The organism is Nitrospira sp., from assembly GCA_015709715.1.
Lineage (GTDB): Bacteria > Nitrospirota > Nitrospiria > Nitrospirales > Nitrospiraceae > Nitrospira_A.
Window position 1 is genome coordinate 3948274 of the sequence record CP054184.1, and the last position, 113741, is coordinate 4062014.

The following is a 113741-nucleotide window of genomic DNA, read 5'->3' on the forward strand; positions in this document are numbered from 1 at the left end:
CGCAATTGCACTCAATAAACGGATTCGCCTCATGGGCACAGCCACATTGAAGAAATCCGTTTTTCTCCTGATCAGCTAATTTGATCAACTCGTCTGTCGGCGGGAAGATGTCAAACTTCAAAAATTTGTTTAGCATCCAGTTTAATGGCGTTGTCGCAAGGCCATTGAAGTTGTCTTTTGATGTGCAGTTGTATTCTAGGGAATAGCTTCCTCCCACATCTGAATGCACCCCGGCAAACCATACCTCTTCAAGTCGACTTCCTTGTACCGCTCGTAAGGGATCAAATCGAAGGAGGCGAAAGTCGTCTCGTTGTTCATCTAGCGCTAGTGCATGGAAACCATTGTCAGCGTAAAGTTCCAATCTGTGGTCGTCTGGCTCGTCATCGCGAATCAATCCCAAGGCAGGGACTGTGTCAAAAACACCTATTGCAGTGACCTTCACTTTGTTCTTGTCCTGGTATGCGGTCATGCCGCGACGTTCCATCAAGGCCTTTAGCTCTCCTCTGATTCTCTCTTCGAATTCAGCCGTTCCATCAAAGTCCTGGTGATATACGTCATAAAGTGCGCCTATGCTGAAGTGAAGGTTTGTTGCACCAATCCACTCAAAAGTGTCATACCATTTCTTCGGGATGCTTCCTCTATCGACAAGACCTGCAAACTCGATCAGTCCATTTAGTGATCTTGCGGTAAATGCTCCACGACTAAAACCAATGATATAAATTTCATCCCCTGGCAGGTAAGCCTCGACCAAGAATCTATAGGCTTGGCGTATGTTTAAACTCGTTCCCCTTCCTCCGATTCCACCTGTCACACGGTCAATCCATTTCGCGCCTACACCCTTGTCATAATAGGGAATTATTCGTTTCCCGCTACAGGCATGTTGGACAGCGAGTCGATAAAGTTTTCTCACGTTTGTTGATGAAGATTTATCATTCCCGGTACCGTCCATGAATACCACTAACTTGCGGTGCCCATCTGAGTCAGAAATTGAATTCTTTCTAGAGTAGTGTGTATTGAAGGTGCTCCAGAACGCGCGATTTGCAACATATGTATCACTAAGCCCATCAGTGTCAGTCGCCTTAAATTCCATACATAAACTTGGAGGTTCACCTTCATTCTTAGCAAGCATGTCCTTGGGGACACAGCCTAAGAGTAGGAATATGCCGACAATCAAAAAAACCACATTCATAATTTTACCTTTGCCGTTAAAATCATCTGACCATTGCTAGTTAGGAACGGCACGATTATCAGATCTTCAATGCTAGCTACCATGCTGCCATAGGCATGGCATTTACCTGCGTCAGGGCCTAAGGCCTTTGAGGCCCACCGTTGTGAGCGATTTTAATGCAGCGCTAAATTGTGAAAAATGGAAGGAGGATACTGTTTCACGTAATTCTCGTCAAGTGAATATGTACGATTAAATACGTGCATTACCAGAACGCTAGATGACGTTTTCTTCTAATTTCCACCGGATCTCCGCACAGTTTTGTAAGCATCCAGTAAATCGCGGCTGTCATGAGGGAATGTCTGGAAGCCAGAAGTTCTCCCTTGTCCGTGTTTCCCTGATCCGGAAGCTTGCAAACCGACGCGTTGAGGATTGATCTGAGGAGAAAGCTGAGAGGGTGGTCGAATCGCTAGGAAGATCGGTGAACCGCTTGCAGCGTGCAGCGGTCTTGTTGTGAGGGACCTATGAAATTATCTTTCGAATGTCTTTGAGAAGAATGAACAGGTGTAACGGATCGCTAGGTGAGGGGAGGAAATCGAAGCGCTCATAAAACTTCCTCGCACTTTCGTCTTTCGCGTGGACTACCAGGGCGCGAATTCCCGCAATATTGGCCGCCTGAAGAGTTCGCAGGGTTGCATCTTTCAATAGTGCCGCACCGACTCCTTGTTTCTGCCAGCGGAGATCTACGGCCAGCCTAGCGAGCAGCATGATAGGAATGGAATGTTTTCCCAGTCCCTTCTTCACTCGCTCTGGAGCATGGTGTTGCTCCACAGATCCTACAGCGAGAGCGTAGTAGCCGATAACGGCGTGATTGGCCAACCCTACATAGGTTTGCGATCCTCCGCTGTGCTGGTTCTGTAGTGCGTACTTCTTGAGGAAGACATTGAGGGCTTCCTGTCCACAGTCGAATGCTTCAACCGCGTGATGCTGTTGAAGCTTCTCGATACGCCTATTCAACGTTTTGCTTTAGAGCTTGGTGCAGGGGGTGTATCGAAGAAGCCAGGCTCCGTCAATAGATGCTGCATCCGAGTGAGGGGGCGAGTGGGGGCATCAAGCGCAGCCAAGAATTCAGTCCATTTCGCTTTACTCAACTGGAACACCCGGCGATCCGCCAATGCTTCATCTGCACGAGCCAATGCACTTTCAAGAACAAATGCGCTCACTGTGCGATTAGAAACGGAGGCGGCAGCTTCCAGCGTGCGCTTGGCTGAGGAGCTGACCCGAAGGTCTAGTTTTTCAGTACGGAGTGCACGGACTGCCATAGGGCACCTCTCGATACCGTTCAAGTTAACTCAATAACCATGCCGTGTCAAGACAATGTGATGACAGTGATTCAGGGTAGTCTAATATATCCATTGTCTGCCCGCTGGATTTCTCCCTTCTTGAAATGAGATGAAATAGAGATTCAGAAGCTTATGAAACCTACCATGAGAGGTGAGTGCTATGGCTGAAGAGAAAATTTCTCATGAACTGCCTGCTCTCGCCCAGTCTTCTGAAGAGCTGAAGCCTCTTCATCAACTCTGTCGGGAAGGGCGACTCTATGAGGTAGAACAGTGGATTTCTGAAGGAAAGCCATTTCAAGCTACGCCGGCTGCAATTGCGAAGGGCTCAAGACCGAAAACGGCGTTGCAGATAGCCATCGAAACGGGGCAACACTCTCTCGTCCAGCTCCTACTGAGCAGGGGCTATCAACTCCAACTTGAGAAGTATCAGCCACTTGATCTAGCTCTGGCAGCGAGACGTTGGGATCTATTCGATCTGTTGCTTGAATGGGGAGCTGACCTGAAAAGCGTGGATGTGTATACCGTGCTCGATACCTATAACGCGGACCTGTATGAACGCTTTATGGCTGCCGGGTACGACTTAACCAAACGCCATGAAATGGCGTCGATCTTGGGTTATGGGACATCTAACCGTCCTCTCTTGGGATTTGTGAAGCGCCACCGGGAAAAAGATCCCAAGATTCAAGAGGAATTGAATCTGGCTCTTGGCTATCATGTCCGCAAGGGAAATGAGAAAGGTGTAGCCCTCTGCCTTTGGGCAGGAGCAGATGCTCACGCGCGAACTTCTGAAGTATCGGACAATCCTGATACAGAGACCGACAATGAACCCAGCGGATGGTCGGCGATAGATGAGGCAGCAAGTGAAGGGAACCTGCCCATTCTTCAGCGACTTGGTCCCGATCCTTCCCGTAACAATTTTGAGGAACTGTACCGGTATGCGGAGAACGGATCTATCATTTCCTTCCTCTCGACCATCGAGTTGCCCAAAGACATGACTTCAATCCTTAACACTCATTTCTCGTGGGCAACGATTTCCTTTCCATACAGTGGCACACGGGGGACGGGGGCAGTTGAAGCTCTTCTGGCCTGTAAAGTGCGTTGGGAGGAAACCGATCCTCAACGCCTCAGTCACATCCGGCGCTCTCTTCTAAAGATTCGTGATTATGAACTAAAGGCAATCATGACACGCCTCAAGCGACCACAGGTTTGTTCCCCTGAGACTTATCAGAAGCTTATTAGTACGCCGAGTATCCAAGCCAGACTGCTTGCTCTCGGTCTCTGGAGGAAGCCTGTCAGTGAGAAAGATCGGCGCAAGGAGGAATTGGCGATACTGTTGAGACGCTATGACCGGACGGTCTTATATGAACAGGTCTGGACGCGACCGGCGCAGCAAGTAGCGAAGTCGTACGGCGTTTCCGTGCCGAAATTTCGAAGGGTCTGTCGCGGACTTAATGTGCCAGTCCCGCCCCGTGGTTATTGGGCGCGTGTTCATAATGGCTATGCCATGAAGACGCCAGCGTTGCCTAAGCTTTAGCTCGGACACAGTTCTCAACAGTCAACGGAAACCTTAAAGGTGATACCGCTGTTGGCACGGCTGAGCATGGCTCACAGAGCAGCGTTGCAGTGTTTTTCGTTTCGTTTTGTTCATCTGAAATGAGGCAAATTTATGCATGTTTTGCTGTGAAGTGAACATGCCAGGAACACGTAGGGTGTGTATCCAGCTATTCATGGCCTGACGCTGCAGGAAGCACTGTATTTGTCATGCGAACATTTACGCGAAGCCTCCATCAAGCGGTGTTGATTCTGGTCTTGCTGCACCCGTGGTCGTCCCTTTACGCGTGGGACGCCACAGGCCATGCGATTGTAGCCATGCTGGCAGAGGAACGACTGACGCCATCAGCCCGAGCGGCTGTCACCACATTGCTAGACGGTCAGTCGATGGTCGACGTTGCCTCCTGGCCTGATCAAATTCGCAATCAGCAGACGGCGCCTTGGCATTACGTGAACATCGAGATTGATGAGACACAGTTTGAACCAGCTCGACACTGTCCGGATCGGCAATGTGTCGTTGGCCAGATCGAACGGTTTCGGGAGACGTTGGCTGATCCCTCGATCAATTCAACGAAGCGACAGAAGGCGCTCAAGTACCTGGTTCACTTTGTGGGAGATCTCCACCAGCCCCTACATGCTGGCCAGAACCATGACCGAGGCGGAAACGATGTGAAGGTTGAGTTCTTGGGGAAGACCGTGAATCCCTTCACCAAGAAACCCTGGAACCTCCATCAAGTCTGGGACAATGGATTGTTGGATCAGTACGCGACTAATGCGAAACAGGCTGTTGCGCAGATTGATCGCTATCTGACGGCGCAGAATGAAACCCAGCTGGGAAGCGGTTCGGTCGTTGAGTGGGCGATGCAGTCCCACGATCAGGCCAGAGACCATGCCTATGCGTTTGGTGAAGACCGAAAGCTCGATGAGCCCTACGTCAAACAGGCTCTTCCAATCGTAGAATCACAACTCGCTCGGGCTGGCGTAAGATTAGCCACGCTGCTCAATCACGCCCTGGAGAATGTCACGACTCATTGACCGCTATCCAACCACCCCGTCCACTCGTATAACCTCCTCACCCCTCTATGGAATAGCTGACAGTGCGGCCGAAGACCTAGAGTCACGGCATGCATACCTCGTGGTCTCAGGATGGCCTGTCGGATGTTCCTCTCTCTTGCACCCTCTGTTTGGTCCAAGAGGAAGTGATCGGAACGGGGTGGTTGTGGGAGTTCTCCTCTACGCGGGGGCTCTTCCAGAGCCCGCTCCTTGCCAGTCCTGGCATGGTGGTCAAAGTGTCCTTCCAGTTGCCTGCCAGGGCACCGATTCGACTGGACGGTCTCGTCATCTGGGCGCGTGAGTCGGAGTTTGGAATCAAGTGGCTCCCTAGCCCTCTCATCATGACCGAGAAAGGGGGTATTTATGAGACTTGGTAGCGCGTTGTTGCTCGGCATGCTCCTGGCTCTGGTGCTGGTCCTTATCTCCTGGGGGCACCCCCCTCAGCCTGGGGGCCTCCAAGGGAAACATCCCTTCAATAGTAGCCATAGTCAGCTGGAGCTGATCGAAGACCAGTCCGCGCACTGACTCAGCCTGGTCGTTTCCGCCGCCTGCCGCTACCTTCGTGGTACACCCACTGAGTAATGCGAGCTCACGCTTCGCCCGCTAAGCTTCTTCCATGCACCGCGACCGACCCAGTCAAGGAGACGGCTCAACGGAGCGATCTTCCGTATCCTGCCGTGTGGATTTTCGAGCCCTGCCTGTTACTAGCGTGATCGACCAGAGTGGGCGGCTGGACTCGCTCTGGTCGACGGGCTGTACCGTCCAGACTCCTTTGCATCTCGACTCGTCCGCCATGGTCGAGCTGCGGATCTATCTGTCGCAAGGGCAACAGCCCATCCGGATTGATCGAGCGCGGATCACTTGGAGCCATTGGACGTCCTTCAGTGTCGAGTTCGTGAGCCTCTCAGCGGAAGACCAGGGTCGATTGGAGACGTATTTAACGAGTCGTCCGAATCCTGAACGGGCCTGAGAGACGAGGTCCATGAGGAACCCCACCATCCAACAAACAGGAGATTGTGTGCACCCACGCTACAGCGAACGGAAGCCCACGACAGCCAAGGTCACCCTCTCAGCCGGACCACGAGTGGGGGAAGGACAGGTCCTCGATCTGACGGTTCCTGGGTGTCTCCTACAGACGGCCATGCCGCTTGAGCGGGGACAAGACGTGCAGCTGCTCATCTATCTCAACGAGCTCCGGCCCATGCGAATCAATCTGGGGATAGTGAGATGGGTGTCCGGGAGGACGGCTGGCATCGAATTCGTTCGGATGTCTGCCGAGGATCAGGAACGACTTCGCATAGTCATCGGTTATAAGCCACAACTGCGGCTCAGCGTCAGCTGGGGAGAAACACCGCTGTGTGTGGCCTACTGAGATGTCACCCGTGGAGAGTCGAGAGGCTGAACGACGAGTCAAAACGCTGCTCTTCTCCAGCATGGTCGGCTTGCTGGTAGGGCTGCTCATGGCCACAGTCATTGAGGCAGAGCACCCGACACCGTCGCAGGTTCCATCAGAACCTCTGTTGAAGGATCAGTCGTACGTGCCGAATGAACCGATTGACAGGAAGAAGATTCGCAAAGAGGGGAAGCATGCTCAATATTCGCCGCGTTGATCACGACGCATCGTCCACGCACTGCTGAAGAGTAACGGTTCAGCGCCGGAAACAACTCTTTCGGCGTGACTTCAGTGATGGGCTTCATGGAGGTCGAGAACCAGCCCTCCAGGCCGCACCGGCGTATCGCGACAGGCTCGTCGAGCAGCATGCTCCCCTGAGTAAGCCCGACTACTCCGCGATTCTGAAAAAGAGTAATCGTTCGGGCGTCTCAGGTCTGACGCGTGTTGACCGGTGGGAATTGTTTCGGGGGCGGCGTGTGCATCGGCTGTGTTGGGAGGTGCAATGGCCCATAGAAAATGGACGATCCCGCCATAAGAACTTTCCATCCTGAAATATGGAGAAGAGGAAGCGTATCAGTTAGCCCTGGCAGCACGAGAAACCGCCCTCCAGGGTCTCGCCTCGCAAACCTTTTCTCCTTTCGCGTGCCGACAGGGAAGGACCTAGCTCCCCAAGCACTTCTGGTCACCATCCACAAACCGTAATACATTCAAGTAAAAGCCGCTGCTGGAGCAGATTTGCTTCGAGTTTGATGGCCAGATTTGTTCATGCCTCTTCAGGTGTAATCGGGTCTCTTTTGCTGTAGAGATGACACTCTATTGACATCAGCATTTTGGGTCCGATGAAGCATCAGCCTTCTAAGCCTTTCCAACTCTTCGACGCAAACCATTACTGCGACTGCTAAACATGACTCGCAGAACCGCTTTGCAGTTTTTTATTTCGTTTTGAATTATCAATCTGTTACATGGTGCTTAGTCAGCTATAACAAACCCCCAACCGGGTGTTCGTAGACGTTTGAACGTACTCGATCTCAAGAGGGAGCCAGCATGTCGCGTCTTCCGTTTGACGAACGAGGACGACCGGGCGGTATAGCTCACAGACAAGATTGCATGGCTATTCTCGAAATGCTATATCGAAGCGCTTGGATTATCGGCTCTCCTTGACTTGAGCTATCTTTCTGCTGGCGGGATATTTCTATGAATGGCTATTTTCTCGGAACTGGTCTCATGGCCCTAGGGGCCATCCTTTTTTTTGTGGGGCGATTACACGTTAAACGAGACTCCGTCCGGGCGAGCGGTGGTTCTGTCGCAATTGGTGGCAATAACACGGGCTCTATCACTACGACAAACATAAATCAACGAGACAAACCCCACTCAAACGGACATTTGATCACGATGGTAGCTATATTCGTTGAGATTGCTGGCATAGCCGTAACCATTTGGCACGCCATGCATTTGGCTGGAAAATGAAAGGTTCAGAGGTATCTTCATCCGATGGCAGCACAGCCATAGGAGGCGATAACCAGGCTCCCATAGTCAATGTAAATGCGGGCGACGGCTCTATAGTAAGCGTAAAAGTTGAACAACTTGTCACGCGAGAATTGCCATCCTTCCTCGCTGCCGTCATCGCTCTCTTTTCCAAGGAAAGCCTCTCTCAATATGGTCTTGGGCCGCGGCGAGCCCTTCCACCTGAAATTATCGAAAAAATAAAATTTAACGATCTTCCTCAAGACCATAGGGTACTTGTTGATTACCGCCGTCACGGGCAAATTTTAGAAAAGGCGTATCATGGAGTCGAACAGCAAAACGCTGATGCGCGCTATCTTGTGCGTAGAAAGACCAGAGTAGCATATGAGCAACAATTGACTATCGCTTGTGCTTCCGCGTCGATACCAGTAGCGCAAAAAGAGGCGTTCGCGATTAAGAGTGCTACATCGTTGCTGGATGCGGTCATAGGTCAGTTACTTAAAGATTACATCTGCTCCACTGCCGTTCTGGTGGAGCAAGAGACCGCTCATTTGGCTGTATCATTAATTGTCGCAGATGCAGTTGTGGAGTGTGAGGTTCTTGAGAGGCCGCATGATGTTATTACCCCGTGAACAGAGTCCGTGGAATTGCGGATATTTTTTAGGCGCAATTGCTCTGAAGGCTCTAAATCAGTCCCCTGGCGGTAAAGCGGACTTGACGGATTTACAGCACCGCATGTCTACGCTTATGAGCAGGTCCATTTCACCAAGGCAAGTGGTCATAGCTGCGTCTTGGCTATATTTGATTGATTCGATAGAGCTTGATGATGATGGGATGATTCGAAAATGTATTTAGTTAGCTTGATCATCATGCAGGGCGGAACAGTCGTCAGAGACCTACGCTTTAAGCCGGGGCTAAACCTTATTCTCGACAAACCTACCGATCAGTCTATCCACTCGGGAAACAATGTAGGCAAGACGACTGTCCTACGCTTGGTAGATTTCTGTCTTGGTTCCGAAGGGGATGATATTTGGCAAGACCCTGAATTCAAGAATAATATCAACCAAGATGTTTACGACTATCTGCATGGCATCGAGCCAGTTTCAATTACGCTAATTGTAAAGAGAACCGGTGGTGGAACTTACCGATTAACCCGCCTCTTTCAATCTAAGCACCGAACCGAGCCTCTGTTTCTCATAGAGGACACGGTTTCCAGGAACATCACGGAATACCGAAGCGCAGTAAGGAAATTACTGTTCAGTTCCGACGGCGGGAAACCATCGCTCAGGCAGCTGGTTCCCAAGTTTATCCGGTCTTCTCAATCGTTAATGAGCAAAACACTCAAATTTCTCGGTGATTTTGGTAGTGAGGTGGATTACGAAGCATTGCATCTTTTTCTGTTTGGATTCTTGGAAGTCGATGTTCTGGAGCTGCGGCCTCATCTGACGAGAACGAAAAAGAAACTTGCCAGGGATTTGGAGGCACTAAGCCGTTGGCGCAAGCAGGGAGAGATCGAGCAACTTTTGATCCATTTGCGGCGTGAAATTGAGGCCATTAGTCTTTCCGGCGAGTTGCGAGGAGAAGTCCCTGAAATTGCGTCCCACGCCAATGAAGTGACGGCGATTAGGGCCAAGGCCGCCAACGTGGCCGGAATGCTTGGAAGGTTAGAGAGCGAGATAGCTGCTATCCAAATGACAATAGGTGAGTTAGAAAGTGAATATTCGGACATCGATCGTTACGCTATCGAGGCAATCTATCGAGAGGCGAACAGGTATATCCCAGAGCTCCATCATGACTGGAATGATCTCAAGGATTTTGTGCAGAACCTTCGAGGCAGGAAGCAAAGATTTCTGCAGAATCAAATAACGATATTGCAGGCGAAGGCCGACATTGTGAAGCGAGAATTGGAAACGCTGCAAGAAAGAGAGAGTTCTGAAATTAATACACTTTTTGAGTCACGCGCGTTTAACCATGCGCTCGAAATGCGTGCCGACCTCCAAGAAAAACTGAAAAGGCTGGGTAGTCTAGAGCAGGATTTGCAGGACATGCGGGATCTCAAAGCGAAAATTGTGGAGACGGAGGCTCAATTAAAGACAACGAAAGACCAGATAGAGGAGGGAAAAGCTCTGCTTCATGATAGGGTCGGGATTTTTAATAAATACTTTTCTGGGTTATCGAAAGCTCTATACGGTGAAGAGTATCTCCTACATTTCGACGAGACGGATAAGGGCTCGCTTTCGTTCCAATTGACTTCCGTTGGGTCAAATGTCGGTGCGGGGAAGAAGGTGTCGCAAACGGCTGCATTCGACCTAGCTTATATAAAATTCTTGGAAGAGTCCGGTATCCCATTCCCTAGGTTCGTTTGCCATGACGGAGTTGAAAGTATTCACGGGAATCAACTAGCCGCTCTCTTGACAACAGGAAATCAAGTTGATGGTCAGCTGATCATAGCCACCCTACGTGACAAGCTACCGGTCATGCCCAAAGGCTTCGTTAAAGAGAACACAATACTAGAACTGTCGCAGGACGATAGATTGTTCCGTATCTAAGACCTTTCTACATTTCTAAGTGCCTCGTCACTTCCCAAAAAGGAAATTTGCTTGGTGCTATGGGAGCCTGGTCGAAACTAAAGAAGCTACCTCTTTGTTGTAGTGCGTATTGAGATGGGGAAGAATGAACGCTGTTGAGATCGAAGAAGCGATCTCGGCTCTTGCCGAGCAGACATTCGACCCCCTCGAATTTCCCTTCGCCTTTCTGCAGGCTTTTGGAAACAAGGAAACGACCCTCAAGCGTCTTCGTAAGGGCGAGTCTAATAAATCTGACCTTGGCGGAGTCCTTCAAACGAACAACGTACATATCGCGGTTTCCGCGCCGGGCGAAGTCACGGAGACTTTAGCCTTGTTGAAGGCTAGTCCGGCTACTGCGCGCGCCAGGGCCAAATTCGTCCTGGCAACTGATGGGGAGACCTTCGAGGCGGAAGACTTATCAACCCGCGAGGTGGTCGCTTGCGCCTACCAAGATTTCCCTGACCATTTTGGTTTCTTCCTCCCACTGGCCGGTATCACGACTGTCCAGCAGGTGAGGGAAAGTTCGTTTGACATCAGGGCGACGAGCCGCCTGAACCGGCTTTATGTTGAGCTGTTGAAGGACAACCCGGAATGGGGCACAGAGAAGCGGCGCCCCGACATGAATCACTTCATGGCGCGGTTGATTTTCTGTTTCTTCGCCGAGGACACCGATATCTTCCCTCGGGGAGGTTCCGGCAAACCGCTGTTTACATCGACGATTGAGTCGATGAGCGCGCGGGATTCGTCCAACACGCATGAGGTGATCCAAAAGATTTTCCTGGCGCTGAATCTTAAGAGCACCGATCAAGAAGCTGCTGGTGTTCCCCGATGGGCCGACACGTTCCCCTATGTGAACGGTGGTCTGTTCTCGGGAAGCCTCGAGGTGCCGCGTTTCAGCAAGATTGCGCGCTCCTATCTACTGCATATCGGCAGTCTCGACTGGACGAAAATCAACCCGGATATCTTCGGCTCAATGATCCAGGCTGTTGCCGAGGACGAAGAGCGAGGTGCGCTGGGGATGCACTACACCAGCGTTCCGAACATTTTGAAAGTTTTGAATCCGCTCTTTCTAGATGACCTGCGCGCGAGGCTTGAAGAAGCGGGAGACAACTTGCGCAAACTTTTAAATCTGCGCAACCGCATGGCGAGGATCAGGATCTTCGACCCCGCCTGCGGTAGCGGTAACTTCCTAGTAATCGCCTACAAGGAAATGCGTGCGATAGAGGCCGAGATCAATAAACGTCGGGGGGAAAGCAATCGCGTATCAGAGATACCAAAGACGAATTTCCGTGGCATAGAATTGCGTCACTTCCCAACTGAAATCGCCCGCCTCGCACTTATCATTGCCGAGTATCAGTGCGATGTTCTCTACCGTGGACAGAAGTTAGCACTGGCAGAGTTCCTGCCGCTGGAAAAAGAGAATTGGATAACTTGGGGCAACGCCTTGCGGCTAGATTGGTTCAGTATTTGCCCGCCGACTGGAACAGGAGTGAAGCTTCTTTCTGACGACTTATTCAGCACACCGCTCGATCAGACGCAAATTGATTTCGAGAACGAGGGGGGAGAAACGTACATTTGCGGTAATCCACCCTACCTCGGCTCCAAATGGCAGAGCGATGAACAAAAAAATGAATTGAAGGCGATATTCCAGCATCGCACGAAAGCTTGGAAGTCTCTCGACTATGTCGCAGGCTGGTTTATGAAAGCTGCTGATTACGGCACTCAGACGAATGCAGTCGCGGGTTTGGTATCTACCAATTCAATTTGTCAGGGACAGCAGGTGCCAATCTTATGGCCACTAATCTTTGACACGGAGCATGAGATTGCTTTCGCACACACCTCCTTCAAATGGGCCAATTTGGCGAGTCACAATGCTGGCGTCACCGTAGCCATTATTGGCATTGCTCGTGGAATTAAAGGTGCGCGTCGACTGTTTTCTCTCAATGACGATGGAGTTCTGATTGAGCGCAGTGTGCCGTACATAAACGCATACCTTGTTTCAGGACCTAATTCACTCGTCGAACAAACTCGGGCGCCGGTTTCTTCGGTGTCGCAGATGCTGTTTGGTAATATGCCGCGGGACGGGGGGAACTTTACGCTTAGCCGGACTCAGCGGGATGTCGTCTTGCGACAGTACCCAGAACTTAGCCGATTCATTCGGCCCTATTTGGGGTCCGAGGAAATGATCCAAGGTAAATCGAGGTGGTGTTTATGGATTCAGGATGAAGAAGCTGATTTTGCCCGCCAGCACCCTTGGCTACGGCAAGTGCTTGAAAGGATCACCCTTTTCCGCTTAGCAAGCGATGCCGGTTCGACTCGGGACTTTGCCGCGCGTCCACATCGCTTCGTCCAGATTGCCGGCACAGCGAAACGTCACGCACTCGTGGTCGCGAAAGTGTCATCGGAACGCAGGCCATACGTCCCGGTCACTCTATTGCCTGGTGAAGCAATTGCCAGCGACCTATTGTTCGCCCTCTACGACGCCCCGCTCTGGAACATGGCTCTCATAGCATCGCGTCTGCACCTTGTGTGGATTGCAACCGTCTGCGGCAAACTGAAAACGGACTTCCGCTATTCAAATACTCTTGGCTGGAACACGTTTCCTGTTCCAACGTTGACCGATAAGAATAAGGATGATCTGACGCGTTGCGCTGAGGACATCCTAATAGTGCGAGAACATCATTTTCCCGCGACCATTGCCGAGCTATACGACCCCGACAATATGCCTCCCGATCTGCGCTTTGTCCATGACCGCAATGACGAAGTGCTAGAACGCATCTATGTGGGCCGCCGTTTTAAGAACGACACCGAGCGTCTCGAAAAGCTGTTCGCGCTTTACGACAAGAATAGGTCGGGGAAATGAAGCCGTTTGTTCAAATACAAAAGCAGCACTCAACACTTGTGCATTGGCAGCAAATCCTTACCGGGAATAACCTTCGGTCCTTCGCTGCATTTGCCTATGTCACCGACTCCGGAGTTGCTCAAGTCGCCACTCAACTCTACACCGCCTTGGGTCCATCAAGAGAATGTCGGTGGCTTTTCGGTATTGATTATGGGCGTAGCCATCCGACCGCCCTTCGCAAATTAACGACGATAGGAAAGAGCACAATTCGAATTCATGACGGCGAGTATGTGGCCCAAACCAAAGCCTTCATACCTCGGACAAGCTTCCACATGAAGACGGCCCTCACTTTTGAAAAATCTGGTGATCCATGCAGACAGATCGTAGGCTCAGGAAACCTCTCTGCCTCCGGGCTGTTATCGGGCATTGAGGCCGGATGTGTCATAGATTATTCCAAGGTCAATCGCGAGGATGCTGAAGCCTGTATCGGTAGGTTGGAGGAGATCTGGGAGACATCGACCCCTCTCGAAGCCATCATCGACGACTACGAGAAGCTATACGAGGAAATAATCCAACCAAAGATTTGCGTCCCCAAATCGAAAGCACTTTCGGTGGACACCGAGCTATTTTGGATAGACGTGGGATATGTTACCAAGAATCGGGGTACGGACAGACCGGGTAACCAATTCGACCTTCCAAGGGGTGCGCATGTTTATCTTGGTTTGAAGCAGGCAAAGAATCCTGAGTTAAATAGTGTTTTAGGAGACCTCAATATTAGGACGCTAGCCGGTACTGTTGTGGGGCGCCGTTTGCGCTACGGCAATAATGCAATGGAGAAACTATCCTTACCCATTCCTGAGCTAAACGGATACGAGTGTTACGACGGAAAGATCTTGACGTTTCAGGTAAGAGATGGAGAGGTATTGCTTGATGCTCTCGAGCATGACGACTTTTTCCAAATATATGGGAAGCGAATTAGTTCTTGCAGCGAAATGCAAAGTGGACGGAGATATGGGACAGTATCTCTGCCTTAGTATGTCAAGATGATCCACAATAGGACATACAGGACTTTCCATGGCTGAAATCCCCAACGTCCCCTCCGTCTCCGTCACCTATTCCAGAAATGGGAGCGCGACTAACGCCAATCCGCTTGGTATGCGGCCTATGCAGGAACGCGCCTATGAGCGGCGAGGAGAGCAGTATCTTCTCATCAAGTCGCCGCCGGCCTCGGGAAAAAGCCGCGCGCTCATGTTCATTGCGCTCGACAAGCTACAGAATCAGGGCGTCAAGCGTGCCATCATCGTCGTGCCTGAGCGGTCCATCGGTGCCAGTTTTCATGACGAGCCTTTGACCAGGTATGGGTTCTGGGCAGACTGGAAGGTCGAAGCCAAATGGAACCTGTGCGACGCGCCAGGCGGCGACAATGGAGGCAAGGTGAATGCCGTCGGCACCTTCCTAGAGAGCGATAACCGCGTGCTCATCTGCACCCATGCGACCTTTCGCTTCGCCGTCGATAAGTTCGGGATTGAGAAGTTCGACGATTGCCTGATTGCGGTGGACGAGTTTCATCACGTTTCAGCAGACGACGATAACAAACTTGGTCGTCACCTTGGCCAACTCATTGCCCGGGACAAGACACATATTGTTGCAATGACAGGTTCGTATTTCCGTGGCGATGCCGAGGCCGTGTTGGCTCCACATGACGAGGCGAAGTTCAATTCCGTCACCTATACCTATTATGAGCAGCTCAATGGCTATGAGTACCTCAAGCAGCTCGACATTGGCTATTTCTTCTATTCGGGCTCTTATACCGACGACATTCTCCAGGTGTTGAACCCTGCGGAAAAGACGATAATTCACATTCCGAGCGTCAATTCACGCGAAAGCACGAAGGACAAGATTAAGGAAGTCGAACACATTATCGAAGAATTGGGCGAATGGCAGGGCAGCGACCCTATGACTGGTTTTCAGCTAGTCAAGACAGCGACGGGTCGCATTCTCAGGATTGCTGATTTGGTTGACGACGACGCGGCCAAGCGTGACCGCGTATCCGCAGCCCTGAAGGATCCGGCGCAAAAGAACAACCGTGACTATGTGGACATCATCATTGCTTTGGGCATGGCCAAGGAAGGGTTCGACTGGATTTGGTGCGAACATGCATTGACCATCGGCTATCGGGCGAGCCTGACCGAAATTGTCCAAATCATCGGTCGCGCCACCCGCGACGCGCCGGGAAAGACTCGTGCGCGTTTCACCAATCTGATCGCCGAACCTGATGCGTCGGCGGAGGCTGTCACCGAAGCTGTGAACGATACGCTCAAGGCCATTGCGGCGAGTCTTCTCATGGAGCAGGTCCTTGCGCCGCGCTTTGAGTTCAAGCCGAAGAATTCGAATAGTGGGCCTACGCCGGGCTTCAACTATGGCGAAGCCGGCTATGACCCGAATAAATGCAATGTAGGGGTGAACGAGGAGACGGGACACTATCAGATCGAGATAAAAGGGCTGGTCGAACCAAAGAGCGCAGAAGCCGTGCGTATTTGCCGCGAGGATTTGAACGAGGTTATCGCGGCTTTCGTTCAGGACAAGACCGCCATCGAACGCGGCTTGTTCGACGAAGAGCTCGTACCTGAAGAACTGACCCAGGTCCGCATGGGGAAGATCATCAAGGACAAATACCCTGAACTGAATGAGGAAGATCGGGAAGCGGTGCGTCAGCACGCAATCGCCGCGCTGAATCTCACCCAGCAGGCCAAGCAGACTGTGCTTGGCGGGGCGAAGGGCGAGGGGCAGCAGAGCAGTAATACCGCTTTGATCGACGGTATTCGCAAGCTTGCCATGGATGTACGCGAACTCGACATCGACCTGATCGACCGGATCAATCCCTTCGGGGAAGCCTATGCGATCCTCGCCAAGAGTATGAGCGAGGATAGTCTGAAGCAGGTTCAGGCGGCCATCTCAGCCAAGCGTGTCAATCTCTCCATTGAGGAGGCGAGGGACCTTGCGAAACGTGCATTGAGGTTCAAGCAGGAACGAGGACGTCTACCCTCCATTACGTCACCCGATGCGTGGGAAAAGCGCATGGCCGAAGGTGTGGCGTACCTTGCACGTATGAAGGCGGAGGCATCGCGTGGCTGAGTTCACCGACGAAGACGACGCTCTCCTTGAGGAGCTTGGTGTCGAGATTGAGACGAAGGCGACGGGCGGCCGTACGCGCCGCGAAGAGCGCATCATCGCCGGCTTCGAAGAAGTACAGCGATTCCTTGACGAACATGGGCGCACGCCGCAGCACGGGGAAGATCGTGACATTTTCGAACGTCTGTACGCTGTGCGCCTAGATCGCCTGCGTGCACTGGAAGAGTGCCGGTCACTGCTTGAACCCCTGGACCGGCAGGGGCTTCTCAAAGACGGGAAGCTCGAACCTGCCAAAGCGGATGCCGATGAAATGGACGACGATGCGCTTCTTGCCGAACTCGGCGTCGATTGTACGCAGGATGACATCGCCGAACTCCGGCATGTCCGTTCCGCCGCTGAGAAACGCGCGGCGGAAGAAATCGCCAACCGCACCAAGTGCGAGGACTTCGAGGAGTTCAGGTCGATGTTCGAGGAGATTAAGAAAGACCTCGCCGCGAGCATCCGACGCACCCGCCCGTTCGAGACCATGGACCAGATACAAAAGGGTCAGTGGTTCATCGTCGGCGGTCAGGTCGCCTATGTGGCGGAAGTCGGAGAGGAGTTTGTAACACAATACGGACGCCGCGACAGTCGCCTTCGGGTCATCTATGACAACGGCACTGAGAGCGATGTTCTCCTGCGCTCGCTCCAGCGAGCTCTGCACCGGGACGGCGCTGGACGGGTCATTTCCAATCCTGATGCGGGACCACTTTTCTCCAGCGAAATCGAAGAGAGCGACCTGGGGAGCGGCACGATCTATGTGCTGCGAAGCAAATCCGAGAATCCCGCCATCGCCGCGCACCGAGACATTTTGCACAAGATCGGCGTGACTGGCGGGAATGTTGATCGCCGCATCGACAACGCGAAGCTCGATCCAACGTTTCTATTGGCGGACGTGGAAGTCGTCGCCACCTACAAGCTTTCGAATATCAACCGGACGAAGCTTGAGAATCTCATCCACCGCATCTTCGATCCAGTGCGGCTAAACATCGAGATTAAGGACCGCTTCGGAAATCCCGTGGTGCCACGCGAATGGTTCCTCGTGCCGCTATTCGTGATCGACGAGGCTGTGAGCCGCATCAAGGATGGAACAATTACAGACCACCAGTATGATCCCGGAACTGCTTCGCTCAGGCGGTTAACTAACTAGTCCCACCTTCGGACCGACTAACACATGCTCCCCACGCAGTAGGGGCTTATGTACCTAGTTTTTGGTTTTTTGGCCCTAGTACGACTTTTTGCGTCAAGAGGCCGAAATTTCGCTCGCGACTGTCGGCACATTATGCTCACTTCACTCCCATTCGCCCTATAACAGTCTCATCGCTGCTTCCAGGCGAAAAGTTCAATCATAGCCACCAGCGCGCTATTTGGTCATCCCATACTTTCAGATCCCTCCTCTGACAATATTTTTGCATAGTTCTCATCCACGGCTCTTCGTGGTCTGAAGAACACCTTGGGTGGGCTGACGTAGTGTCCCTTAGTGTCCCTTATTGTCCCCTAGTGTCCCCGAACGGGCCTCTTTCACCACCGCACGCCGATGCGTATGGTTCAGCCATACCTCGTGCGTCGTAACGAAAAGGAGACGTGATGGAACAAACCTGGTTAACCGTCGATGAGTTGGCCGCCGTCCTCAAAGTCAGTTCAAAGTCAATCCGTCGAGCTTACCGCAAGGGCGAGATTCCCGTGGATCGATTCTGCCGGTTTGTGCGCTTCGACCTGGAACGGGTGAAGGAAGCGCTGAAGGCCAAGGGGCACAGTCTGACGTTTGTCGGCTCTACGAGGAAGGATGGACAGCGCAGCGCGACCGGCGGCGCCAGCCGGCGGCGCGCGCAGCGGGCCCGCCCCCGACTTGGTAAGACGGGGGCGTCTATCGCACAGAAGCCAAGGGGGAAGAAATGACGGGTTCTGGAGGGTTCACGCAGACCATCGATTGGCTCGCCTTCACGCTGCCCAAAGCGGAGGTCGCTGACGTGATCACGCTGATTGGGGGCGACTGGTTCCAGAGTGAGACCGGCTTTCGCGGCTATCCCGTGGCTCAGCTTATGACAGAAGGCAAAACGGGCGTCGGAAAACTGGGGACGGGTGCTCCTCGCAACCCGAAGGAAGTGCATGTGGATCTCTCGGCTGGAATTGTGTCCCAGTGGGACGAGACCAAGGTGAAAGCGGTTCTCGCCTGGATCTTTGCCCAGAAGGGCCATGTGACCCGCATCGATGTGGCCTTGGACGACCGGGAGGCCTCTGTCGCAGTCGAGACCGTCCGCCTGGCTGTGGAGGCCGGACAAGTGGTCAGCCGGTCCAAGCAGTTCAAAGTCATTCAAGCCTCGAATCATCGTGAGGGCGTTCGGACCGGAGAGACGCTCTACTTCGGCAGTCGCGAGAGTCAAACCATGCTGCGGGTCTACGACAAACGTCTTGAGCTCCAGGCCAGAGGCCGCGAAGACGCAGCATTGTACGGCGTCCGATGGGAACTAGAATTCAAACAGGATCGGGCCCAAGCCTGTGCCAAAGCACTCCTCACGCTCGATCCCGAAGATTGGCGAGCCTTTTTGGTTGGCGTGCTGCGTTCCTATGTCGATTTCCGCGAGACGACACGAGAGGCCGAGTCCTATGAGAAGTATCGCGCACCGTTGGTGGGGTGGTGGAAAGCGCTTACCGAAGGCTTCATGCGCTGTCGGCTCGTGGTCGAACGCATTCAACAGCGGCTGGATGATGTCGTCGCGTGGTTCGCCCACGCCCTCAGCCCCATGCTCGCCGTGGTCGTGGCCTGTCGCGGTGATCAGTTTTTGACGGAGATGATTTATGCGGGCACGAAACGATGGAACCAGAAGCACTATGCCCTGTTGAAGCAGCGAAAGAGAGGCACCCCCTATGTCCTTACGCTTTCATAACGGTGCCTGGCGCCGTGGCTGTCCAGGGTGCGGGGCGCATGGCGCACCGTGCAAATGGGTAAATGGCGCCTTGTGTGTGAGCTGTACGGAATGCGATTTGGAATTTGTGTTCGAAACGAAATCCCGGCCTGAAGGCCGGGGCGCATGGGTCAGGCGCTTGGCTGACCCGATTCAACACGCAGCGGAAGGAGAGGACGACGATGCAAGTCAAAGCGGAAGGAGCCGTGCAGGGGTATGTCGAGCGGAGGAGTCGGGAGGGCAAGGTTTACAGATCGGTGGATTTCTATGTGAAGGGCAAAGATCCGGGGATTCTGCGGTTGGGTATCCCGGAGGATCAGATGCCGTTGATTGATGCCTGCAAGCAGGCCGAAGGCAAGCAGGCGCGCGCCTCCATCGAAGTGCGGAAGTTCGAACAGACAGGTCGGGTGTTCTTCGATCTCTCGGCCTTGGAAGTGCTCAAGTAACGGCAGCGGGAGGAAGGCCGGTGGATCTCACGATGATCTTGGTCGCGGTCCTGTTACTGGCCTTCCTCACCGGCCTCGGAGTCGGACGATTGTGAAACTCCTGTCTCTCATGACGTATCTCGGGTTTGTCTGGGCCCTCTTCGTCTCATTCTGTCTTGCGCCGGGCGAATCCTTAGGCCAGACAACGACGCAGTATTCGAGGGTCGTCGCCCAAGCCGAACGGATTGCCTATCTGGCCGCCCAACGGTCGGCCCTGGCCTCCCAAGTCGCCGCAGCGGCCCTGGCCCCTTCTGCCACCTCATTGGCCGTTCGCATGGTGGCTGGTCCGGTTGGATGGGCGGCCCTCGGGGTCAGCGCGGGCCTGGTGTTAGCTCAAATGTACTATTCGCAGCCGGATCTGGCCGCCATCAAACAGGCGGCGTCCCCACCGACGGGAAACTGGACCTATTCCTATAACGGACAGACCTACACCATTCCGAATCACAACATCGCGGGCAGTCCGACGCCCGCAGCGAACTGTCCTGGCGGGCTCATGTTCGGCTATCTGGGCAGTCCGACGCCGGGCATGACCTCCGCCGGGCCCACGAACTGGTGGTGTCCGCCTTCGCCAGCGCAACAAACCACCGGCACGCCCACGGCATCAGACGTTCAGCAGTACCTGCTGGCGCAATCGCCCACCGACCCGAATGCCATCGAACAACATACGAGCCCGGTTGGCACGACTGGCACGACGCAGCCGGCGGACAACACGGTTTCGCAACCGGTCAGTCCGACCGAGATGCCAACGACGGTGAAGCCGAAGCCCGTGCCAGCCGGGGATATCGTGGTGGTGGACAATGTCCCACCGCCGGCAAGTACCCCGCAGCAGAACACGCAGCAGCAGACCACGACCACGACGACGACCACGACGCAGAATCCGGACGGCTCGACAACAGAGCAAGAAGAGACCCAAGCGACTACGTCCTGCACGGTCGGCGCGCATGAAAGCCGGACCTTCGGGACGGTCCTCCAGGAACATCAGACCCGCTGGGGCACGAGTGGCCTGCTCGGCACGCTGAACCTGCTCAAGTCCCTCACCTGGCCTTCGAGCTTGCCGGTGATTGCGCTGCCGTCAGCTTTCTTTGGCAGTCAGCAGGTCGATTTCAATCAATGGGCCTGGTTCTTCACCGTGCTCCGAACACTCGTCATTGCGACGGCGTCGATTGCCGCGTACCGCATCATTTTTGTCGGTGGAGGCCAGACGACATGACGGCGATTCTGACGCTCATCTATTGCTGGCTGCAGGAATTCTTCTTTTCGCTCACCGATTGGGGACTCGGCATCTGGGATTCCCTGCTCTCCGTGGCGGACAGCACGCTCGCTGCCATCGGGACGGCAGGGCTTAGCCTGCCGGTGATTCCCGATCAGTATGCGTGGGTGCTGGGCGCGACGGGCATGAGTCAGGCGCTGGCCATCGTGGCGAGCGCCATGGGGACGCGGTTCATTCTGCAAACCATTCCATTCGTCCGGTGGGGTTCATGAACCACCTCGTGATCGGGTGGGCCTATGCATGGACCGTGGTCTTGGCCCTGTGGATCTGGGTGTATCTCAGGAGTCTCCGATGATCGAACTGTATGAGGGCGTGCCGGGCTCGGGCAAATCCTATCACGCGATCTGCGAGAAGTTCCTGCCGTGGGTCAAACAAGGCCGGCGGCTCTATATCGCCGTCGATGGGATCTATCTGGATCGGTTGTCATTGTTCACGGGCATCGATATCGAAGTCCTCGAACAACAGATCACGATCTGGAAAGACTCGGTTGAAGTCCTGCAGGCCTTTCCCCATGTCGAGCCCGGTTCTGCCGTGATTATCGATGAGGCGCAAACCGTGTTCCGGTCGATGCAGAAAGTTGAACCAGGGTTGCTACGCTGGCTTGAAACCCACCGACATCATGGCGTGGACATTCTGCTCATGAGCCAAGACTTCCGCCAGATGTCGCAAGGTGTCACCCGATTGATCGAAGCGACCGTGAAGTTCCGCAAGCTAAGCTTTGTGGGGCTCTCGAAGAAGTATCAGGGCAAGGTGCGCGGGAACCCCGAAGACAACGAAGTCATCCGGGCCTTCGTCGGAACCTACTCACCGGCGATCTACGCCTACTATTCGAGTTATGCCTCGGCGGCAATCCGAGAAGAAAAACGTAGCCATACCGTCTTCAAGTCGGCACGGGTGGCGATTGGCATCGCCGCTGGACTCTTTGCCATTGGTCTCATGTTCTGGCGGCCCTGGTCGTCGTTGAGTGCTAGCAAGCCAGGGGCTGCCGCTGGATCAACTCCTACCTCAACCACGACCATCGGGGCACCAGCGTCCGGCTCGGGCAGTCTGCTCAATCCATTGGGGATGTCTCCCTCAACACCAGCGATTCCACCACCTCCAAAGCGAACCGTCCGAATCCTCGGAGGGGCCGGAATGAGTCAGAACCGTCAAGGGTGGCGGTATCTCCTGGATAGCGGCGAGATCCTGACGGCGGCACAAATTACCGGTCGGTATGGAGTGTCCGTGTCGGAGGTCTATGAAGAAGGATCAATGCGACTCATCGGTGAAGGAGTGTTGTATGGACCTGCCGGCGATTGAAACGATGACCTATTTCACGGCGATCTTTTGGCTCGGCGGCTTCGCCGTGGGCCTGATTATCAAACTGATTCTGCCTCAGAGCCACTGAGGCGCTCGACCGTCGGCGAGTGTTCCGGCGGCGTGGGTGGGCGTGACCACCACCAGCACAAGGAGGTGCCGTATGAAGGGTTGGAGTTGGGTGAAAGGGCTCGGGGGCCTGCTCATGGCGCTCGTGTTTGCCTTGGGCGTCCCGGACCTGTCGTTTGCGCAGTTGTTTCCGGTGTCGGCGGATGTGGCCACGGTGCGGGCCGATCTGCTCTTGTGGGCCACGGCCTTGATTGGCGTGGCGCTGGCGATCTACGCCTTTAAGCGCGTTCGCGCAATTGTGGGCTGAGAGAGCCCATCGAGGCAGGCTGGCAGCAGCCTGCCTCTTTTCTCGCATCACAGGACAGCATGAGCAGTGTGACGACAAAGGAGCTTGATGATGACGGCGCAACAGATTCAAACCATCGGCAATGCGTTGGCTGCCGACCTGGTGGCCTGGGGGACGGCGGCGATTGGACTCGCCTTAGTGGCCGCAGGCGCGGCCTGGGTGTTGCGGCTCTTGCGCTAAGCGCCGGGCCAGCCCTGGTCGGCGAAGCTGTAGTAGCGTTCTTCGACGAGGATGAGATGGTCCAACAGCGGAATGCCGAACAGATCGGCCGCCTCGCGCAGCCGTTTGGTCAGCACGCGATCTTCCGGGCTGGGTGTGCTATCGCCAGAGGGGTGATTATGCGCGCAGAGCCAGGCGCCGGCATTCATCAGGATCAGGGGCTTGAAGACTTCGCGGGGATGCACAATGGCCAAGGTCAGTGAACCAGTGGAGACCACGTTGATCCCGATGAGTCCATGCTTCGCATCCAGGCCACAGATCAGGAACTGTTCCCGATCCAACCCAGCGAACAGCGGCCGGAGAATCGCAGCAGCGCCTTCCGACGTATGCACCGATTCCGCAGCTGGAATGGCACGGCCCTCGCGCACGAGGGTCACACGGTACCGAGGCACTCCGTAGCGCGATTTCGGGCTCAGTGGCCGTTCACCGCTCGAGGAACCGAGAGAACTATCAACGGACATGTCCGCCTCCTTCTGAAATTATGTTCTAGCCCCACCCTTCACAAACCAAGGGTGGGGCGTAACGAAGGAGGCGGCAGGGGGCTCTCGCAGCGGGCAGGCCTGGAGGGGCGGAGACCTGCACGGAGGGGACCGGGAAGGCCTGTCCCGCTGCTCCCCAGCCACGGGTCGCACGCGTAGGAGGCTTACTCTTTGACTCAAGCCGGGGGACACGCGGGCGCATTAATGGGGGAATGGGGGTGTCGTGAGACTCCCCCGGTTAGATCACATAAGCTGAGAGTCAAAATGCTTCGGCTTCATTGTGTGCTTAGATAGGAGAAGGTATGACGCTTCTTACCATCGAAGAAGCTGCTCAATTTTTGCGGTTAACTAAGCGGACTCTGTATCAACGTGCTGATATTCCACGTGTTCGCTATTGTCACCGGTTGATGTTCGTAAAGGAAGACTTGGAAAAGTGGATTCGAATGCGCTCCGAGGGACAGGAGGTGAACAGCGACAAGCACGAGGATCTGTCTCCTGCGCCAGTTGACGCCGGTCCATCCAACGTCTACCATCGGAATCCACTTTTTGTATTGTCTCGTCATAGGTAACGCCATGAACATTCGGCGCATCCTAACTTCTGGGAAGACTCGTTCGGTTCTCACATATTGGTATCGAGGTGTTCGTTATAGGCCTGTCCTTGGATACAACCTTTCCATTGACCAGGAACGCGAAGCTGCCCTTCAAGTTATCACCGCCATACATGCGAATACGGCGCAACCGGTACGTATATCCGCTCAAACAACTCACTTCGCTGACCAGTCGGACACCACCTTTTCGGCCTTCATTCCAATCTACCTGCAGTATTTGAATGCGAAGCGGCCAACAAACGACGGCCGAAATGAACTCATTCTGACGAAGCACATCATTCCTTATTTCGGAGAGAAAAGACTGGCCGAGATTCGCCTTGAGGACGGATTAGCCTATTTGGAGAAACGTCGTTCGGATCTTACCGGCCCCATTGATAACCTTCGACCAGTTGCGGCAGGAACGATCGAACGAGAATGTGCAGTGTTAATGGCGGTGCTGAATCTGGCCGTGGATATGGATCGGCTCGATAAGAATCGGCTCAAACGTCTTCCTGTGCCTGAGTACGTGAAACGTGAGCGCGTGCTGGAAGGATGGGAACTATTGAAGCTTAAGGCCGCTGCCTCGCCACAAGTATGGCGTCTCATCATGGCGGCGCTTCAGATTGGATTGCGCGAGAACAAGCTCATTGAGACCCATGAAGAATGGTTGATGCAGCGGGCAGACGGTTGGTGGATGGCGCCGGCGCCGGGTCGAACGAAGATCAAGGGAGTTCCGAAAACAATTCCCCTTAATGGCTTGGCTTGCGAAGCACTGTTCGGAGGGCTATCACGGATTGGGGGACGATTCTTCGGCCAATGGAAGAATGGTAACTCATTCAAACATAGTTGGATGAGAACGTGTGAGCGGGCAGGGCTTCATGACCTTCACTTCCACGACCTCCGACACACGTTTACGACTTGGTTGACCCAATGTGGAGTGGATTATGCTGTGATTCAGACGCTGAAGGGTGAGCCACTTCCTGGTTCAGCGAAGTATTACATTCACAACTGGGACGGGCGATTGCGCGAAGCTGTGACTCGGTTGGAATCGTTCACCGAGACTCTTTTGAAGGCCGAAAACGCCTATGAGGTGCCACTTACTGCCACTCAGGTGCCACCATCCTACGTAGAACAATCTCTAAGTGCGCGATTTGTGGTGCCGAGGGACAGAATCGAACTGTCGACACCAGCCTTTTCAGGGCTGTGCTCTACCAACTGAGCTACCTCGGCGCTTCGGTGAGAATTCGGGGCGGGGAATCTTCTCTACAGGAACCCTCGTCAAAAATCAACTCTGGGTCATCAAGGTGGCGGAGAGGGCGGGATTTGAACCCGCGACAAGGCTTTTGGCCCTGTGACGGTTTAGCAAACCGTTGCCTTCGGCCACTCGGCCACCTCTCCGCAATAATCGCTGGCTTTCACTGCTTCTTGTTCTAGGCTCGTTGCTGAGCGGGTCGTTTTCCTTTGAAGAAGGCGGATCATACCCCAGAGCACTGAATCCACTCAAGTGATTCCTTGAAGGAATTTCTAGTCATGGAAGGGCGCGCGAGGAATTAAATGCGTTGGGCGATGCCAGCCTGGTCGCCAATTACCGAATAAATTCCCTGAGAATATCTCGGAGTGTGGTTGGCCAGAGGGTATGAGGGCCTAGGAGATGACCAACAGGTGAGGCATGGGCAAGTCGAACTCCCGGTGGAGTGCTGGAGGAGGGGTGTGGGGCTGTCGTGCCTTGTTGTGCCATGCTTAAATGGAGGGGGTCGAGGGTTGCCGGTCGAATGACTCCGCTCGCCACGAGCATGCGGAGAGCTTGTGATTTTTGTCCAGCCAGATTATGCGTTCGTTTCCGAGCTGTGGTCATGCAGCCTCCTAGTGTGATCATATGTGGCAAGAACGGACCGGTGATCCCTACATCCAGAGAATGCGTCCAAGATCTTCGTCCAAGTCTTTCGTCCGTAGGCACTGGCAGCAGCGAGCGAAGAGTGTTTCGGTGCAGATGGGACTCTGGCATCGCAAAACGAGCTGATACTTTTGCCCCCCGCAGAAGGGGCAGGCCTTCCCTTCCAGTTCTCTACGGACTGTCCCAATCTTACCGACCTGTTTGGGCATAGCGACACCTCCATGCAAGGTCCAAGAAGGCCGTTTCTTGAAATGTAAAGTATCGGATGAAGTGTGCGGTGCGTTGGCATTCCCAACGATACTCGGGGCGGAGAAGGTTGGAAATACCATGGAGGGGGGAGGAGACGGTTCGATGGTGTAATCTAACCGGCTCAGCCAGTGAATCGGGGGAAGGGCCCGCTAATCAATTGAGTGGGAGGGAGAATCAAGGGTGAAGGCAGATCTCGCCAGGAGGATGTCGAGACCTCTTGCTGCCCTGGGTGGGCACAGCCAGAGCAGGCACCTTCACCCTCTGACAGTCAACCATGAGCAGGACGAGCCGCACAAGTCCGTAATTGTTCGGAGGGAAAGCGAGGAGATTTTCTGTCAGAGGACGGCCTATCCTAATGGGAAGAGTGAATCCTGGTGGAAAGATGGCGGAGGGGGCGAGATTTGAACTCGCGGATGGGTTACCCCATCTCCGGTTTTCAAGACCGGCACGTTCGGCCACTCCGTCACCCCTCCCTCGGCCGAGACTTTTAGTCCTGAACGCGTGTGATTGCCTGAAGCCCTCCCATATAAGGTCGTAACGCCGGCGGGATCGCCACCGAGCCATCGGGCTGCTGATAGTTTTCTAAGATCGCGACGAGCGTTCTACCCACAGCCAGCCCCGATCCGTTCAGTGTGTGGACGAACTCGGGCTTGACATCTTTTTTTCCACCCTTGGCGCGCCACCGGATGTTCGCACGCCTAGCCTGGAAGCTTTCGAAATTGCTGCAGGAGCTGATTTCCCGGAAGGTGTGCTGTGACGGGAGCCATACCTCAATGTCGTAGGTTTTAGCGGCGGAGAATCCCATATCGCCCCGGCAGAGAGTTACCACTCGATAGTGGAGGTTCAACCCCTGCAAGACCGCCTCGGCATGTGCGGTCAGTCGCTCTAACTCGACATAGGATTCATCCGGCTTTGCAAAGGCCACCAGTTCGACCTTGTTGAACTGGTGCAGGCGGATCAACCCACGGGTATCCTTGCCGTAGGATCCGGCTTCTCGACGGAAGCAAGGGGTGTAGGCCGCATACCGGATCGGGAGTGTCTCCTCGGCCAGAATTTCCTCGCGGTGGAGGTTCGTGACCGGGACCTCGGCGGTCGGGATCAGAAACAGGTCCTCCTCGCGGAGTTGAAAGAGATCCTCCTCGAATTTCGGCAATTGACCGGTGCCGGTCATGGCGGCACGATTCACCAGCAGGGGCGGGAGAATTTCTCGGTATCCATGCTGACTCGTGTGAAGATCCAGCATGTAATTGATCAGCGCGCGTTCCAGCCTGGCGCCTAGTCCGGTCAGGACCGCAAACCGTGCCTTGGCCATGCGGACGGCCCGGTCGAATTCGAGAATCCCGAGGCTTTCGCCAAGATCCCAATGCGGTTGAACTGGACCGGTGAGTTGCGGAGGGCTCCCCCATCGGCGCACCTCCACGTTGTCGGTCGCTTCTTGACCATCTGGAACAGAGGGGTGGGGAAGGTTTGGAATCCGTAGCGCAATTTGCGCCAGCTGCTCTTCCACCACTCGAAGCTGGTCTTCGTGGGCCTTGATGGTTTCTCCCAAGGCCTTCATGGCCGCCATGGCATCCTCGGCCGGCTGTTTCTCGCGTTTCAGTCGAGCGACCTCATCCGACCCCTTCTTGAGTCGATGTCGAAGGTCTTCGACTTGGATGGTTTGCGACCGCCGCTGCTCGACCAGGGTACGCAGACTGTCCCAGGCGACGTCCTTGCCTCGCGTACCCAACCGGTCGCGCAAGTCGTCGAGGTTTTCTCGTAATAGCCGAAGATCGTACATACGCGTTTCCTCTAAAACGGCGTGAAATCTATCATCGGCTTTCCAGCAGAGTCAATGAAGCAAGCTCCGAGGGGCCAATCAGATCGGCGGCGGATGCATGCGATTGACAACCCTCACGGGTCGCGCCACGATAGGCTCCGATGAAACTGGTCTCCAATCCGCCGAATCCTTTCGAGTCCACTCAACGCGACGCCCTTGAGCCTCGACGCCGCGAGTTGCAGCTCTTCGAGGACGACACCAAACAAATCCTGAGCCGAAACGAGAGCCCGGATTTGCCCTTCAGATGGAGCGTGAATCCCTACCGCGGCTGTTTTCACGCCTGCGCCTATTGTTACGCCAGGCCTTCGCACGAATACTGGGGTTTCGGGGCCGGTACGGACTTCGAGTCCAAGATCGTCGTCAAACGCCGGGCAGCCGCGCTCCTTCGGCAGGCGTTCGAGAAGCCCTCCTGGAATGGCGATCTCGTCGTCTTCTCCGGCAACACCGATTGTTACCAACCCCTCGAAGCTACGTTGGGCCTCACAAGGGCTTGCCTGGAGGTGTGTGCGGACTACCGAAATCCGGTCGGCATCATTACCAAGAGCGCATTGGTCCAGCGCGATATGGATTTGCTGCGGCGGCTGCAGGCTGACGCGTGGGTTCGTGTCTATCTCAGCATCGCGTTCGCAGATGACGAGACCGCAAGGGCGGTCGAGCCGCAAGCCCCCTCGGTCACCAAACGATTCGAAACCCTCCGTTTGCTTTCCGAAGCGGGAATCCCCACTGGGATTTCGATTGCGCCGATCATCCCCGGCTTGAACGACAACGCGATGCCGGCCTTGCTCACGCGAGCGAAGGAGGCGGGGGCCACCACTGCAACGTTCAGTCTGTTGCGTTTGCCTGGAAACGTGCAGACGGTGTTCCTGGAGCGAATGCGCGAGGCCTTTCCGGAGCGCGTGGCGAAGATCGTCCATCGTCTGCAAGAGATGCGGCAAGGGCGGCTGAGCGATTCCGCATTCTTCAGCAGACATGAGGGGATCGGAACCTACTGGAAGTGCCTTGAGAAACTGTTCGAGGTGAGTTATCGCCGCGCCGGATTTCGATCGGTGGGGGAGGCGATTCCTCACACCTTTCGCCGCCATGAGGCGCAACAATCGTTGTTTTGAGTGGAGGACCGACCGTGCAACACAACCCAGGTTTTCTGAAACTCGTCGAGGAAGCCAAACAGCGGATCCGCGAATGCAGTATTTCCGAGGTACAGGGTAAGCTGGAGCGTGGGGAGCGTTTTCACTTTGTGGATGTGCGAGAGGATCACGAATATGAAGAAGACCATGCGGCAGGGGCGGTCCATCTCGGCAAGGGAGTGATCGAACGGGATGTGGAAACGGTCATTCCTCAGAAACACGAGCCGATTGTTCTCTATTGTGGGGGCGGGTACCGTTCGGTGTTGGCAGCGGACAGTCTTCAACTCATGGGCTATACGGATGTGCGTTCGATGGAGGGTGGAATCAAGGCCTGGCGCGTGGCCGGCTACCCTATCGAGCGGGGCCGACGCCCCTAGGCCATGACCTTTTCCAGGCGCGAGCTGTTTCACAATGCCGCATTCGGGTTGGTGCTCCTGCCGGCAGTGGCACGTTCGCCTCGTCATGTGCTCCGGCAGTTGCTCTTTGAGCCGGAGGGCCCGTTGGTTCCGCTCAAGGCCTTCCCGGTCAATCCCTTCGTCGCAAACGGTCGCCCGCTGGTGGCAATGGTCTATGGCAAGGAGCCCCGGCGTATGGTGCGGCGAGGCTTGGAACTGCTCGGCGGAATCGATCGGTTGCAACTGCGCGGCAAGCGGGTTCTCCTGAAGCCCAACGTGCTGAACGATCGGCCGCCGCCCTCCACCACCAATCCCCGAGTCGTCGCCACGATGGCCGAACTGGCCCGGGATGGCGGGGCGGGCGAGGTCACGGTGGCGGATGGCTCAGGAATCATTCGTCTCCCGACATCTGACAATCTCACCAAGACGGGCATGCGGGCGGCGGCTGAGAGTGCAGGTGCCCGTGTTCTTGCGCTGGAGGATGAGCCCTGGGTGAGGCTGGAACCGCCTCACAGTGAAGCGCTTCGTCGCTTCTATTTTTCGCGGCCGGTCTACGAAGCTGATCTCGTCATCAACATGCCGGTGATCAAGACTCATCGGTTCGCTGAGTTTTCCTGTAGCCTGAAAAACTTTGTCGGCGCCGTGCATCCACGGAATCGGCCTTCCGTGAGCTTTTGGAGCGGCGATTGGCACGAACGGATTGCTGAGTTGAACCTCGCCGTGCATCCCGTGCTCACGGTGGCTGACGGGACGACGATCATGATCGAAGGCGGACCGACCTCCGGCACGCCTGCCCACACAGATGTGGTGCTCTGCAGCGGGGATCGCGTGGCGGTGGATGTGGTGGCTATCGCCCTGCTGCGCTCATTCGGCACCTGGTCGAAGCTGGAGGGGAAACGGATCGAGGAGCAGCGGCAGATCAAACGTGCAGCCGCTCTGGGGCTGGGGATCGGCGTGGGGCGAGACATTGAACTGGTGATCGGGGAGGCGGATCCGGCCCCACCAGCTTTTACCCAGCTGGTGGGGCGGATGAAGCGGGACTTGCAGAGCCTATGAGCGCTACTTGTTCGTTCGATCGAATTCCTTGATGACCTGCTCGGTCAGGTCGATCGTATCCTTGTTGAAAATGACGATCTTCACGGTCTGCTCGCTTCCCTTGTCCAGCACCAACTGGTACCCGCCCTTATCGGCGACGGCCTGGGTGGCCGTCGCGATTTTTTTCATGTACTCGTCCACCAGTTCCTTTTGCTTGCCTTGTAATTCCTGATTAAATTCTTGGGCGCGCTTCTGGTAATCCTGGATCTTTGAGCGGAAGGAGGTTTCCTTCTCTTTCTTTTCCGCGTCGCTCAGCTTGGAGGCCTGTTCCTTGAGCTGTTTTTCGGTATTGCGCAATTCTTCTTCGTCCCGAGACAGCAGCTTCTGGCGCGTCGCCACATACTCCCGTAGCCCCTCCAAGGCGCGCTTGCCGGCCTTGCTTTTTTCCAGGACCACTTGAGGATCGATGACCCCCATCTTGAACTCCGCCGCCGGGCTCATCGAGGGCAAGGCCAGCGAGGCCGCTACGATCCCGCCGACAATCGCCGCGCGCAGGCCGGTTGCATGCCGCATCACACCCATCTCGGAACTCCTTTCGCCGAATAAATGATCACTGCCGGAAGCCTTGGGAGGATAACGATCGAGGGGGAACGTGTCAAGGAGGGCCTCGAGGTCACGGGGGTATTTGACAGGGTGGGGGACCACCGTTATAAGCGCAGAAGGACCGGGGCGACGGCCTCGTCGTCTCACGTCCGGATGAAAGGAGGGAAGCGATGCCGATGGATCGACAGGAGTCTCATCGACTCTTTGTACGAGCGCTCCAGCATGAACCGATCCGATGCGGACAGCAGGGTTGTCCCGGACCGGTGGAAACAGTCGACCAGTCGCAAACCCGCGACCGCGTCAAGACCTTCGTGATGCACTGTGAACGCTGCGGGTGGCAGGACAGGGTCAGCGGCGTCGAGCAGGCGACGCCGCCGTGGGACAATGCGTCCTTGGAGTTGATGGCGGACGAACATCTCATGCACCAGCAGCCGGTCTGCCCTTACGACGACACCCCCGTGGTGTTCATCTCCATGCCCAACCCTCGCCGAAAGGCGAAATACCGGGTGGCCTGTTTTTATTGCGGGAGGCAGACGGAAATGGATTGGCCGCCGCCGGAGAGCAAGCGATAGGGAACGGATGAGGTTCTGGGGAGGGTGGGTCAGAGGAAGTAGCGGCCGGTATCGAAATGGTACTCGGTGTTGTCGACCAGCTGCACAATGCTGTGCTTGAAGGATCCGATCTCATCCTGCTCGGTGAGGTCGAGGTCGGGGCCCTGCTCGATCGGATCGCCCTGCGCGTTGGTGACCACCTTGACGATCGGTCGCTCGGCATTCGTCTTGTCCTGAGCCGGCTGCATCACCACGGCCAGGGGGCCGGAATCGAGCCGGACCAGACTGCCGATCGGGATGATGCCGACGCAGTTCACGAAAAGTTTTAGCAGGACCGGGTCAAATGCCTGGCCGCTCTTGTTAAACATGAACTTGAGGACGTTAGCAGGCGACATCGGTTCACGCCGATACACGCGGGACGACGTCATCGCGTCGTAACAGTCGGCGATCGTGATGATGCGGCTGGCCACCGACTGAGTCCAGGGTCCCACCAATTTCGGGTACCCGGAAAAATCATAGTTCATGTGATGCTCGAAGGATGCCGCAGCCATCCGAGCGGGGACATTGTGAATTCCTCGTGAACGGACCAGCGTGAACACGCCTTCGGTCGGGTGGGAGCGCATGATGGCCCACTCTTCCTGTGTGAACTCTCCCGGTTTGTTCAGCACCTCCAAGGCGATGGCGCATTTGCCCACGTCATGAAAGAGCGCCGCCAGCCCGAGGTCTGCGAGGTCCACCTTCGGGTATCCGGCTCGATTTCCCAGTGCCATGGCCAGCAACGCTACGTTGACGGAGTGGTTGTGGGTGTATTGATCATGGCAGCGCAGGGTAGTGAGACCCAGAAGAGTCGAGGCGTCCTGCATCATCAACTCGACGATGTTCTGAATGGCGCGCTTGGCCTGCTTGAAGCTGACAGTGCCGCCGGCCCGCACCTGTTGCGTCAGCTCGCCGACCGCCATCGCGGCCTTTGCGTAGCCGCCCTTCGCGGCGGCCTTGCCGGTCAACCGCATGGCCCGCCCGTTTGGCGCGCCCGCGGTCCCCTCCGAGCCCGATCCCCCCGCCTGGCAGTCTTCGCCAGACTGATGGAGTTGGAGCACGCGCGGCTCCTCCAGTTCGATATTTGTCACCCCCGCCCGTTCCAGCGCCTCTTGCAGATCGGTCACCGTGTGTTTTTCGGGATCGAGCGTGACGAACAGATAGGCGAATTCTCGCAAGTCGCGGGAGTCCACGGCTGAGGAAAACGAAAGGCCGCCGATCTTCCACCGATCCAAGACCTCAATGATGCTTGAAAAGACCTGCATCTGCTGGGAATTCACCTTGAGGTAGCTGTCTCCGAGAAACAGGAAGTCGTTCTGAATCCGCAGCACGGCGGGGCGGTCCACGGCCAAGGTCTTGATCAGCGTCAAGAGGGAATCGACCGGTTTGTCGAGCGCGGCATTCGCGCGACCGTGGATGCGAGAGGTTTTGATCAACACGTTGAGCTGTGTGACCAACTGGATGCCGAGCATGGCCAGTTGCTGGTCGAGGATGTCGCCGGCCTCGGACCCTCGCGCGATTTTGTTCGCGAGGGAGCGTTCGTGAGTCAGGATCGGATGGGGGGCGTCCGCGGTCGGCTGGGCGGGGGGCGGATGGTCGTGCACGGGGAGACCTCGCAGTTATCCGTTGGCTGCCGGGGGGATGTGTTGGCGCTGGAGACGAGTAATGGCGGCGAGGGCGTTGCCGCAGGCCTGTCGCACGGCGGCCCCGCCTTTTTTTTGTCCGAGCTCCAGGGCCGCATGGGCCGCCGACGTTGCCAGTTTGCCCAGCATGTCCGCCGCCAAGAGCGCCAGTTCTTCTTTCTTCTTGCGGTTGGTCCAGGACCATTCCGTGAGGAGGCCCTGCCAGTAGGGAACGGCCTCGTCTCCGACGGTCTGCTTCATGGCCAGGTAGATGGCACGTTTCTCCGCCGGGGATCGGTCAAGAAAACCATCCTGAGTCAAGAAGGGCGACCAGTGCTGGAAGGACGCCTGGTAGTGTCCGGTGGCGAGCAGCTTCATGGCGGTCAGTCGAACGGTTTCGTCCTGGTCCAAGAGCAGGCTGATCAACCTGTTCCCCGGGCCGGATGGCCGCAGACTTGCCAGGAGGCGGAGCACATCGCGCCGCACGGTCGCATCCGGATGGCGAAGAGCTTTCTCGATCTGGTCTGCGAACTGCGGGTTGTTCCAGCGGGCCAGAAGCGTGAGGAGGTTCCGCACATACATCGGGCGCTTGTCGGTTAGCCCGCGCAGGATCGATTCAGGATGTTCGGGGCCGAGTACCTGGAGCGCTTCCATCACAATCCCCTGGTGCGCGGGCACTTCCAGTCCGGCCAGCAAAGAACACAGGGCCGGGACCGCCTCCTTCTTCATCATCAACAGGAGCGTCAGGAGTCCTTCCGTCTTGGCGTCCTGATTGCGGTTGAGGTGCAATCCGATCGCCTTCACCCGTTCAGGCCGATTGAGTCCGTCAAACAGGCCGGCGACTTGCTGCTTATGCGACTCTGAAAGGTCCTTTCGTACGGCTTCGGTATCCTGAAGCAGGGTCAGCACTGTTTCGAGCACCGTCCATTGCCCGTTGCGGATCAGCACATCGAGTACCTGTTCCCAGACATCGAATAGCTTGCTCAGCAAGGCATGGGAGGGTTCGGAAGCCAGCACCGCCGTCAACACATCCAGGATGTAGGCCATCCCGTCCCGGCGCGTTTCGGCGGCGATCTCCTTCGTCAGGGCCTCAAGTTCCTGCTGGGACACTTCGTATCCGACGACGTGAAGTTGGAAGCGCTGGCTGGCGTCCGACTCTGTGCGGGCGGTCCCGCCGTCGCCGCCTCCAGCGGTTGCCGCGCGTTCTCGATCCAGAATGTCGCGCAATGACGTGACGGATTGGTTCATGTAGCCCTGCGTTTGCAGTTCCAGGACATCGGGGCCGAAACCAGATGAACGGACCAATTCTTCCGCCGTCACGAGTGCGATGGTGCTGAGGTTCTTGGCCCAGAGCCGCGTCACGATGTCGTCATCGTCGTCCTCGACACTCGGCTTGTCGCCCGCGGCGTCGCCGGAACCGGTGCCCCAGAGGGCCTCCAGAAAAAACGACAAGTCTTCACGCGAGAGACCCTGATGAAAACTCAGTTCGCGGATCCCATCCGCGTACATTTTGAATGCGATGCTGTCACCCGTCGCCTCGCTCTCGGGCTGGTAGACAACCTCGTCCTTGAAGAAGAGTTGATTGCGTTGAATGAGGAAGGCTAGCTGACCATACTGTTCCAGGTGTTTGGTCAGCTCATCGTAGAATTGCCTGAAGAAGCGCTCTGCCACGGGATTCTTGGCACCGTAGGTCCGGGCCGATTTGGCGGATTTGTCGAGCAGCTTGAGCAACTGCTTGACGGAGACCACCTCGGGGTCGGTTCCTGCGTCGAACGTCTTCGAGGAATGCATAGGGTCAGTGGTACCGTGGGCCTTTACCTTCGTCAAGGAAATAGCCGCTCGCTGCAGCCGTTGCCTCCGCGTCGGTGACTCAGTAGAATCTTGCCGTGCAGCCAGCATCCACCACGCCGGTGATCGTCTGTTTCGGTGACAGTCTCACCGCCGGTTATCAAAGTCCGCAGCCCTTCCAATCGCATGCCCCGGAGACGCCGTATGGGCTGGTCTTGCAGGAGCGCCTGGGGTCACGTGCGCGAGTGGAAGTGAGCGGAGTGTGCGGCGAAGTGACGGGTGAAATGGTCCTCCGGTATCGGGCGACCGTTCTGGCGCGCCGACCCACCGTGGTGATTCTTCTCGGAGGGACGAACGATTTGGGGTGGAATGCGGAGCCAGCCGAAATCATGCGCAACCTGATCAAGCTGTACGAACAGGCTCGAGCGGCTTCGATTGTTCCCGTGCCGGTCACGGTACCCTCAATTCGCATCGAGGCGGACGCAAGGCAGCTGGAAGTGCGATCCTGGCTCGACGAACATATCCAACGTCGCCGTCGGCTCAACGGATTGATTGCGGACTACGCCACGGCCAAGGGGCTTCCCTGGTTCGATCTCTTTACCGAGACGGCTGAACCAGGTTCCCTTCTGTTGGCTGCACCCTATTCCAACGACGGTCTGCATCTCTCCACGAGCGGGTACCGCCTGTTCGGCAACCGGCTGTACGAGCAGCACTTCTCATCGGATCGTCTGATCCCGTTCCTGAGTCCGGACGAGCCATCTCACCCATGATCCGCGACGTGACCGACCGCAGTTTCTCTCGCGAGGTCGAGCAGGTTGCCGGGCCGGTCTTGATCGAATTCTGGCAACCCGCATGCGGCCACTGCCGTGCCCTGCTGTCGCAACTTGAGCAGTTGCAGGATGAGGTGGGGGAGGCCGTGACGATCTTGAAAATGAACGTCCAGGAGAATTTTCAGATCCCCGCGGAGCTGGAGATCAGCTCCCTCCCGGCTTTGGCGCTCTTCGAGCGAGGGGAGTTCGTGCGGTTTATCGGCGGGTTGGGCCGCACAGACGAAATCAAGAAACAATTGCCGTTCGTTTAGAGAATGCGCCAGCTGCGGCCGTCGTTCTGGATCAGGCGCTCGGCTTCGACGGGCCCCCATGTTCCGGCCGGGTACTCTGGCAGCCAACGGGCCTTCTGCTGGGCCCATCCTTCCAAAATCTTCGTCACCCAGGCCCAGGAGGCCTCGACGGCGTCGCGCCGCATGAACCGCGAGGCGTCTCCCGCCATCACGTCGAGCAACAAGCGCTCGTACGCTTCCGGCGAGGGCCGACCGAAGACATCGCTGTACTGAAAGTCCATTTCGACCGGATGGGTCTGCGCGCGTGTGCCAGGCACGCGCGACACGATCCGGAGCGACAGGCCTTCATCGGGCTGAATCCGCAGAGTCAACACGTTGGCCGGTTGCGGTTCCGTCGGATTAGCATTGAATAAAATCTGCGGAATGTCTCTGAACTGGACCGCGACTTCACTGGCCCGCTTAGGTAGGGCCTTCCCGGTGCGGAGGTAAAAGGGAACGCCGGACCAGCGCCAATTCTCCACATAGGCCTTGACCGCCACGTAGGTTTCGGTGGTGCTGTTCGGGGTGACGCCCTTCTCGCGCCGATAGCCGGGAACCGCCTGGCCATGCGCGGTTCCCTCCGCATATTGCGCGCGCACCGTCACCTGTTCGACATCCTTGCCGACGATGGGTCGCAAGCATCGCAACACCTCCATCTTGGCATTGCGGACCACATTCGGGTCCAGAGAGTAGGGCGGTTCCATCGCAACGAGGCAGAGCAACTGCAGCAAATGGTTCTGAATCATGTCCCTGAGGGCGCCCGCTTCTTCGTAGTAGCTCGCTCTAGTGCCGACACCTTCCGCCTCGCTGACGGTGATTTGTACATGGTCGATGTACTTATGGTTCCAGATCGGTTCGAAGATGCTGTTGGCGAACCGAACCACCATGAGGTTTTGGACGGTCTCCTTTCCCAGGTAGTGGTCGATCCGGAAAATTTGCGATTCGTCGAAGACCTTCCCGGTCACCTCGTTGATCTCCTGCGCGGAGGCCAAATCGCGGCCGACCGGCTTCTCGACGATGATGCGGGCATAGGGGGTGGCGTTCGTCGCCGACCGCTGCGCCAAGCCGGCCTGCGCCAACCCTTCACAGACCGATGCGAAGGAACTGGGCGGGATGCTCAGGTAAAAGATCCGGTTACCGGGCAACTGCAGGGTGCGTTCGATTTGCTCGGCTCTAGAACGGAGCGCGCGGTAGGTTTGAGCGTCCTCGTTTTCGCCGGGAATGTAGAACAGGTGCCGCTCGAACTCCTGCCATGTTTCCGGGGCCAAGGCTTGCCGAGAATGTTTCACCACACCTTCGCGCGCCAGGTCGCGGAACTCGTCGTCCGTCATCGTCTTCCGGCCCAGCCCGATGACCGCATACTGCTTCGGCAGGAGCCCGTCGAGCAGGAGATTGTACAGGGCGGGGATGAGGCGGCGCCGCGCCAAGTCTCCCGATCCACCGAAAATGATGAGCGTGCAGCCTTCAACGGGCGGAGCGGACTCGGGCAACGGCTTGATCTCGATCGGGCTTGTGGGTGACGGCATTGTGTAGGGTTCCTGGGGTTGAAGGGTTCAACGCTTCACGCTGTGGCCGCCGAAGGCATTGCGCAGGGCCGCCAGCATTTTTTCCGCGAACGACTCTTCCTGACGGGAACGAAATCGGGTGAACAGGGCACTAGTCAGCGTCGGCACCGGTACGTCGCGGTCGATCGCTTCCTGAATCATCCAGCGCCCTTCCCCAGAGTCCTGGACATAACCTTTCAGGTTGTCGAGTTTCGGATCCTGTTTCAAGGCGCCGGCCGCCAGCTCCAACAACCAGGAGCGCACGACGCTGCCGTGCATCCACACGTCGGCGATCTTGCTCAAGTCCAAGCGGTAGTCGCTTCTGGCCATCAATTCGAAGCCTTCCGCATAGCCCTGCATCATGCTGTACTCGATGCCGTTGTGGACCATTTTGACGTAATGGCCCGCGCCGTGTGATCCCATGTGCGCCCAACCCTGTTCGGGCGCGAGGGTCTCGAAGATCGGTGTCAGGCGTCGAACCGGTGCTTCCTCTCCTCCGATCATGAGGCAGTAGCCGACCGTCAGGCCCCAAATGCCTCCGCTGGTGCCGACGTCGACATAGTGGACGCCCTTCGGCGTTAACGCGGCCGCGCGTCTAGGGTCGTCGTGAAACCTGGTGTTGCCGCCGTCGATGATGGTATCGCCCGCTTGCAGCAACTCGCCGGTGGCCTGAACGGTTTCCTCGGTCGGGGCTCCGGATGGAACCATGATCCAGATGGCGCGGGGTGGAGTTAGTTTGGAGACGAGGTCGCGGAGCGAGGTGGCGCCGATGCAACCGACTTTCTCTGCCTGCGTGACCAGGTCGGCCGCGCGGTCATAGACCACCACACGATGCCGTCCCTGCTGTAAACGCGTCACCATGTTCATGCCCATCTTGCCGAGCCCGACAAATCCGAGTTCCATAGGTCATCCTTTCTGATGAACGCCGGTTCGTGACGTCCGGTGCTGTGCGAGGGTGCGAGAACGACGGACAGTCTCGCCGAGTCTGTCGCCGATCGTACCATGCCCGGAGCGGAACGCAACCGCGTGTCCGGTCGGTGGGCATCTGAGTGGACGCGTCAGTCCACTCGCGGCGGCAAAGGAATATCGTGAAACAAGGTGTCCGCCAGCCGCCGGCCGTATTGGAGACGGTCGTGGAGGGTCGGCGCGCTGAGGAACAGACCGGCCAGTTCGCCGAATGCCGCATCACGCGACGAGACGAAGCGCAGGGTGTCGACCGGCGCTGTCAGCCAGAATCCGCGGATGCGAAAGAATGCGACCAGGCAATCCTCAAAGAACAGTTGCAACAGGTACTGGGCCGTGGTCGGTTTGTCGCGCAAGTCTTCGACCTTGCCCAGCCAGTGGAGGCATTCGGTCTTGAGCCGAATCCGCTCATGGAGGCCGGCTGGGGGAGGGCCTTGTCGAAACCGCTGCGCGGCCTGTTCGATCAAGTTCGCTGCGATGTCGTCATGGTCGTAGAGGATTCGCCCCTTGCGCAGGAGCGGCGCCAAGCGTGGGGAATGTTCGAGGTCCTCGATGACGGCCTGGTGTTCGCCGTAGCGGATGTCGACGAGCCGGTCGGCAATGCGGATCAGTTCCTGCCCCTCCATCGACCCCTTCACCAGCACGATGAGGTCGATGTCGCTATGGGGCGTCACGGCCCGTCTCGCGCCGGACCCGACGAGGATGATTCCGACGAGGTCCCCGCCGCGTTTGGCGCGGACATAGCGGAGCGCGATCGCCAATGCATCTTCGTAACTGGGTGGGTGGGGAGCCGGGGGGGCCTGCGGTCGTTCAGGCAGGTCGAGGAGTTCGGCGCGCAATTCCTCCGCGGAGGGTGCGCCCGGCGAGGGCTGAGGCGGGATGGTGGTCTGTTCTGGTTCCATGGTCGGATCGTCTGGTCTTGTATGTGTCAGGGCTGTTGTACATGTCGAATCTGCTGTTCGAGGGTGGCGAGCCAATCGTCGAACGGTTGTTCGGCGTCCACGATGATCTCCAGCTTTCCGTTCGGTAACTTGCGGACCAGGCCGGGTTGTTCCGGAGAGAGTGGAATCTCCACCCACTCGCGATCGAGTCCCAAACGGTCCGTCAGGTCGAGGATGCGGGTGATTTGTTGGAACGAAACGGCGTGAAGCGTCATGCCTCGGTCTCGGCCTCCCGACTGTGAGGCATTGTAGGAGGGGGCTTCCGGCCTGTCAATGTGACTGCGCCACCGTCAGCGCAACACTCGTGCGACGATGTCCGCAGCGCGGTCGATGGCGTCGGCAGATACGTCGAGATGGGTCACGGCTCGACAGGTTCGGCTGCCGACCGCGTTCAGCAGCACCCCTTCCTGTCGGAGCAGGCCTACGAACTCGTGCACTGTCAGGCGCGGGTGCCGTACCTCGAAGAAGAGGATGTTCGTCACGACCGCATCCAGATCCAGCGAAACCGTGGGAATTTTCCGGAGGAGAACAGCCAGCCGCTTGGCATTCGCATGGTCCTCTGAGAGCCGATCGATGTGGTGGTCCAGCGCATGGAGGCCTGCAGCCGCCAGGATACCGGATTGGCGCATCGCGCCTCCGTACATGCGCCGGAAGCGCCGGAGTCGTTCCAACAGCGATGCGTCATCCGTCGCGATCAAGGATCCCGCCGGTGCGCCCAAGCCCTTCGATAGGCAGAACGTCACGGTATCGAATGGTCGTGCATACTCCGTAGCCGACGTGCCGGAAGCCACGACGGCATTGAAGAGGCGCGCTCCATCCAAATGCATGGGCAGTCCGTGGTGCTTCGCGACGGCGCGGATTGCCTGAATCGTCGCGAGAGGATAGACCGTGCCGCCTCCGGCATTGTGGGTGTTTTCAAGACAGATGAGGGCGCTCTGAATCGTGTAGGGATCTTTCGGGCGGATGGCGGCCTCCACCTGATCGGCCGTCATCAACCCCCTGGCGCCCTGCACCCAATGGAGTTGCAGGCCCGCCAATGCGCCGGCGGCGCCTTGCTCGTAGCGGACGATGTGGGACTGAGCGTCGACGATGACTTCACGTCCCGGCTCGGCGAGCGCGCGCAGACAGAGCTGATTTCCGAGTGTGCCTGACGGTACGAACAGGGCCGCCCGTTTGCCGATCAGTGCGGCGCCTCGCTCTTGGAGGCGGTTGACGGTGGGATCTTCGCCATACACATCATCGCCGACCGCGGCGGCAGCCATGGCCTCGCGCATGGCGGCGGTAGGTCTCGTGACCGTGTCGCTTCGCAGGTCGATCGGGGCAGGTGACGGTATAGACATCGTGCTGTGATGCAGTGGGTGGAGCGGGCCGCATTGTAACAAAATTTTCTCCGCCGCGCGTCGGCGGGCCTGGTAGACTGGGCCCCGCTCGGAGTCGCATGGAGAGATTGCGCCGTTCATTCGCCCGTTTCGTCCACGTGGAGCCGCAGGAAGTCCGGCCCTTGGCGTGGTCGTTCACCTATTTCTTCTGCCTCCTCTGCGGCTACTACATTCTGCGCCCCGTGCGGGATGAGATGGCGATCCAGGGCGGTGTGAGCAATCTCCCCTGGATGATGACCGCCACGTTCCTGACCCTCCTGGCCGTGACGCCGCTGTTCGGGTGGGTGTCCGCCCGTTGTTCACGGCACCGGTTGCTGCTCACGGTCTACAGCTTCTTCATCCTGAACCTCGTCCTCTTGTATTTTCTGATGGCCGCTCGGTTCCACATGGAGTGGGTGGCTCGCGGTTTCTTCGTGTGGCTCTCCGTGTTCAACCTGTTCGTCGTGTCTGTCTTCTGGAGTTTCATGGCCGATCTCTTTACGCCTGAACAAGGCGCTCGACTGTTCGGGGTGATTGCAGCGGGCGGGAGCACGGGGGCCCTGTTCGGTCCGGTTCTCACGACAGGGTTGACCTATCTGTTCCCCGTGGCGGTGCTGATGCTGGCGTCGGCAGGTTTCCTCCTCTGCTGCATGGGATGTATCCATCGGTTGGACCAATGGAGCCATCGCCGTGCGCAAGCCCACCACGAACCGGTGGGGGCGCCGTTGGGCGGAGGGCTGTTCGCCGGGATCCGCCTCGTGTTCGGTTCCCCCTATCTCTTGGGCATCTGTGCCTACCTGACCTTTCTGACAGTGACCGCCACGTTCCTATATTTCGAACAGATGCGTGTCGTGTCGGAACTGTTCGATTCGTCGGAAGCCAGGACACGGCTGTTTGCCGCTGTGGATTTGTCGACGAACATCCTGACCTGGCTCACGCAAGTCCTCGTCACCAACCGTCTGGTCGTCCGTTATGGCTTGGTGGCGGCGCTGGTGTTCTTGCCGGGCGTGAGCCTGCTGGGGTTTCTCGGCCTCGCCCTGTGGCCCACCCTCATGCTCTACCTGAGCTTTTCCGTGCTGCGACGGGTGGGGGAGTATGCGTTATCCAAACCGGCTCGCGAAGTGCTGTTTACCGTCGTGAGCCGGGAAGAAAAATACAAGGCGAAAAATTTCATCGACACGGCGGTGTCGCGCGGCGGTGACGCCTCCACCGGATGGCTGGTCTCCGGCCTCAAGGCGCTGGACGTCACGACCGCCCACATGGCCTGGACGCTGGTGCCTCTGATGCTCCTCTGGGCCTGGCTCGGCCGCTGGTTGGCGCGGCAAGAGGACCGGCGTCGCTGTGCTTGAGGATTCAAGGGTGTTACCGATGGAGAGGCGACCTTAAGCGGCGTTTGGGGCCGATCAGAAACGAGATTCTTCGCCGAATTTAGTTATAAGCAATTGATTAGACTGCCTCTCGTTGCTATAAACCTGGTCAGAAAAAATCGTTGTCGAAGCCCCTGAAGTTCAAAGTGGGCGGGAAATCATCTGAATTTATGCTGTATGGCAGTTGAGCCTAAACCATACCTGGAATACCTCGACAAGGAGATGTTCATTATGGGTATTCTTTCGGCTTTTTCAGTAGCGGTGGCGACATTGCCTGTTGAACAGGTCCTTAGCGAGAAGAAGAGCCCTGTTTCCCAACTCTTTATTATGCGAGACGCTCATGTGGTGGTAGGTATTCTCCTGGCGCTCCTTGCAGCCTTTTGTTTCTATCTACAACGCTCCCACCTTGCATGGTACTACGGTCAAATCGCATTGGCGCAATCACTAGGGGAAGTGAGTCCTCATCCAATCGGATCATGGTTATTACAGGCAGATGCCTGGGACACGTGGCTTCGCTACCAAACAGGTTTTATAGCGCTGAGTCTTTCGATCGCAAGCTATGTCTATGCTGGGGCGAAGGTATGGTTTCCTTGCCTAGGCACCATTTCGTTGACATGGTCGCTGATCCTCCCCTTGACCTTGTCTGGGCTGCTGGTAGTAAGTCGCTGGTATTGCCTTACGGCGTTTGCTCAGTCGGACAACCCATTCCAGGAATGGATGAAGTCATTAAAGAAATCGTTTAAGCGATAGATCAGTGGGCTGAAACATTGATGGGAATCTTAATTTTCCAAAGGCGGTCCTGATCGATATCCCTGCGTGCAAACGCATCTTCATGCTTCGCGTACGTCAGCTCCTTCTCACGTTTAACTGTGCATATTGTATATTGGCTTTGTTGAAGGAAATGACGTCGATGACTCCTAACGTTGGGCCCCAATCCGTGGATTGCAGGCTCGCTTCCCTTAGAGCTTTTCCCTTTGCCTGTAAATTCCAGAAAGACATAGATCGCAACTTCCTAGCTTTGTTTCCAGGGTCATTCATGGCAAAAAATGCAGCTACGTACGGGGATGCTGTCCAGTCGAGGAGCGGCGAAGGAAAACCGTGATGGCGTAGGTAAACAAAATATTGGTACGCCTCGAAATTAAAAGGCGGATATTCCCCGGACTCTAACCACTTAAAATATTCTCTACGGGAGGGATGAGATGGCTCCGCTTCTTTGGACAGAATCTTTCAGTTCCTAAGTGGTGCCGGGCGGTGTACGCCTACGCGGCCGTAGGCCGTGCAGGCACGCTCTCCCAGTACACGCGATCGGGCGTGCGTCCGTCAAGCGCGCGATGCGGCCTGAGCTGATTATAGAAGGTCAGATACCGTACCATCCCGTCCTGGGCGTCTCGGACGGTCTCGTACGCGTGCAGATAGACCTCTTCGTATTTGAGGCTCCGCCACAGCCGTTCGACAAACACATTGTCCCGCCACCGTCCCGTCCCATCCATACTGATCTGGATACCCTGGTCTTTGAGAAACCCGGTGAATTCCTGGCTGGTGAACTGGCAGCCTTGATCCGTGTTGAAGATCTCGGGTGTGCCATACCGGGTGACTGCCTCCCGTACCGCCTCCACGCAGAAGTCTGTGGTCAACGTGTTGGACAGCCGCCACGCCAACACCCGGCGACTGGCCCAATCGAGAATCGCGCATAAATACACGAAGCCACGCCGCATCGGAATGTACGTGATATCAGACGCCCACACATGATTCGGCCGCGTGATCGTCAGCTGACGCAGCAGATAGGGATAAATCCGATGGGCAGGATGCCGCTGGCTGGTCCTCGGCTTCCGATAGATCGCCGCGATGCCCATCCGTCGCATCAGCGTCGCGACCTGTCGTCTCCCAATGGCATGGCCCTCCTGCCGTAACAAATCCCGCAGCATGCGAGCGCCAGCAAACGGATACTGCAGATGGAGCTCGTCGATCCGGCGCATGAGTGCCAGCGTCGCGGCGGAGACAGGCTTCGATTGGTAGTACGCGGTCGACCGGGCCAGCTGCAGCACCTGGCATTGTCGCCCGATCGGTAATGGATGGGTGCGATCACTCATCGCTTTGCGCTCAGCAAGCCCGCCTTGGTGAGCGCGCCTTCTAAAAAATCATTCTCGAGGGTCAGTTGCCCGATCTTGGCATGCAGGGTCTTGAGATCCGGCGCCTCCGACGGCGGTTTTGAGCCGCCAAACACATCCGCCGCCCGAGCCAGCAGCTGTTGCTTCCATTCGGTGATCTGGGTGGGATGGACCCTGAACTGCTCGGCCAACTCGGCCACCGTCTTGTCACCTTTGACTGCGGCCAAGGCCACCTGGGCCTTAAAGGTCGCTCCGTGGTTCCGTCTCGTCCTCTTCATTACCTCGCTCCTTTGTGTCGCCACCTCGCGGTGGCTTTGCTGAAGCCAGGCTACCACTTATCACACTGTCCGAATTTCCGGAGCCCCCTCTGGAATCTTTCACTCTTTGTCGGTGAAGGTTTCGATTCGTGGCTTTGCCTCCTGTGTAATCGAGTAGTACTCTCCCAGGCTAATTGTGTTTGACACTGTCCTGTCCAATGTCGTTTCTAGACACCAGGCCGCGTCTGCTTGCCCCCGATAGAGAAGTTCCGAGACGCTCAACGGCGAAGCCCGCTTTCGCATTTCGTTTCTAAGAGTGCTTGAGGTCTAACTCCAAGTGCAACACTGCCAGCCCGAATGGGCTACGGTGTTGCCATGCACACGAGAGCGTACACACACCTGAGTGCTGAAGAGCGTGAGACGTTGAGTCTGGGGCTGACCCATGGCCATTCGCTCCGAACAATGGCGCGGATCTTGGGACGAGCCCCGAGCACCGTGAGCCGCGAGGTAGCCCGGAACACCACACGCGGCTGTCCCTATCGGGCCTGTACAGCGCAGCGCCACGCAGGCATCCGAGCGCATCACCCACGGCGGCTTCGAAAACTCCTCGACCCGTGGTTGTGGCAGTACGTCCAGCGGCATCTGGCGGCAGGGTGCTCGCCCGAGCAGATTGCTGGACGCCTCCGCCGCATGTATCCTGACGACATGAGGAAGCGGCTGTCTGCCGAAACCATCTATGCGGGCCTGTACGTGCTGCCACGTGGCGCCTTGCGGACCGAATTGTTGGCGGCCCTGCGTCAGGCACGCAAGACGCGTCGGCCGCGCGCACGGGGGGCCGACCGCCGCGGCCAGATTCCCAACATGACCCCGATTGCCGCACGCCCTGCTGAAGTGGCGACCCGGACGGTGCCCGGACACTGGGAAGGCGACTTGCTCAAAGGTGCTCGCAATAGATCGGCCGTTGGCACCCTGGTTGAGCGGACTACTCGCCTGGTCTTGTTGGCGAAAATGGAGGGCACCGATGCCGAGAGGGCCTATCGCGGGTTCTCCAAGAAGCTTCGGCACGTGCCAGCCGCGCTGCGCTCCACCCTGACCTATGATCGGGGCAAAGAGATGGCCGCTCACGAACGGTTGGCGAAGCGTCTGACGATCCGTATCTTTTTTGCCGATCCCCATTGCCCCTGGCAACGGGGAACCAACGAGAATACGAACGGACTCCTGCGTCAGTATTTGCCGAAGGGCACCGATCTGTCGCGCTATACCCAACGGGAATTGAACGCCATCGCCTATCGGCTGAACACCCGCCCACGGAAATGTCTCCACTTTGCCACGCCCCTGGAGGTCTATGCGCAGCTGCGCCATCATTCACCCGTTGCACTTGGAACTTGAAACCGCCGTGTCTTTTTCTAGAATAAGCCTTTCAAAGTCTTCCCAAGAATTCGCCTTTTCCTCCGTCACTATTCCTCCCTCGCTGGGTTCTTGACGGCAACATACTCTGCTGGCCTTTGTCCGTCAATAAAGACGGATTGAGGCAAGTATCCTTGATCCCTGAGAGGGGTAAGTTGATCTACTCTTCTGAAAGCCTCGGAGCTTGATGCTCCAGTGATTTCGTCCGTTTTTAGGGAAAGATTTCAGGCCGACGCGCTTTGACTCACAAAAAAATCGCATGGTATAGTCCGGCGCGCCGCGATAAGTCCAAGTGACCATGACCCCCATTTATCCCCATCCAGCCCAAGCAGGTACCGCCCATGGTTGAAGTTCCGGTTAAGCTCTACCTCGATAAAATTTTGAAAACGGCTCGTGAAGCGACCCGTCCTACAGCCCTCTTGTCCGGCCCGGTTCGAGACAAGCTTCTGAGGGGCATGGCGACGGCGCTGGCCGAGGCGGAAGAATCCATCCTGGCTGCGAATGAAAAGGATGTGGAAGCGATCGGGAAAACGATGACCGGCTACGACAACCGTGAACGCGTGCGTGAGGCGGTGGCACGGGTGCGGATGACGGCGGACGACGTGAAGACGCTGGTGGACCGTTTACATCGCATCGCGGACCTGCCGGATCCCTTGGGGGAAGTCCGGGGGCGGCATGAAGAACCGAACGGTCTGCAGGTCGGTCGCGTGCGCGTGCCGATCGGGGTGATCGGCGTGATTTCGGAAATGCCGCCGCTGGCAACGATCGAAAGCGTGGCGCTCTGCCTCAAGTCGGGCAACGTCTGCCTGTTTCGTGGGTCACCCGACTGGACTCAGACGCAGCAGGTGATCGGAGCCTGCCTGAATCGAGCGGCTGCCGAGGCGGGGCTTCCGGCCGGAGCCCTGACGATCATCGATCGGCCTGAAAAGGACGTGGCGCTGGAATTGATCCGGTCGGGCAAGGCGTTGGATGGGATTATTCCGCGCGGCGGCCCGGGGCTGCGCAAGGTCGTGCAGGAGCAGGCCCGCATGCCGATCCTGTCCAATGACGGCGGCATTACCCACGTCTACATCGACGATGACGTCGACATCCCGCAGGCGCAAAATATCGTGGTGAACGCCAAGGTGCAACAACCGTCCGCCGCAAACGCGTTGGACACGTTGCTGGTGCATCAGGGGATTGCAAGGCCGCTGCTCTCGGCGTTGATCCTCAGGCTGCTCGACGAGTTCAAGATCGACGTGCATGGCTGCCCGAAGACGGTGGCGCTGATGGGTCAGATGCTCATGACCGGCCACAAGGCGGTCAAACCGGCGCAACCGGACGATTGGAACAAACAGTTCCAGGGCCCGACCATGGCCGTGAAGATGGTCCCCAGTCTCGACGAGGCCTTGACCCATATCGCCCAGCATGGGCCGAGCCACACGGCCGTCATCGTGACGAAGGCCTATGAGTCGGCGATGCGGTTCGCGCGTGAAGTCGATGCGGGCACCGTATTGGTCAATGTCTCGACCAGGTTGAACGCGGGCGACAGTTTGGGCTTCGGTGCCGACATCGGCTTGAGTGCGGCGCGGCACCATGCGAGGGGTCCCATCGGCCTTGAGCAGCTCACCTGCGAAAAGTACGTCGTCTTCGGCAGCGGTCAGTTGCGGCAGCCGCATCCCGTCCCGTTGGCCTATGAAGATGCGATCATGTTGAAGCGGCCGTAGGTTCTGCCTCGGAAAGAGGGTTCTGTGGCCGGCGTTACCTACGAGGAGAGTCAAGCCTCGCTGCGGGAACACCTCGCCTGGTGGGGGCTTCGACATGTGGAATCCGACGAAGCCTACTTCGCGTGGCAGCGGCAAGTCTTCACGCCGCAAGAACTGTCGTCCTTCCACCAACACATCGACGTCAAGCGACGCCACAGCGGTGACCCTGCAGCCGAGATCGCTTTCTACGACTTGACCGCCCAGCCTCGCTCGGTTCCGGTGCTCTACAGTCAGCGTTACGAGTACTACCTCCAGGTCGGGGCGCGAATCGCGCGCCATCTCCGCAGTGCGACGACGTTGCTCGATGTCGGCTGCGGCATCGGCATTCTGACCACCTTCTACGCGAAGCAATACCCCGATTGCTCGGTACTGGGCATCGATCGGTCGCCCGCCTCGATCACCCTCGCGCAGCAACGTGCGGAGGAACTGGGGTTGACCAATGTACGGTTCGAATGTGTCGATCTGGATCGGCAGGATCTTGAGGGCCGCTTCGATTGCCTGGTGGCGACCCATGTATTGCTGCAGGCCGAACAGGAAAGGGGACTGTCGAGCCGCGACTGGCGGACCTTCGAACGGACAATCGATCCGGCAGTTCAGCAGGCCTTCGAGGTGCGCACCGGGTTGGGTGTGAAACTCGACCGGCTCCGAGCCGCTTGCTCGCCGCAGGGGCGTGTGGTCCTGTTCGAGAAGGCCAGACAGTTGGCGCGTCGCGTGCCGCTTCAGCGGGCATTGGCGACGCGCGGCTGGCACCTGCTTGCGCCGACGGAGTCGGTGCGGTATCGATTGATCGAGGAAGTGACCGACGATGGGCCGCTCTACGTGCTTGGTCCCGCCGCTCTGGGCTCCGGCCTGCCTTGGGATGAGTCGCCGGAACCGGATGGAGCGGTTCCCCTCGATTTTGCGACCGTGCAACGCGTCGGACGGAAAAAGGGCGAACCCCTCTATGAGAACCACACCGCCTCCGCGCAAGCGGCGTGGCAGTCGCTCCCGAACAAAGGCGTTATTCAGGAGGCGACCGGGAGCGGCGCGAACGGCTGGTCTCTGCACGTCGAGTGGGGGCGGGCGGATCGCATCCCATACCTGTATTGTGCGGACACCTTCGATCGGCGCCAACTGGTGGTGGTGGATGAAGGTCAGGCGGCGGAGTTGGAGGTCTACTACCGCGAGATTGCCGGGAGCCTCAGGGGAGAGGCGGGGAGATGAAGTGATGAGCGGAAACAACGAGATGAAGGACGATTCGACCTCGCCCTGGCCGGACGTGGTGGGCCTGGTGCCGGCCGCCGGGATGGCCAAGCGGCTGCAGCCCTTTCCCTGCAGCAAGGAAGTCTACCCGATCGGGTTTCGCGTCGATGCTCAGACCGGCCTGCCGCGTCCGAAGGTCGCCGCGCAGTACCTGTTGGAAAAGTTCGTCGCGGCCGGCATCACGACGGCGTACATCGTGATCAAGGATGGGAAGTGGGATATCCCCAGTTACTTTCGCGACGGCCGATCGTTCGATCTCGATCTGGGCTACGTGGTCATTTCCGGTTCCCTGGGGCCGCCTGATACCGTCGATCGGGCCTATCCCTTCGTCGCGCAGAATCGGGTGGCCTTCGGCTTTCCAGACATTCTCTTCGGGCCGGATGACGTCTATCGCCGGCTGATCGAAACCCAGGAACGAACCGGCGCCGACGTGGTGCTGGGGCTCCATCGGGTAGCGAATGCGCGGGCCTGGGACATGGTCGATGCCAAGGCCGACGGGCGCGTGCGTAGCATCGTGATGAAGCCGGTCTCGACGATCCTGACGCACGGCTGGTGCTGCGCCCTCTGGACGCCGACATTCTCGGCGTTCCTCCACCGCTTTCTTCGCGCCGAGGACACACGCCGCAACCTTGGGACGCTGGCGAGCCGGACGAACGATCTCGGCGGCGACCTCGCCATGGGCGTCGTGTTCCAAGCGGCCTTGAAGGAACGGCTCTCGATCTATGCGATGCCCTTCGAAACCGAGCCTCCCATCGACATCGGAACACCGGACGATCTGCTCAAGGCCGCACGGCAACTGCAGTCATCCGGCCCTTGACAGGCCTGGCCTCCCTGCTTCGGCGTGGCTTACGGATAGGCGGCCAGGAGTTGTATGGCGGCCTGCAGCCGAGCCCGTTCCGCCGGTGTCTTGAACTGTTTACGGCAAGCCGGACAGAAGGTGAGGCGTCCGGCGATCGATCGAATGTTCCGCTCCGAGTTGTAGTAGAGCGGGCAATCGGCCGGTCCGACGCCCCGCTTGTGAGGCTCGATGCCCGCGACGATCGCCGCTGCCAGATGCGCCATCATCCGCTCCACTGTGAACTCACGCTCGTTCAACTTGTCCAATAATCCAGCGGTCGAGGTCACGATGAGCGGATCGCGCCGCCAATAGTAGAGGTGGTGCGTTCGCGCGTCCTTGAGCGGAAAATTGATCATGCAGACGAGGTGTTTGACGCCCAACTCCCTCGGTTTGCTCTTCAATCGCTCGTACAGCGTTTCCGCGACCACGAAGGCCTCGTCTTCGTCCTGCTCGCGTCGCCAAGTGCCGATCGGCGCCGGAAACGAGACGGGTTCGAACGCATACTGTCGTTGGGCCTTGGTCAACCGCTCGCAGATCTCCGGCAGGTGGGGAATCATACGATGGGCATTCCAGATCCCGATCTTGGTGCGGTCTTCTACCGCTCGTCGGCGTTGCCGTTTCTGGTCGCTGCGGGTCCGTTCATACTCGGCCGCCGTCCGCGGTTCACAGAGCTGTTGCGCGGGGTTGCGTGCGAAGACCACCGGCACGGCCCAATCGATGGCCTCACCTGCGATCGAGTAGTTGACCGAGACACGGGCTTCGCGGGCTGCGTCACCGATGCTGTGGCCCATGGCCAGCGCCCAATAGAAGTGGCGTGAGAAGGCTGTGGCCGAGACATCGAGGACGGGGTATTGGTTGGCCACCACGGCAGGAACCCCGCCCGCGATCAACGCCTGCGCTACGCCGCGGCTGAAGTCCTGTCGTCCGCCACGCCCGGTTTCACAGGCATTCAGGCAGACGAGGCGAATTCCTCGCCGACACACGATCTGTCGCAAGGTGGAAGAATCCAGTCGCTGTTCGCCGCCGTCCTGGTTCTCGAAAATCAGATAGCCGCAGTCGTTTTCCTCCTCATACTCGCCGTGGCCGATGAAATGCAGGACGTCGAACGGAGCCTCGGCGGATTCCAACCGGCGATGGAGCAGTTCCGGCGTCGCGTCGAGCAACAGCTCCACTTCAGCCAGTCCGGCATCCAGGAGACGGCGGAAGCCGCTCCGGATGACGTCGGCCTCTTCCTCCACCGAGAGTTTGCCGAGGCCCAGAGGTTGGGCGACCACCACGAGGATACGCATGCTCTTGCGGGTCGGGATGCGTTCGGCGGGGATGGCCGTGAGCACGTTGCGCGTGAAGTTCACCTCTTCCAGCGCGAGGAACGTTCTGCGGTCCGGATCATAGATGAATTCCCAGGACTGGTCGGCGATCCATCCGATGTCGGACGTGAAGATCAAGTTCAGTCGCTGGCTGACCTGCTCCGAACGGGCCGCGTCGTAGAGGCGGCGGACCTGTCCGGGAAACAGCGCGGTGAAGAGGGCTTCGCCCATACGTTGGAGCGCGGCCTCATCCGGCAGTTGCGGATAGGCGGGGTCGCCGTCGATGTAGCCTTGAATGTGCGCCTGTCCGGCCTTGATGAGGTCCCACTGGGTCGGAGTTGAATCGGCCGCCGCGCGACGTTTCTGCGCCGCGGGGCTGTCCTGTCCTCCCGTGTGGAGGAACTCCATGACGCGGGCGTTGCGGAAGGTGGCGATCAGTTGCGCGACAGAAGCACCCTTTTCCGGAGCGATCAAGGCGATGTGAAACATGTCGTCCGCCTCGCGGATCGGCGCGAGCGAGGTGACGGGGGGAGGCGGGGCCGACGTTGGAGCCGGAGCCGGGGTTGCAGCCGCGGGCGGTTGTTGCCGTAGCGTGGCGGGCGCACCGGCGACTGCTGCCGACTTGACCGCACCCCTTCGTTTACCGGACGGCAGATTCTGGTCGATCTCAACCGGAGTACAGGGGTGCGGCTGTCCGCGCAGCGCTCGGAGCAAGAAATCAACCGTGCCGGGATCGTTGAAGAAATTGACGTGGTTCACCGCCTGTCGTTGCGGTAGGTTGCCGCCCAGCCCGAAGCAGCCGACCCGGTCTCCTGGAATGGCCGCCGCTGCGCCGCTGCCGGCGTCGACGCGCCAACCTCCTTCGGTCGGCACGACCAGATCGTTGGCGGTGGGAAAGAAGAGGTCCGCCCCCGCATCGACGATTCGCTGCAGGATCGCCGCCTCCGGTTCAAAATTCGCCACGAGGGCCGAATAGGCCTGGGTCGGCGGGCCGGGTGACCGTTGCAGGTCATGGATGATCTCACCCTTGTTATCCATCGACCCCAGGCCAGGCAGACTGCCCACGATGCGGCGGGCGATCCAGGAGAGGGCTTCGCTCACGAACTCGACGCCGGTGGTGAAGGGATTGTCCGGGAAAAGCTCGAGCACATTCGACAACCAATTCGTGTAATGGGTGACATGATCCGGTGAGGCGAGGGGCGTGCCTTCGTTCGGGCTCGCCACGAGCACGACGCGTCCCACGGCAAACCGATCCGCCAGGTCGGGAAAGAGGTCGCGGCGTTCCACCAGATGACGAAGCACCAATCCGCCGCGCGAATGCGTGATCACATCGAACGTCGTGGCGCGGCTCGGCAGGGCCTCCAGCAACATGCGCACGTTGTCCTCGGGCGTGCGACTGACTGTGAAGTGGTCGAAACCGTAGATGCGGTCCTCGTAGACCTCGCGCAGTTCTTCGAAGAACGTTTTTCCATTGCCGCCCGGCGTCGTGGCCAATCCGCGAAAAGCCGCTTGGGTGTTGGAAAAGGTACCGTGGATCAACAGCAGATTGCGTCCGGACGTGCTGAGGGTCGATAGGTCCGCCGGAGGAAGGCCCTTTTCACCCAGGAGTCCATCCGCCGTCACGGAGAGCCAGCCTTCCCGGCGGCCCTTCAATTTCCACGCGGCCGATTCCCACAGCAGCGCCAGTTTCGCCAGGGCGAAGTCCACCACCTTGCCCGCGATTTTGAGCACGACGGCCTTGATGGCTCGGCTGATGATGCCGCGTCGGCCCGGCGCCTCTTCGATCGGTGCGGGTGGCACAGGGATCTGGAATCGGTAGACTTTCGTGGCTCCACGCCTTGCGCCGCGACGCGGTGATTCCGTGGGAACATGGAAACGAATGGCACCGGAAGCGTACCGCGTCATCACCACAAACACGTCGTCGGGCCCCCCTTCGACGTCGAGAGTGAGGGGTGCGGCAGCGGCTTCGCCGCGTCGGACTTTGGGTGTGGCCGTGAGGGTTTCTTCGACTTCCCAACGATGGGTAGCGGTGAGACCGGCCACGAAAGGATCGCCCGCTCCGGCGGCGGCGCGCCGACCGCGTCTGGTTCCCGCCTCGGTGTGAACTTCCCAACCCTCCGTTGCCGACCAATTGACCTTCCCTGCTTGTGTCCGCGCCATGATGTGCTCCTCATGCTCCGTGGATGAGTTCGAAACCGAGTCGACGGGATCCTGTCGTCTCCGTGTCGCCCGCAACTCGGTGCGCTTATCCCACAATGGGAATGATCGCGCAAGAGTGGAATCGCATGGCGGTACCCGGTCATTGCATAAAATCTATCCGACGTGTATCTAGGTGTATCTCATTGGATGCCCCCTGTATCGAAATACGTACAGGAGCGTGGTTCGTTCAGGAGCCGTCACGTGCGAGTCCCTGTGCCACGGCGCGATTCGTGCTTGGGCGCGGAAGCTGCAATCGGTTCCATTGCGCGAGGACGGGCTGGGGTGAGATGAACGAGTTCGTGAAGATCTTTCTGATCGGCTCCGACGACGAGGGTGGTGCCGTCATCGATGAAGGCCGCGTCGTGCGGACGCTGGGAGAGGCCTGGCCAGACGAAGTCTTCCAGGTGCGACGGCTTACCGATCCGTCCCAGCCTACGCCCGATACGCCCCACCTTCTGCTGCTCCGGCAAGCACGGTCGGCGCCGTTCGACGAACAGGTGGCCAGCCTAGGCCGGCGTTGGCCGGACGTGCCGATTGTGGGGCTGCTCACCGATCGAACGGGAGTCCGCTCCGAGAGAGAGCCGCTCGTCCCGGCGGGACTGAGCGATTTCATTCGGACTCCCGCCGACGACTGGGAATTGGCGGTCCGGATTACGCGTCTTCTAAAAGAAGCCCAGGGGGCGGTGTGGCGCGACGTCCGTGAGACCTGCTCCGTGCAGATTGAATCCTTGGTGGGAGCCAGCGCAATATTCCAATCGCAGGTGGACAAGATTCCGTTGTTTGCCGACGTGGATGCCACGGTTTTGCTGCAGGGCGAGACCGGCACCGGCAAGGAGGTCTTCGCCCGTGCGATTCACTACCACAGTGCACGGAAGGACAAGGCCTTCATTCCCATCAATTGTGCCGCGTTACCGGATCAACTCTTCGAAAACGAACTGTTCGGCCACATGAAGGGGGCCTACACGAATGCGGCCGCCGAGCAGAACGGCTTGGTGTCGGAAGCTGAGGGAGGGACGTTGTTCCTGGATGAGGTAGACGCCCTCACGCCCTATGCCCAGGCCAAGCTGCTGCGGTTCGTGCAGTATCGCGAATACCGGCCGTTGGGATGCTCGCGCGCACGGGTAGCCAATGTCCGTCTCCTCGCGGCCTCCAACCACGACCTGCGGCTCGCAGTCGCCCAGCGGCACTTTCGCGAGGATTTGTTTCATCGGCTCAACGTCCTGGCGCTGGTGGTGCCGCCGTTGCGGGACCGAGCGGAAGACATTCCCTTGCTCGCCCGCCAATTTCTACGGCGCCATGCCAAGGCCGAGGAGAAGGAACCCCGTCGGCTTTCTCCGGCGGCCATTCAAAAACTGCTGGCGCACTCCTGGCCTGGCAACGTGCGCGAATTGGAGAGCACGTTGCAGCGCGCGCTGGTCATGACGACGGGGCCTGTCCTCCAGGCGAAGGACATCGAGTTTGCCGCCGAATCGCTGCAGCCCCTTCGGTTGGACGGCTCGTTGCGCGCGGCCAAGACTTCGGCGGCGATGGATGTCGAGCGGGCCTATCTCGTGAAAACGCTCGCGACCTTTCGGGGCAACGTGACCCATGCGGCGAAGGCAGCAGGGAAGGAGCGTCGCAGCTTTCAACGGCTCCTGCGCAAGTACGGCATCGACCGCCAGTTGTTCCAAGGTGAATCAGCTGAGATCTTGTGACCGCCTCACGGCTGCGGGGCTTTTGCCGCAGTCGTCATCATCCTGAAATCACGCAGCGTTTCACATCGCCTTCCCGCGACGCGCTGCGGCAGAACCGCCGCAGTCACACCCATGCCCACATCGATTGCTGCGAGAAAACCAGCCCGCGAAACATGGCATCGCTATTGCTGCAGTTCCCATGAGGAACTGCAGCACCGGAGTGCTGTCCTAAGGATGAGGCCGGATGATATCGCGCGAGGCAGACTTCCAGCGCCGCATTCTCGATTACCTCGTCCGTCACCCGGATGCGAAGGACACGCACGAGGGTGTGCTCACGTGGTGGATCGGTCAAAGCAGCCGCGGGGAGCAGGATGAGCGGGACGCGGTTGCCGCGTTGGACCAATTAGTCGCGCGAGGGTGGCTGACGAAGCGCAGGACGGCGACCCAGCCGCTCTACAGTCTCAATCGCGCGCACCTCGAGGCCATTCGGACGTATCTCGAACAGGACCAGCGAACGAAGTGAACTATCCAAGCCGAGGAGGATGAGTATGCCAGTGCAACCAACCTATCCGGGTGTGTACATCGAGGAATTGCCGAGCGGGGTGCGCACCATCACCGGAGTCGCCACGTCGATCACGGCGTTCGTAGGCTACACCGCACGCGGTCTCGATCATCGCGCGAGCCGCATTCTCAGCTTTGCCGATTTCGAGCGCGCGTTCGGGGGGCTCGCCGCCGACAGCGAAGTGAGTTACGCCGTCCAGCAGTTCTTCAACAATGGCGGCTCGCAAGCCTATGTTGTGCGGGTGCCGAAGAACGATGCGGTGGCAGGAAAAATTACATTGAAGGACGGCGACCAAGTGAGCAGCAAACAAGCTCTCACCGTGACCGCTCTCAGCAAGGGAGCCTGGGCGAACAACGTCATCGTCGATGTGGACTATGGAGCCGTGGGCTCGGATGCGAAGGCGTTTAATCTGACCATCACGGATCGATCCACCAACACGACGGAGGTCTTTTCCAACGTCACGATGGATAGTACCAAGACGAACTATGTCGTGGCGGTGGTGAATCACGCGGACAACGGCTCGCAACTCGTGTCGGTGGCCGTGCCGGACGCGACCGCGGGACGGCCGATGGAAACCGGAACGGTAGGGGGGGACATCGACCTCACTCAGATCAAGAACGATAAGACCTATACGCTCAAAATCAGCAGCGACGTGCCGTCGGGCGCCATCAATAATGTGGACTGCACCTTCATCGCACCAGGAGACCCGATCCCGTCCTCGATTGCGGGGGTCTGTCGACTTCTTGAAACCAAGGTGAATTTGAAACTGCAGGCCACTCTGCCTGGAGCGTCGATTCGGTGTGTGCCGAGTGCCAGTGGAAAAGGCGTGCGCATCAACGCGCTGTTTCCGCCTGAACTTGTTCCCGGGGCGCTTGATGCAAAGATGACGTTCAGCGCGGGAGCCCCCGATGATGCCGCTGCGACACTCAAGCTGGCAACGGGGGTCGTGAAGTCAGCCAATGTGGCACATTATTGGGTGGGGCAGGGCCGAGCGACGCTCGCGCAGACCGGTGCGCTGCTCGGCGTGGATGGGACGAAACTGCCCTTGACTGCCGATTTGATCGGGAGCCCCAGCCTCTTTACGGGCATCTACGCGTTGGACAAGGTCGACCTGTTCAACATTCTCTGTATCCCCGATGCTACGCGATCCCAAGCGAGCAATCCAAGTGCCCTCGACCCGACCGTGGACCCCAACTCGATCTTCGGTGCCGCCATGACGTTTTGTAAGCAAAAGCGGGCATTTCTCTTGGTCGATAGTCCGCCGAACGTCGCCGACGTCTCCTCCGGCGTCGATTGGATCTCCTCGGGTTTGACCGTACACGACCTGAACGGCGCCGCCTATTTTCCCCGCCTCAAACTCGCCGACCCCCTGAACAATTACCAGCTGCGGCAATTTGCTCCCTGCGGAGTCGTCGCGGGACTGTACGCCCGCACCGACGTGGCCCGTGGGGTGTGGAAGGCGCCCGCAGGGACGGAGGCCAAGCTCAGTGGCGTGCAAGGGTTGGCCTACACCCTGACCGACGGAGAAAACGGCGTGCTGAACCCGCTGGGGCTGAATTGCTTTCGCACCTTTCCCGTGTACGGGACCGTGTCTTGGGGGGCGCGTACCCTCGTAGGATCTGATGCGGAAGCGAGCGAATGGAAATACGTACCCGTCCGACGCCTGGCGCTGTTTCTGGAAGAAAGCTTGTACCGCGGTACGCAGTGGGTCGTGTTCGAACCGAACGACGAACCGCTCTGGGCGCAGATCAGGCTCAACCTAGGCGCCTTCATGCACAACCTGTTTCGCCAAGGGGCCTTTCAGGGCACGACCCCGAAGGAGGCCTACTTCGTGAAGTGCGACAAGGAAACCACGACTCAAAACGATATCAACCTCGGCATCGTCAACATCGTCGTCGGGTTTGCTCCGCTCAAGCCCGCGGAGTTCGTGATCATCAAGCTGCAGCAGATGGCCGGCCAGATCGCGACCTAATAGGAGGAAAACATGGCGCAGTTTACCGTCAACACGCATCGGTTCGATCCCTACAAGAACTTCAAGTTTCGGGTCAAATGGGATGGGCGCTACGTTGCGGGGGTCAGCAAGGTCGGGGCGCTGAAGCGCTCGACCGAAGTGGTGGAACATCGCGAGGGCGGCGACCCCAGCACCAGCCGGAAGTCGCCCGGCCGCACCAAGTATGAAGCGATCACCTTAGAGCGCGGCGTGACCCACGACCAAGCCTTCGAACAGTGGGCGAACAAGGTTTGGAATTTCGGGTCGGGCTTGGGATCGGAGGTCTCGCTCAAGGATTTCCGCAAGGACATCATCATCGAGTTGTACAACGAAGCGGGGCAACTGGCGATCGCCTACAAGGTTTTCCGCTGTTGGGTGTCGGAATATCAGGCCCAGCCAGATCTGGATGCCAATGCGAACGCGGTCGCGATTCAAACCCTCAAGCTCGAAAACGAGGGCTGGGAGCGGGATTACGAGGTGACGGAACCGTCTGAGCCGACCTTTACGGAGCCGTGACGATGACGCAGCAACCACAGGCGGGCCTGCCGTCCGCAACCGTCCTCGATCTGTGGGAGCAGGGGGTGAACCGGCATCCGCTCGACCGGGCCTTGCTCCTCTTGCAGTACGCCTGTCCTGAGGAGTCCTTCGAGTCCCTCTGCGACTGGTCGGTGGGGGCGCGCGATGCGAGGTTGTTGGCACTGCGCCGCGCCACCTTCGGGGATCGAATCGAGAGTTACGCCGAATGCCCTGATTGCCGCAGCGGCCTCGAATTCGACCTCTCCTGCGAAGGACTGCTGGGCTCGGCGGCCACCTCCAGCTCCATCTGGGCCACCGTGGAGCAGGGCGGTCGCTCTTGGGAACTGCGCGGACCCACCAGCCGTGACCTCGCCGATGCTGCCGCCGTACAGGATCTGGAAGCGGCGCGCCGCCTCATCCTTTCGCGCTGCGTGCGCCGTGGGGCGCAGATGTTGGACCTCTCGCAATGGACGGACGAGCTGCAGGAAGCCCTGACGGGACGGCTGAGTGAAGTCGATCCGTTGGCCGAGATCCTGATCGACCTCTCCTGTCAGGTCTGCGGGCGACAGTGGCAGAGCCTGTTCGATGTTGCCGGTTTCCTCTGGCACGAAGTTCAGGTGCGTGGCCGAAGGCTGCTGCAGGAGATCGATCTCCTGGCCCGCACCTATGGCTGGACGGAAGGGGAGATCCTCCGTTTGAGCGAACAACGCCGCAGCCTCTATGTGGGGATGGCACTCTCATGAGCGATTTCCTGACCAGACTCATTCAACGGCAGACCGGAAGCCTGCCCACCGTCCAACCGCGTCCTCGTTCGATGTTCGCACCGGCGACGGATCAGCCGGGCTTCTCGATCGTTGATGAATCGGCGATGGCGGAGCCTGCTCCGGCGGAGGTGCTTAGGCGGATGCCCGAAGCGCCCAGTCGCGTCGCTCCCACCACGCCATCGACCTCAGCCATCGATGCGCCGTTACCTGCAGGGACTCCGGTGGGTCGAATCCAGGCCGCTCCTGTCATCCAGCCGCCGCCCGTGGCCGAGCCATCGCCCACGGCAATCAGGGCGGAAGGACGCGCCGCCAGGAGCGAGGTCACGAGTATCGAACAGCAGCCTCCGCTCCGTACCCGCTCACTGCCTGTGGCCCCTGCGGGACCGGAACCGAACCGTCGATCGGCGGAGAACCGGCCTGAACGATCTGGTCGGACAGAGGTGGTGGAGAGGCCTCTCATGACGCCTCCATTGCTGTTGGTACGGTCGCCGCACGCGCAGCCATCACTTGCTCTGTCGGCGCCGCCCTCGCTGTGTCCGGCCGAACAGTCGGGACAAGGGCCCAAACAGGGTCAGCTGAATGAGGAGCCTCCCGTGCAGGTCACGATCGGACGTATCGAAGTGACGGCGCAATCGACGCCGGCCTTCCCCAAGCGCAAAACCGGTTCGCGACCACCGTCCATGTCATTGGAAGACTATTTGGCGCGCCGCCATGGGGGGCGGGCATGAGCACGGCATTGGCCATTGCAGGCGTCACGGCCGTTCTTCGGGATCTGCTCAACGACGGCTTGATCAACCACAACGTGAGCGGCCTCTTGGGCAGCACCGTGACGGTGAGCGCCTTACCGCCGGATCGCGTCGTGCCGGTCAACGGCACCGAAAGCACCCAGCTGAATCTGTTTCTCCATCAGGTCACCTTCAACACAGGTTGGCGCAACCATGCCTTGCCGTCCCGCGACGGATCGGGAACGCAACGGCTCAGCAATCCGCCGCTGGCCTTGGACCTCCATTACCTGGTGAGCGCCTACAGCGCCGAGGAATTGGGGAGTGAAATTCTGCTCGGCTATGCCATGCAGCTGCTGCATGAGACGCCGGTGCTCGATCGCAAGGCCATCACGACCGCGTTGAATCCGTCCCCCGCCGTGGATAGCAATTTGCCGCCTGCGCTCAGGGCCTTGGCCGACTGCGGGCTGGCCGATCAAGTAGAACAGATCAAGATCGTGCCCGACCCCTTGAGCAGCGAAGAGATGTCCAAACTCTGGACGGCCGTGCAATCCCATTATCGACCCACCGCGGCCTACGTGGCCACGGTGGTGTTGATCGAATTGGCCAAGCCGACGAAGCCGACCTTGCCGGTGCTCAGCCGTGGCCCGGTTGACCCGGTGACCAAACGGGATCAGGGCGTGGCGGTACAGGCCGATCTCTTGCCGCCCTATCCGACGATCCAGACCATACGGTCCAAGGACGGGCAGCCGACTGCCGTGCCGGGCGCGACGGTGGAAGTGACCGGGCACCATTTGGACGGCACCGGGCGCGCCGTCGTCTTTGTGAATGACCGTTTGGATGTCATGCAGGAAGTTGCAGCGCTGGCGGGCGACTCGCCCACGTTGCTGGAGGCCGCGGTCCCCGCGCTTCCTGTGGGGTTGTATCACGTTGCAGTGAAGGTGCTGCGTCCGACCGAGAGTCAACCCAGGATCAGCAACCATTTGGGGTTGGTGCTCGGACCCGAGATCACCACCGCCCTCCCCATGACGGTGGCCAGGGATGGGAGCGGAAATGCGAGCGTGACTGTGACCTGCGCACCGGATGTGCGGACGGGGCAACAGGTCTCTTTATTGCTCGGCGACCGAGAGCTTTTGCCTGAGGCCTGGTCCGGTCCTGCAAGCTCCTTCACCTTCGTCGTGGAGCAGGCGCCGGTCGGCGAGCATCTCGCGCGTCTGCGGGTGGACGGCATCGACAGCCCCTTGATCGGCCTGGCGGCCCAGCCGCCGGCGTTCTTCGACTACCGCGTGAAGATCACATGAGCGAGCGAACGGCATACGAGACCTGGGTCGAAGACAACCAACGTTGTTTGGTCGAGGAATTCGACCGGTTGAAGACTAGATTCGCCGGGGGAGAACCTGCGGAGGCCGGGAGGTCGGCCATCAACGACATCGATGACAAGCATGCGTCCCATTCCGCGATCGACCTGGTGACCCATCTGTTCGGCTTGAGCCGATTCGAACGAGATCTCTTGTTGCTCTGCGCGGGAGTCGAGATGAACGCCGAATTGGCACGGGTCTGCGGCGACGCCCTGGGTGGCAGCCATCGCCCTTCCGTCACCTTCGGCTTGGCCCTGGCTGCGTTGGAGAAACCGCACTGGAGCGCCCTGGCCCCGATCGGACCGCTGCGCCGCTGGCGCCTCATCGAACTCGATGAAAGTCAGGGCCTGACGCAGGCCCGGCTGCGCATCGATGAACGGGTGCTGCATTATCTGGCCGGCGTCAATTATCTCGATCCGCGCCTGCGGCCGCTGCTGCGAATGAGGCGGGCCGGTGAATTGCTGGCAACGGCCCATCGAGAGACAGCGGCCTCGGTCCTGTCCACACTCCAGACAGAGGGGGCGCTGTCGAGCCTGGTTCTGTTGACCGGCGACGATCTAGAGGGGCAGGGCGACGTGGCGACCTCCGTAGCCTCGGCTCTCGGCCTGCACCTCTATGTTCTGCCCGCATCGATGGTGCCGGCCACGCCGTCGGAGATCGAAGCGCTCGCCGTCTTGTGGCAACGGGAAACCATGCTCCTCAACGCGGCGTTGGTGGTGGAATGCACGGAGCGTGAGGTGCCAAAGCAGGTGAGCACCTTCATCGATCAACTCGGCGGCCTTATCTTCGTAACGGGTCCCGAGTTGCCCACGTTTCACCGGACGGGTATCTCGGCCGAGGTGAATCGTCCGCAGGCAGCCGAGCAACGGCTCCTCTGGGAACAGGCGCTGGGCGGGGACGCGGCCTTCGTCAATGGTTCGCTGGATGGGGTCGCCTGGCAGTTCCGTTTGAGCGCGGGGACTATTGCGCAGACCGGGGCGCAGTTGCGCCGTCGATTAGCCGGGGGTGAACGCCCGGAGGGACTGCTCTGGCGGGCTTGCCGCAAGGCGGGCCGGTTGAAACTCGATGAGTTGGCACAACGGATCGATCCGGCTGCCGATTGGGCGGTGCTGGTCTTGCCGCCGGCGCAAGTTACCACGCTCCGAGCCATGGCCGCGCAGGTACGGCATCGGCTGACCGTCTACCAGGACTGGGGATTCGGCCATCGCAGCACGAGAGGACTGGGCATCACGGCCCTGTTTGCCGGGGAGAGCGGGACCGGCAAGACCATGGCCGCCGAAGTGTTGGCCAACGAACTCAACCTGGATCTCTACCGCATCGACCTCTCGGCCGTCGTGAGCAAATACATCGGCGAGACCGAGCGCAACTTGCGACGCCTGTTCGATGCGGCGGATGAGAGTGGAGCGATTCTCCTCTTCGACGAGGCCGACGCGCTGTTCGGCAAACGCAGCGAGGTGAAGGACAGCCACGATCGGTACGCCAACATCGAGGTGAGCTACCTGTTGCAGCGCATGGAGGCCTATCGCGGCCTGGCGATCCTCACAACCAACATGAAGGCGGCGCTCGATCAGGCCTTTCACCGCCGGCTACGATTCGTCATCCAGTTTCCCTTTCCCGATGCCTTGCAGCGGGAGGCCATCTGGCGCAGCATGTTCCCCGCGGCCACACCCACCGACGGGTTGGACTATGCCAAGCTCGCCAAGCTGCACATGGCCGGTGGGAATATCCGAAACATCGCCCTGAATGCGGCGTTTCTCGCCGCGCATGCCGGAGAGTCGGTGCGCATGGGGCATCTGCTGCAGGCGGCGCACAGCGAGGCGGCCAAACGAGACCGGCCGTTGTCGGATGCCGAAACGAGGGGATGGGTATGAGGCGCGTCATCGTGAAGATCGATCAGCTCGCGCTCAAGGGGTTTCGCTATGAAGACCGGCATGCGATCGCGCAGGGGCTGCAAGAGCAGCTGGCGCTGTTGTTCGCGGAACCGGGCATGGCGGAGCGGCTCGCGAGCCTGGGCGATGTTCCGCACCTTCGGACGAAGGCGATCTCGATCCCCGGCGAGGCAAGCCCGCGCCTGACCGGTACAGATGTCGCCGACGGCATTGGTAAAGGCTTGATGCGATGAGCAAGACGGCCGCGCTCCAAACGACCAGCCGCGCCGCGAGTAGTCCGTCGTCTGGGTACCTCCTTCAGCGTGCCTGCGCCTGTGGGGGAGCTGCGGGACTCGCCGGAGAATGTGAGGAGTGCAAGACGAAGAAATTCTTGGGCAAGCCGCTGTAGACGAAACTGGCAGTCAGCCAGCCGGGCGACGAATTCGAGCAGGAGGCAGATCGGGTCGCGGAGCAGGTGATGCGGATGCCGGACGCCGAGCTGAACAGGCAGCACCGCGATATCGGGACTCCGCTGATCCAGCGTCGAGCGACAAGCGGCGACACTGGGGTGATGGAAGCCCCGCCGATCGTCCACAATGTGCTGAACTCACCAGGGCAGCCGCTCGATGCCGCAACCCGGGCCTTCTTCGAACCTCGTTTCGGCCATGACTTCAGCCAGGTGCGGGTGCATGCAGATGCAGAAGCTGAGGCATCCGCGCGGTCCATCAACGCTCGTGCCTACACGGTTGGGCATCACATTGCTTTTGGCACCGGGCGGTTTGCTCCGGGGACAGGTGAAGGGAATCGGCTGCTTGCGCATGAATTGAGCCATGTTGTGCAGCAGGCAGGTGAACAGTCCACGATCATGCGGGTCTGTGACTGTGCGAGTTTCGGTGGTCGGCAACCGGATCCGACGGACCCGCGGGAGGCCGGTGTGAGTCAGGCATTTCCTGGGCTCGTGTCGGGGGATTGGTGTGTCATCGAACCCTCCACGCCGACATATAACTGTTTTGCCTGGTCCGTTTCCGACAAGACGCAGTGGCTCGATCCTGTGCCCCAGATCGATAACCTGTACGGCAATGGGGATAGCAAGCCGTCGTTCGCCGACTTTGATGCGTTTTATGCGCAGACCCATGACCTCTATCCGCAAACCGCACCGGATTCGAATACCCTCGTGGCCCTCTTTGCCAAGGGGACGATTCCGGTACATGCGGCGCTCACGGCCGGCGCAGAAACATGCGGTACGGTTCCTTTCACCAGTAAGCTTGGTCAGGGCCCTCTGATCGCGCATGACCTCTACCAGCTCGAGGGTGCCGTCTACGGAAAGGCTGTGCGTTTTTACGGGTGACGATCGCCGCGCTTGGATGTCTTATGGGGTAAGGGGCAGGATGAAAGCCGGACTGTATCTTGGACAGGCAGGCATTCCAAGCTTTGCGGTGACGCCGACCCGCGAACGCATGCTGCAGCGAGCCTGTGCCTGTGGCGGGTCGGCCGGCTTCAGTGGAGAGTGTAAGGAATGCAAGAGCAAGAAGCTTCTTGGTGGAGCGATGCAGGCGAAGCTGGTCATCAACGAGCCGGGCGATGCGTACGAGCAAGAGGCGGATCGGGTGGCGGAGCAGGTGATGCGGATGCCGGCCGGTGGGGCTGATTCTCCGATCAGATCGTCCGGTGCCCTGGTGCAACGGCGTCTCTCCGGAGAGGACGGCCTGTTGAGCCGCGCTGCCGGGGAAGAATCGACACCGGTCGGGGAGCAACCGGCCTCCGACGGGGCTGCTCCGAAAGATGGTGTGACCGACGAAGGTGGCAGCCGCTGCCCGAGTTGGCGTGGCGATCCGGAGAGCATCAGCAAACGGGCCGCCGAAACGTACGTGCAACACGACATCACGCCGACTTCGCAGGCGAGGGTGGAAAAAATCACCTGCGAGCCGCCGATCGCCAACGGGAACTACGGCTGCTTCGTGCATTTCAGCGACGGCCTCGTGGTCAGGGTCATCGTTCGCGCGAGGGACATCGTGGTCGGCATGGGGCCGGGACGGCTCGTCACCGAAACGCCGCCCGCCGCGACGCCGCTCTGTTTTTACGACTACCATTGTCCGGATGGGTTCCTGGTGCTGACCAAGCGGGAATGCAAAAGCGCCAAGTCGTCGGCGCCGCACCCTCCCGGCGCACCATCGGCGATGGTGCAGCGGCGGGGGGCCTCAGGTCCGGCCGTTCCAGACACTGCGCCGCCGTTGGTGCAGGACGTGTTGGCGTCGTCTGGTCGCCCGCTGGATCGGGCGACGCGCGGTCTGTTTGAGTCGCGCTTCGGGCACGATTTCAGCCAGGTCCGTATCCACGCCGATGCCACGGCGGCGGAGTCTGCGCGATCGGTTAATGCCTTGGCCTACACGGTGGGACGGGATGTGGTCTTCGGCGCCGGACAGTATTCGCCCCATACTCGCCCGGGGCAGCGACTCTTAGCCCATGAACTCGCTCACGTCCTACAGCAAACCGGTAAATCCGTAAACGTCACGCATTCTGCTACAGCACACCACGATCCTGTACCGGTTCTGACAACGGCGAGGGTTCAAGCGAGCGATGCGCACGGCGGCTTAATCCAACGCCAGCCAAAGACGGACGAACCGGCTTTCCGCAATCTGCCCATTTTTTTGGAAAGGCTCAAACTCGATGTAGACAACAATCTGCTCGATTACGGACATCACCTCTATCAAGCCGCGATTCTGCATCCCGACGAACCTGCCGTCCTGCAAAATGCCCTGGGCCGTTACGCGCTGGGCTTGAACGTGTTGAAGGACAGTTACCGCTTTGCCGGAGTCAAGCCTGACATGGCTGACAAGCTGGCGCTTGGCACCGGGATTTTCTTCAAAGGCCTGACCTTCCGACGACAGGGTGAGTTGACCTTGGATTTTCAGGTCGATATCGGGCGCGGCGTGAAATTCGAAACTAATTTGACTCTGGGCGTCAATCCAAATGATTTCACGGATGTGCAAAAAGCCGGCTTGAATGTCGGCCTTGTGCGGCGTTTCTAACGGAGTCACAGGATCATGAGCACCTTTCCCGGTTCCCCCAAACTTCTCAAGGGCGGCCTCGTCTTGATCGATCCCGCCACGGCGCAGGTCCAACGGATCATTGTGCTCCAATACAACCCGGACTCGCTGAGTCGCACGCTGCAAGTGCAGGGCGCCGGCGAGGGAGGGGACCGGTCGGAGGCGCTGCGACTGAAGGGGCCGGCGGTGGAGACGATCAAGCTCGAGGCGGAAATCGACGCGACGGACGGGATGGAGCAGGGCGATGCGGTTGTCGGGGAGGCGGGAATTGCGCCCCAATTGGCGGCGCTGGAGACCCTGCTCTATCCGAGCACGGGCCAACTGACGACCAACCACACCCTCTCCAGTCTCGGCACCTTGGAAATTCTTCCGATGGAGACGGCCCTGCCGCTGTTCGTGTTCGGCCAGAACCGTGTGATTCCCGTGCGGGTGACTGAGTTCAGTGTGACCGAAGAGGCGTTCGACCCCAATTTGAATCCGGTCCGAGCGAAGGTCAGCCTAGGGATGAGAGTGTTGTCCATTGATGACGTGGGCTTTACGCACAAGGCCGGGAGCCTGTTCATGAGTTATCTGCAGCAGAAGGAAGGGCTGCGGGCGAAGGCCCAAGGTGGCACGCTGGGAGCGCTCGGACTGACGGGCATCTCTTGAGACAGGGCTTGGATGAGAGGAGGGAACACAGGTGAGTGATCCATTACAGGCCTTACTGGACAGTGCCTTGAAGGCCAATTCCTTTCCGCCAACCAGCCGGTATTACAACGTGAAGACCGCCTCTCTCGTGACCGCCGACGGCACCATGCTCGTGTACTTGCGACGCCGCTTCGTGCCGGGGAGCGATCGATTCACCGTGGTGCAGCAACACCGGGTGGCGGGCGGCGAGCGACTGGACCATCTGGCGGCCACCTATCTGGGTGATCCGGAGCAGTATTGGCGGTTGTGCGACGCGAACGACGCGGTGCGGCCGGACGAACTCACGGAGACCCTCGACCGCCGCATCGATATTGCGTTGCCAGAGAATACAACGGGAGTTCCCGGTGCTTAAAGGCATTCACCTGACAGTCCTCGCCGGGCCGGTGGTGCCCTTTCCGGTTCCGCAACCGGTCCTGGAGGCCTTGACCGACGTCGAGGTGACGAGCGCAACCGGAACTGCCGGCGGGTTCCAATTGAAGTTCACGATTCAAAACAAGTCGCCGCTGCAGCAGGCGTTCCTCGTCGCGGCGACCCGGATGCCGCTCATGCGCGTGGTCCTGGTGGCGACGATCAACCTCATCCCCCACGTGCTGATGGATGGGGTGATCACCACCCAGGAAATCAGCTCCGGCGAGCAGCCGGGGGAGTCGACGCTCACGATCACCGGCGAGGACTTGACCAAGGTCATGGACCTCCAGTCGTTCGACGGATTGCCGTTTCCTGCCATGCCGGTGAATGTGCAGGTCATGACCATTCTGGCGAAATATGCGGTGTTCGGAATGATCCCGCTCGTGATTCCACCGATCGTGTTTGATGTGCCGATTCCCACGATGCGGATTCCGTCCCAACAAGACACCGACCTCAACTACATCCGTGAGCTGGCGCATAAGGCCGGCTATGTCTTCTATGTCGAGCCGGGACCGGTCCCCGGCACCAATACCGCCTATTGGGGCCCGCAGATCAAGGTCGGGGTGCCGCAGCCGGCCTTGAACGTCGACATGGACTTCGATCGCAATGTGGAGTCGCTCAACTTTCAATTCAACTCGACCAAGAAGGATCTCCCGATCGTGATGATTCACAATGCGCTGACGAAGGTGCCCATTCCCATCCCGATTCCCGACATCAACCCGCTGCAACCGCCGCTGGGTCTGGTGGGACCGCCGGTGACCAAACTGTCGATCCTCAAGGCGACGGGGAAACTTTCCGCGCCCGAAGCGCTCGGTGAGGGCCTGACGGCGGCGAGTGAGTCGATGGAGGCGGTGACCGGCAGCGGGTCGCTGGATGTGGCGCGATACGGCCGGCTGCTGAAGGCTCGCAGCCTGGTGGGAGTACGCTGCGCAGGGCTGGCCTTTGACGGTTTGTACTATGTGGACAGTGTCACGACGACGATCAAGCGCGGGAGCTGCAAACAAAATTTCCGTCTCACGCGGAACGGATTGGTCTCCATCACACCGATGGTGCCGGTATGACAGACACACACAAATACTATGGCAAGTATCGCGGGACGGTGCTGAACAATATCGATCCCATGCAGATGGGGCGCTTACAGGTGCAGGTGCCGGATGTGGCGGGGTTGATTCCGACCTCCTGGGCCATGCCCTGTTTTCCCGCCAGCGGCAAACAAATGGGTGTGTACATGCTGCCGCAGATTGGGGCGGGGGTGTGGGTGGAGTTCGAGCAGGGGAATCCGGACTACCCGATCTGGAGCGGCTGTTGGTACGGCAGCGTGGCCGAGGTCCCGGCCCTGGGGTTGGCGGGTATTCCGGTCAGCCCGAACATGGTGATTCAGACGGCGGCTCAGAATGCCATCGTGATCAGCGACGTGCCGGGCCCGACCGGCGGCATCATGCTGAAAAGCGCGACGGGTGCCACGCTGATCGTCAACGACACGGGCATTTACATTCAAAACGGGAAGGGTGCGATGGTGACGCTCGTAGGCCCGGCGGTCACGATCAATAACGGCGCCCTCACGATTGTCTGAGTGGGAGGGAATCATATGCCGGGATTCTTACTGCATCTGGGGGCGACGGTGCTGTGCAGCCATGCCGGGCAGGCGACGCCGGTGGCGCCGAATCCGCGTGTGTTGGTGAGTGGGCAGCCGACCGTGCCGATGACTAGTCTGTATGCCGTCGCGGGGTGCACGTTGCCGCCGCCTCCGTCCGGCAACGGTCCCTGCGTCACGGCCCAATACGTCACGGCCGCAACCAGGGTGACCAGCAACGGCTTGCCGCTGCTGTTGATCGATAGCCAAGCGATCTGCACGCCCTCCGGGACGCCGCTGCTCGCGACGGTCACGCAAACCAGGGTCACGGGAGTCTGACGATGAGGCAGGTTGATTTTCCCTATCGGTTCGACGCGCGAGGCCGGACCGCTGCAACGGACGAGGCCGACCACATTCGCGACTTGATCGAGCAGGTGCTCTTCACCAGCCCGGGCGAACGCGTGATGCGGCCGGACTTCGGGAGCGGCCTCCTGCAGCTGGTGTTTTCGCCCAATAGCGAAGTTTTGGCGGCCACGACCCAGGTGCTCGTGCAGAGCGCCCTGCAACGGTGGCTGGGCGAACTGATCCTGGTGGAGGCCGTGCGGGTAGAGGCCGTCGATTCGACCCTGCAGGTCACGGTGCAGTATGTGATGAGGCAGAGCGGCGCTCGTGTCACGGGGACCTTTGCGCAAGGAGGCGGAGCGTGACCTATTCCTGCTGCGACGAACTGCGGCGTCAGGCCGTCCGCGACCATCCGACGTTGAACGGCATCGATTTTCTGGAGGTCATCGACCGCGCCGCGCCGACGGAAGCGGAGCGTCAGCGGACACTCGAAGTCCATTTCGTCAAACCATTGGTCACGCCCACTCCGACGTCGGCCAACATTCGGATCGACGGCGGCGAACGCATCACCCCGATCCGTGTGCTGGGAGTCAGCGCCGGAAGCGGAACGTCGGCCCATGTCTTGACCGTCGAAGTGGATCAGCCGGGGGACTTCTCGTTGTATACGCTGCGCCTAGTTACCAACGCGCTCGATGACAGCGTGCCGCCGGAGTTCGATCCGCAGTCGGCCGCCATCGCGTTTTCGTTCAAGGTGGAATGTCCGAGCCCGTTCGATTGCGCGCCGCGTCACCGCTGTCCGGAGGCCACGGAGCCCGGGCCGGTCATCGACTATCTGGCCAAGGACTATGCGAGCTTCCGCCGGGTCATGCTTGACCGGATGGCGGTGCTGATGCCGCAATGGAAGGAACGCAACGCGGCCGATCTCGGCGTCATGCTGGTGGAGGCCTTGGCCTACACCGCCGACCAGTTGAGTTACCAACAGGATGCCGTGGCGACCGAGGCCTACTTGGGAACCGCGCGGCGGCGAATCTCGGTGCGGCGCCACGCCCGCCTCATGGACTACTACATGAGCGAGGGCTGCAACGCCAGGACCTGGATTCACGTCCATGCCTCAGCCGACGTGGTACGGGTCGATCCTGCCGATTCGGCGGTTCCGATCGGAACGAAGTTCACGACACGCATCCCGGGACAACCCACCGCCATCGCCGACGATCCGCGCGTCTATGCGCGTGCAGAGATCATCTTCGAAGCGATGGAGTCTCTCCAATCCCTCTACGCCGAGCACAACGAGTTGCAGTTTTATACCTGGAGCAATCAACGTTGCTGTCTGCCTAAGGGGGCACGCTCAGCCACGCTCGCCGGGCACCACCCGACTCTCGCCATCGGGACGATTCTGCTGTTCGAGGAAGTGATCGGCCCGGAAACCGGGTCGCCGTCCGATGCGGACCCTACGCGGCGTCATGTCGTGAGGATCGATCGTGTGGCGGCGACTATGACCGGCGGAGCGCCGCTGACCGATCCCGTGACCAGCCAACTTATTACGGAAATTGCATGGCATGAGGAGGATGCGCTCCCATTTCCTTTCTGCCTCTCGGCCGCCACGGAGCAGGGGTACCGCGACGGCGTCAGCGTGGCGCGAGGCAACCTGGTCTTGGCGGACCATGGGGTGACGTTGGGAGGGGAGGACTTGGGCACCGTGCCGGACCCCTTCCTGTTCATGCCGCGACCGAAGGAGGTGGATCGCTGCTCGGCGTTCACTCCGCAGATGGTGCCGCCGCGGTTCAGCCCTCGACTGGCCAAGGCGCCGCTCACCCATGCGGGGCCGCCCTATGACCATGCGGATTCGGCGCGCAGGGCGTTGCAGTGGTCGCTTCGCGATGTCCAGCCTGCGGTCACCCTGACCGGAACCAAAGGCACCGAGACAAGGACATGGACGGCCCGGCGCGACCTGCTCAACAGCGACGCTGCGGCGGACGAATATGTGGCCGAGGTCGAGAACGACGGCAGCGGCAGCATCCGCTTCGGAGACGACGTGCATGGCCGGAGGCCCGAATCCGGCACCGCCTTCACCGCTCGGTATCGAGTCGGCAACGGGCGAGAAGGGAACATCGGAGCGGATGCCTTGGTACATATTGCCTTGGCGTTGCCGGAGATCACCGAAGTCCGGAACCCCTTGCCTGCCGCAGGAGGGCAGGAACCGGAATTGTTGCAGGACGTGCGGCAGCGCGCCCCGGTGGCCTATCGCGTTCAGGAGCGTGCTGTGACCCCGGCGGATTATGCCGAGGTCACGGAGCGCCGGACGGATGTTCAGCGGGCCGCCGCCACGTTCCGGTGGACCGGCAGTTGGCACACGGTGTTCGTCACCGTGGATCGTGGCGGCGGCGCCGCGGTTTCTGAAGAGTTCGAGGGAGAGATCCGCGAGCACGTCGAGCGTTACCGCATGGCCGGCCACGATCTGGAAGTCGACGGCCCGCAGTTCGTCTCGCTGGAGATCAATCTGCACGTCTGTGTCGCGCCCGAGCACTTCCGGAGCGACGTGGAGCGTGAGTTGCTGGACGTGCTGAGCAATCGCGACCTCCCGGACGGCCGTCGGGGCCTGTTCCATCCGGACAACTTTACGTTCGGGCAGCCGGTCTATCTCAGCACCATCTATGCGGCGGCTCATCGGGTGACAGGTATCGAATCGGTCGAGGTGTTGACCTTTCAGCGGCAGGGCGTCCCGGAAAGTTCGGCGCTCGACAGCGGCCGCTTGGACATCGGCCGGTTGGAGGTCGCGCGTTTGGACAACGACCGCAATTTTGCGGAGCACGGTCGGCTGACCATCACGTTGGGAGGGGGGAAATGAGTCAGGAGGCTCGAAACGAATGCGGCTGCTGCGCCGGTATCGAGGCTGCCACTCCCGGCCCGCTCTTCAACCGGCCGGGCCTGTCGGCAATCGCCTATCGGGTCGGAACCTATCAGACATTTCGGCAGAGCCTCCATGCGAGACTGTCCGACGGTCGCTGGCCAGTGTTGCGTGGACTGAGGACTCGCGATGACGATGACTTCACCATCGCACTGCTCGATGCCTGGGCGGTGACCGGCGACATCCTCACCTTTTATCAGGAGCGCATCGCCAACGAGTCCTATCTGCGGACTGCGACGGAGCGGCTGTCCATCTTGGAGCAGTCGCGCCTGCTCGGGTATCAACTCGGGTCCGGCCGGGCTGCCGCCACGCACTTGGCCTTCACGTTGGAAGAGACTCCGGGCGCGCCTGAACAGGGGGCGAAACCGGTTACGCTACCCGTCGGCACGAAGGTGCAGAGCATCCCTGGGCCGGATGAACAACCACAGACCTTTGAGACGATCGAAGCCATCGAGGCGCGGGCAGAATGGAACGCGCTCCGGGCGCAATTGACCGAGACGCAGGTGTTGGCCTGGAACATGACGGAGTTGTGGTTGGCGGGCGTCAATCTCACACTCGCTGTGGGCGATGCGTTGTTGATCATCGCGGATTCGGAGGGGACGAGGCAGGCGTCGCTTCGACGTGTAACGAAGATCGTTACCGACGCTGCCGCCGATCGCACAGGTCTCACATTGACGGCGATCTCTGACACACCACAAGTGGTGGCTGCCATGGCGCCGGCTGTCTACGTGATGCGCGCGAACGCTTCACCATTCGGCCATAATGCGCCCATGGAGGCTATATACGATCCGCCGGGCACATTTAGCAAACTTGATGAATGGGATCTTGAAGCAGCGGATAAAGATATTAGTGCAATGACGCTCAGTAGCCGGAACGAGAAAATTCTTGTTGGTGGTTGGATGGTGATCGAACAAGACATTCCTGGAGAATCCGGGCGAAAATGGGTTTTTTCTGAAGTGACGAGCGTCACTCATCTTTCGGTGGCACGCTACGGTATGGCTGGAAGCGTCACGCGCTTGGGTTTGGGAACAGTGTGGGAATTAGGGATCGAAACCAAGCTTGATTTTCTGCGAAGCATGACGGTCGCTGTGCAGAATGAGCAGCTTGCCGTCGCGGCGCTGCCGGTGAGATATCCTCTCTATGGTTCGACGTTGGCGTTGAACAGCAGGGTCGATGGACTCGCGGCCCGCCGTCCTATTGCGATTAGCGGCAAGCGTCAACGGCTGCGGATTACGAAATTGGCGCTCGCGCTGGATACGAAGCTCATCGAAGAGATCATCGCAGCGATCGGCAACTCCTTTCCTGCCATCGGTAATCTCCTCGAAGCTCTCACGCGCCCATTGTTGTTTTTCGGCTCAGACGAATCTGTGGAGTTGCAACCAGAGGACGTTCTTGTTTTATCAGCTCCGCCGCTCCACGTTCTCGGTCGCCAACTGGTTCCCGTGGGTCCCTCGGAGTTCGGCGCCTTGCTGAAAGATAATCCCTTCTCCCTCTTTCTCGTACGCTTAATGGACCGCGACGGTCGTTCGGGATTGGCCCTTTTGTTTCGGTTTTGGTTCACTCTCGAACCCGCAAACGACGATGACGAAACGATCAGCGAAATCGCTTTCCTCGACGACGAATCGACCACTGCTATCACCCACGACCGCGACCGCACGACGCTCCAGCTGGCTACCGCCTTGGTCAACATCTACGAACGCAGCAGCGTCAGCATCAACGCGAATGTCGCCGCCGCAACCCATGGTGAGACAGTGAAGGAACCGCTTGGAAGCGGGGATGCCACCATTCCGTACCAGCGGTTCCTATTGAAACAACCTCCGCTGACCTATATCAGCGCCGATACGCCGGACGGGTCGGCCTCGACGCTCAAGGTCTATGTCAATGAGGTGCTGTGGCAAGAAGTGCCGTTCTTCTACGGTCATGGCCCCACCGAACGCATCTACATCACGAAGCAGGACGACGAAGGGCGCACCACGATCCGATTCGGCGACGGCGTCACGGGGGCGCGGTTGCCGACCGGCCAAAACAACGTGCGCGCCGAGTACCGCAAGGGAACCGGCCTTGGAGGACTCGTCCAAGCCGGGCAACTGAGCCTGCTGATGAGTCGACCGCTCGGGTTGAAGGGCGTCGTGAATCCGGAGGCTGCGCAGGGGGCTGAAGATCCGGAATCGAGGGACGACGCCCGCACCAATGCCCCGCTCGCCGTCTTGACGCTGGATCGTGCGGTGTCGCTGCAGGATTACGAAGATTTCGCTCGAACCTTTTCGGGCATCGCCAAAGCGCAGGCCGTGTGGGTATGGGACGGGCGCAAGCGCAGCATCTTCCTGACCGTGGCCGGACCGAACGGGGAGGTGCCGGATGAGGACGGCTCCGTGATGACGACACTCAAGGAGGCGCTCCGCGCCTATGGGGACCCGTACGTGCCCTTCACGGTCAAGGGGTATCGGCCGGCCTGGTTCGAAGTCGCCGGGACCGTCACGGTCCAGCCGGACCATGTGACCGAGACCGTGATGGCAACGGTGGCGGAGACGTTGCGGCAACGGTATGCCTTCGACGCCAGATACTTCGGCCAGCCCGTCGCGCTGAGCGACCTGATCGCCGCGATTCAGGACGTGACCGGCGTGACGGCGGTGGACCTGGACCGGTTCGCGCGTACAGACTACCCCCTACCAGCGATTCAGCCGCGGCTGATCGCCGATCGTCCGGCGATGGGTGCGGACGGGGTCGTGCCGGCGGCGGAACTGTTGTTGCTCGATCCTGTGTCATTGACTCAACTGAAGGCGGTCCAATGAATCCAGAAGTAGACAAACTCTACCGGCTTCTCCCTGCGGTCTACCGCATTCGTGATGCCGAACAGGGCGGCGCCTTGCGCGCGTTGTGCGAAGTGCTGGCCGAAGACATTGCCGTGCTGCGGGAGAATCTCGATCAACTCTACGACGACCAGTTCATCGAGACCTGCGCCGACTGGGTCGCCCCCTACATCGGCGACCTGATCGGCTACCGTACCCTGCATGGGGTGACCGAGCGGACAAGAAGCGCGCGGGCCGAGGTGGCCAACACGATTGCCTATCGACGGCGCAAGGGCACGGCGACGGTGCTTGAACAATTGGCGCGAGACGTCACGGGATGGAACGCGCGGGTGGTGGAGTTCTTCCAGTGGCTGGAGACCAGCCAGTACATGAACCACATTCGTCCGGCCAATCGTGCCACCCCCGACCTTCGCAATTGGGAAGCGTTGGAGCGGCGCGACACGGCCTTCAATAGCCTGGCGCATTCGGTCGACGTGCGGCGTATCGAAACCCAGCGGGGGCGCTATAACATTCCCAACGTCGGCCTCTTCCTCTGGCCATTGGATGCCTACTCGCTGACCCGTTCCCCCGCGGTTCGGCTCGACGACGAGCGCTATCTCTTCAGTCCCTTGGGGATCGACCAGCAACTGATCACGAGGCCCCAATCGGAAACCGACATCGCGCACCTGGCTGAGCCGATCAATGTGCCGGAACCGATCAGCCGGAGAGTGTTGGACCGGTATCTCGATCGGTATTATGGCCCGCAGTTAAGCCTGTTCCTGGAGGCGGACAATCTCGATACGTCGCTCGCCAACGTGACCGTCTGCAACCTTTCCGACCAGGGCGCAACCTGGGCGCACCTGCCGGTCAGCAAGATCACCGTGGATCCTGTGCTGGGGCGGATCGCCGTCCCTCCCGGTACGCCGCCGGTCAACCTGCGCGTGACCTACCACTACGGATTCAGCATGCCGACCGGCGGCGGCGAGTATGAGCGCAGCAAGACCTTCGCGCTCGGCGGTGGATCGGCCTCGGTGACGCAGGGGCAGAGCCTGCAAGCGGCGCTCACGACGGCCCAGGCCGGAGGGGTCGTCGAGATCGATGACAGCGGACGGTATGAGGAAACACTCAGCCTCACGCTGCCGACGACGGCGAAGGTGGAACTGCGGGCAAGCAACGAACATCGCCCGACCCTCGTACTCGGCGGCGACTGGACAGTGACGCTGGCTCCGAATACGGAACTGACCTTGAACGGCTTGCTCATGACGGGAGGACGGATTCGAGTGGCCGCCGCCGGCGGTCCCGGGACGAGGGTCTTGCGATTGCGCCATTGCACGCTGGTACCGGGGCTGGCCCTCGCGCGGGACGGTGAGCCCCTGTCGCCCGCCGTGCCTTCGTTGGTCGTGGAACAGCCGGGGACGCAGGTCGAGATCGACCATGGGGTGCTCGGTGGCATGACCTGCGTCGACAGTGCCGAAGTGTCGATCAGTCACACGTTGATCGACAGCACCGCGCCGACCAGAGTGGCCTTTGCCGCGCCGGATGGCATCTCCGGTGGCGGGACGCTGACGATCGTCAACTCGACCGTCATCGGCAAGGTGCATACGAAGCGCCTGGATCTGGCCTCGAACACGATCTTCGCTTCGGCTCTCGGCGGGGGCGACGGGTGGTCTCACCCGGTGTGGTCCGATCAGAATCAGGAGGGCTGCTGTCGGTTCTCCTTCGTACCGTTGAACGCGATCGTGCCGCGCCGCTACCGCTGTCAGCCGGATCTGGCCGTGGAGCAGGCGCTCTTGGAAGCCGATCAGCCGAAAGGCAGCCTCACCGATCCGGAAAAGCTGGCGATCACGCTGGCGACGCAGGCCCGTGTGAGACCGGCCTTTGCCGCGCGGCGCTACGGACAGGCCGCCTATGGCCGGCTCGCCGACCACTGTCCCCGGGAGATCCGTCGTGGAGCCGACGACGAGTCCGAGATGGGGGTGTTCCACGATGTCTTCGCGCCGCAGCGGGAGGACAATCTCAAGATTAGATTGCACGAGTATCTGAGGTTCGGGCTGGAGGCGGGAGTGTTCTACGCGACGTGACGAGCTCCGGCCTGAGCCATGGAGTTGAAACGAACTATCTATCAGGAGAGCGCACATGAGTGGCGATTACAGCCGGAAACGATTTAACCCTGAGCATCATTACCAGGGCGTGCTGCGACAACAGGGACGGGTCGACCTGGATGCCGATTGGAACGAGTACGTCGATCTCCAGGACCGACGATGGCGGGCCGAGACCATCGATGTCGTCGGGCGCTGCGGCGTGCCGGCCGAAACGCCGGATGGATTCAAAATCGAGTTGAGCGGCGGCGACCTCACAGTGGGGCAGGGCCGGATGTACGTCGACGGATACCTGGCCGAGAACCACGGCACCGCGCCGCTCTTCGATGCCACGATCGAAGAACAGTACGGCTCTGCCGCGCTGCCGGTGAAGAACCAGCCCTATGGCGGGCCGGTCACCGTTCCGCCACAGGTGCGGTCGCTGGTGTATGTGGATGTGTGGCGGCGGGAGGTCACCCACCTCTTGGAGCCGGGGCTGATCGAGCCGGCCGTCAACGTCGATTCCACGACTCGACTGCAGACGGCCTGGCAAGTGCGGGTGCTGGCAAACATTCCGCCGGAGGTGAATTGTGAGACGCCGCTGGCCGACATTCCGGGCTGGCCGATCGGCAACCAGCCGTCCGCAGCGCGATTGACCACCACGACGGTGGCGGTGACGACGGAACCAGACCTCTGCCTGGTCCCGCCGACCGGCGGGTATCGCGGTCTGGAAAACCACCTGTATCGGGTCGAGGTGCACAGCGCCACGGCCGGCAGCGTGAAGGTGAAGTGGTCGCGTGAGAATGCGCACGTCGCCACCACGATCGCTGAGATCATGGCCACGCGCACCGTGGTGCGCGTGGACAGCCTGGGACGGGATGATGTCCTGCGTTTCAAGACCGGCGATTGGGTGGAGTTGACGAACGACCAGCGTGAATTCGCCGGCCTGCCCGGCGAGATGCGCAAAGTGACGGTGGACGATGCCGACCAGACGTTGGCCTTTACGCCGGCGTTGCCGGTCGCCGATTTTCCGCAAGGCGTCCCCGATGCGGCCAAGCACCTGCGTGTCATTCGTTGGGATCAATCCGGCATCGTGCGGAAGCCCGATGGATCGGAACTGATCAACCTGGATCTCACCACGGATGGGTTGATCGAACTGTCGGCGGCGAATCCCGGCTTCGTGCTGGAGCATGGCGTGCAGGCCACCATGACCGTCCTCTCCGGCGGTATGGCCCATAGCGGGGACTACTGGTGTTTCGCGGCGAGGACGGCGGATGCCGATATCGAGCACCTGACGCAGGCGCCGCCGCTCGGCCTCCACCACCATTACTGCCACCTGGCCATCATCGAAGCGGACGGCGAGATCCACGACTGCCGAACGGTGTTTCCACCGCTCACGGACTTGACTCCCGGCTGTTGCACAGTGGTGGTGCAGCCGGGAGAGGACATCCAGGCCGCGATCGACTCACTGCCGGAGGAAGGCGGGTGTGTGTGCCTTAAGGGAGGGGAGCATGAGATTCACGCACCGATCCGCATCGAATCGTCCCGCGTGTCGCTGCACGGGGAGACGGTCGGCGCGCGCGTGGTGCGGGCGGATGGGCCTGAGCTGCTCCGCATCGCGCATCCGGACGGGCTGTTGCTGGAGCATGTCACCGTCAGCGGCATCGCCTTCGAGTTGGAGACGAAGGGGAGCCAGGGGCAGGGCCTCCAGGCCATGGTGACGATGGATCGTTGTCGCCACACGACACTCGACCGGTGCGTCCTGCATCCGCAGGGGGTGAGTCAGATCGCCGGGGTCGCCATCAGTCGCAGCAGCGACGTGAGTGTCACGCATTGCCTGGCGGACAATGTGCAATACGGCGTCGTGACGATCGCCGATACGACGAGCCTCACCATCGTCGGCAACAGCTTCGATGCCGGGACCGGGCGGAAGGGCGACGGCGGGGTGGTAGGCCTGTTCCTACAAGGCGTCGCCTTCCCAGCCAGGATCGAACAAAACCGTCTGCTCGGGTTTATCTTCGGCATCGTGCTGAACGACGCATTGTCCGCCGGCCTGCCCTTTTCGCTCGCGGCCGGATCCAGGATCGTGGGCAACTACATCGTGCGGCTGGGCGCAGAGGTCGATGCGGGTACGCTCAAAGCCTTCGGCATCGACGTCGCCGCCGATGCCTGCCTCATCAGTGAAAACATCCTTCTCTACAATTCTCCGGAATACGGCGGCATTTCCATCAGCGGTCGGAATACGGTCGTGGAGCGGAATCAGCTCCGTTCCTTGTTGAAGGAAGCCGGTTCGGTGCGCCCCATTGCGCTGCTGCTCGCCAAGCTGGGCAAGAATGGCAGTTTGGGTTCCGTCGGCGGCAGGATTGCCGCGAACCAGGTGCTGGGCGTGCAGGACGCGATCGTGGTGATCGGCAACGAAGAGGCTGAAGTCCTCGACAACCAGGTCGACAGCGAGGGGCAGGAGTTGCGGTACGGCCTCCTGCTGGTGGCTTCCAGCCGGGTCCGCCTCCAGGGAAACCGCGTGACCAATACGGCCTGGCCCATCGCGACCAGCGGCGGGACGGCCAACGTGGTGTTTGACAACAGCCTCGTGCGGGGCGGCGGCGGGGTGACGGCGGTGTTCCATACCTCCTTCACCTGCAGCCGGAATCGTATTGAGGATATGCGGCATTGGGGAGTGCTGAGTCTGATCGGGTTTGCCAAGTGCGCCCTGACCGAGAACCGAGTGCTGAATTGCGGGTATCAGCAGGCGCCTTCGATCGGCATCGGGGCTTCGGTGCACATCGGGGAATTGTGTGTGGAATCCTGCGAGGTGATGAATACGGGGGTGTCGCCGGACAATACGACGGTCAGCGCCCTGTCCTGGGGCATCATCGCCGATCTGATTCTGGAGGCGCGAGTGCAGAGCAACCTGGTCACCTATGCGAACGCCGCCCTATTGGATGCCAATCAGGAGCACCGCGCGCTCTGGCTGCGTGGCTGGCTGGAACAGGTGATCAATTTCGGCGCCGGCCAGGTGGTGTTCGGATTCAGCGCACAGATTCTCGACAATAAATTCCTCGGGCCTGGTCGAACGGCGTTAGTCGAGGTCGCTCAGCAAAATGTGAGCGATACGTTGTTCCGCCGGTTCGAGCGGCTCTTCTTCAGCAATAATTTCTGTTGGCACGTCAGCGTGGCCGCCCGTGGGGCCGCAACCGTATCCCTTTCGGCAAGAAGTGCCATTGTGATGGGCAATCACATCAAGACGAATGTGCCCATCCCGTCCGTGGATTTCCTCGGCATGAAGGAGGCGGTCTACATGGGCAACCTGGCTCAAGCCAATCCGGTGAACTTCGGTGGCATCCCGTCCCCGATCTCCGGCTTCAATCGGCCTTAGTCATGTATGGGTAAAGGAGAATACAGATGGCGACCTTGAATCAGATCCTGGCGGAACAGACGAAACTGATCGGCGAGGCGAAGTCTTCCTTGGAGGCGGCATTGAAGAAGCCGCCGACGCAGGCCGCGACGATCGCCGCCCGAGAGGCGACGGTGGCGGAATTGAAGACGCGAGTGGCGAACCTGACAGAGGCCAAAGCGACCTTCAATAAGCAAGTCGATCAGCAGCTGGCGGGGTACCAAGTCGAAATCTCTACCCTGGAAAAGCTCATCGAGGAAGACAAAAAGCGCGTCGGCGATCAGCCCACGCCGCCACGTCCTGTCCGCGGCAAGGGGCGTGGCAAGTAAGGCCCGGCTGCGCTCCTTCCTGTGATGGCGATGCAGTGGGTGATGCAGGCCAGAGCAGTGTCCGCGCAGCATGACGGCGCGTCGCCGCTCCGCCGGAGTGAATCGCCGACGAGGCGGGCCTTCGACAGGGAAGCTGGTTCCCTCCCTCACCAGTTCGATTACCACCCAGGCCGATTCACGATTTATCCGACCGTCGCGCCGGGGCCGATTCCCTACCGAGCCGGCATGGAGAAAGCGTTCGGGGTCGATCTTTCCGACGTTCGGGCCTTCCGTGGCGCATCCGCGTTGCGCAGGGACACAGGCGCCCGCGCAGCCGCCTGGCCAGAAATGCTGGCATTTGCGTCGTTGCATCCTTCCCCCCGTATCGTAGCGCACGAAGTGGCGCACATCCTTCAGTACCGTCAGGCTGCCTCGTCCATCGCTCACCTGCCGGGACAGGGTTTCCCTCGCGATGCCGCTGAAGTCGAGGCCGATCGCGCGGCGGACCTGTTCGAGTCCGGGGCTCCTATTCAAGTGCAGGCCCGTCCGGCCGTCGCGCCGCTGTTCTACACCGACGAGGAGGAGCCAGAGTCCGAAGAGTTTCTCGCGGAACGCCCGCCGCTTTTCGTAGGGCAGGAGGTGGGGACCTGGGGGAGTTCGTGGCCGGCAAGCTTGATCGCGCACGAGCGCCTGGAAGTGAGCGTGCCGGAGGCACAACGCAGCCATGCCATCGTGGAAGCCATCGCGCGGCGGGAGCCGATCGTGATCCTGCATGAGTACGGCCGTCTCTGGCTGTATCGGCTCGAATGGGAGGGGCTCTCCGGCCGCTACTCTCGTTTTACCAATGCTGAGACTATCTTTCACAAGGGGACGCATGAGCGCGGCGACTACTCCGTCTCCAACGTGCAAGGACGTCCCGAAGTCGAAGCCTTCGTGACGGAAGACGGAGGAGTCCTGTCGCCCCCAGGGGCCGGCAAGCTGTTTTCCCACACCGGCGAAGAATTTGAGGATCCGTTGCTCTCGAAAGTTCAGAACGCCTCGGCCTTCGTCGATGGCATGGTCAGGGGGCTGGAAGGGGCGGACTTTCAGGCCTTGGCCGACCGGCTGCCTCGCATGGCAGCTCTGAACGTGGTGTTCCCAACGCCCTTCGCGATCGGGGCCGTCCGTGGATTGGTCGATGAAATGCTCGACCTGGTGCAACTGTTGAATCCCCAACAGTGGGCGGCCATCGAAGCGGCGGCGCGCGAGACGATCTTGTTGTTGAACGATCCGGACGGAGAGGGCTTGGCCGCCACGTTAGGTGAAGAATTCGGCAGAAACCAGGCCGTCGCGCTTGGCGGACTTCTGCAGCAGAGCCTGCCGATCTTCGCCTATGAGGTCGGCAAGTTGATCGGTCCGACGATCATTGAACTGCTGCTGGCCCTGATCGGCATCGAGATCGGGCCGGCGGCGATGCTCCAGAAATCGTTGGCAGCAATGAAGCAGGTTCCGCGCATTACCGGGATGGTGGGGGATCTGGTCCGGGTGTTGCCTGATCTCCCCGATGAGGCGCCAGGCACCATCAGGATTCCGGATCGATCCATGACCCCACGTGCCTCACGTGCAGGGCAAATGACTCCAGGGCTCCCGGACCTCTCGCGTGAGGAACAGGCGCTATTGGCCCGAACCGGCAACCGGATGGAGTTCCCCGATGCCCTCCCGCAAGACTTGGCTGATCAGGAACTGGCCATCGTCAAACGTTCCACGAAGGTACCCCTCAGTGGGGGCGATGGCAAATATGTCAATGAAGTGGATCTGGGCAATGGTCATAGGTGGAAAGAGCAGGCGAATGGGACCTGGTGCCGGTTCTCGAACCAGCCGACCAATTGCACCGTGCTGGTGCCGACGCCAGGTCCGGTGTCACCAGGAATGATCGTGGCGAAGGCTGCGGATCGAGCATCGTTGTTGGAACGCTACACGGCATGGGCCACGAATCGTGGCGCGGATCAAGTCGAGGTGGCTATCCTCAAAGTGATTTCGGGAATGGGTGAGTATCCGACAGGGACCTATGTGGTCGTGGTCGGCTCAAGAAAAGGAGTGGTCTATCCGGGAAATACGCCGGGAGTCAGGTGGTTGACCATCTCCCATGTGCATCCTGGTGCGGCAAAGGAGCCTGGGTATCGGTATCCCTCGCTTGCGGACCTCGCAGCGGCCGAGGCGGACACCATCCGGCTTGGGAAGATTATCGGAGGCGTCAGAAAGTGGATTCACTTCCAGACGCCCGAAGGGACCTGGAATTCTGTGAAGTATGGGTACGATGCGACCGCCGAGCGGTATTTCGTTGAGATCGCCGGCGAGGAAACTCAGTACTTTGAGAGATTGCACGATGTGACGCCGGAGCAGCTCCGTAGGTACGATGACCTCGATGACGCAGGGTTGGAGCAGGAACGGATCAATCTCATGAAGCAAGAGAACTCGGAGGGCTCGTATCTCAGGTGGTACGCAGACCGATTCAGCTTCATGTGGCAGTGATCCTGACCGGCAGGTCTGGTTGAGAGTGCCGACAGGAGGGTAATGATGGCCGCAGGCTGCAGACCCAGTCACGTCTTTTGGGGAGTTCCCTCCCGTAGAAGTGCTGTCTCGTCGAACGGGCGGCATGGCGAACGGGCGGCATGGCGAACGGGTTGGGGCGTCGCTCTGTGTAACTATCGATCAGGCTGGTCGGTTGAGCAGGCTTGCATCAAGCTCTCGCGTACTTGCGAAGGGTTGAACTGCGAAGCCGCGGCATGCACCTGCTCGTACCAGTTCAATACCGGCTCGTCGTCGTTGCGGACCGCCTGTTCATAGACGAGGCGGCAGAGCGTGAGAAAGGCGGCATAGTCGCGTGTAAGCCAGTCTTCGGCAAGATCCGGCAACGATCGGTCTTTGATATTTCCCCAAGACCAGGCGCGAGGGAACCCATACTGCATGGGTGAGACAATCCCGCTGGTCTCAATCACCAAGGGGGCAATCACATCGGCCACGGTCTGCGCGCCACACAATGTGGCCTCTCTCACGAAAACGCGCGTCGGATGTTCCAACATCGCCGGGATCGTCGCGAGATCGATCTGCACCTCCAGCTTCCCCTCGTATAATTCGCGGATGCGCCCAGCCTCGCAGACGGCCGCCGCGTTCTCTTCCCCGTCCGGATAGGACTCGCCCAGCCTGCAGGTGGCCCTGCCGACCGGTTCCAGCGGGTGGAGTTGCAGCAGGGAGGCACCCTGCTCGACCGCGAAGTTCGCGACCCACTCCAACTCGTGTACGTTGTGGAACGTCAGTGTGAAGATAAATCCGAAGGGGATCCCGGAGGCGCGGAGCCCCGGCAAGCGGGCGCACATGTCGTCAAAGGCCCGCGAGGAGTTCCGCATGAAGTTGTGGGATTCCGGGATGCCGTCGAGGCTGATTGCGACGAGGTCGCAATCAGCCCCTAGGACGTTCAGTTGGCGTTGATCGAGCAACATGCCGTTCGTCGTGACGGTGGTCACGAGGCCAGCGGCATGCGCCGCACGCAGGAGTTTCCCTAGTTCGGGATACAACAGGGGTTCTCCACCCGACACCGACATGACCCTGTAGCCGATGGCAGCCGCATCGGCGACCACCGTTTGTAACAGGTCGATCTCCAACTGTTCGGACACCGCCGGACCCGCATCAGAATAACAATGCAGGCATTGCAGGTTGCACCGTCGATCAGGGTGGACTTGCAGCGTCGGGTACTGTCCGGCTGGTCCTTGCATGACCGGTACTCAGCCTCGCAGCGTGAACTTGATCTGCGCGATGTCGGGCCGCGGTGTGCCGTTGATGAGGATGTGGAGGTCACGCAGTTCTTTCAATTTCGCCAGCGTGCCGAGGTTGGCCTTGAAGTTAGCCACGCCCGTCTGCACAGTGCCGATCACGATTTCCGGATGCGGCGTGCCGACTTCGTGCCAATCGATCACCTTCACGCCTTTCAGCCGTTTCTTGATCGCGCTTGCCGCAGTGCTGAGCTTCACGGACCCACGTCCGCTCGGTTGTTTTGCCATCGGAGACCTCCTTTTGGGTTGTGATGGTTGTGCTCGTGACCGAGCACGTCGTGACTTGATGGGCGCACCATACAACTTCTTACCTAAAACGACAAGCGAATCTCTCAGCCGGCGGAGAACGAACCATTCACGCCAAGGGCTGGTCCCGTCGTGCGTCTGCTCTAGGGGCGCTCTCGCACCCAGGCGCGTTTGGCCGCCAGTGCCTCGTTGTCGGAACTGCCTGTGGGGAAGAGGGCCGTCTCCCATGTGCCGTACATGGGATTAGGAATGAGAAACCACGAGACGCCCCAGCGGGCACGATGGTGCTGCGCCAGCGCCATGCGTGCTTCCGGTGTGTCTTGGGCTCCGACAACGAAATCTCTCAAATCGTCGCCGATCAGCAACAGAATGCGGTAACGCTCTGCGAGGTAACGGCGCCGACTCGATTTGTCCGACGGCCAATCGAAGGGCGCTTCTCCCTCTGAAAGGACCGCGTCAGGCTCCGTCGATAAGGTCAGTCCGAGACGTTCCAAGTTGCGACGTGTCAGCGCTTCGTGTTTGGCGCGACGATTCGTGATGAAGAAGACCGCGATGCCTCGACGCTGCGCCTCGGTAATGAACTCGAGTGATCCAGGAAGGGCGCGGGCGTCTGCTTCATTCACCCATTCTTCCCAGCGACTGGACGTAAACCTGGTGCCGTCTTTGATCAGCCGTCCGTCGAAGGGCTGGTTATCGAGGACGGTTTCATCCAGGTCGAGCACGACAGCGGGCGGCAGGTCTTGGAAGTTTCCCTCTTGTTCCAGCGCCGCTGTCCAGGCCTTGTCACCGAGCGCCAGGTCCAGTGCTGCTGTGGCCTGCCGGTAGGTGAGGGTAGTCAGGGTGCGGTATTCCGCAGAGGTCTGCATCCAGAGCAGGGCATTCAAAACTTCGTGGGTCTCACGTCGCTCTGCACAAGCTGTGCAGGCCGTGAGTATACACAGAGCTGCCAGGACTCGCCGGAGGATGGAGGAAGAGGCTGCACCGCTGATCATGTCGACCGACTGGCGTGGCTCGCTATCTAGACGTTGAACCGGAAATGCATCACATCTCCGTCCTGGACGACGTAGTCCTTGCCTTCGAGTCGCATCTTGCCCTTCTCGCGCGCACCGGCTTCTCCTTTAGAGGCGATGAAGTCGTCGTAGGAGATCACTTCCGCGCGAATGAAGCCCTTCTCGAAGTCTCCGTGGATCACGCCGGCCGCCTGCGGGGCTGTATCGCCGATGTGAATCGTCCAGGCACGGACTTCCTTCACGCCGGCGGTGAAGTAGGTTTGTAGGCCCAAGAGTTGATAGGCCGCGCGGATCAGGCGGTTCAGGCCTGGCTCGCTCAATCCGATGTCGGCCAGAAACTCTTTCTTCTCCTCGTCGGACAACCCCGCGATTTCCGCCTCCAACGCAGCGCAGATCGGCACGACCGGCGCCCCTTCACGAGCTGCGAACTCCTCGACGCGGGTCAGGAGGGGATTGTCCGTGAAACCCCGCTCCGCGACGTTTGCGACGTACATGACCGGTTTCAGCGTGAGTAGGCAGAGCGGCTTGAGAAGAGTGAGTTGGGCCGCATCCAGCTTCAAGGTCCTAGCCGGCGTACCTTCGTTCAAGCAGGCTGCAACTTGTACCAGCAGGTCGCCCAGTTTACCGGCGTCCTTGTTCCCGGCCCGGACTAGCTTGACATTACGTTCCTGGGCCTTCTCCACCGTGGCCAAATCCGCCAACGCCAATTCGGTGGTGATAGTCGTGATATCGGCGATCGGGTCGACCTTGCCCGCCACGTGCACCACGTTGTCGTCCTCGAAGCAGCGCACGACGTTGACGATCCCATCAGTCTCTCGAATGTTGGCGAGGAACTGATTGCCAAGACCTTCCCCCTTGGAGGCGCCGGCCACCAGGCCGGCGATGTCGACGAATTCTGTGGTGGCGTATTGGATTCGCTGCGGTTTCACGATGTCGGCCAGGACCTGCAGGCGTGCGTCCGGTACTTCCACGATGCCGATGTTGGGTTCGATGGTGCAAAAGGGATAGTTTTCAGCCGCGATGCCTGATTTCGTCAGTGCATTGAAGAGAGTCGATTTGCCGACGTTGGGCAAACCGACGATGCCGCATTTCATGCTCATGACACATCCTTCGTCGTTGTAATAGTGTGTTGTGAAGGCCGGCGATTCCCACAAGCCTTTGAGGCTTGAAAGGGATTGAAACCGTGGCGCGCGCATTGTACGGGGTTAGGGCCGGCCAGGTCCACACCCCAATACAGTGAGGCTGAGAGATGGGGAAGAGTGTTTGGAAAAGGTGCGCGCCCGCTGCCCGGCGCGGGCGCGCGTCTCGTGCTTAGAACACGGAATAGATCGCCGGTGCCAGCACGCTACCTTCGAGGAAGAAGGCCAGGGCGCTCAGTGCCAGCAGGACAAAAATGAGGGGAGCCAGCCAGTACGATCGTGTCTCCTTCACATAGGCCACCAATTCCCCGACTAAGCTGGAATAGTCCTTCACTCTCGTAGCTGTATTCATACTTCCTCCTTCTTAGGTTTCATGCCGACCGAGAAGCACCGTTCACCCCTGTGAGGGAAGCGACACCGTCGGCGCCGGCTGCTTCACTACTGCCCGCCACTGCTGTACTCGTAGGCAACATTCCCTGAAGACGATGAACGAGATGATCGCGCCCGGATAGAACCAGAACCCTCCGAATCGGGATGTAATGCCGCCACAGATCAAGGCGACAAGCAGGGAGAGGAAGTCAGCGGTAGGCCCGAGCGGTTCGAAGACCTGCATGTGCTTGGCATTGGTGAGCAGCCCATCTTTTCTTACCACCTCGAGTTGCCAAGGGCGTTTTTCATAGGGCTTCAATCGATCGGTCTGAGGAACCGCCGGCGCGGCCGTATCTGCTAGGACCTCGTCGTCGCAGGCGTCGATGCAGGCGTAACACTTGATGCACTCCCGGTTGATAACCTTCCCGTCGAAATGAAAGATTTCGCGGCTGACGTCGATGCCTTGCGGGCAGGCATTGCTGCAACCCCGACAACCGGTGCATTGCGCCACCCGCGTGATTTTCTTCTGCACGGGAGAAATGTTCATGAGCGGAACCATCATCGTGGCATAGGGGCAGAGGATTCGGCAGAAGGCTCCCTGCCCGTAGCGAAGATTCAACACAATGCTCATGGTGAATTGGATAAACAGCGCGAGGCCGAAGGCGAGGAGAAAATCGTTCCAAGTGGGTTTGATGTCGAAATTAAAAAACGCCGACTTGGCGAAGGCCTTGCCTTCATACCCGGGCAGGTCCGCCATGGGCACCGGCGCCGTCATGTCCACTTTCGGCGAGAACCCGACGTTGTGGATCAAAATGATGACGGGTAACAGCAAGACGAACAACGCGCCGATCCGCAGCAGCCATCGATGTGGCGTGTTGACCAGCACATTCTTTTCACGGAGGGCAAGATAGCGACGTACCTTGAGTTTACGCAGGGTCCAGTCGGCGAACTCGATCGCCCCGCGCATGTGGCAGACCCAACCGCAGAATCCTCGGCCCCAGATGAGGATGGAAGCAAGGATCAGAATGACCATGACCGAGGCGGCATTGATGGTTCCCTTGGCGAGCGACGGGACCCCCATCATCGCGGTCTTCCCCCACAGTTCCCAGCCGAAAACGTGCCAGGAAATCAGGTGAAAGGCGATGTACGCATGGACGGCCGCCAAGGTGATCATGCGGTACTTGTAGCGCTTGGTGGCGGGGATGGTGGCAGACACCACATGACTTTTGCAGGTTGGTGGGGTAGGGGTCTGTCGGCTGTCGATCGTGATGAGTTGAGGTTGCGGCGGAGGCGAGATGCTACAGCTCATCGTATATGGCTCCCGGCGAGGGGATTGTTTTGCCTGACAAGGGCAAGGATAGGTGGGGAGCGGCTAATGCGCCATTCCTCTTAAGGCGGATCAGGACACGGCGAGAGCCTGGGGCTCGTGATCGGCTCATCAGTCGGTCCGACGCAGCGCGTTGGCAGGAAACACACCGTAATGTTTTGAGTTTACCGCTGTGGCTCGCCTGCTGGGCGGCCGGCCCGCATATTGGCGGGGATGGCGACATCGATTTTCGCCGGGAGCGGGGAATGTCGCTTGTTCATCAGGTCGACGAAGGTAGCCTTGTCGATCGCCAGATTCAGGCGTTCGTTGAAACGTTTTTCCTCACCGATGGTGGACGATACTCGGCCATTATAGTCATGACCGGGGTAAACGATCGTGTCATCCGGCAGCGCGAAGAGTGTATGCCGAACGGACTTGAACAATTTTTCCGCCGAACCGCCCTGCAAGTCTGTCCTCCCGTTGCCACGAATAAAGAGGGTGTCGCCTGTAAAAACCGCACCTGGTAAGAGGTAACTGGCGCAGCCGTCCGTGTGGCCGGGGGTGGCGAGCGCTCTGAGTTCGCTCTTGCCGAACCGTAGCGTCTGACGATCCTGGAGAAACAGATCCGCTCCTGTCACGAGGCTTGCTGCGCCCGCTCCATAGACGATCTGCGCCCCGGTGCGATCCTTAAGGAGCGAAGCTCCGGTGATGTGGTCGGCGTGGATATGTGTTTCCACGGCGTAGACCAGAGTCAGCCCTAATTCTTTGACGAGTCGCACGTCGCGCTCGACGTTTTCGATCACGGCATCGATGATGACGGCTTGCCCGGAACCGAGATCAGCGACGATGTAGCTCCGGCTTTCGGCCCGGTCGTCGACGTCTTGAACGTCGTTCACGTCCAGCAAGACCGTCACGCGATAGGTGTGGGTGTGCATTGCAGACAGCCCTCTATGCGTTGTCCTTTTCCATCGAAGCGATGAAGGAGTCCGCTTCTTGAATGGAGGCGTTCAGGTCCTTGATCAATGAATCGATGTTGCCTTCTACCGTGACCAATTCGCTCTTGAGCGAGGCGATGGCCTGGGCGTTCAAGTTATGCTTCAAGAATAGGACATGGTCCTTGAGCTTCGCCAACACCGGATCCATTTTTGCTTCCGCTCGTTTCATGGCCTTGATCAACTGTGCGTATTGACTGCGCGTTTGGGTGAGCTGTTTCTGGCTCTTCTGGCGCAACGCGGCATTGGAGTACTGCTTCAGTTCGGCATTCCATTCATCGAAGAGAGCGTCGGACACGTTTTCCACCGACGCGATGCGATCCCGCACGGCTTGCGCGCGTTTTTCGCTCCGTTCATATTCGTCGTTCAGCACATCATACTTCTCCTGTAATTCGCCTCCCTGAATATTGAGGGTTTTGGTGAAGCGATCGAGCGCCGATTTGAATTGCTCTTTCGCATCCTGTTGGGCATCCCGGGCTTTCTTCACGTCGCTCACCATCAGGTCGCGCTTGTGATATCCGAGTTTTTCCATCGTTTCATAATAGGCGGTTTGGCAGCCGGATCCGGATAGGCCGACGAGGGTGATGGCGCAGGTCAGCAAGAGCGAGAGGAAGCCACGGAAGCGGAGGAAATTCGAAAAGTTCATGGTGCCATCCTTCTCAATAAATGTCGCGATCCATTCAGGCAAAAGTTCCGGTACTGTAGCGTTCACCTCATGTGCTTGTCGATGAAAGAAGTTTTTCGGGGTGGCGAGGTGCCGCGCCCTTCGCCTGGCTACGGAACCGCGCTGGAGGCAAGCCGAAGGCGCGTTTGAAGGCCCGATTGAACGACGGTTCGGATTCATAGCCCACCTCGCCGGCCACCTCAGCCACGCTCCTCGACGTGGAGGCTAACGACTGGGCGGCCAGGTGCATGCGCCAGCGTGTGAGATAACCGATCGGAGTATCGGCCAGGTAATGCCGGAATCGCTCTGCAAGCACCGATCGCGACACTCCCACGGCCTCGGCCAGCATGGCAATGGTCCAGGGTTCCGCCGGTCGGCGGTGTAGCAAAGCCAGGGCGCGGCCCACCTCCGGATCGCGCAGGCCGGCCAGCCAACCGGTTTGCGTGGGCGGCAGTTGGGCGATGTACCGGCGTAAGGCTTCCACGAACAGCACTTCCGACAATTTGGCAATGACTGCCGCCCCGCCGGGGCCTGAGGCCTCGGCATGGTCCACCGAATAACGAAGGGAGTGCTCTAGCCATTGTCCCGCGGCGCTGTCTCGAATATTGATCTTCACGATCGGGGGCAATCCGGCGAGGAACACCTGGCTGAGTTCTCGGTCACAGGCTAAATAGCCGCAAATGAGGCGGGTCAGCTCACCGCCCTTGACTCGGTTAGTCAAGATCCCGCCGTTCGCGACGAGGTGGCGAAATTGCGCTGCACTATCGAGCGGAGGCACCGGAGGACCATTGCCGAGGAGATGGGCGTCACCGTGGGGAAACATCACGATGTCTCCGGCGTCCAACGACAGCGGACGACCCTCCTGTTCGATGCGCGCGTAGGCGCATCCCTCCGTGACCAGATGAAAAATCATCACGTGGGTGGCCTGAACCGAAAGATACGACGCCATGGTGCAGGAGTCGGGTTCTCGGGCACACCAGGGCGCGGAGAACTCACCGTTGAAGAAGACGGCGCCGTGCAGCTTCACAGCCTTGAGCACGTCGGACAACACGTCCATGATGATTTCCTCTTCCCGGATGGAGGCGCGTCGGCAAAGCCGGCCGGACGCTCGGCTAAGCGGACTGGAGCTTAGCACGCGGCTGATAAGAGAACCAGACGCACGGAGAAGATCCAGGCGCGCCGATCCCGTATGGTGTAGACCGACAGTTCACCAGAACGACAAGGAGGCCGATCATGACGACGAGTACGGCGACTATGCCAGGAGGGGATCTGAGGGCTCGACTCAAGGCAATGTGGATGGCAGGGGATTACGATCGATTTTCGCGGTACCTGGAGGCGGGGGCGCGGGACTTCTATGAGCGGCTGGATTTGGCGCCGGGATGCCGCCTGTTGGATGTGGCCTGCGGGTCGGGGCAGTTGGCGCTGCTGGCCGCGCGCGACGGCGCGCAGGTCACCGGGGTGGACATTGCGGGCAATCTGGTGGCGCGAGCCAAGGAGCGGGCCCAGGCGGAAGGATTGTCCGCCCGGTTTGAAGAGGGCGATGCGGAAGCGCTGCCGTACGAAGCGGCGCGGTTCGACGTGGTGGTGAGCCTGATCGGCGCCATGTTTGCCCCACGACCGGAGGAGGTTGCGCAGGAATTGCTGCGAGTCTGTGCCCCCGGCGGCACCCTCGCCATGGGGAATTGGACGCCGCAAGGATTCGTGGGGCAGATGTTCAAGGCCGTGGCCCGCTTCATCGCCCCGTCGGGGATGCCGTCGCCGGTCCTGTGGGGCGAGGAGTCCGTCGTACGTGAGCGGCTCGGCGGCGGGCTCTCGGAACTCCGGATGACGCGGCGTCCCTATCCGTTCAGTTTCCCATTTCCGCCGTCGGATGTCGTGGCGCTGTTTCGCGACACCTACGGCCCCATCAATCGTGCCTTTGCCACACTCGATGAGGCGGAGGGGGCAAATCTCCAGGCTGAACTGGAAGCCCTCTGGACCCGTCACAACCAGGCCGGGCCGAAGGGTACGACGGTCTATGCCGAATATCTGGACATCCTCGGGACCAGGGCCTGAACGTGCACGACTCCCATCACCTTCAACCATAAGGAGAATCATCATGACCATCGATCAAGACAAACTGAATGAGTTCTTGGGCAAGGCAGTGGCGGACATCGGTGCGGCATGGAGTGCCAACATGGTGCTGCTCGGGGACAAACTCGGGTTGTACAAGGCGATGGCCGGTGCCGGACCCGTCACCCCGGCGGAATTGGCCAGGCTCACCAATACGGCTGAACGATACATTCGCGAGTGGTTGGGTAATCAAGCCGCCGGTGGCTACGTCACCTACGATCCGGCTTCCGGGCGCTACGAGTTGCCTGCCGAGCAAGCCGCTGCCTTGGCCGATGAGTCGAGTCCCTGTTTCCTCCCCGGCGCGTTTCAAGGCATTGCCGCGGGCTTTGCCGCCAATCCAAGAATCGAACAGCGCTTTCGAACCGGCCAGGGCTTGGGATGGCACGAGCATGAGCCGGAATTGTTCGTCGGCACCGAGCGGTTCTTCCGTGCCGGCTACGTAGGCAACCTGCTCAGCAGTTGGATTCCGGCGCTGGATGGAGTCGAGGCTAAGCTGAAGGATGGGGTGCGAGTGGCGGACGTGGGATGCGGGTTCGGTGCCTCTACGATCCTGATGGCCCAGGCCTTTCCGAACTCGACTTTCTTTGGATTCGACTACCACGAACCGTCGATTCAAGCCGCAACAGAGCGCGCCGTGAAGGCAGGGGTGAAGAACGTGCGTTTTCAGGTCGCCTCTTCGACTGCGTATCAGGGATCGGGCTATGCGTTGGTTACCCACTTCGACTGTCTCCATGACATGGGTGATCCGGTGGGGGCGGCGAAGCAGGTGCGAAAGACGTTGGCGCCGGGCGGCACGTGGATGGTCGTGGAGCCTTTCGCCGGAGATCGGGTGGAGGACAACCTGAATCTGGTGGGGCGGGTCTTCTACGCCGCTTCCACCATGGTCTGTGTGCCGGCCTCGCTGCATCAGCAGGGCCCGGCCTTGGGTGCGCAGGCCGGAGAGGCACGCTTGCGGGAAGTGATTCAGCAGGGGGGCTTCTCGCAGGTGCGCCGCGCGACGCAAACGCCGTTCAACCTGGTGCTGGAAGCCAGGGGCTAGGCGCCTATCACAGGAACCGGCTACGTTCCTGAGCAGTGGGAACGCGGCAGGCCTGGGCCTTGCCCATGAGGCGGTAGCGGTGACGTGCCACGTAGTCGTACAGGCGGTCGCGCAGTGGGCGAGGCACTAGGATGAATAAGTAGAGCAGCGGCCAGCAGCCTGAGAGTTGTCCGACGATCCTCAGGGCCGCGGTGGATTTCGTGAACGCACGACCTCGCTCCAACAAGAGAAATGTCTCGAAGTCCTGCTCGGGCAACTCCAGCAGCCTGAGCAACCGCCGGCCCTTCTCGGATTGCAGCGTCGCGAAGTGGAAGCGGCCGCGATCGCGGGCCATGGTGAAATCGATCCAGGCATTACACCAATTGCAGATTCCGTCGAAGACGATCACTCGTTCGAGTGCCGCCCATTCATGCGTCGTCGGATCGATCGTCGTCGGCACTGATTGACCTGTTGCCCGTTGGATAGCCATTGCAATGGCCTGTATTGTGAGGTGTCACAGGTAAGAATGCTAGGGGCGTGCTGACTGCCAGGCAGGTGATCGGCCACATCTTGCATGACGTGGCTAAAAAATGTCTAATATGGACAAATTAGTCACAGTGGGTATATTGTCGGCCTCGACGGAGGAAAGCCAGATGTCCAGACTCACCTACAGAAACAGTCAGGGCCAGCTCGTGGACCTGTCGAGCGTGGCCGCCACGCAGGTCAAGAATGAATTCGGGAGCATCCTCGAGAAGGCCATGCATGGCGGACCCGTTGCCATTACCCGCCATGAGACGCCGAAAGCCGTGCTGCTTTCCTATGACGAATTCCTGCGATTGACCGAAGATCGCGCTCCCAAGCTCGACGATCTCAGCCAAGAATTCGATGCACTCCTGTTGCGCATGCAGACGCTCAAGGTGAAGCAGGGCATGGACGCAGCCTTCAATGCTGCGCCGGCGCGGATCGGACGCGCCGCGGTCACCGCGGTCCGCCGTGCCTCCGGCTCACGATCTTCAGGTGGCCCCCTCAAGCCCCGTAAGCGCTCCGCCAAATGAGTCTCCGCAAAAGTGCCTGCATCTACGTGATCGCGGGCGTCAACGGCGGCGGGAAGAGCAGCCTCGCCGGCGCGACCATGCGCGAGTTCGGAGGGCTCTATTACAATCCGGACGAGGTTGCCCGCCGCCTGATGACGCTCCATGCCGATCTGAAGCAGCGAGAAGCCAACCAGGCGGCCTGGGAGCAAGGCGTCAGGTTGCTCACACGGGCAGTCCAGGAACGTCTGGTGTTCGCATTCGAGACAACCCTCGGCGGCGCCACGATTTCAGGGCTGCTCCTGCAGGCCGCCAGAGAGGGCGGATCGATTCACGTTTGGTACGTGGGCCTCTTCAGCCCGGAACTGCACATGGCGCGCGTCCGGGCGCGAGTCGCCAGGGGAGGGCACGACATTCCGGAGGCTGACATCCGGCGGCGCTACGAACACAGCCGGGTCAATCTCATTGCCTTGTTGCCGCACCTCACTTCTCTGCGCCTCTACGACAACAGCGTCGAGGCGGATCCTGCGGAGGGCCAGACTCCCTATCTTCAATTGGTCCTGCACATGGAGCAGCGACGCATCCTCGCCCCGAACGATCTTTCGCATACTCCCACCTGGGCCAAACCGATCGGCGCCGCCGCGCTAAAGCTGACCCAATTTTGAACCCGAAACCCTTTCCATCAGGTAGCTTCAACTCAGCGGTTAGGCCTCGACCGCGCCTTTCGCTGCCACAGAGGCTCCGATCTTCGCGGTTAATATCGAAGGCAGGGCAAGGATGCCGAACATCACGATCCCGAGCGGGAAAAGATTGCCCGGGCCTTGTGTGATCAGCATCCAGACGCCTTGCCCGGCGAGCGGAGCAGCCCCCCATCGCCAGGGCTTGTTGGGCTCAAGGTAGCCAAGGACGGCGGACAGCACGCAGACCATTGGAAGGCCGAGCGTGAAATACAGATCGGAATCCCACGCCTCGCTCTTGTGAGAAAAAACCGAAATGAAAGCCCATAGGACGATTCCACCAGTCACCACCGCCACATAGAGCCAGGTATCCCGTTTCATCGCATTCCTCCCCAACGGGAATGAGTGAGTTGCTCGATCCCGTCTCATTGCCAGGCTAGCGGTCTTGTCTAGTCGCGACAAGCATTTTGCCGCATCTGACGTTGATACCATTCAGGGGTTCGGAGAATTATTCTGCGACAGAGGGTTCATCGACGGCGCAGTGATCTGGCCTTAGCGCATCATCGCCCCATTCGGCTAGGTCTATTCTCAGTTGGCAGCAGGGGCCATTCAGATGCCCCGCGATCTGTACGTAACGGTTGACGGCAACCGCAAGCCGAAAGCCCAACGCGTGAAGGAGGGCATCGAGGCTTCGAATTTCAGGATTGCCGCGCTCCGGGAGTATGCGATATAGACTTTCTCGATTTAGTTTCGTTTTCTCGGCGAGTGGTGCTGTCCCTCCCTGAGCCTCAACCATGTTTCGCAGGGCCAGCAAGGACAGTTCCGGATCATCCTCCTCTACCTCTGCTTCATCAGCGTTGCTCTTTCCAGGGCCGCCTCCTGCATCCGCTCTAATGCCGCTTCACGACTACTCGCCGTCTGAGACGCCTCCATCGAGAAGCCCGTGTGAGCTATTTGCCAACAGACCCCGAAACTCGTCTTCATCTCGGCCAATACATCATCACCGCCACGCCCACCAGGCACACCGTTGCTCCGATCACATCCAATCGATCCGGCTCCACCTTGTCCACCAGCCAGCCCCAGAGGATCGACAGGATGATGAACCACGCGCCGTAGGCGGCGTAGACTCGGCCGAAGTGTGAAGGCTGGTAGGTCGGCACGATGCCGTAGAGAATCAAAATGACGGCGCCCAGGAGGCCGACGCTCCAGTGGCTTCCGTTCCGCCACCATTGCCAAACCAGATAACCTCCGCCGATCTCGAACAATCCCGCGAGCACGAATAGGGCAATCGATTGGGTGATGAGCATGGGATCTCCATTCGATGATGGGCCGATGCGCTCACCTATCACGACAAGAAGGATGGCGCAACGTCGCCGTGACTCGCACCGGGAGGCCCCTTGACCCTGTTTCTCTGAGGCCCTTACAATGGCCTCGTTCCTCAGCCTGATTCACGGTCTTCACCGAACACTCGACCCTTTCGGGGGTTGCGTTCATATAGAGCTACATGCGGGTTGAGTACAACAAGGGGGAGCGGGCGTCGCGCGAGCTGATCATGCTCCAGCGGCGGTCGTCCGAAGCCGCCGCCGGCCGGAAGATGAAGGTGATGCTCATCTTTCCGCCGGACTGGTTCCCTTCCGAGCCCTACCTGAGCCTCCCGTCCCTCACCGCGGTCCTTCGCCAAGCCGGCCACCAGGTCGTGCAAAAAGACATCAACCTCGAGATGTGGGACTGGTACTTCAGCGAGGACTTCTTGCGGAAAATCCTGCGCCGGGTGCCGCAGCAGCTCGATCGCCTGCGCAAGTTGTCCAAGAAGCGCCCGCTCGAAGATTGGGAACAGGATCTACAGCTCCAGCTCTGCGACCTTTCGCGCCAGCGCATCGAGGAACTGATCAAGAAAGCTGAGGAGGCCAAGGCGATCGTCCGCGGGGACGTGTTCTACGAGGTCGATCGGCTCGAATGGGCGATTCACGTGTTTCGCGAGGTCACGTCGGTCATCTCCATGGCCTATGCTCCGGCGCGGATCTGCATGCCGCCGATGGAGACGGATCTCTCGTACAAGGTGTTTGTCTCCTCCGAGGTGATAGAGGCGGTGAACGACCAGCAGGTGAATATCTACCGCGACGTGTTCGAGCACCTGGTGAAGCCGGCCATCGAGGCCGAGAAGCCGGACGTGGTCGGCATTTCCATCGTCCTGCAGCAGCAGATGTTCTCCTCCATGACGTTTTGTGCGCTTATCAAGCAGCAGTTCCCCAATATCCATGTGACCATCGGCGGCAACACGGTGACGCGCCTGCGCGACGTGCTCCCGCAATCGCCGCTGTTTCAATACTTCGACAGCGCCGTGGTCTATGAAGGAGAGACGGCCTTCGTGCAGCTGGTGACGGCGGTGGGCGCGAAACAGAGCCTGGCCGACGTCCCGAACACCATCTATAAAGATGACACCGGCGTGCACACCTCGGCGACGAGTTTTGCCGAAGACATGCAGACGCTCCCGCCGCCGGACTTCGACGGCCTGCCGCTGGACAAGTATTTCGTACCGACGAAAATTTTGCCCTATCTCGCGACGCGGGGCTGCTACTGGGGCCGCTGCGAGTTCTGCGACCATGGCGAAGGGTACACGGCGGGGTACCGCTCGAAGAAGATTCAGGACGTGCTGGCGGAGGTCAAGTTCCTGCGTGACAAGTACGGGGCGCGGCATTTCCATTTCACCGACGAGTCCTATCCGCCGGCGCTGTTCCGCAAGCTGACGCGTGGGCTGGTTGAGAGCAAGATGGATATTTGCTGGACGACGCACATGCGGTTCGAGAAGAGCCTGCTGGAGGAAAACGTCTGGCAGGATGCGAAGGAGTCGGGCTGCAAGTATCTGCACTTCGGCTACGAGTCGGGGAACGAGCGGGTACTGACGCTGATGGACAAGGCCACGACGACCGAGATCATGACGAAGCACCTGCAGCTCACGGCCAACGCCGGTATCTGGAACCATTGCATGGGCTTCTTCGGGTTTCCCGGCGAGACGCGGGAGGAGGCCTGGTCGTCGGTCGAGTTCCTGGAGCGGAACAAGGACTACGTGCATTCGCTGGGGTTCGGCACGTTCGACTTGGGGCGACACAATCCCGTGGCCAAACATCCGGAGAAGTGGGGCGTGACGGCCTACAAGAATCCCGAGTGGGACTTGGCGCTCGATTATTACTACACGGTGAAGAACGGTCTGAGCATCGAGGAGGCCGAGCGGGTGTTCCAGGAATTCGAACGGAATCACAACCCCGGCTGGGACCTCCGGCTGTTCATCCGGGAATATATCTTTCTGTACATTGCCCGGTTCGGGCTCCAGAAGCTGCCGGACCTGCAATTCCGGTCGGCTCGAATCGCGACGGTGCCGCCGTCGCTTGCGGGGAAGATGTAATGAGCGAACTCGTGCAAATCAAGGCCGCGCCGCAAACTACGCATCCGGTGACGCGTCCCCGCAAAGTCATGCTGCTGTTTCCACCGGAGTGGGTGCCCACCGCGCCCTATCTGGCCTTACCGTCGCTCACCGCGGTGTTGCGGCAGGCGGGCCACCGGGTCGTGCAGCGCGACATCAACATCGAGATGTACGACCACTTCTTCAGCGACTCCTTCCTGATCCTGACCAAGGCGCGGCAGAGCATGCAGCTGAAGGCCTTGGAGCAGAAGGGGGAACTGAGCGAGCACGAAGAAGGGCAGAAGGCCTGCCTGGAGCAGATGGCCTCGGTGGACGTGTTCGATCTAGCCGATCGGGCGGAGCGCGCTAAGCAGATCGTGCGAGGTGAACTCTTCTACGATGCCGACCGGTTGGAGTGGGCGCTGAACACGTTCCGCGAAGTCATGCAGTACATCTCGGCGGCCTATTACCCGGCGTCGCTCGTCTTTTATCCGATGGAGAGCAATTTGGACTACAGGCCTGGCGTCTCCAAGGAAGTGTTCGCCTGCCTGGACGACGACCAGGTGAACGTGTACCGCGACATCTGCAATCAGTTGGTCTTGCCGAGCGTGAGCAAGGAGAAGCCGGACGTGATCGGCGTCTCCATCGGCACGCAGATGCAGCTGATGGCGGGGCTCACGTTCTGCAAGATGATCAAGGAGAGCTTCCCGCACATCCATGTCGTGGTCGGCGGCAATGTCGTCACGCGGTTGCAGGAGGAATGGCCGAAACACGAGCGGTTCTTCACGGAGGTATTCGATTCGGCGATTCTCTACGAAGGCGAACATGCGCTGCTCTGGCTCATCGAGGCGCTCGACGGTCACCGGACCATGGATCAGGTGCCGAACCTGATGCATCGGGACGAGCAGGGCATTCGCCTGAATCCGGAAGTCTACACGGAAAAAACGATGGCGCTGCCGCTGCCCGATTTCGACGGCCTCCCGCTGGACCATTACTTCGTGCCCGAGCGCATCCTGCCCTACCTGGCGACGCGCGGCTGTTATTGGGGGCGTTGCACGTTTTGCGACCACGGACAGGGCTATTTTGATCAATACCGCGGCATGTCGGCGCCGCATGTGGTCGAGCAGGTCACGGCGCTGCGCGACAAGTACCAATGCCGCCATTTCCTGTTTTCCGACGAGTCCTATCCGCCGGCGCTGTTCAAGAAAGTTTCGCAGCTGCTGGTCGATCAGCAGACCGGCATCAAGTGGACGACGCTGATCAGGTTCGAAGAGACGCTCCAAGATCCCGCTGTGTGGGAACTCGCGGTGAAATCCGGCTGCTGCACCCTCTATTACGGGATGGAGTCGGCCAACGAACGCGTGCTCAACCTCATGGATAAACATGCGCGGAAGAGCGTCATCGAAAACAACCTGCGGCAGGCGGCCAAGGCGGGGATTTGGAATCACGTGATGGCGTTTTACGGCTTTCCGGGCGAAACGCGGGATGAAGCGCTGGAGACGCGCCAGTTCGTCATCGACAATCAGCCCAACATCCATTCCGTGGAGATTTTTTACTTCGTGGCCTATCGCCACACGCCGATGGTGCGGAATCCGGAGAAGTTCGGCATTACGATCCACAAGCAGGAGGAGTACGACCTGCCGTTGGACTACTACTACACGCTGAACGAGCCGGGCGGTATCTCCTGCCTGGATGCGATGCAGCTCTGCGAAGAGTTCTATCGCAACGATTTCCATCCCTGGGCGGTGCGGGTGAACGCGCGCGAACATGTCTTTCTGTATATCTCTAAGTTCGGCACGAATCGGTTGCCGCAGATCTATGCCGCAACCAAGGACGGCTCCCTGGCCAAGGAGGGTGTGTCGGGATTGGTCACGTGGCCCGTGGCGATGGGCGAGGGCGAAGACGGCAAGGAGGGGATGAGCCGCGTGGTGTCACACGGCATCACCGGGTGAGGGTTCCGGTCCGTCGGCCAGGGTGGTCAACAGGCCGTAGGCACGGTGAATCTGCTCGGTCATTGCTTCAGCCTGTCGGTAGGCCTTCATATACTGTTTGGGATGGTTGGTGAGATTCGCATAGCGAGGCGGGTTCCAGGTGTGGAGGAGCTGCCGACGTCGTTCCTCCAACTGCTCCTTGGTGAAGGGCGGAGTGAGGGCGAAGAGTTCCAGCGCCTGAGCAATGCGCTCCTCCTGCATGGCCGCGAGTCTGCCGGGGTTGTGCGAAGCTTGTCAACGTAGCAGCCGTTGCCGCTCGGCAACAGATGGGTTCGGTCCATGCCCACCGCGCTTCCGATTTTTCAGCCCACGCCGATCTTCAAGGATCGCACCGACTACCGTCAGGTCCTGGTTCGCGAGATGGATGCGGGCAAGATCCCACTGAGTCTCGGGCGGGATTGTCCGGTCAAGTGCGAGTTCTGTTACGAACTGGACCATTCCTACCGCGAAACGCTCGATCCTCCCAAGACCAGCGACGAGGATTGGAAATTCATCCTCGACTACCTCAAGCGGAAGCCGACCGACCCCACGCAGTTTTGGTGCTTGGGCGGGAACGAGTTCATGGAATGGACCGATTTGTTTCTGCATCCCAAGGCGATGGAGTGGGTCGAGGATTTCCTGCGTGAAACCGACAAGAACATCCAGTTCTTCACCGTCGGGTACGTGCACGTGCCGAAGATCCACCAACTGGCGGCCAAATATCCCGAGCGGATCAATTTCGAACTGTCGGTGATCACGCTCGGAGAGTACCGCCAGCGGCTCATGCCCCATGCACCCTCCGTCAAACATCTGATGAAGGTGTTGGACGGGCCGGCCGTCTCGTCGGCGAATTTCTACGCCTTCGACCAAGGCACCATGTCCAAGGATGCGGCGACCATCTCGGCGATCAATCAGAAGTGTGTGCTCTGGATGGGCACCCTCACGCCGGTGCGCGGCCTCAAACCGGAAACAGCGGCGCTCATGCGGCAGGGGCGGAAGTTTTTGCCGGAGGAAGCGACCCGCATCTATGATCTCGGATTGCCGAACCTCCAGACCATCCACACCGAGGCCTATGCCACGGCGTTTCTGAGTCGGCGCCGGATCGTGAGCCTGTTCGATCAGCTGGAATTGGAGAAGAAGGATACGCTGGTCACGGCGCGGAGCGTCCACAAGATCCTGACGCTGTACCGGAAGAATCGCGCGCGCTTCCTCTACGTGCCCAATACGTTGCTGAGCGGCGACTCCGATTGCACGGTCCTCCTGACCTTCGACGACATTGCGCGCCGGTTGACGAAAGAGAAAGTCGTCCACATTCCCAAGTGCATCATGCAGTCAGGCCGCGGGCCCTACACCGACATTACCGGTGTGACCCTGGAGCAGTTCATGAAGCAGACCGGCGTGAAGGTGAAGGTCCTCCACAAGATCGACACGCGGTTCGCCAACCAGCAGCTCTATCGCCACGGATCGCTCCAGAACTTCGTCGAACAGTACGTGCGGCATCCGATGACGCAGGCCTACGAGGCTCTGCCCCTGCCGGCATAACCTGATTTTTTCTCTCGCCTCGCCCCTTGCAAAAACTTCCCGCTCGGCGCAACATGCCGCCAGCGATCGTTCACGAGGAGGCGAATGGCGGAGGAGCGGCGACTGCAGTTCTATCAGGCTGATGTGTTTACAGACGAACCCTTCGGCGGCAACCCGGTGGCGGTGTTCCCTGATGCCGAGGGGCTGAGCGATGTCGAACTGCAGCAGATCGCTCGGGAGATGAACCTCTCCGAAACCGTCTTCGTCTTCCCGCCGACCGACCCGGCTGCCGTCGTCAAGATCCGCATCTTTACCCCCACCCAGGAAATTCCCTTTGCCGGTCATCCGGTGATCGGCACCTTCTTCGTCCTTGGCACCTTGAAGCGCTTGGCGCTCAAGGAGCCGGTGACGACGGTGATGCAGGAATGCAACTTGGGGCTCTTTCCAGTCGAGATCCATGCCCGCAGCGGCGTGGTGGAACGCGTGGTGATGTCGCAGCCGACGCCTCAATTTCTCGACGTGATCGATGAGCCGGAGGCGTTGTTCTCCATCGCGCGCTCTTTGGGGATTACGAAGGCCCTGATCACCGAGACACGCGTTCCCGTTCAGGTAGTCTCCACGGGGTTGCCCGTCATCATCGTGCCGGTGCGGACACTCACGGCGGTGCGGTCGATCGTGCCCGATGTGGCCGCCATTGCCGAATTGTCCCAACAGTATGGAGCGAACGGCATCATGGTGTTCAGCACGATGACGGTGGAGCAGACGTCCACCGTGCACACCAGGATGTTCGCGCCGATGATCGGTATCGTGGAAGATCCTGCCACCGGCAGCGCTAGCGGGGCCTTGGGTGCCTACTTAGTGCAACAGGGAGTGGTGGACATCGGGCCGGTGAGCGAGATCACCGCCGAGCAGGGATACGAGATCGATCGACCCTCGCGTATCTTGATTCAGGTCGATTCCGACGACGATATGATTCAGGGAGTGCGGGTCGGGGGACAGGCGGTGATGGTGGTGGAAGGGGCCCTGACGTTTTAGCGGTGTGCCGCAAGGTGGGTGACGATGAACGCGGTCGTGTTTCACGAGCATGGTGGGCCGGGCAAATTGCAATATCAAGAAATGCCCACGCCGACGATCGGCCCGCATGAGGTGCTGGTCCGAGTGAAGGCCTGCGCGCTGAACCATCTCGATGTCTGGATCAGGCAGGGGAGCCCGGCCTATCCTATGCCGCTCCCGCACATCTCCGGTTCGGACATTGCGGGGATCGTTGAACAGGTGGGTGACCATGCCGCGCAGGCGGCGGTGGGCGACCGGGTCTACGTGTCTCCCGGCGTCGGCTGCGGGCATTGCGAGCACTGTCTCGCCGGGCAGGACAACAGGTGCCGCGCATATGGATTGATCGGAGCCATGTGCCATGGCGGGTATGCGGAGTACGTCAAGGTGCCGGCGCGAAGCGTCTTTCCCATTCCAGGGGATCTCTCGTTCGAGCAGGCCGCAGCCTTTCCGCTGGTGTCGGTCACGGCTTGGCATATGCTGTTCGCGCTGGCCGAGGTGCGGCCGGGCGAAGAGGTCTTGGTCATGGGCGCCGGCAGCGGGGTGGGACATATGGCGCTGCAGATGGCCAAATTGGCCGGCGCCAGGGTCATCACCACCGTGGGCAGCGACGACAAGGTCGCCAAGGCGAAGGCGCTCGGCGCCGACGAGGTGATCAATCACTCACGCGAGCAGGTGAATCAGCGGGTGCGGGAGCTGACCCATCGCCGTGGCGTGGATGTGGTGATCGAACATATCGGGCCGGACGTGTGGGCGCAGTGCGTGGATTCCCTGGCGAAGGGCGGTCGGTTGATCACCTGCGGGGCGACGACGGGCCCGGATGTGGCGCTGAACCTGCGCTATGTGTACTCGCGGCAACTCACCATCAAGGGATCGTATATGGGATCTCAGGGCGAACTGCTTAAGGCGGCTAGGCTGGTCGGCGTGGGGAAATTGCGGCCCGTGATCGATCGTGTGTTTCCGCTGGCGGAGGCCCGCGCCGCTCAGGAGTATCTCCTCGGGCGAACGTTTTTTGGTAAGATCGTGCTGAGCGTGTAGGATCACCGTTGCTTCATTGATTCGTCTTTATCGAGAGAAAGGAATATGACATGGCGACAGTTGCGCAGATCATGAACAAGAGTCCGAAAAGCGTGGGGCCTTCTACCTCGATTCGCGGCGCGGCCAAGAAAATGCGCGACCTGCGTGTCGGGGCGCTGTTGATCAAGCGCGGGAAGAACCACGTCGGCATCGTGACGGACACGGATGTGGTACGGAAGGCGCTGGCGGGCAACAAGGACCTGGGCAAGCTCACCGTCGACAAGATCATGAGTACGCCGCTCTGCACCATCGAGAGTAACAGTTCGGTCGATGATGCCCAGGATATGATGGGTGATCTCGGCGTCCGCCACTTGGCCGTGACGAAGGGAGGATCGGTGGTAGGGGTGGTGTCCGTGCGGGATCTGCTGTTGTTCTACAAGCGGTACGCCCAGTCAAAGATTTCGACGAATCAGGGGTATTCCGAGCCGAAGATCGGGCAAGACTGACTGATGATGAAAAGGGCCGTCCACCATCGTCCCGTGACCGTGCTGGACGGCCGCTACTTAGTCAGTTCTTTGACGAGGTGCCCGAGTTCGGGAAGGATGAGTTTCTCCATCGCCAGACGCACGGCATTTTCTGAACCGGGGGTGGAGAAGAGAATGCGGCCCTTCACGATGCCGGCGGTCGCCCGTGTCATGATGGCCGGCGATCCGATGTCTTGGTAGGTCAGGTAACGGAAGATCTCGCCGAACCCATCCAATCGTTTTTCCAACAATCCATCCACCGCTTCGAACGTCGAATCGCGCCGGGAAATGCCCGTTCCGCCATTGACGATAATGGCCTGAATCGCGTCGCTCTGTAGGGCTTCGCGGATGCGTGCGGTGATGTCGGCCGGTTCGTCCTTCACCAGGTGATAGGCCACGATCTGGTGCCCTTGCTGTTGCAGCAGGTCCTTGATCAATCGGCCGCTTCCGTCGGTGTCGGGTGTCCGCGTATCGCTGCAGGTGATGACCATGCACCCGATGCTGCGAGGTGCATGGGCTTTGTGTTCATGGGGTGTCGAATGTGCCACGGTCGTGAACGGGCTTGCGCGGTCCTAGCCCCAGACGGCGTCGGGGTTCAGTTGCTGGGCCGGTTTGCCGCCCTTGATATGCTCATCGAGAATGGTGGCCACGTCGGCTTCGGTCACCTTGGAATACCAGGTGCCCTCGGGGTACACGACGACCGTCGGCCCCTGTTCGCAAGGGCCCAGGCAAGAAGATCCGGTCACGAGCACTTCGCCTGGCATGATGCCGCGCTGCATAAGTCCCATATTGAAGGCCATCAGGAGCTGGGCTGACCCCTGTGCGCCACAAGACGGTTTCGGATGACCGGGTGGGCGGGCGTTGGTGCACACGAGAATGTGATATTTCGGTTTCGGCATGGTGACCTCTATGTGAATGAATGGATGGTTGCCGACGAGCGGGTGGGCTACTGCGGCTTATAGGCTTGCCATTCCTCGATGCATTCTTCAGGCAATTTCCAGTGCTTGAGCCCCTTGAGGACCCAATCGATGTAGTGTTCCTTCGGCTTGAACTTTCCGATGGGCGCCGCCGCGTGGGTGGTGACCAGCAGCTTTTCGCCTTCCTCCGTCACGACGGTGACGGGCAGATGGCGGTAGGCTCCTTCCGGGACATCCCCCTCGAATTCGTCGGCCAGTTTGAGATCTTCGTCGGTAATTTCGAAGACGGCGCCCCAGACCTTTTCGCCGGGAGAGGGAACGACGCTGGCCAACCCGCAACGCCACTGCGTCGACCATCGACAAAACCGGATGTTGTGATCGGGGAGATAGGCCGTGAACAAGAACTTGTGTTCGGGGGCCCGACGCTTGAGTTGTGAAGGATTCAAGTTATCTGCGTAAAAGAAGACCTTCATCGACGGCTGGTGCTCCGTTTAGTTCGCATGGATGACCGGTACTTGTACCACAGCGCCGCGCGGCATTGTCAAGCACGGAGGCCTCCGCCGGTTACATTGACAGTGCCTCGGCCGCCACTTATGATGGCCGACTTTGACGATCGACGACGATGACAGGTTTTGTTCATGAGTAAAGTCCTACATTACGGAATCCTGCTGCTCCTGATCGGCGGGGTGTTTCTCTATTGGTGGATGAAGCCTCCGACCATCAATCCGGTCTTGGACCCGCAAGCGGCGGAAGCGTTGGCCCTGGTGCAGACCCATCGCGCAGCGGGATACCCCACGATTCTCCAGGCGTTCAACGAACGGGTTCGCCTTCAGAAGGAACGGAACCTCGGCCTTCGACTTGGGGAGTGGCAGGTCATCAAGCAAGAGGGGCAGCGCTATGAGGTACGGATCTACATGCGTGAACAGGGGACGACGCAGTGGTTCGAGCGGGAATTCATCTGGCACGTGGACCTGGTAACCAAACGGGTGAACGCCGCGTCGCTTCCGGCGGACGGCCTGATGCCGGAGGGGCCGGATCGGGGACCTGGGCGGAGCGCCCCTCCTGCCGGCGCTGTTCCGGGCCTGTCTACAATGTGATCGGAACCTTCACCTGCACGTTGCCGTCTTCCACCCGCACCTCGACACAGGCGACACGAATCTCCGGATTCTCCGGACGTTCGCCGGTTCTGAGGTTGAAACGCCATCCATGCCAGGGACAACGGACCGATTCGCCCACGACCCTGCCTTCTCCCAACGGTCCGCCGGCATGCGGACAGGCGTTGTCTACCGCCCAAAAGGTTCCGTTCACATTGCAGAGCGCGAGGGCGATGCCTTCGACTTCCACGGTGCGGCAGGTGCCGGGTGGAACTTGATCGACCTGTGCGACGGTAATGTAGCCGCCGTCCATATCGAGTGGGCCCTTCTGCGAAGCACAGGCTGATTCGGTCTGGTCAGATATTGGGTCCATGGTGCGAGCAGGTCCTAAGCGCTTGATTTTATTGGCGACATATGGCATTAATGTGGGAGATTCTTTGTAGGGAAGGAAGCCGCGCCGCCAGTCTTTGTGTCGACCGTCATATCACTGCACTCATAGGAGAAACGCGGAGCCGCTATGGAACTCACCCTGTTGCTCAACTCCACCTATGAACCGTTGCGTGTCCTGCACTGGCAGAAGGCCATCACCCTGCTCTGGCAGGGGAAGGTCGAGGTCCTTGAAGTCTACGATCGCCAGATCCACGGCGTTTCCCTCTCGATCAAGCTTCCCTCCGTCATGCGATTGCTCAAGCTTGTAAAGCTGAAGGACAGCCATCGGGCCGTCAAATTTTCCCGCATCAACATCTTCACGCGCGACGGGTACCGTTGCCAATACTGCAGTCACAAATTCCGCACCGAGGAGCTGACCTTCGACCATGTGGTGCCCATCGCGAAGGGCGGCCGGAAAACGTGGGAAAACATCGTCACTGCCTGTTGGCGCTGCAACAACCGCAAGAGCGGGCGTACGCCCGATGAAGCCAACATGCGGCTGATCAAAAAGCCCGTGAAACCGCGCTGGAGCCCCACCGTCACCATCACTATCGGCATCCGGAATACGCCGGAAAGCTGGAGAGACTATCTCTACTGGAACATGGAGTTGGACGCTGACCCGGCGGAGACCTAGCGACTCCTAGTACAACTTGTCGATCGTAATGTTCACGTCACGTCCGCCCGGCAACGTCGGGTTTTTAGCGTAACGCCCCTCCATATCGCCCGGTTGCGGTTGACCGGCTTGGCCGTCCCGGTCCACGCGTGCGATCACGTCCACCATGCCTTTGAGTTCGGTTCCCTGCACCATGACATCCGCATTGGTGATTTCGAACTGAACCGGAAATCTCGGGGCGTCGATCCGTTTCGCGGCGATCGGACGGGGAGGACCGCTCGGCCGTCGCACGATCACGAATAATGTGTCCGTCGGCTTGACCTGATCGGCCAGGTTCGGGGCGATCGTGACTTCCCCGGCGATGGACCCGCCGCCTTGGTCCGGTTCTCCGATATGGGCGATGCCGAAGTAGGCGGCCAAGGCCGCGATGCCGATGATCCCTCCGGCCATGGCCAGGGATCGTCCTGTATATCCACCCACCAGTCGCTCCTTTTGCTTGCACCGTCGACGGCACGAACCCTTGCGTCCGCCCGCGCGCGCATTATACCCAGCTCCAGAGGCAAAGGGGAATGGCGCAAGCGGGTTTACCCTCAGAAATCGCCTGTTGTATGATACGGGCTTTCCGCTGAGCGGCTTGTGGGAGGATCAGGACGATGGCTGCAAATTCTGGATTTCAAATTTCACTCGATGTGCGAGGATGGCCGGTCGTGGTCATCGGCGGCGACGATGAGGCGGCGGAGAAGGCGCAACGACTGTTGGAGGCCGGCGCCAAGGTCACGGTCATCAACCCGACGTTGAACGATGCGCTCCGCAAGTTAGCGGCGTCCGCGAAGATCATCCATCGCGGCCGGCACTTTCGTGCCAACGACTTGGAGAGTGTGATTTTGGTGCTGAACACGATCCGTGGTGATCGTGAGTTGGCGCATGCGTTGATCACCTTGGCCCGGGCGCAACGGTTTCTCGTCTGGTCCATCGACCAGCCCGAACTGTCGAACGTGGTCATGCCGGCCGTGGTCGCCTGCGGGCACTTGCGGGTGGCGATCAGCACGAGCGGGCAAGCACCGGCGTTGTCCGGCTTCATGAAGGAAGATTTGGAACGCATTCTGGACGGCGAGTTCGCGGCTTTCGTCGAGTGGCTCGGGAAGCTGCGCGAGCAGTGCAAGGCCAACGAGCCGGATGCGGAGAAGCGTCGGGCCATGCTCCATGAGGCGCTGGACGGGTTTCGGTTTCTGGGCAAGGTGCAGTATCCCAAGGTCTGGTTGGACTACCGAGCCGGTCAGCAGGCAGCCGCCACGCCTGCATCCACGACGTAGGAAAGGAGTTCGGCGAGTATGGTGCTACTGGAATTCAGCATGTCGCCTTTGGGCAAGGGCGAAAGTGTCGGCAAATATGTCGCGCGCTCCCTGGACATTATCGACAAGAGCGGCGTGGCGTACCGGTTGAACCCGATGGGGACCGTGTTGGAAGGGGAGTGGGACGAGGTGTTTGCGGTCGTGCAGCAATGCTACGCCCGCATGAAGAAAGACTGTAACCGCATCTCCTGCAGCATCAAGGTCGATTATCGTAAGGGCGCCAAGGGAAGGATCGAGGGCAAGGTGGCAAGCGTCGAGTCGCGCCTGAAGCGAAAATTGAAGCGGTAATGGGGTCAGTCGATCTAGGGGGCGATGGCGTTCGCATGGACGACATACCGAAGGCTGCCGTCGGTTTTGAAACGAATCGACAACATCTTTGCCTGAACCGCCACTTCCTCCAGTGAAAGCGTCTGCACCGTCCCCTGCAGGTGGCCTCCGCTCAAATCGCGATTCAATCCCTCCTCCAGCGCCTGGCGCATGAGGTCCAGCTCGTCGCGAATGGGAATCGCCAGCCGTCCGGCCAGTTCGTCGCGCAGAAAGTCGTGCAACCACTCTTCTGCGAGGTCGGTGGCCGGTGTCCGCTCCGCGAGGCGGTAATTGAAATCTCGAAAGACAATGTCACCCCGCGCCTCATCGTAGATCGGTGTGCCTTGGAGGTGCACCGTCAACGGTAAGAGCCCCCGCAGCACCAGTTCGACCCCCAGCTGTGAGCCCACCGGATAAAGTGTGGCGTCGGTGACCTTGATGACGCCGATGCCCAGCGACCACTGCCGGCCGACGACCGTTTCGCGCAACCGTTGATTGGCTTCCTCAATCGGGACTTCCACCGGGAATGAGACGTGGAATCCTTCGTCTCTCCATCGATCCTGCGGGTCGGGCAGGGAAAGGCTTCTGGTTGATGATTTGGAGCCACGGACGACCGTCGGCCTGGCGGTGATGCCGAAGGTTGCCGCTAGGTTGTCTGAGACCGTCGTGATGCCGCCCGTTCCGACGGATTCCGGATTCAGCAGTAGCCAGAGGGCCTGGTCCTTGTTGAGCAACAGAGGCTCCTGGAAATCCGCCCAGACGCGGGACATGGCTGGTTTCATGTTGCCGAGCGCTCCGGCCTTTCGATCGGTGGCTTGCAACTGTAATTGCAGGTCGCTCCGATAGATCCGCGCCATCAGGGGCGCGGCATCGACCCCTTGGGTCGAGAGGAGGCAGGGCTGCTTCGGATCGACGGCCGTGATGGTGCTGGACGGCACGAGGGTGTAGTTGCGTCCTTGCGTAAAGCCGGTGGCGTATTGCACGAATAATTGACCGGCTCCGGCTGCCGTAGCTCTTTGCCCACATTCCGCGATGGGCGTGATTGTCCCGTTCACCTGCTTGGCATACTCCACGCCGAACGGCACCGATGCCTGCGACGAGAGCCGGTTTTCGGCAATGGTGGCGGCATGGTCTCCGGGCCAGAGGCGATATTTCAAGAACCCCGTGCCTCCTCCCAAGGAAACCCACTCGCGGCCGTCAGGTCGAGAGGCCGAACCCGGTTGGTGCAGGCCTGCGTAGAGGCCGGCAAGGGGAGCCAGGGGGATCGGAATCTGAATGCCCACATGCGAGACAGCAGGTGGCGCATGATGGGGCGTATCGGGCGAAGCCGCCGTCGCGCCGGCGACGCAGCCCATTCCAAGAAACGCTATGCCGCACCATGAGGAGATCGTAGGTTTCATCGCATGAAGCATTTGCTCCTTATGGCTGCTCTTGGGCGTGGCTCAATCGCCCGTTCTCGGACTCTGTTCCCGGTTGTCGCCAGGATCTGATCGATACCGACGCATGACGCGAGGACCGATGGCGCAGAGCACTTCATAGGAAATGGTCTCCTGCCATGCGGCGAGGTCTGTCGCCGTGATCCGTTGCTCGCCTTGTGTTCCGATCAGGACGGCTTCCTGTCCGATTTCCACGCCGGGAATGTCGGTGACGTCGACCATGGTCATATCCATGCAGATTCGACCGACTACGGGCACGCGTCGGCCGTTGATTAGTACCGAGGCCTTGTTCGAGAGGAGCCGATTGTATCCGTCGGCATATCCCACCGGCAGGACGGCGATGCGCGTGCGACGTGACGCGATAAAGGTGCGATTGTAACTGACGCTGTCGCCGACCTGTAGGGTGCGAAGGTGGGCGATAGTCGCTCTCCAGGTGAGGATGGGGTGTAATTCGGGAGCCGAGCCCGCATCGGCAATGGTGTGGTAGCCGTAGAGCATGATGCCCGGTCGCACGAGTGAATAATGGGCCTTGGGAAACCGGATGATCGCGGCGCTGTTGGCGGCGTGGATCAGCGGACAGGGAGTTCCGGACTGGTGCAGGATCGTCAATGCCGCTTGAAAGCGTGCGAGCTGGGCTTCGGTTTCCGTGGCGTCATAATTGTCGGCATCGGCCAAGTGCGTCATGAGGCCTCCGAGGCGGAGCGGACTCTGGAACTCCGTCGCGGCGACCAGCGTGGCCAGTTCTTCGGGGGCGATTCCCAAGCGGCCCATGCCCGTGTCCACTTTAACATGCACCGTGTAGCCTGAGTCGGAGAATCCGACGGCGGCTGCAAAGCTTCGGATCAGGTCCGCGCGGTAGAGCACCGGGGTGAGCTGATGAGCGATGAGGTCGGGGAACTGCGCGGCGACGGTCGGCCCCATGACCAGGATGGAATCCAAGATGCCGGCCTCACGGAGGCTGATGCCTTCGTCGATCGTGGCCACGCCGAACCGTCGCACGCCCAGGTGGTGTAGCGCGCGCGTGATCTCAAGGGCGCCGTGGCCGTAGGCATCAGCCTTGACGACGGCTAACACCTCGCTCCTAGGGGCACGCTGTCGCACTTGGGCCAGGTTGTGGGCGAGGGCCCCCAGATCAATGGTGACGGAGGTTGGGAGAGTAGGTGTGGGGTTCTGCACGCGGGTGGTCGCGGCGGTGAAAGGAGGCTAGACTTCGAGGATTTCGCTTTCCTTCTTCTTCATGACTTCGTCGATTTTTTGGACGAACTGGTCGGTCAGCTTTTGGATCTCGGTCTCCGACTTGCGCAATTCATCCTCGGTGAGCTTCGCGTCTTTCTGCAGCTTCTTGAGTTCTTCGTTTCCGTCTCGACGGAAGCCGCGGATCTGCACCTTCATTTCTTCCGCGTGTTTCTTGGCAACCTTGATGAGGTCTTTCCGACGCTCTTCGGTCAGGGGCGGCAAAGGGATGCGGATCAACTTGCCGTCATTGGACGGGGTCAACCCGAGGTCCGACGTCTGGATGGCTTTTTCCACTTCACGGATCAGGTTCTGCTCCCACGGTTGGATCGTGATGAGGCGCGCCTCCGGCGTGGCGATATTGGCCACCTGTTTCAAAGGCGTCAAGGTGCCGTAGTAGTCGACCTTGATTCCGTCGAGCAGCGCGACCGACGCGCGTCCGGTTCGCAGTCCGGCCAAGTCGCGCTTCAGGTGCTCAAGCGCGTGCTCCATTTTTTCCGTCACCTTTTGCTTGACCGCCTGTGCCGTCGACATCGCCCTCTCCTTAGCGGCTTCCTACCGTCACCAGCGTACCGATCGGATCCCCTTGAACGACCTTCTTGAAGTTACCCTTCTCCTTGAGATTGAACACGATCAGCGGGAGCCGGTTGTCCATGCAGAGGCTGATCGCCGTCGAGTCCATCACCTTCAGATTCTGGTTGAGAATCGAAAGAAAGGGGATCTCGTTGTACTTCTTGGCCTGTGGGTTCTGAACCGGGTCGCTGTCGTAGATGCCATCGACCTTAGTGCCCTTCATGATGACTTGCGCTCCGATTTCCATGGCGCGGAGCGACGCAGCCGTGTCGGTCGAGAAATAGGGGTTTCCGGTTCCGCCGGCGAAAATCACCACGCGCTTCTTCTCAAGATGGCGGATGGCACGGCGCCGGATGTATCCCTCCGCCAGTTGCCGCATTTCGATCGCCGACTGGACACGGGTGCTGACCCCTTTGCTCTCGAGGGCATTCTGCAGTGCCAGGGCGTTCAACACGGTCGCCAACATGCCCATGTAGTCGGCGGAGGCCCGCTCCATCCCTCGCGCGCTCGCGGCCAAACCGCGGAAAATATTTCCGCCGCCGATGACGACGGCCACTTCCACGTCCATGGCCACGACATCGGCGATCTCTTCCGCCAGGCCTTCGAGGATCGAAGGTTGGATGCCATAGCCCTGCTCACCGGCCAACATTTCCCCGCTGACTTTCAGCAGAATGCGGCGGTATCGGGCAGCAGTCATGCTTGGCCTAGTTGGAAGCGCGTAAACCGGCGGATGTTCATGTTCTCACCGATCTTGGCGATTTGCTGCGCCAGGAGGTCCTTGATCGTAATGGCCGGATCCTTGATGAACGCTTGCTCGAGTAGGCAGTTCTCTTGGTAAAACTTCTCCAGCTTTCCTTCGACGATCTTCGGCCATGCCGCCGGCGGTTTACCCAGTTCCTTCGCTTGGCCTTCGTAGATGCTGCGTTCCTTGTCGACCACGGCTGCGGGGATTTCTTCCCGTCGGACGTAGGAGGGGCTCGAGGCCGCCACTTGCAAGGCCAGGTCGTTCACAAAGGCCTTGAAGCCTTCGTTCCGGGCCACGAAATCGGTTTCGCAATTGACCTCGATGAGGACGCCGATCTTGCCTCCGGCATGGATATAGGCATGGATCAAACCCTGGTTGGTTTCCCGACCGGCTTTCTTTTGCGCAGCGGCCAAACCCTTCTGTCGCAGGTAGTCGATCGCCTTTTCGATGCTGTTTCCGTTTTCCGACAATGCTTTCTGACAATCCAGAATGCCGGCGCCGGTCTTC

The 113741-nt window shown here is 59.5% G+C and carries 109 protein-coding genes, 3 tRNA genes and 1 pseudogene (2 of these 113 only partly in view); 70 read left to right on the plus strand and 43 right to left on the minus strand.

The features are described 5' to 3' along the window. The 3 genes from HRU82_18790 to HRU82_18800 form a co-directional block, all read right to left on the minus strand. Nucleotides 1–1189 carry the 5' portion of a DUF2235 domain-containing protein gene (locus tag HRU82_18790; GenBank protein ID QOJ36870.1) on the minus strand. It extends 242 nt beyond the left edge of the window, so the window shows 1189 of its 1431 coding nt (coding positions 1–1189); its start codon is at nucleotides 1187–1189; its stop codon lies off the left edge, out of view. 498 nt (nucleotides 1190–1687) lie between these two features. Next, nucleotides 1688–2182, minus strand: coding sequence for a GNAT family N-acetyltransferase (locus tag HRU82_18795; GenBank protein QOJ36871.1), 495 nt, complete (start codon nucleotides 2180–2182; stop codon nucleotides 1688–1690). Next, nucleotides 2179–2487 (minus strand): DUF1778 domain-containing protein, encoded by a 309-nt coding sequence (locus tag HRU82_18800; protein QOJ36872.1) that lies wholly within the window; start codon nucleotides 2485–2487, stop codon nucleotides 2179–2181. Before HRU82_18800 ends, HRU82_18795 begins: the two co-directional genes overlap by 4 nt. A gap of 181 nt (nucleotides 2488–2668) precedes the next feature. Here HRU82_18800 and HRU82_18805 point away from each other — a divergent pair, with 181 nt between their 5' ends. The 5 genes from HRU82_18805 to HRU82_18825 all read left to right on the plus strand — a co-directional run bounded on the left by HRU82_18805 (nucleotide 2669) and on the right by HRU82_18825 (nucleotide 6484). Continuing rightward, a complete protein-coding gene (locus tag HRU82_18805; GenBank protein QOJ36873.1) occupies nucleotides 2669–4042 on the plus strand; it encodes an ankyrin repeat domain-containing protein in 1374 nt (457 codons plus the stop codon). Nucleotides 4043–4269: 227 nt separating this feature from the next. Then, nucleotides 4270–5094: a S1/P1 nuclease gene (locus HRU82_18810; protein ID QOJ36874.1), complete on the plus strand. Its 825-nt coding sequence runs from the start codon at nucleotides 4270–4272 to the stop codon at nucleotides 5092–5094. Nucleotides 5095–5475: 381 nt separating this feature from the next. After that, nucleotides 5476–5637 carry a hypothetical protein gene (locus HRU82_18815; GenBank protein QOJ36875.1) on the plus strand — a complete coding sequence of 54 codons (162 nt, stop codon included), beginning with the start codon at nucleotides 5476–5478 and terminating at the stop codon, nucleotides 5635–5637. A 184-nt stretch (nucleotides 5638–5821) separates the two neighbouring features. Beyond that, entirely contained in the window at nucleotides 5822–6082 is a 261-nt protein-coding gene (locus tag HRU82_18820; protein ID QOJ36876.1) for a hypothetical protein, read from the plus strand. A gap of 48 nt (nucleotides 6083–6130) precedes the next feature. Then, complete coding sequence (locus HRU82_18825; protein ID QOJ36877.1) at nucleotides 6131–6484, plus strand: PilZ domain-containing protein; 354 nt, start codon at nucleotides 6131–6133, stop codon at nucleotides 6482–6484. A gap of 98 nt (nucleotides 6485–6582) precedes the next feature. On the opposite strand, the gene HRU82_18830 is transcribed toward HRU82_18825, so the two are convergent. Beyond that, nucleotides 6583–6873 carry a hypothetical protein gene (locus HRU82_18830; GenBank protein QOJ36878.1) on the minus strand — a complete coding sequence of 97 codons (291 nt, stop codon included), beginning with the start codon at nucleotides 6871–6873 and terminating at the stop codon, nucleotides 6583–6585. A 1068-nt stretch (nucleotides 6874–7941) separates the two neighbouring features. On the opposite strand from HRU82_18830, the gene HRU82_18835 reads away from it, so the two are divergent. The 13 genes from HRU82_18835 (at nucleotide 7942) to HRU82_18895 (ending at nucleotide 22882) form a co-directional block, all read left to right on the plus strand. Continuing rightward, nucleotides 7942–8601, plus strand: coding sequence for a hypothetical protein (locus HRU82_18835; GenBank protein QOJ36879.1), 660 nt, complete (start codon nucleotides 7942–7944; stop codon nucleotides 8599–8601). A 237-nt stretch (nucleotides 8602–8838) separates the two neighbouring features. After that, nucleotides 8839–10518, plus strand: coding sequence for a DUF2326 domain-containing protein (locus tag HRU82_18840; GenBank protein ID QOJ36880.1), 1680 nt, complete (start codon nucleotides 8839–8841; stop codon nucleotides 10516–10518). Between the two features lie 124 nt (nucleotides 10519–10642). After that, nucleotides 10643–13399: a class I SAM-dependent DNA methyltransferase gene (locus HRU82_18845; GenBank protein ID QOJ36881.1), complete on the plus strand. Its 2757-nt coding sequence runs from the start codon at nucleotides 10643–10645 to the stop codon at nucleotides 13397–13399. Nucleotides 13400–13710: 311 nt separating this feature from the next. Then, nucleotides 13711–14412: a hypothetical protein gene (locus HRU82_18850; GenBank protein ID QOJ36882.1), complete on the plus strand. Its 702-nt coding sequence runs from the start codon at nucleotides 13711–13713 to the stop codon at nucleotides 14410–14412. A gap of 40 nt (nucleotides 14413–14452) precedes the next feature. Continuing rightward, a complete protein-coding gene (locus HRU82_18855; GenBank protein ID QOJ36883.1) occupies nucleotides 14453–16513 on the plus strand; it encodes a DEAD/DEAH box helicase in 2061 nt (686 codons plus the stop codon). Beyond that, nucleotides 16506–17699, plus strand: a complete 1194-nt coding sequence (locus HRU82_18860; GenBank protein QOJ36884.1) for a GIY-YIG nuclease family protein — start codon at nucleotides 16506–16508, stop codon at nucleotides 17697–17699. Before HRU82_18855 ends, HRU82_18860 begins: the two co-directional genes overlap by 8 nt. A 437-nt stretch (nucleotides 17700–18136) precedes the next feature. After that, a complete protein-coding gene (locus HRU82_18865) occupies nucleotides 18137–18448 on the plus strand; it encodes a helix-turn-helix domain-containing protein (protein ID QOJ36885.1) in 312 nt (103 codons plus the stop codon). After that, a complete protein-coding gene (locus HRU82_18870; protein QOJ36886.1) occupies nucleotides 18445–19437 on the plus strand; it encodes a replication initiation factor domain-containing protein in 993 nt (330 codons plus the stop codon). The genes HRU82_18865 and HRU82_18870 overlap by 4 nt, the downstream gene beginning before the upstream one ends. Nucleotides 19438–19637: 200 nt before the next feature. Further along, nucleotides 19638–19901, plus strand: a complete 264-nt coding sequence (locus HRU82_18875; protein QOJ36887.1) for a hypothetical protein — start codon at nucleotides 19638–19640, stop codon at nucleotides 19899–19901. Nucleotides 19902–19992: 91 nt separating this feature from the next. Then, on the plus strand, nucleotides 19993–21150 hold the full coding sequence (locus HRU82_18880) for a hypothetical protein (protein QOJ36888.1): 1158 nt from the start codon (nucleotides 19993–19995) through the stop codon (nucleotides 21148–21150). Beyond that, entirely contained in the window at nucleotides 21147–21422 is a 276-nt protein-coding gene (locus HRU82_18885; GenBank protein ID QOJ36889.1) for a DUF2523 domain-containing protein, read from the plus strand. Before HRU82_18880 ends, HRU82_18885 begins: the two co-directional genes overlap by 4 nt. A gap of 79 nt (nucleotides 21423–21501) precedes the next feature. Further along, on the plus strand, nucleotides 21502–22509 hold the full coding sequence (locus HRU82_18890; protein ID QOJ36890.1) for a hypothetical protein: 1008 nt from the start codon (nucleotides 21502–21504) through the stop codon (nucleotides 22507–22509). A gap of 160 nt (nucleotides 22510–22669) precedes the next feature. Next, nucleotides 22670–22882: a hypothetical protein gene (locus tag HRU82_18895; protein ID QOJ36891.1), complete on the plus strand. Its 213-nt coding sequence runs from the start codon at nucleotides 22670–22672 to the stop codon at nucleotides 22880–22882. A gap of 215 nt (nucleotides 22883–23097) precedes the next feature. On the opposite strand, the gene HRU82_18900 is transcribed toward HRU82_18895, so the two are convergent. Further along, nucleotides 23098–23601: a JAB domain-containing protein gene (locus tag HRU82_18900; protein ID QOJ36892.1), complete on the minus strand. Its 504-nt coding sequence runs from the start codon at nucleotides 23599–23601 to the stop codon at nucleotides 23098–23100. Nucleotides 23602–23921: 320 nt separating this feature from the next. On the opposite strand from HRU82_18900, the gene HRU82_18905 reads away from it, so the two are divergent. Together HRU82_18905 and HRU82_18910 are read left to right on the plus strand one after the other, a co-directional pair. Beyond that, nucleotides 23922–24188, plus strand: a complete 267-nt coding sequence (locus tag HRU82_18905) for a helix-turn-helix domain-containing protein (protein ID QOJ36893.1) — start codon at nucleotides 23922–23924, stop codon at nucleotides 24186–24188. A 4-nt stretch (nucleotides 24189–24192) separates the two neighbouring features. After that, nucleotides 24193–25215 (plus strand): annotated as a pseudogene (locus HRU82_18910) (tyrosine-type recombinase/integrase). 145 nt (nucleotides 25216–25360) lie between these two features. Here the strand turns inward: HRU82_18910 and HRU82_18915 are convergent. From HRU82_18915 to serS, 4 genes are all read right to left on the minus strand, one after another. Further along, nucleotides 25361–25436: transfer RNA gene (locus HRU82_18915), tRNA-Phe, on the minus strand. A 75-nt stretch (nucleotides 25437–25511) separates the two neighbouring features. Then, a tRNA-Ser gene (locus tag HRU82_18920) sits at nucleotides 25512–25604 on the minus strand. Between the two features lie 1128 nt (nucleotides 25605–26732). Next, nucleotides 26733–26822: transfer RNA gene (locus HRU82_18925), tRNA-Ser, on the minus strand. A 14-nt stretch (nucleotides 26823–26836) separates the two neighbouring features. Further along, nucleotides 26837–28129, minus strand: a complete 1293-nt coding sequence (gene serS / locus HRU82_18930; GenBank protein ID QOJ36894.1) for a serine--tRNA ligase — start codon at nucleotides 28127–28129, stop codon at nucleotides 26837–26839. A 140-nt stretch (nucleotides 28130–28269) separates the two neighbouring features. Between serS and HRU82_18935 the strand changes: the two genes are divergently transcribed. Genes HRU82_18935 through HRU82_18945 form a run of 3 tightly spaced genes read left to right on the plus strand, consistent with a single transcriptional unit; the run spans nucleotide 28270 to nucleotide 30743 of the window. Next, entirely contained in the window at nucleotides 28270–29274 is a 1005-nt protein-coding gene (locus tag HRU82_18935; protein QOJ36895.1) for a PA0069 family radical SAM protein, read from the plus strand. Nucleotides 29275–29288: 14 nt separating this feature from the next. Beyond that, nucleotides 29289–29669, plus strand: a complete 381-nt coding sequence (locus tag HRU82_18940) for a sulfurtransferase (GenBank protein ID QOJ36896.1) — start codon at nucleotides 29289–29291, stop codon at nucleotides 29667–29669. Between the two features lie 3 nt (nucleotides 29670–29672). Continuing rightward, nucleotides 29673–30743, plus strand: a complete 1071-nt coding sequence (locus tag HRU82_18945) for a DUF362 domain-containing protein (protein ID QOJ36897.1) — start codon at nucleotides 29673–29675, stop codon at nucleotides 30741–30743. A 3-nt stretch (nucleotides 30744–30746) separates the two neighbouring features. Here HRU82_18945 and HRU82_18950 read toward each other — a convergent pair whose 3' ends face one another. Then, entirely contained in the window at nucleotides 30747–31304 is a 558-nt protein-coding gene (locus HRU82_18950; protein ID QOJ36898.1) for an OmpH family outer membrane protein, read from the minus strand. Between the two features lie 191 nt (nucleotides 31305–31495). Between HRU82_18950 and HRU82_18955 the strand changes: the two genes are divergently transcribed. Next, nucleotides 31496–31897 carry a hypothetical protein gene (locus HRU82_18955; protein ID QOJ36899.1) on the plus strand — a complete coding sequence of 134 codons (402 nt, stop codon included), beginning with the start codon at nucleotides 31496–31498 and terminating at the stop codon, nucleotides 31895–31897. Nucleotides 31898–31926: 29 nt separating this feature from the next. On the opposite strand, the gene HRU82_18960 is transcribed toward HRU82_18955, so the two are convergent. Beyond that, a complete protein-coding gene (locus HRU82_18960; protein QOJ36900.1) occupies nucleotides 31927–33516 on the minus strand; it encodes an HD-GYP domain-containing protein in 1590 nt (529 codons plus the stop codon). A gap of 15 nt (nucleotides 33517–33531) precedes the next feature. Further along, entirely contained in the window at nucleotides 33532–35325 is a 1794-nt protein-coding gene (locus HRU82_18965) for a HEAT repeat domain-containing protein (GenBank protein QOJ36901.1), read from the minus strand. A gap of 95 nt (nucleotides 35326–35420) precedes the next feature. Here HRU82_18965 and HRU82_18970 point away from each other — a divergent pair, with 95 nt between their 5' ends. Together HRU82_18970 and HRU82_18975 are read left to right on the plus strand one after the other, a co-directional pair. After that, nucleotides 35421–36092 (plus strand): SGNH/GDSL hydrolase family protein, encoded by a 672-nt coding sequence (locus HRU82_18970; GenBank protein QOJ36902.1) that lies wholly within the window; start codon nucleotides 35421–35423, stop codon nucleotides 36090–36092. Beyond that, nucleotides 36089–36403, plus strand: coding sequence for a thioredoxin (locus tag HRU82_18975; GenBank protein QOJ36903.1), 315 nt, complete (start codon nucleotides 36089–36091; stop codon nucleotides 36401–36403). The genes HRU82_18970 and HRU82_18975 overlap by 4 nt, the downstream gene beginning before the upstream one ends. On the opposite strand, the gene zwf is transcribed toward HRU82_18975, so the two are convergent. From zwf to HRU82_19000, 5 genes are all read right to left on the minus strand, one after another. Continuing rightward, nucleotides 36400–37926 (minus strand): glucose-6-phosphate dehydrogenase, encoded by a 1527-nt coding sequence (zwf, locus tag HRU82_18980; protein ID QOJ37270.1) that lies wholly within the window; start codon nucleotides 37924–37926, stop codon nucleotides 36400–36402. The genes HRU82_18975 and zwf overlap by 4 nt on opposite strands. A 48-nt stretch (nucleotides 37927–37974) precedes the next feature. Continuing rightward, nucleotides 37975–38868: a decarboxylating 6-phosphogluconate dehydrogenase gene (gnd, locus tag HRU82_18985; GenBank protein ID QOJ36904.1), complete on the minus strand. Its 894-nt coding sequence runs from the start codon at nucleotides 38866–38868 to the stop codon at nucleotides 37975–37977. 155 nt (nucleotides 38869–39023) lie between these two features. After that, nucleotides 39024–39830: a nucleotidyltransferase domain-containing protein gene (locus HRU82_18990; GenBank protein QOJ36905.1), complete on the minus strand. Its 807-nt coding sequence runs from the start codon at nucleotides 39828–39830 to the stop codon at nucleotides 39024–39026. 26 nt (nucleotides 39831–39856) lie between these two features. Next, nucleotides 39857–40084 (minus strand): hypothetical protein, encoded by a 228-nt coding sequence (locus tag HRU82_18995; protein ID QOJ36906.1) that lies wholly within the window; start codon nucleotides 40082–40084, stop codon nucleotides 39857–39859. Nucleotides 40085–40159: 75 nt separating this feature from the next. Next, a complete protein-coding gene (locus HRU82_19000; protein QOJ36907.1) occupies nucleotides 40160–41209 on the minus strand; it encodes an aminotransferase class I/II-fold pyridoxal phosphate-dependent enzyme in 1050 nt (349 codons plus the stop codon). Between the two features lie 98 nt (nucleotides 41210–41307). On the opposite strand from HRU82_19000, the gene HRU82_19005 reads away from it, so the two are divergent. Together HRU82_19005 and HRU82_19010 are read left to right on the plus strand one after the other, a co-directional pair. Continuing rightward, nucleotides 41308–42576: an MFS transporter gene (locus HRU82_19005; GenBank protein QOJ36908.1), complete on the plus strand. Its 1269-nt coding sequence runs from the start codon at nucleotides 41308–41310 to the stop codon at nucleotides 42574–42576. A 249-nt stretch (nucleotides 42577–42825) separates the two neighbouring features. After that, nucleotides 42826–43344 (plus strand): hypothetical protein, encoded by a 519-nt coding sequence (locus HRU82_19010; GenBank protein QOJ36909.1) that lies wholly within the window; start codon nucleotides 42826–42828, stop codon nucleotides 43342–43344. Between the two features lie 96 nt (nucleotides 43345–43440). Here HRU82_19010 and HRU82_19015 read toward each other — a convergent pair whose 3' ends face one another. Both HRU82_19015 and HRU82_19020 read right to left on the minus strand, forming a co-directional pair. Continuing rightward, the gene (locus HRU82_19015; GenBank protein ID QOJ37271.1) at nucleotides 43441–43818 is read right to left on the minus strand and encodes an FRG domain-containing protein; all 378 of its coding nucleotides are present in this window, start codon (nucleotides 43816–43818) and stop codon (nucleotides 43441–43443) included. Nucleotides 43819–43853: 35 nt separating this feature from the next. After that, nucleotides 43854–44980 (minus strand): IS3 family transposase gene (locus HRU82_19020; GenBank protein QOJ36910.1). Its coding sequence is split into 2 segments (ribosomal slippage): nucleotides 43854–44725 and nucleotides 44725–44980, totalling 1128 coding nucleotides; the frame shifts between segments, so codons are not numbered across the junction. A gap of 354 nt (nucleotides 44981–45334) precedes the next feature. Here HRU82_19020 and HRU82_19025 point away from each other — a divergent pair. The 4 genes from HRU82_19025 to HRU82_19040 all read left to right on the plus strand — a co-directional run bounded on the left by HRU82_19025 (nucleotide 45335) and on the right by HRU82_19040 (nucleotide 50170). After that, nucleotides 45335–46348 carry an IS30 family transposase gene (locus HRU82_19025; GenBank protein QOJ36911.1) on the plus strand — a complete coding sequence of 338 codons (1014 nt, stop codon included), beginning with the start codon at nucleotides 45335–45337 and terminating at the stop codon, nucleotides 46346–46348. A 359-nt stretch (nucleotides 46349–46707) separates the two neighbouring features. Next, nucleotides 46708–48072, plus strand: a complete 1365-nt coding sequence (locus HRU82_19030; GenBank protein ID QOJ36912.1) for a glutamate-5-semialdehyde dehydrogenase — start codon at nucleotides 46708–46710, stop codon at nucleotides 48070–48072. A 24-nt stretch (nucleotides 48073–48096) separates the two neighbouring features. Continuing rightward, nucleotides 48097–49314: a methyltransferase domain-containing protein gene (locus HRU82_19035; GenBank protein QOJ36913.1), complete on the plus strand. Its 1218-nt coding sequence runs from the start codon at nucleotides 48097–48099 to the stop codon at nucleotides 49312–49314. A 4-nt stretch (nucleotides 49315–49318) separates the two neighbouring features. Further along, complete coding sequence (locus HRU82_19040; GenBank protein QOJ36914.1) at nucleotides 49319–50170, plus strand: dTDP-glucose pyrophosphorylase; 852 nt, start codon at nucleotides 49319–49321, stop codon at nucleotides 50168–50170. 29 nt (nucleotides 50171–50199) lie between these two features. Here HRU82_19040 and HRU82_19045 read toward each other — a convergent pair whose 3' ends face one another. Continuing rightward, on the minus strand, nucleotides 50200–53658 hold the full coding sequence (locus HRU82_19045) for a CHAT domain-containing protein (protein ID QOJ36915.1): 3459 nt from the start codon (nucleotides 53656–53658) through the stop codon (nucleotides 50200–50202). 326 nt (nucleotides 53659–53984) lie between these two features. Between HRU82_19045 and HRU82_19050 the strand changes: the two genes are divergently transcribed. The 24 genes from HRU82_19050 to HRU82_19165 all read left to right on the plus strand — a co-directional run bounded on the left by HRU82_19050 (nucleotide 53985) and on the right by HRU82_19165 (nucleotide 83192). After that, nucleotides 53985–55391 carry a sigma-54-dependent Fis family transcriptional regulator gene (locus tag HRU82_19050; protein ID QOJ36916.1) on the plus strand — a complete coding sequence of 469 codons (1407 nt, stop codon included), beginning with the start codon at nucleotides 53985–53987 and terminating at the stop codon, nucleotides 55389–55391. 223 nt (nucleotides 55392–55614) lie between these two features. Then, the gene (locus HRU82_19055; protein QOJ36917.1) at nucleotides 55615–55893 is read left to right on the plus strand and encodes a hypothetical protein; all 279 of its coding nucleotides are present in this window, start codon (nucleotides 55615–55617) and stop codon (nucleotides 55891–55893) included. Between the two features lie 25 nt (nucleotides 55894–55918). Further along, nucleotides 55919–57904, plus strand: a complete 1986-nt coding sequence (locus tag HRU82_19060; GenBank protein ID QOJ36918.1) for a phage tail sheath family protein — start codon at nucleotides 55919–55921, stop codon at nucleotides 57902–57904. Between the two features lie 12 nt (nucleotides 57905–57916). Continuing rightward, on the plus strand, nucleotides 57917–58438 hold the full coding sequence (locus HRU82_19065) for a phage tail protein (protein QOJ36919.1): 522 nt from the start codon (nucleotides 57917–57919) through the stop codon (nucleotides 58436–58438). 2 nt (nucleotides 58439–58440) lie between these two features. After that, nucleotides 58441–59181, plus strand: a complete 741-nt coding sequence (locus HRU82_19070) for a hypothetical protein (protein QOJ36920.1) — start codon at nucleotides 58441–58443, stop codon at nucleotides 59179–59181. Beyond that, a complete protein-coding gene (locus HRU82_19075; protein ID QOJ36921.1) occupies nucleotides 59178–59930 on the plus strand; it encodes a hypothetical protein in 753 nt (250 codons plus the stop codon). Before HRU82_19070 ends, HRU82_19075 begins: the two co-directional genes overlap by 4 nt. Next, nucleotides 59927–61225 (plus strand): DUF4255 domain-containing protein, encoded by a 1299-nt coding sequence (locus tag HRU82_19080; GenBank protein QOJ36922.1) that lies wholly within the window; start codon nucleotides 59927–59929, stop codon nucleotides 61223–61225. Before HRU82_19075 ends, HRU82_19080 begins: the two co-directional genes overlap by 4 nt. Further along, nucleotides 61222–63153 carry an ATP-binding protein gene (locus tag HRU82_19085; protein QOJ36923.1) on the plus strand — a complete coding sequence of 644 codons (1932 nt, stop codon included), beginning with the start codon at nucleotides 61222–61224 and terminating at the stop codon, nucleotides 63151–63153. Before HRU82_19080 ends, HRU82_19085 begins: the two co-directional genes overlap by 4 nt. Next, complete coding sequence (locus tag HRU82_19090) at nucleotides 63150–63404, plus strand: hypothetical protein (GenBank protein QOJ36924.1); 255 nt, start codon at nucleotides 63150–63152, stop codon at nucleotides 63402–63404. Before HRU82_19085 ends, HRU82_19090 begins: the two co-directional genes overlap by 4 nt. After that, a complete protein-coding gene (locus tag HRU82_19095) occupies nucleotides 63401–63559 on the plus strand; it encodes a hypothetical protein (protein ID QOJ36925.1) in 159 nt (52 codons plus the stop codon). Before HRU82_19090 ends, HRU82_19095 begins: the two co-directional genes overlap by 4 nt. 69 nt (nucleotides 63560–63628) lie before the next feature. Continuing rightward, nucleotides 63629–64498, plus strand: coding sequence for a DUF4157 domain-containing protein (locus tag HRU82_19100; protein ID QOJ36926.1), 870 nt, complete (start codon nucleotides 63629–63631; stop codon nucleotides 64496–64498). A 673-nt stretch (nucleotides 64499–65171) separates the two neighbouring features. Next, nucleotides 65172–66179 carry a DUF4157 domain-containing protein gene (locus tag HRU82_19105; GenBank protein ID QOJ37272.1) on the plus strand — a complete coding sequence of 336 codons (1008 nt, stop codon included), beginning with the start codon at nucleotides 65172–65174 and terminating at the stop codon, nucleotides 66177–66179. 15 nt (nucleotides 66180–66194) lie between these two features. After that, the gene (locus tag HRU82_19110; GenBank protein QOJ36927.1) at nucleotides 66195–66845 is read left to right on the plus strand and encodes a hypothetical protein; all 651 of its coding nucleotides are present in this window, start codon (nucleotides 66195–66197) and stop codon (nucleotides 66843–66845) included. A 31-nt stretch (nucleotides 66846–66876) separates the two neighbouring features. Further along, nucleotides 66877–67236 carry a LysM domain-containing protein gene (locus HRU82_19115; protein ID QOJ36928.1) on the plus strand — a complete coding sequence of 120 codons (360 nt, stop codon included), beginning with the start codon at nucleotides 66877–66879 and terminating at the stop codon, nucleotides 67234–67236. Continuing rightward, nucleotides 67229–68353: a hypothetical protein gene (locus HRU82_19120; protein QOJ36929.1), complete on the plus strand. Its 1125-nt coding sequence runs from the start codon at nucleotides 67229–67231 to the stop codon at nucleotides 68351–68353. Before HRU82_19115 ends, HRU82_19120 begins: the two co-directional genes overlap by 8 nt. Beyond that, nucleotides 68350–68865: a baseplate assembly protein gene (locus HRU82_19125; protein ID QOJ36930.1), complete on the plus strand. Its 516-nt coding sequence runs from the start codon at nucleotides 68350–68352 to the stop codon at nucleotides 68863–68865. The genes HRU82_19120 and HRU82_19125 overlap by 4 nt, the downstream gene beginning before the upstream one ends. 15 nt (nucleotides 68866–68880) lie before the next feature. Then, entirely contained in the window at nucleotides 68881–69204 is a 324-nt protein-coding gene (locus HRU82_19130) for a hypothetical protein (protein QOJ36931.1), read from the plus strand. Between the two features lie 2 nt (nucleotides 69205–69206). Then, a complete protein-coding gene (locus HRU82_19135) occupies nucleotides 69207–69572 on the plus strand; it encodes a GPW/gp25 family protein (GenBank protein ID QOJ36932.1) in 366 nt (121 codons plus the stop codon). After that, nucleotides 69569–72052 (plus strand): putative baseplate assembly protein, encoded by a 2484-nt coding sequence (locus tag HRU82_19140; GenBank protein QOJ36933.1) that lies wholly within the window; start codon nucleotides 69569–69571, stop codon nucleotides 72050–72052. The genes HRU82_19135 and HRU82_19140 overlap by 4 nt, the downstream gene beginning before the upstream one ends. Then, nucleotides 72049–74904, plus strand: a complete 2856-nt coding sequence (locus HRU82_19145) for a putative baseplate assembly protein (protein ID QOJ36934.1) — start codon at nucleotides 72049–72051, stop codon at nucleotides 74902–74904. Before HRU82_19140 ends, HRU82_19145 begins: the two co-directional genes overlap by 4 nt. Then, the gene (locus HRU82_19150; GenBank protein QOJ36935.1) at nucleotides 74901–76982 is read left to right on the plus strand and encodes a hypothetical protein; all 2082 of its coding nucleotides are present in this window, start codon (nucleotides 74901–74903) and stop codon (nucleotides 76980–76982) included. The genes HRU82_19145 and HRU82_19150 overlap by 4 nt, the downstream gene beginning before the upstream one ends. 55 nt (nucleotides 76983–77037) lie before the next feature. Continuing rightward, nucleotides 77038–80355 (plus strand): right-handed parallel beta-helix repeat-containing protein, encoded by a 3318-nt coding sequence (locus HRU82_19155; GenBank protein QOJ36936.1) that lies wholly within the window; start codon nucleotides 77038–77040, stop codon nucleotides 80353–80355. A gap of 26 nt (nucleotides 80356–80381) precedes the next feature. Then, nucleotides 80382–80702: a hypothetical protein gene (locus tag HRU82_19160; protein ID QOJ36937.1), complete on the plus strand. Its 321-nt coding sequence runs from the start codon at nucleotides 80382–80384 to the stop codon at nucleotides 80700–80702. A 42-nt stretch (nucleotides 80703–80744) separates the two neighbouring features. Further along, nucleotides 80745–83192: a DUF4157 domain-containing protein gene (locus HRU82_19165; GenBank protein ID QOJ36938.1), complete on the plus strand. Its 2448-nt coding sequence runs from the start codon at nucleotides 80745–80747 to the stop codon at nucleotides 83190–83192. Between the two features lie 173 nt (nucleotides 83193–83365). On the opposite strand, the gene HRU82_19170 is transcribed toward HRU82_19165, so the two are convergent. The 9 genes from HRU82_19170 to HRU82_19210 form a co-directional block, all read right to left on the minus strand. After that, entirely contained in the window at nucleotides 83366–84433 is a 1068-nt protein-coding gene (locus HRU82_19170) for a radical SAM protein (GenBank protein ID QOJ36939.1), read from the minus strand. 9 nt (nucleotides 84434–84442) lie between these two features. Further along, complete coding sequence (locus HRU82_19175) at nucleotides 84443–84718, minus strand: hypothetical protein (GenBank protein ID QOJ36940.1); 276 nt, start codon at nucleotides 84716–84718, stop codon at nucleotides 84443–84445. A gap of 161 nt (nucleotides 84719–84879) precedes the next feature. Further along, a complete protein-coding gene (locus HRU82_19180; protein QOJ36941.1) occupies nucleotides 84880–85602 on the minus strand; it encodes a 5'-nucleotidase, lipoprotein e(P4) family in 723 nt (240 codons plus the stop codon). A 152-nt stretch (nucleotides 85603–85754) separates the two neighbouring features. Next, nucleotides 85755–86846: a redox-regulated ATPase YchF gene (gene ychF, locus HRU82_19185; GenBank protein ID QOJ36942.1), complete on the minus strand. Its 1092-nt coding sequence runs from the start codon at nucleotides 86844–86846 to the stop codon at nucleotides 85755–85757. A 211-nt stretch (nucleotides 86847–87057) separates the two neighbouring features. Further along, nucleotides 87058–87237, minus strand: a complete 180-nt coding sequence (locus HRU82_19190; protein QOJ36943.1) for a hypothetical protein — start codon at nucleotides 87235–87237, stop codon at nucleotides 87058–87060. Nucleotides 87238–87279: 42 nt separating this feature from the next. After that, nucleotides 87280–88563 (minus strand): 4Fe-4S binding protein, encoded by a 1284-nt coding sequence (locus tag HRU82_19195; GenBank protein ID QOJ36944.1) that lies wholly within the window; start codon nucleotides 88561–88563, stop codon nucleotides 87280–87282. A gap of 182 nt (nucleotides 88564–88745) precedes the next feature. Beyond that, nucleotides 88746–89495, minus strand: a complete 750-nt coding sequence (locus HRU82_19200; GenBank protein QOJ36945.1) for an MBL fold metallo-hydrolase — start codon at nucleotides 89493–89495, stop codon at nucleotides 88746–88748. 13 nt (nucleotides 89496–89508) lie between these two features. Continuing rightward, entirely contained in the window at nucleotides 89509–90198 is a 690-nt protein-coding gene (locus HRU82_19205; GenBank protein QOJ36946.1) for a DUF2959 domain-containing protein, read from the minus strand. A 67-nt stretch (nucleotides 90199–90265) separates the two neighbouring features. Next, nucleotides 90266–91273, minus strand: coding sequence for an AraC family transcriptional regulator (locus HRU82_19210; GenBank protein ID QOJ36947.1), 1008 nt, complete (start codon nucleotides 91271–91273; stop codon nucleotides 90266–90268). 197 nt (nucleotides 91274–91470) lie between these two features. Here HRU82_19210 and HRU82_19215 point away from each other — a divergent pair, with 197 nt between their 5' ends. Beyond that, nucleotides 91471–92271, plus strand: coding sequence for a class I SAM-dependent methyltransferase (locus tag HRU82_19215; GenBank protein QOJ37273.1), 801 nt, complete (start codon nucleotides 91471–91473; stop codon nucleotides 92269–92271). 43 nt (nucleotides 92272–92314) lie between these two features. Further along, complete coding sequence (locus HRU82_19220; protein ID QOJ36948.1) at nucleotides 92315–93367, plus strand: class I SAM-dependent methyltransferase; 1053 nt, start codon at nucleotides 92315–92317, stop codon at nucleotides 93365–93367. 7 nt (nucleotides 93368–93374) lie between these two features. Here the strand turns inward: HRU82_19220 and HRU82_19225 are convergent, their stop codons facing one another. Then, on the minus strand, nucleotides 93375–93836 hold the full coding sequence (locus HRU82_19225) for a DUF393 domain-containing protein (GenBank protein ID QOJ36949.1): 462 nt from the start codon (nucleotides 93834–93836) through the stop codon (nucleotides 93375–93377). Nucleotides 93837–93999: 163 nt separating this feature from the next. Between HRU82_19225 and HRU82_19230 the strand changes: the two genes are divergently transcribed. Both HRU82_19230 and HRU82_19235 read left to right on the plus strand, forming a co-directional pair. Next, nucleotides 94000–94401, plus strand: coding sequence for a type II toxin-antitoxin system Phd/YefM family antitoxin (locus HRU82_19230; GenBank protein ID QOJ36950.1), 402 nt, complete (start codon nucleotides 94000–94002; stop codon nucleotides 94399–94401). After that, complete coding sequence (locus HRU82_19235) at nucleotides 94398–95042, plus strand: ZTL protein (GenBank protein ID QOJ36951.1); 645 nt, start codon at nucleotides 94398–94400, stop codon at nucleotides 95040–95042. The genes HRU82_19230 and HRU82_19235 overlap by 4 nt, the downstream gene beginning before the upstream one ends. Before the next feature lie 39 nt (nucleotides 95043–95081). Here the strand turns inward: HRU82_19235 and HRU82_19240 are convergent, their stop codons facing one another. Both HRU82_19240 and HRU82_19245 read right to left on the minus strand, forming a co-directional pair. Continuing rightward, a complete protein-coding gene (locus HRU82_19240; GenBank protein QOJ36952.1) occupies nucleotides 95082–95435 on the minus strand; it encodes a hypothetical protein in 354 nt (117 codons plus the stop codon). A gap of 599 nt (nucleotides 95436–96034) precedes the next feature. Then, entirely contained in the window at nucleotides 96035–96361 is a 327-nt protein-coding gene (locus HRU82_19245) for a YnfA family protein (GenBank protein ID QOJ36953.1), read from the minus strand. Between the two features lie 197 nt (nucleotides 96362–96558). Between HRU82_19245 and HRU82_19250 the strand changes: the two genes are divergently transcribed. Both HRU82_19250 and HRU82_19255 read left to right on the plus strand, forming a co-directional pair. Continuing rightward, entirely contained in the window at nucleotides 96559–98457 is a 1899-nt protein-coding gene (locus HRU82_19250) for a radical SAM protein (protein QOJ36954.1), read from the plus strand. Further along, nucleotides 98457–100406 carry a radical SAM protein gene (locus tag HRU82_19255; protein QOJ36955.1) on the plus strand — a complete coding sequence of 650 codons (1950 nt, stop codon included), beginning with the start codon at nucleotides 98457–98459 and terminating at the stop codon, nucleotides 100404–100406. Before HRU82_19250 ends, HRU82_19255 begins: the two co-directional genes overlap by 1 nt. Here HRU82_19255 and HRU82_19260 read toward each other — a convergent pair. Then, nucleotides 100386–100646, minus strand: a complete 261-nt coding sequence (locus HRU82_19260) for a hypothetical protein (protein QOJ36956.1) — start codon at nucleotides 100644–100646, stop codon at nucleotides 100386–100388. The genes HRU82_19255 and HRU82_19260 overlap by 21 nt on opposite strands. A gap of 78 nt (nucleotides 100647–100724) precedes the next feature. Here HRU82_19260 and HRU82_19265 point away from each other — a divergent pair, with 78 nt between their 5' ends. From HRU82_19265 to HRU82_19280, 4 genes are all read left to right on the plus strand, one after another. Beyond that, the gene (locus HRU82_19265) at nucleotides 100725–101966 is read left to right on the plus strand and encodes a hypothetical protein (GenBank protein ID QOJ36957.1); all 1242 of its coding nucleotides are present in this window, start codon (nucleotides 100725–100727) and stop codon (nucleotides 101964–101966) included. Between the two features lie 84 nt (nucleotides 101967–102050). Continuing rightward, a complete protein-coding gene (locus HRU82_19270) occupies nucleotides 102051–102980 on the plus strand; it encodes a PhzF family phenazine biosynthesis protein (GenBank protein ID QOJ36958.1) in 930 nt (309 codons plus the stop codon). Nucleotides 102981–103004: 24 nt separating this feature from the next. Further along, nucleotides 103005–104033, plus strand: a complete 1029-nt coding sequence (locus HRU82_19275; GenBank protein QOJ36959.1) for a zinc-binding dehydrogenase — start codon at nucleotides 103005–103007, stop codon at nucleotides 104031–104033. Between the two features lie 50 nt (nucleotides 104034–104083). Further along, nucleotides 104084–104518, plus strand: coding sequence for a CBS domain-containing protein (locus tag HRU82_19280; protein ID QOJ36960.1), 435 nt, complete (start codon nucleotides 104084–104086; stop codon nucleotides 104516–104518). A gap of 53 nt (nucleotides 104519–104571) precedes the next feature. Here the strand turns inward: HRU82_19280 and HRU82_19285 are convergent, their stop codons facing one another. From HRU82_19285 to HRU82_19295, 3 genes are all read right to left on the minus strand, one after another. Next, nucleotides 104572–105027: a MogA/MoaB family molybdenum cofactor biosynthesis protein gene (locus HRU82_19285; protein QOJ37274.1), complete on the minus strand. Its 456-nt coding sequence runs from the start codon at nucleotides 105025–105027 to the stop codon at nucleotides 104572–104574. Between the two features lie 81 nt (nucleotides 105028–105108). Further along, nucleotides 105109–105435: a (2Fe-2S) ferredoxin domain-containing protein gene (locus HRU82_19290; protein ID QOJ36961.1), complete on the minus strand. Its 327-nt coding sequence runs from the start codon at nucleotides 105433–105435 to the stop codon at nucleotides 105109–105111. Nucleotides 105436–105482: 47 nt separating this feature from the next. Continuing rightward, nucleotides 105483–105926, minus strand: coding sequence for a gamma-glutamylcyclotransferase (locus tag HRU82_19295; protein ID QOJ36962.1), 444 nt, complete (start codon nucleotides 105924–105926; stop codon nucleotides 105483–105485). 165 nt (nucleotides 105927–106091) lie between these two features. On the opposite strand from HRU82_19295, the gene HRU82_19300 reads away from it, so the two are divergent. Beyond that, nucleotides 106092–106550 carry a hypothetical protein gene (locus HRU82_19300; protein ID QOJ36963.1) on the plus strand — a complete coding sequence of 153 codons (459 nt, stop codon included), beginning with the start codon at nucleotides 106092–106094 and terminating at the stop codon, nucleotides 106548–106550. Here HRU82_19300 and HRU82_19305 read toward each other — a convergent pair. Beyond that, on the minus strand, nucleotides 106540–106860 hold the full coding sequence (locus HRU82_19305; protein ID QOJ37275.1) for a Rieske 2Fe-2S domain-containing protein: 321 nt from the start codon (nucleotides 106858–106860) through the stop codon (nucleotides 106540–106542). The two genes, HRU82_19300 and HRU82_19305, sit on opposite strands and share 11 nt — an antisense overlap. Before the next feature lie 204 nt (nucleotides 106861–107064). Here HRU82_19305 and HRU82_19310 point away from each other — a divergent pair, with 204 nt between their 5' ends. Continuing rightward, complete coding sequence (locus tag HRU82_19310) at nucleotides 107065–107610, plus strand: HNH endonuclease (protein ID QOJ36964.1); 546 nt, start codon at nucleotides 107065–107067, stop codon at nucleotides 107608–107610. Between the two features lie 6 nt (nucleotides 107611–107616). Here HRU82_19310 and HRU82_19315 read toward each other — a convergent pair whose 3' ends face one another. Continuing rightward, nucleotides 107617–108069 (minus strand): hypothetical protein, encoded by a 453-nt coding sequence (locus tag HRU82_19315; protein QOJ36965.1) that lies wholly within the window; start codon nucleotides 108067–108069, stop codon nucleotides 107617–107619. A 173-nt stretch (nucleotides 108070–108242) separates the two neighbouring features. On the opposite strand from HRU82_19315, the gene HRU82_19320 reads away from it, so the two are divergent. Continuing rightward, the gene (locus tag HRU82_19320) at nucleotides 108243–108902 is read left to right on the plus strand and encodes a bifunctional precorrin-2 dehydrogenase/sirohydrochlorin ferrochelatase (GenBank protein QOJ36966.1); all 660 of its coding nucleotides are present in this window, start codon (nucleotides 108243–108245) and stop codon (nucleotides 108900–108902) included. 18 nt (nucleotides 108903–108920) lie between these two features. Further along, on the plus strand, nucleotides 108921–109229 hold the full coding sequence (locus HRU82_19325) for an MTH1187 family thiamine-binding protein (GenBank protein ID QOJ36967.1): 309 nt from the start codon (nucleotides 108921–108923) through the stop codon (nucleotides 109227–109229). 14 nt (nucleotides 109230–109243) lie between these two features. On the opposite strand, the gene HRU82_19330 is transcribed toward HRU82_19325, so the two are convergent. The 5 genes in view from HRU82_19330 to tsf are tightly spaced (at most 42 nt apart) and all read right to left on the minus strand, a layout consistent with a single transcriptional unit that may run on beyond the window. After that, a complete protein-coding gene (locus tag HRU82_19330; GenBank protein ID QOJ36968.1) occupies nucleotides 109244–110647 on the minus strand; it encodes a DUF4403 family protein in 1404 nt (467 codons plus the stop codon). A gap of 42 nt (nucleotides 110648–110689) precedes the next feature. Further along, entirely contained in the window at nucleotides 110690–111859 is a 1170-nt protein-coding gene (gene alr, locus HRU82_19335) for an alanine racemase (protein ID QOJ36969.1), read from the minus strand. Between the two features lie 27 nt (nucleotides 111860–111886). Next, complete coding sequence (gene frr / locus HRU82_19340) at nucleotides 111887–112450, minus strand: ribosome recycling factor (protein ID QOJ36970.1); 564 nt, start codon at nucleotides 112448–112450, stop codon at nucleotides 111887–111889. A gap of 10 nt (nucleotides 112451–112460) precedes the next feature. Continuing rightward, nucleotides 112461–113186, minus strand: coding sequence for a UMP kinase (locus HRU82_19345; GenBank protein ID QOJ36971.1), 726 nt, complete (start codon nucleotides 113184–113186; stop codon nucleotides 112461–112463). Beyond that, nucleotides 113183–113741, minus strand: the 3' portion of a protein-coding gene (gene tsf / locus HRU82_19350; protein ID QOJ36972.1) for a translation elongation factor Ts. The gene runs 38 nt beyond the window's last position; 559 of the gene's 597 nt are visible here — the last part of the coding sequence; its start codon lies off the right edge, out of view; it ends in the stop codon at nucleotides 113183–113185. Before tsf ends, HRU82_19345 begins: the two co-directional genes overlap by 4 nt.

What these genes read in the sequence shown, in the direction of transcription:
- HRU82_18800 (QOJ36872.1), bottom strand. Translation starts at nt 2,487, where the DNA reads ATGGCAGTCCGTGCACTCCGTACTGAAAAACTAGACCTTCGGGTCAGC.
- HRU82_18805 (QOJ36873.1), top strand. Translation starts at nt 2,669, where the DNA reads ATGGCTGAAGAGAAAATTTCTCATGAACTGCCTGCTCTCGCCCAGTCT.
- HRU82_18810 (QOJ36874.1), top strand. Translation starts at nt 4,270, where the DNA reads ATGCGAACATTTACGCGAAGCCTCCATCAAGCGGTGTTGATTCTGGTC.
- HRU82_18815 (QOJ36875.1), top strand. Translation starts at nt 5,476, where the DNA reads ATGAGACTTGGTAGCGCGTTGTTGCTCGGCATGCTCCTGGCTCTGGTG.
- HRU82_18830 (QOJ36878.1), bottom strand. Translation starts at nt 6,873, where the DNA reads ATGCTGCTCGACGAGCCTGTCGCGATACGCCGGTGCGGCCTGGAGGGC.
- HRU82_18840 (QOJ36880.1), top strand. Translation starts at nt 8,839, where the DNA reads ATGCAGGGCGGAACAGTCGTCAGAGACCTACGCTTTAAGCCGGGGCTA.
- HRU82_18845 (QOJ36881.1), top strand. Translation starts at nt 10,643, where the DNA reads ATGAACGCTGTTGAGATCGAAGAAGCGATCTCGGCTCTTGCCGAGCAG.
- HRU82_18850 (QOJ36882.1), top strand. Translation starts at nt 13,711, where the DNA reads ATGAAGACGGCCCTCACTTTTGAAAAATCTGGTGATCCATGCAGACAG.
- HRU82_18855 (QOJ36883.1), top strand. Translation starts at nt 14,453, where the DNA reads ATGGCTGAAATCCCCAACGTCCCCTCCGTCTCCGTCACCTATTCCAGA.
- HRU82_18865 (QOJ36885.1), top strand. Translation starts at nt 18,137, where the DNA reads ATGGAACAAACCTGGTTAACCGTCGATGAGTTGGCCGCCGTCCTCAAA.
- HRU82_18870 (QOJ36886.1), top strand. Translation starts at nt 18,445, where the DNA reads ATGACGGGTTCTGGAGGGTTCACGCAGACCATCGATTGGCTCGCCTTC.
- HRU82_18875 (QOJ36887.1), top strand. Translation starts at nt 19,638, where the DNA reads ATGCAAGTCAAAGCGGAAGGAGCCGTGCAGGGGTATGTCGAGCGGAGG.
- HRU82_18885 (QOJ36889.1), top strand. Translation starts at nt 21,147, where the DNA reads ATGACGGCGATTCTGACGCTCATCTATTGCTGGCTGCAGGAATTCTTC.
- HRU82_18890 (QOJ36890.1), top strand. Translation starts at nt 21,502, where the DNA reads ATGATCGAACTGTATGAGGGCGTGCCGGGCTCGGGCAAATCCTATCAC.
- HRU82_18895 (QOJ36891.1), top strand. Translation starts at nt 22,670, where the DNA reads ATGAAGGGTTGGAGTTGGGTGAAAGGGCTCGGGGGCCTGCTCATGGCG.
- HRU82_18900 (QOJ36892.1), bottom strand. Translation starts at nt 23,601, where the DNA reads ATGTCCGTTGATAGTTCTCTCGGTTCCTCGAGCGGTGAACGGCCACTG.
- HRU82_18905 (QOJ36893.1), top strand. Translation starts at nt 23,922, where the DNA reads ATGACGCTTCTTACCATCGAAGAAGCTGCTCAATTTTTGCGGTTAACT.
- serS (QOJ36894.1), bottom strand. Translation starts at nt 28,129, where the DNA reads ATGTACGATCTTCGGCTATTACGAGAAAACCTCGACGACTTGCGCGAC.
- HRU82_18935 (QOJ36895.1), top strand. Translation starts at nt 28,270, where the DNA reads ATGAAACTGGTCTCCAATCCGCCGAATCCTTTCGAGTCCACTCAACGC.
- HRU82_18945 (QOJ36897.1), top strand. Translation starts at nt 29,673, where the DNA reads ATGACCTTTTCCAGGCGCGAGCTGTTTCACAATGCCGCATTCGGGTTG.
- HRU82_18950 (QOJ36898.1), bottom strand. Translation starts at nt 31,304, where the DNA reads ATGGGTGTGATGCGGCATGCAACCGGCCTGCGCGCGGCGATTGTCGGC.
- HRU82_18955 (QOJ36899.1), top strand. Translation starts at nt 31,496, where the DNA reads ATGCCGATGGATCGACAGGAGTCTCATCGACTCTTTGTACGAGCGCTC.
- HRU82_18965 (QOJ36901.1), bottom strand. Translation starts at nt 35,325, where the DNA reads ATGCATTCCTCGAAGACGTTCGACGCAGGAACCGACCCCGAGGTGGTC.
- HRU82_18975 (QOJ36903.1), top strand. Translation starts at nt 36,089, where the DNA reads ATGATCCGCGACGTGACCGACCGCAGTTTCTCTCGCGAGGTCGAGCAG.
- gnd (QOJ36904.1), bottom strand. Translation starts at nt 38,868, where the DNA reads ATGGAACTCGGATTTGTCGGGCTCGGCAAGATGGGCATGAACATGGTG.
- HRU82_18990 (QOJ36905.1), bottom strand. Translation starts at nt 39,830, where the DNA reads ATGGAACCAGAACAGACCACCATCCCGCCTCAGCCCTCGCCGGGCGCA.
- HRU82_18995 (QOJ36906.1), bottom strand. Translation starts at nt 40,084, where the DNA reads ATGACGCTTCACGCCGTTTCGTTCCAACAAATCACCCGCATCCTCGAC.
- HRU82_19000 (QOJ36907.1), bottom strand. Translation starts at nt 41,209, where the DNA reads ATGTCTATACCGTCACCTGCCCCGATCGACCTGCGAAGCGACACGGTC.
- HRU82_19005 (QOJ36908.1), top strand. Translation starts at nt 41,308, where the DNA reads ATGGAGAGATTGCGCCGTTCATTCGCCCGTTTCGTCCACGTGGAGCCG.
- HRU82_19010 (QOJ36909.1), top strand. Translation starts at nt 42,826, where the DNA reads ATGGGTATTCTTTCGGCTTTTTCAGTAGCGGTGGCGACATTGCCTGTT.
- HRU82_19025 (QOJ36911.1), top strand. Translation starts at nt 45,335, where the DNA reads ATGCACACGAGAGCGTACACACACCTGAGTGCTGAAGAGCGTGAGACG.
- HRU82_19030 (QOJ36912.1), top strand. Translation starts at nt 46,708, where the DNA reads ATGGTTGAAGTTCCGGTTAAGCTCTACCTCGATAAAATTTTGAAAACG.
- HRU82_19040 (QOJ36914.1), top strand. Translation starts at nt 49,319, where the DNA reads ATGAGCGGAAACAACGAGATGAAGGACGATTCGACCTCGCCCTGGCCG.
- HRU82_19045 (QOJ36915.1), bottom strand. Translation starts at nt 53,658, where the DNA reads ATGGCGCGGACACAAGCAGGGAAGGTCAATTGGTCGGCAACGGAGGGT.
- HRU82_19050 (QOJ36916.1), top strand. Translation starts at nt 53,985, where the DNA reads ATGAACGAGTTCGTGAAGATCTTTCTGATCGGCTCCGACGACGAGGGT.
- HRU82_19055 (QOJ36917.1), top strand. Translation starts at nt 55,615, where the DNA reads ATGATATCGCGCGAGGCAGACTTCCAGCGCCGCATTCTCGATTACCTC.
- HRU82_19060 (QOJ36918.1), top strand. Translation starts at nt 55,919, where the DNA reads ATGCCAGTGCAACCAACCTATCCGGGTGTGTACATCGAGGAATTGCCG.
- HRU82_19065 (QOJ36919.1), top strand. Translation starts at nt 57,917, where the DNA reads ATGGCGCAGTTTACCGTCAACACGCATCGGTTCGATCCCTACAAGAAC.
- HRU82_19070 (QOJ36920.1), top strand. Translation starts at nt 58,441, where the DNA reads ATGACGCAGCAACCACAGGCGGGCCTGCCGTCCGCAACCGTCCTCGAT.
- HRU82_19075 (QOJ36921.1), top strand. Translation starts at nt 59,178, where the DNA reads ATGAGCGATTTCCTGACCAGACTCATTCAACGGCAGACCGGAAGCCTG.
- HRU82_19080 (QOJ36922.1), top strand. Translation starts at nt 59,927, where the DNA reads ATGAGCACGGCATTGGCCATTGCAGGCGTCACGGCCGTTCTTCGGGAT.
- HRU82_19085 (QOJ36923.1), top strand. Translation starts at nt 61,222, where the DNA reads ATGAGCGAGCGAACGGCATACGAGACCTGGGTCGAAGACAACCAACGT.
- HRU82_19090 (QOJ36924.1), top strand. Translation starts at nt 63,150, where the DNA reads ATGAGGCGCGTCATCGTGAAGATCGATCAGCTCGCGCTCAAGGGGTTT.
- HRU82_19095 (QOJ36925.1), top strand. Translation starts at nt 63,401, where the DNA reads ATGAGCAAGACGGCCGCGCTCCAAACGACCAGCCGCGCCGCGAGTAGT.
- HRU82_19100 (QOJ36926.1), top strand. Translation starts at nt 63,629, where the DNA reads ATGCGGATGCCGGACGCCGAGCTGAACAGGCAGCACCGCGATATCGGG.
- HRU82_19105 (QOJ37272.1), top strand. Translation starts at nt 65,172, where the DNA reads ATGGGGCCGGGACGGCTCGTCACCGAAACGCCGCCCGCCGCGACGCCG.
- HRU82_19110 (QOJ36927.1), top strand. Translation starts at nt 66,195, where the DNA reads ATGAGCACCTTTCCCGGTTCCCCCAAACTTCTCAAGGGCGGCCTCGTC.
- HRU82_19125 (QOJ36930.1), top strand. Translation starts at nt 68,350, where the DNA reads ATGACAGACACACACAAATACTATGGCAAGTATCGCGGGACGGTGCTG.
- HRU82_19130 (QOJ36931.1), top strand. Translation starts at nt 68,881, where the DNA reads ATGCCGGGATTCTTACTGCATCTGGGGGCGACGGTGCTGTGCAGCCAT.
- HRU82_19135 (QOJ36932.1), top strand. Translation starts at nt 69,207, where the DNA reads ATGAGGCAGGTTGATTTTCCCTATCGGTTCGACGCGCGAGGCCGGACC.
- HRU82_19145 (QOJ36934.1), top strand. Translation starts at nt 72,049, where the DNA reads ATGAGTCAGGAGGCTCGAAACGAATGCGGCTGCTGCGCCGGTATCGAG.
- HRU82_19150 (QOJ36935.1), top strand. Translation starts at nt 74,901, where the DNA reads ATGAATCCAGAAGTAGACAAACTCTACCGGCTTCTCCCTGCGGTCTAC.
- HRU82_19155 (QOJ36936.1), top strand. Translation starts at nt 77,038, where the DNA reads ATGAGTGGCGATTACAGCCGGAAACGATTTAACCCTGAGCATCATTAC.
- HRU82_19160 (QOJ36937.1), top strand. Translation starts at nt 80,382, where the DNA reads ATGGCGACCTTGAATCAGATCCTGGCGGAACAGACGAAACTGATCGGC.
- HRU82_19165 (QOJ36938.1), top strand. Translation starts at nt 80,745, where the DNA reads ATGCAGGCCAGAGCAGTGTCCGCGCAGCATGACGGCGCGTCGCCGCTC.
- HRU82_19170 (QOJ36939.1), bottom strand. Translation starts at nt 84,433, where the DNA reads ATGCAAGGACCAGCCGGACAGTACCCGACGCTGCAAGTCCACCCTGAT.
- HRU82_19175 (QOJ36940.1), bottom strand. Translation starts at nt 84,718, where the DNA reads ATGGCAAAACAACCGAGCGGACGTGGGTCCGTGAAGCTCAGCACTGCG.
- HRU82_19180 (QOJ36941.1), bottom strand. Translation starts at nt 85,602, where the DNA reads ATGCAGACCTCTGCGGAATACCGCACCCTGACTACCCTCACCTACCGG.
- ychF (QOJ36942.1), bottom strand. Translation starts at nt 86,846, where the DNA reads ATGAGCATGAAATGCGGCATCGTCGGTTTGCCCAACGTCGGCAAATCG.
- HRU82_19190 (QOJ36943.1), bottom strand. Translation starts at nt 87,237, where the DNA reads ATGAATACAGCTACGAGAGTGAAGGACTATTCCAGCTTAGTCGGGGAA.
- HRU82_19195 (QOJ36944.1), bottom strand. Translation starts at nt 88,563, where the DNA reads ATGAGCTGTAGCATCTCGCCTCCGCCGCAACCTCAACTCATCACGATC.
- HRU82_19200 (QOJ36945.1), bottom strand. Translation starts at nt 89,495, where the DNA reads ATGCACACCCACACCTATCGCGTGACGGTCTTGCTGGACGTGAACGAC.
- HRU82_19205 (QOJ36946.1), bottom strand. Translation starts at nt 90,198, where the DNA reads ATGAACTTTTCGAATTTCCTCCGCTTCCGTGGCTTCCTCTCGCTCTTG.
- HRU82_19210 (QOJ36947.1), bottom strand. Translation starts at nt 91,273, where the DNA reads ATGGACGTGTTGTCCGACGTGCTCAAGGCTGTGAAGCTGCACGGCGCC.
- HRU82_19215 (QOJ37273.1), top strand. Translation starts at nt 91,471, where the DNA reads ATGCCAGGAGGGGATCTGAGGGCTCGACTCAAGGCAATGTGGATGGCA.
- HRU82_19220 (QOJ36948.1), top strand. Translation starts at nt 92,315, where the DNA reads ATGACCATCGATCAAGACAAACTGAATGAGTTCTTGGGCAAGGCAGTG.
- HRU82_19225 (QOJ36949.1), bottom strand. Translation starts at nt 93,836, where the DNA reads ATGGCTATCCAACGGGCAACAGGTCAATCAGTGCCGACGACGATCGAT.
- HRU82_19230 (QOJ36950.1), top strand. Translation starts at nt 94,000, where the DNA reads ATGTCCAGACTCACCTACAGAAACAGTCAGGGCCAGCTCGTGGACCTG.
- HRU82_19235 (QOJ36951.1), top strand. Translation starts at nt 94,398, where the DNA reads ATGAGTCTCCGCAAAAGTGCCTGCATCTACGTGATCGCGGGCGTCAAC.
- HRU82_19240 (QOJ36952.1), bottom strand. Translation starts at nt 95,435, where the DNA reads ATGAAACGGGATACCTGGCTCTATGTGGCGGTGGTGACTGGTGGAATC.
- HRU82_19245 (QOJ36953.1), bottom strand. Translation starts at nt 96,361, where the DNA reads ATGCTCATCACCCAATCGATTGCCCTATTCGTGCTCGCGGGATTGTTC.
- HRU82_19250 (QOJ36954.1), top strand. Translation starts at nt 96,559, where the DNA reads ATGCGGGTTGAGTACAACAAGGGGGAGCGGGCGTCGCGCGAGCTGATC.
- HRU82_19255 (QOJ36955.1), top strand. Translation starts at nt 98,457, where the DNA reads ATGAGCGAACTCGTGCAAATCAAGGCCGCGCCGCAAACTACGCATCCG.
- HRU82_19260 (QOJ36956.1), bottom strand. Translation starts at nt 100,646, where the DNA reads ATGCAGGAGGAGCGCATTGCTCAGGCGCTGGAACTCTTCGCCCTCACT.
- HRU82_19265 (QOJ36957.1), top strand. Translation starts at nt 100,725, where the DNA reads ATGCCCACCGCGCTTCCGATTTTTCAGCCCACGCCGATCTTCAAGGAT.
- HRU82_19270 (QOJ36958.1), top strand. Translation starts at nt 102,051, where the DNA reads ATGGCGGAGGAGCGGCGACTGCAGTTCTATCAGGCTGATGTGTTTACA.
- HRU82_19275 (QOJ36959.1), top strand. Translation starts at nt 103,005, where the DNA reads ATGAACGCGGTCGTGTTTCACGAGCATGGTGGGCCGGGCAAATTGCAA.
- HRU82_19280 (QOJ36960.1), top strand. Translation starts at nt 104,084, where the DNA reads ATGGCGACAGTTGCGCAGATCATGAACAAGAGTCCGAAAAGCGTGGGG.
- HRU82_19285 (QOJ37274.1), bottom strand. Translation starts at nt 105,027, where the DNA reads ATGGTCATCACCTGCAGCGATACGCGGACACCCGACACCGACGGAAGC.
- HRU82_19290 (QOJ36961.1), bottom strand. Translation starts at nt 105,435, where the DNA reads ATGCCGAAACCGAAATATCACATTCTCGTGTGCACCAACGCCCGCCCA.
- HRU82_19295 (QOJ36962.1), bottom strand. Translation starts at nt 105,926, where the DNA reads ATGAAGGTCTTCTTTTACGCAGATAACTTGAATCCTTCACAACTCAAG.
- HRU82_19300 (QOJ36963.1), top strand. Translation starts at nt 106,092, where the DNA reads ATGAGTAAAGTCCTACATTACGGAATCCTGCTGCTCCTGATCGGCGGG.
- HRU82_19305 (QOJ37275.1), bottom strand. Translation starts at nt 106,860, where the DNA reads ATGGACGGCGGCTACATTACCGTCGCACAGGTCGATCAAGTTCCACCC.
- HRU82_19310 (QOJ36964.1), top strand. Translation starts at nt 107,065, where the DNA reads ATGGAACTCACCCTGTTGCTCAACTCCACCTATGAACCGTTGCGTGTC.
- HRU82_19320 (QOJ36966.1), top strand. Translation starts at nt 108,243, where the DNA reads ATGGCTGCAAATTCTGGATTTCAAATTTCACTCGATGTGCGAGGATGG.
- HRU82_19325 (QOJ36967.1), top strand. Translation starts at nt 108,921, where the DNA reads ATGGTGCTACTGGAATTCAGCATGTCGCCTTTGGGCAAGGGCGAAAGT.
- HRU82_19330 (QOJ36968.1), bottom strand. Translation starts at nt 110,647, where the DNA reads ATGAAACCTACGATCTCCTCATGGTGCGGCATAGCGTTTCTTGGAATG.
- frr (QOJ36970.1), bottom strand. Translation starts at nt 112,450, where the DNA reads ATGTCGACGGCACAGGCGGTCAAGCAAAAGGTGACGGAAAAAATGGAG.
- HRU82_19345 (QOJ36971.1), bottom strand. Translation starts at nt 113,186, where the DNA reads ATGACTGCTGCCCGATACCGCCGCATTCTGCTGAAAGTCAGCGGGGAA.